We start from the raw sequence: 115,343 nt of genomic DNA, 5'->3' as shown, positions 1-115,343 counted from the left end.
CTGGCATCGTCGGCACCTTGCAGGTTGGCAACGGCACGCGAACCATCGGTCTGCGCGCAGATATGGATGCCCTGGCCATGCCCGAGACGGTGGACCGGCCCTACAAGTCGACAGTACCCGGAAAAATGCACGCCTGCGGTCATGACGGGCATACGACATTGCTTCTGGGGGCTGCGCGCGCATTGGCCAAGAGCCGCAATTTTTCGGGCACGGTTCACTTCATCTTCCAGCCGGCAGAAGAGGGCCGAGGCGGCGCCAAGCGCATGGTGGAAGACGGCCTGTTCGATCGCTTCGCCTGCGATGCGGTCTATGGCCTGCATAACATGCCCGGCCTCGATACGGATGAAATCGCAGTCGTCGAAGGACCACAACTGGCCTCATCGGACAGTTGGCTCGTCACCCTGCGGGGTACAGGAACCCACGGCGCCAAGCCCCATCTCGGTCGAGATCCAATTACCGCCGCCGGCACATTCCTGTCGTCGCTCCAAAGCATCGTTGGCCGTGTTGTCGATCCGCTACAGCCAGCCGTCGTCAGTGCCTGTTCCGTGCAGGCTGGCGACCCGAAAGCCCTGAACGTGATCCCTGACATCGTGGAGATTGGTGGAACGGCGCGCGCCTATTCAAAGGACGTTCGAGACCAGCTCGAAAAGGAAATTGGCCGAGTTGCTGAAGGCACAGCCGCAATGTTCGGCATTCAAGCGGATTATAAATACATCCGCCGAATTCCGCCTGTGATCAACGATCCGGATGCGACGGCGCGCGCCCTTGCGGTCGCCCGCGACGTTTTCGGCGATAAAGTCAGAACCTCCTTCCCGCCCTCCACAGCGGGAGATGATTTCGCTTTCTTTGCCGACAAGGCCCCTGGCTGCTACGTGTGGCTCGGCAACGGCCCTGCCCGTGACGGCGCACTCCACCACAACACTGCCTATGATTTCAACGACGACGCAATCGGTTCCGGCGTCCGCTTCTGGACCCGACTGGTCGAACGCGAACTTGCAGCAGACGTCTGAGGAAAAGGAATTGCCAATGCAGCCCCAGGACGTCTGGCAGGAAGTCTATCCGCCAAACTCTTTTCGGGTGGATCAGGGCCATGAACAGTTTTTCCCGGCAACGCTCGGGGACGGTCGACAGATCAGGCTGCCCATTCGACCGCTTGCCGATGGCCAGCATGCCTTCGCATCTCTGATCATCAATCAGGCCAGTTTTTCAGTGGTCGATGCCCTTGCTGGTGATCTGGCGGAACGTCTGTCTAAGCACTGCCCTGATATCGTTATCGGTCTGCCCACTCTTGGGCTTACTCTGGCATCGGAGGTCGCCCGCAAGCTGGGTCATCTGCGTTATGTGCCGCTCGGGACCTCGCGCAAATTCTGGTATGACGAGAACCTCTCGGTCCCGCTGTCTTCGGTGACAACGCCCGAACAGCTCAAGCGCCTCTATATCGACCCACGTATGCTGCCGCTAATCGAAGGTCGTCGGGTGGCGTTGATCGACGATGTCATTTCGAGTGGCAGGTCGATCATGGCCGCCCTGGCGCTTCTCGATACCCTTGCCATCAGGCCCATCGTCATCGGCGCTGCGATGCTGCAATCCAGTCGCTGGCGCGAGCATAAGACAGATCCTTATGCTGGGTGGGAAGACCGGGTCGAAGGCTGCTTTTCCACTCCGATCCTGGAAAAAGACGCATACGGCCTCTGGCAGAGTCCCAACTAGACACCACATGAAGATCACGCCACTCTGGCATGCGCATGCGGTTGATTGCGACACTGCCTCCGGCCTATTGTCGCAACGGCAATATCGATTGGATCGAAGCCCGAATAACATGTGCAAAGAGGCCATCGCTCCAGCCTGACAATGAAAGCTGACCAGGGAATTCCAATGATCATCAAGCGTGATTTCTACATTAACGGCGCATGGGTTGCGCCAGCAGCCCCTCGCGATTGCGAAGTCATCAACCCATCGACCGAGGAACCATGTGCGATCATTTCGCTGGGTGACCAGGCCGATACAGATGCCGCAGTTGCCGCCGCAAAGGCTGCTTTTCCCGCATGGGCGGCAACGCCGCCCAAGGAGCGTGCGCGCGTCGTCAAGGGCATTCTCGAACAGTACGAAAAGCGTAAGCAGGAATATGCCGAAGCCATTTCCATGGAGATGGGCGCGCCAATCGACTTCTCCCTCGCTGAACAGGCACCTTGCCTTCCTTGGCATACAGAAAACTTCCTGACTGCGTTCGAGCAGATCGAATGGATTCGTCCGCTCGGCGATCATGCTCCCGGTGCGGCAATCGCCATGGAGCCAATCGGTGTTGTTGGATTGATTACGCCGTGGAACTGGCCCGTCAACCAGATCGCACTGAAGGCGATCCCGGCTATGTTGGCCGGCTGCACTTGTGTGCTCAAGCCATCTGAAGAATCCCCTCTCAACGCCATGCTGTTTGCCGAATTCTGCCATGACGCAGGCGTGCCGGCAGGCGTCTTCAACCTGGTGAATGGTGATGGGGTCGGCGTCGGCTCGCAGCTGACAACACATCAGGACGTCGAAATGATCTCCTTCACCGGCTCCACCCGTGCTGGCAAGGCCATCTCCAAGGCCGCAGCCGAAACGCTGAAGCGCGTGATGCTGGAACTCGGTGGCAAGGGTGCCAATGTTCTCTTTGCAGATGCCGACGACAACGCCGTGGAACGCTCGGTCCAGCGCATGATGGAAAACACAGGGCAGTCTTGCAACGCGCCGTCACGCATGCTGGTCGAGCGCAGCATTTATGAACAGACGGTCGAGAAGGCCGTGGCTGTAGCGGAATCGATCAAGGTTGGCCCCGCCCACGAAAAGGGTGATCATATCGGCCCGGTCGTCAACAAGTCGCAGTGGGAGAAGATCCAGGGTCTGATCCAGAAGGGTATCGACGAAGGTGCCCGTGTTGCCTGCGGTGGCACCGGTTTGCCGGAGGGCTTCAACCGTGGCTTCTACGTAAAGCCGACGATCTTCGCTGACGTGACACCGGGAATGACGATTGAACAGGAAGAAATCTTTGGACCTGTCATGGCCATGATCCCGTTCGATACGGAAGAACATGCGGTCGAAATTGCCAACGACACGCCTTACGGCCTGACCAATTACGTCCAGACCGGCGATCCGGCCCGCGCCAATCGTATGGCTCTCAAGCTGAAGTCTGGCATGGTCGAAATGAACGGTAAGTCACGCGGCGCTGGCGCCTTCTTTGGCGGTGTGAAGCAGTCCGGTCGTGCACGCGAGGGTGGCATCTGGGGTATCGAGGAATTTCTCGAATCCAAGGCCATTTCCGGTTACGACTTCAGCGCTGGCTAAACCGGACACACCCACCCGCAACGCAGTTCAGTCGCTGCGTTGCGATGTTGACCGATATCACGACCGTCCTTCGATGGAGGTCGTGAGGAAGTCCTTGCACTCGGAATATGTGTCGTGCTCCTTTGCCGAGCAAACTGACAAAGGGGCGGAACATGGCCAATCACTGGGATTTCTGGGTCGACCGTGGCGGCACATTCACCGATGTGATCGGCCGCGATCCCGAAGGCAGATTGCATGCGAAGAAGATGCTTTCGGAAAACCCGGAAGCCTATCGGGACGCCGCCGTTGCCGGCATTCGCGCCCTTCTTGGACTAGCCAATGCTGATCCCATCCCCTCAGGTCTCATCAACGAAGTCCGCATGGGCACAACCGTTGCCACCAATGCCCTTCTGGAACGCAAGGGCGTCAAGGTTGCGCTGGTAACTACAAAGGGCTTTCGCGATGCTCTGGCCATCGGCTACCAGGCCCGCGCCGATATCTTTGCCCGCAACATTATAAAACCCGAACTGCTCTATGACCGCGTCGTTGAGGTGGAAGAACGCGTGCGTGCCGATGGCACAGTCGAGATCGCGCTCGATTCCGATTCAACACTCGCTGAATTGAAGACATTGAAGGCCGAGGGATACGACGCACTATCCATCGTCTTCATGCATGCCTACCGCTATCCCGAACACGAGCAGAAAACCGCTGCGATTGCGCGCGATCTCCGCTTCGAACAGGTCTCCGTCAGCCACGAAATATCACCCCTCGTGAAATTTGTCGGGCGCGGCGACACGACGGTCGTAGACGCCTATCTCTCTCCCGTCCTCAGACGCTATGTGGGTCAGGTCGCCGAAGAGCTGGATCTGGAGAGAACAGGCACACGGCTACTCTTCATGATGTCGTCCGGCGGTTTGACATCTGCTGACCTGTTTCAGGGCAAGGATGCGATCCTGTCTGGCCCTGCCGGTGGTGTCGTGGCACTGGCCCAGACCGGCATTGCGGCGGGTTTCCCACATGTCATCGGATTTGACATGGGCGGCACATCTACCGATGTCGCCCATTTTGCTGGCGAATACGAACGTGCGTTTGAAACGGAAGTTGCAGGTGTTCGTATCCGTGCTCCCATGATGCAGATCCATACTGTTGCCGCCGGTGGCGGATCGATCCTGCATTTTGACGGTGCCCGCTTCTCGGTCGGCCCCGATTCCGCCGGTGCCAATCCGGGACCCAAATGCTATCGTCGCGGCGGCCCGCTGACCGTCACAGACGCTAATGTGATGACGGGCAAGCTAAATCCGGATCTCTTTCCGGCGATCTTTGGTCCCAACCAGGATCAACCCCTGGATCTGGAAACCGTGCGGTCGGCATTTGCCGATATGGCGAAAGAAATCGGCGACGGTCGAACACCGGAGGCCGTGGCCGAAGGCTTCCTGCAGATCGCTGTCGCCAATATGGCGGAAGCCGTGAAAAAGATCTCAGTTGCCCGCGGCTACGATGTGACACGCTATGCGCTCAATGCTTTTGGTGGCGCAAGCGGTCAGCACGCATGTCTTGTCGCGGATGCACTTGGTATGAAGAAAGTGCTGATCCATCCATTCTCCGGATTGCTTTCCGCCTATGGCATGGGCCTCGCCGACGTTCGTTCGCTACGGCAGGGCGCTATCGAGCAGAACCTCGAAAAGTCAATTGCCGGAATTGCTGGCACCTCTGCACCGCTGTGTGCGGAAGCAGTCGATGAGTTGAAAACGCAAGGCATCGCGGCTCACCAGATCGATGTCAGAGTGACAGCTCTGGTGCGTTATGCTGGCACCGACACAACACTCGAAGTTCCTGTTGCTACGCTGGCCGCCGAAGCAGACTATAAGACCGAGATCGCTAAATCTGATCCCGGTACGATGAAGACGGCATTTGAGACGGCTCATAAATCGCGTTTCGGCTTTATTGACCAGTCCAAGGATCTCGTTGTCGAGGCCATTTCCATTGAAGCTGTTGGTGGCGCGACTCCGGCAGATAAAATTGACCTGGGAGAGATCATTGATGCCGGCGCCACCGAAAGCGGGCGGATGCGTTTCTTCTCCGAAGGAGCCTGGCAGGATGCCGCAGTCTATCGCCGCGCCGATGTACAGACCGGCAGTCGCATCAAAGGCCCGGCACTTCTCATCGAAGCAAACCAGACCATTGTCATCGAGCCCGGCTGGCAGGGACAACTGACCGCGCAGGACAATCTGGTCCTAGAGCGAGTCGTCGCGCTACCAGACAGGCGGGCTGCCGGGACTGAAGCAGATCCCGTCATGCTGGAAATTTTCAACAATCTCTTTATGTCGATCGCCGAGCAAATGGGCCTCACGCTGCAAAACACGGCATATTCGGTCAACATCAAGGAGAGGCTGGATTTCTCCTGCGCCGTGTTTGACGCCGATGGATCGCTCGTGGCCAATGCGCCGCACATGCCGGTGCATCTAGGTTCGATGGATCGCTCCGTACAATCGATCATCCGCAATAATGACCACTTCCATCAAGGCGACGTGTTCGCCATCAACGCGCCTTATAATGGCGGCACGCACCTTCCCGACATTACAGTCTGCACTCCTGTGTTTGACGAGGATGGCGCAAACGTTCTGTTCTGGATCGCATCCCGTGGCCATCATGCCGATATCGGCGGCATTGCGCCGGGATCCATGTCCCCGGATGCCCGCACAATCGAGGAGGAAGGCGTATACATTGACAATTTCAAGCTCGTCGACCGCGGGACGTTCCAGGAAAAATCCTTGAAGGAACTGCTGCTCGGCGCGCGATATCCGGTACGCAATGTCACGCAGAACGTAGCGGACTTGAAGGCGCAGATCGCTGCAAACAATCGCGGCGTATCAGAGATGAACAAGGCAATCGCCGATTTTGGCCTGGATGTTGTCAAAGCCTATATGGGCCATGTGCAGGATAATGCCGAGGAAAGCGTCCGGCGTGCGATTGAAAATCTCGAGGATTGCAGCTTCGAATACCCGATGGATCAGGGCTGCGCCATCAAGGTGAAGATCACCGTCGACCGTAAGGCACGTTCGGCAAAGGTAGATTTCACAGGGACCTCCGGTCAGCGCGATGACAATTTCAATGCTCCGGAACCCGTCACGCGCGCCGCCGTGCTTTACGTGTTTCGCATGATCGTGGACGGCAAGATCCCGATGAATGCCGGCTGCCTCAGACCGATCGAGATTGTTGTGCCGGAAAAGAGCATGTTGTCGCCCCACTACCCCGCAGCTGTTGTTGCCGGCAATGTCGAGGTCAGCCAGGCAGTGACCAATTGCCTGTTCGGTGCGCTGGAGGCTCTGTCGTCCGCGCAAGGTACGATGAACAATCTGACCTTCGGCAATGATGTCTATCAGTATTATGAAACCATCTGCTCCGGCGCTCCAGCCGGTCCCGGTTTCAGCGGAGCCGATGCAGTTCACACCCACATGACAAATTCACGCCTCACGGATCCGGAAATTCTGGAACTTCGCTATCCGGTTGTTCTCGATGATTTCCATATCCGCACAGGATCGGGCGGAAAGGGCGAATGGTCAGCCGGGAGCGGCACACGTCGCACGATCCGCTTCCTTGAAAAGATGGATTGCTCCGTCCTGTCAGGTCACAGAAAGGTCGCTCCGTTCGGACTGAAGGGTGGCGAGCCCGGTCAATGCGGCCAGAATATCGTTGGCCGCATGAGCGGAGAAACCGAAACTCTGCCCGGCTGTGCCCAGACCATACTGGAAGCCGGCGAGACGATCACAATCATCACCCCCACCGGCGGCGGCTACGGCAAAGCCGGCGATGGCAAAGTATGAAAAACGGCCCTGAATATGAGAAGCTATGGATCGGGGCTCAATTGCCCCGAAGTCTGTCTTCTAATCTGAATATCATGCCGCCGTTCTGCTTCCTGGAAACAGCAACTCGATAAAGCTCTCGGCCGTCGGCTGAGGCTCGTGATTGGCAAGCCCCGGCCGTTCATTGGCCTCAATGAAAACATAGTCCGGATCTGACGGATCGTGTACCATCAGATCGATACCGACGACTGGAATGTTGATCGCCTTCGCCGCCTTACAAGCCGCCTCGGCAAGAATAGGATGAACGCTCGCGGTCACGTCATGGATCGAACCGCCGGTATGCAGGTTGGCCGCCTTGCGAACGACGATTTCTCTTCCCTCGTCCAACACACTATCGAGCTTGAGATCCTGTTCGGCGAGGCAGCGTTCGGTCTCGGCATCCATCGGTATCCGGCTTTCGCCACCCGTCGCTGCCTCGCGTCGACGGGACTGCTTTTCGATCAGGGCAGAAATCGTGCTTTTGCCGTCTCCAACAACACGCGGTGGACGCCGGACCGCAGCAGCCACAAGCTTGTAATCGATCACCACCAGTCTTAGATCCTCGCCATCGAAACAGGCTTCCAGAAGCACGCGGTCACACACCTTACGCGCCGCAGCAATAGCATCATTCAGCGCGTCAATGGTGGTGATACCAACCGAGATGCCTCTGCCCTGTTCCCCGCGCGCAGGCTTCACTACGAGTTTCTTGTGCTCGTTCAGGAACGCCTTTAATGCATCCTGATCGTCGCGCGCCTCGATCTGCTCTGGCACGATCAGACCTTCGGCAGTTACAACCCGCCGCGTGATCGCCTTGTCGTCGCAGATCGACATCGCCACAGCAGAGGTCAGTTCAGACAGGCTTTCACGGCAATGCACCGATCGTCCTCCGTGGGAGAGCCGGAAAAAGCCACCCTCGGCATCGGTGATTTCCACATGGATTCCGCGCCGGGTCGCCTCATCAACGATCAGCCGGGCATAGGGGTTCAAAGCCTCATAGGACTGATGCGGCATGGCGAAGAACTTTTCATTGATGGCATTCTTCCGCTTGATCGCGAAAAGCTGCATACGGCGGAAGTTCAGCTTTTCGTAAAGCCGGATAGCCTGTTCGTTGTCATGCATGACGGAAAGGTCGACATAGGCAAGGCCACGCGCCTGGAAGTGCTCGGCCAGCTTGCGAACAAGCTTCTCTCCGATCCCGGGCTGCCGCGCCTGCGGATGGACGGCGAGGCACCACAGGGACGCACCGCGCTCTGGATCATTGAACAGCCGCTGATGGTCTATGCCCGTGACGGTTCCAACGATTTCGCCTGTGGCCTCGTCCTGCGCCAGAAAATAAGTCATCGAACGATTGTCGCGGTCCGACGCGAAGAAATGCGGTCGAACCTGAACCATGCCGCAAGCCGCATACACCTTGTTGATACCCTCGCCATCCGCTTCGGTGGCCAGGCGGCGGATGGTAATCCCGCTCGTCCGGCGGCTGGACGCCCGGTATGTGGACAGATCGAGACGAAAGGTATGGGACGGATCGAGAAAGATCTCCTGAGGCGCCTTGGACAACAAGACATGCGGATCGCGCACATAGAAGGCAATATCCCGGCTTGAGGGTGCTTCCTTGCTCAGGTCTGACAGCAGGGCCTCGTCAGAATAGGTCTGTGCAAAGAGAAGCCGACCCCAGCCGCAATCGAGAGAAACATTGGGCTGCTGCTCGTCATCACGGTCCGGCTTATTCGCATGTCGTTGCGGCTTCGCCCCTGTGCGAAGCCGTTCGAGGCGATGTGTCAGAGCTTGTGTCCCTTTACTGCGCCTTTGAGACACCGCCCCGTCCCGTGCCTTCTTCATATCAGACCCCTTGCGCCTGAAGCCACATCTCCAGCAGTCCGACCTGCCAGAGTTCTGAACCACGAAGCGGTGTGATGTGGTCTGACGGTTTGTCGTAAAGTGTCCTCAGATAGCCATCCTGGAACAGGCCGCGTTCGCGTGCCTTCTGCGCACCCAGCGTATCCTTGATCATCTCAAGATAGGGCCCCTCGATATATTTGAGCTGCGGAACCGGGAAATATCCCTTCTTCCGGTCGATGACCTCGCTTGGAATGACCTTGCGCGCCACATCTTTCAAGATACCCTTGCCACCATCACGCAGCTTTTCTTCGGGCGGAATACGGGCTGCAAGTTCGACGAGTTCGTGATCAAGGAACGGCACCCGCGCCTCGAGACCCCACGCCATTGTCATGTTGTCCACCCGCTTGACCGGGTCGTCGACCAGCATGACATTGCTGTCGAGACGAAGCGCCTGATCGACAGCAGTATCCGCGCCACCTCTCAACAGATGGTCGTTCAGGAGTTCGCCGCTATAATCTTCATCGCCGATCCACTTGCCCGAAAGCTGCGACGCCAGAACCGTATGCGAACGGTCTCTGAATGCCTTGCTGTAATCTCCAACAACATCATTGGAGTTCAGAAGTGGCGGGTACCAATGATAGCCCCCGAAGACCTCATCTGCACCCTGGCCCGACTGCACCACCTTGATGTGCTTTGAGACCTCCTTGGACAGAAGGTAGAAGCCGACATTGTCATAGGACACCATCGGCTCGGACATGGCAGCGATTGTGCCTGGGAGCGCATCCATCAACTCGGAGGAGGGCACAAAAATCTGATGGTGGTCGGTGCCGTAATGATTGGCAATCAGATCGGAATAGACGAACTCGTCTCCCTTCTCGCCATTTGCTTCTTCGAAACCGACGGAAAAGCTCATGAGCCCACTTTGGCCGGCCTCGGCCAGCAGACCCACAATGAGGCTCGAATCCACACCGCCGGAGAGCAACACACCAACAGGAACATCGGCAATCATGCGCCGTTTCACTGCAAGGCGAAGGGCATCGAGAAGCATGTCCTGCCAGTCTTCTCGGCTGATTGCAGCGTCGCCAGCCTGTCGGCTGTAGGCAGGATCCCAGTAACGACGATCCTTAAAGGTCCCATCACGCTCGTAAACCCGGATTGTCGCTGGCGGCAGCTTCTTCACACCGTTCAAAATGGTACGCGGCGGCGGAACGACTGCATGGAAACTCATATAATGGTGCAGCGCCACCCGGTCGATGGATGTATCCACCCCGCCAACCTTGACGAGAGCCGGAAGTGCAGACGCAAATCGCACCGCCCCATCCACTTGCGCAAGATAGAGCGGCTTGATGCCAAAACGGTCGCGCGCCATCACAACACGGCCACCGTCCCGTTCATGAATGACAAAGGCGAACATGCCATGGAAGCGAGACACACAGTCTTCGCCCCAGGCATGCCAGGATTTCAGGATCACTTCGGTGTCACCATCGGAAAAAAAGCGATACCCCATGCCCTCTAGTTCAGCCCGCAATTCGCGGAAATTGTAGATACAGCCATTGAAGACCATCCCCAGACCGAGATCGGAATCGACCATCGGCTGCTGCGACTTGTCGGAAAGGTCGAGGATCCGCAATCGGCGGTGCCCAAGGCCAACATTTCCCCGAACCACCACCCCGGACGCATCCGGACCGCGAGGCGCGATCACATCTGCCATCGTCGATACTGCCGACACCGACGGTGACCCGCCATCAAACCTGACTTCTCCGCAAATACCACACATAAACTGGGTCAAAACCTCCATTGTAGGGACATTACAACGACGTCAGGGTCGCGGTTCTCCCACGGCCCTGACGTCCTTTAATTTCTCAATGCCGAGCATCACACGATTGTTCCGTCGAATGCCTCACGCGGCGCTCTCGCTACGAACCGCCAACAGCCGTCGCTGCATGAAGGCCTCGGCAAATTTCATATGCTCGGAAGAGATTCGGCGTGCATCCTCGGCGCGTCCGTCCTTCAATGCCGCCATCAGGCGATACTGAAAGGATAGACCTTCCTCGCGCGAGGACGGACTTGTATCTGCATAAACTGCACGCGCATCCGGATGCTCTCGCAACAGATTGTGCATTAACCCACAGATGAAACCCAGCAAGGGATTGGGACAAATCTGGGCGAGCATGGAATGGAAATCGAGCTCGGCAACGCGCTGTCGGTATTGTTCGTCCAGATCGGACGGTGGATGGTCGTAGATACGAATGGTGTCTTCCAGACTGGACAGCTGTTCAGCCGTCACCTTTCCGGCAAGCGCTGCGGCGATCTCCGGCTCGAGCGACTTTCGAATCGAATAGATGTCGGCAATGCTCGGTTGATCGAAGAAGAAATGCGTCGATAGCAGCTCCATTGCGTGCTGCGCAGAAGGTTGGTCCACGAAGGCACCGCCGCCCGGGCCGCTGCGTGTGAACACCAGCCCTTGCGTTTCCAAAGCTTTCATTGCCTCGCGTACGGTTCCCTTTGCCGCCTTGAAGCCGTCGATCAGATCTCGTTCCTGAGGAAGGCGATCACCGGGGCCCAAGCGCTCTGCGCGAATGTAATCCTTGATCCGCGCAGCAATCGCCTCCGGCCGGCGCTTCGTCCGCACCGCCGGTACGAACAAGCGTTTGTCGCTTTTTTGCTGTTCCTTCTTCATGGTCTTTTCCGCTGGCATGAACCCTTAGGCTTTCCTGATGCGTGGCGCGCTGGCGACAAGCCGTTGGGTATAGGCATGTTCCGGATTGGCGAAGAGCCTGCTGGCGGGCGCAGTCTCGACGAATTCGCCGAAATACATCACCGCAACCCGATCGGAAATCGCTTCCACGACAGCAAGGTCGTGACTGATGAACAAATAGGAAAGGTCGAACCGTGTCTTGAGATCTCGCAGCAACAGAAGCACCTGTGCCTGCACCGAAACATCGAGCGCACTCACCGGCTCGTCGAGAACGAGTATTTCCGCCTCTGCCGCCAATGCTCTCGCGATCGCAATACGCTGCGCCTGCCCACCTGAGAACTCATGCGGATACCGATCCAGCGTATCTTCCGGCATCTGCACAGCATCCAGAAGTTCTTTCATGCGCAGGCGTCGACGAGGTTCCTCATAGCCGCACAAAAGCGCCATGGGCGTGGCAAGTATATCGCGGATTGTCTTGCGCGGATTGAGCGAAGCGACGGGGTCCTGGAACACATATTGAATCCGCTTGCCGAAAGCCTTGGGTCCCGAGCGGCGAAGGGCGGTGGAGTCCTGCCCCGCTATCAACATACTGCCCGAGGTCGGCTCCTCAAGACCGACCAGCATTCGCGCGAGCGTGCTTTTGCCCGAACCGCTTTCGCCAACAATTGCCAGCGTCTCACCCTTGGCAAGATCAAGTGAGACAGACTTGACCGCTTTCACCTCGTGATGCGGCGCACCGAAAAGACGACGCCCGCCGCCAAAGGTCTTTGTCAGTTCTCTGATCTGAACCGCTGCAGCACTCATGTTGCTGCCCCCCGGTGTTGCGCCCCAAATAGCTTGGCCACGCGTTCCAGAAAGCTCGCGCCAGTGCCGAGTTCCGGCACACAGGCAATCAAACGTTTGGTGTAATCATGCTGCGGATGGGCCAGCACTTCCTTGGTCGCACCGGTTTCAACGATTTCGCCATCCTTCATGACCGCGACACGATCACAGATCTCCGAAACGACACCGAAATCATGGGTAATGAACAAAAGCGCCATGCCGCGTTCGCGCTGAAGCGCACGCAAGAGTTCCAGAATGCGTGCTTGAACCGTCACATCCAGTGCCGTGGTCGGCTCGTCGGCAATAATGATCTCCGGATCATTGGCAAGCGCCATGGCAATGCCAACACGCTGACGCTGCCCGCCGGAAAGCTGATGCGGGTAGTGATCGGCTCTTTCGCGCGCATCCGGAATCCCGACCTTGTCGAGAAGCTCTATCGCCCTCTCACGGCATTCTGATCCACCAACCCGTTGATGCGCAGATATTGCCTCCTCAACCTGCCTTCCGATCGGATACATCGGATGCAATGTCGTCAGCGGGTCCTGGAATACATAAGACACCCGCCGACCCCGTGCCGAGATCAGCTGCGTCTGCGGCATTGCCAGCACATCGTCCGGGCCCAGATAGATGGCGCCATTGCTGACAATGCCGGGTGGGGAAGCGACAAGGCCCATCACGGAAAGGGCAGTCACACTCTTGCCGGAGCCACTTTCCCCGATAAGACCGAGGCATTCGCCCGGTTTCAGATGCAGCGATACGCCGCGCACGGCGGAAACAATATTCTCACCTCTTCGAAATCCGGTCTCCAAACCCTCGATCGAAAGGCTTGCCTCAGGCGCGCTGTTGGCTGGGACGTCGCGATCACGAGCAACCTCTGTTGAAGGCCCGGGCCTTGCCAAAGCGCCGGATCTGAGGCGCGGATCCAGCACATCGCGAATGCCATCGCCCAGCACATTCAAGCTGATGACAATGAGGAATATCATCACGCCCGGCACAATCGAGACATGAGGTGCCGTGAACAATTGCGCACGCCCCTCCCCCAGCATCGAGCCGAGATCCGCCTGCGGCGGCTGCGCGCCAAGGCCGAGGAAGCTCAAGCCGGCTGTTTCAAGGATCATCCAGCCTGCGGTGGTCGACATTGTGATCACGATGACCGGCAGCACATTAGGAAGGATATCTGCCAGAATGACAGACACATGTCCGCGCCCCGACAATCGGGCCGCATCGACAAATTCACGACGCGAATAGCCAAGCGTCACGCCGCGCACATTACGGGCAAAAAACGGGATATTGACGATGGCGATGGCATAGAGCGCATTCATCAGTCCCGGCCCGAGCGCCGCCACGATGGCGAGTGCCAGCAGGATATACGGAAATGCCATCAGCATATCGATGCCGCGCATCATCAGATTGTCGGTCCGTCCCCCCGCATAACCCGCAACGATACCGATTGCCGAACCGAGAACAGCGGCAATCACCGTCGCGGCAAATCCGACCGCTATGGAAACGCGCGTGCCCCACAGTAGCCGGCTCAGGATGTCGCGCCCCAGCTGATCCGTGCCGAGCAGATGTCCGGCACTGAACACGGGTTTCAAGCGGTCCACCGGCGCCGTTGCGTCGGGATCGGGCAAGGGCAGCACCGGCACCACAATGATCAGCAGAGTGATCAGGATCAGGAGCACGAAGCCGACCGTCGCGAGCCGATTGGTGAGAAGCAGACGCCAGGAGGTGAGCCTCGTCGACGCCGGAGCGGTCATTTCGGCAAGCGCGCTCATGAGCGTATCCTCGGATCGAGCATGGATTGCAGGACATCGGCGAGCAGGTTGAAGAGCACATAGCTTGCCGCCACGACAATCACGCCGCCCTGCACGAGAAGAATGTCTCTCTGGGAGATGGCCTTCACCAGCATCGCGCCTATTCCCGGCCACTGGAAGACGGTCTCGATGTAAACAGCGCCACCGAGCACAAAGCCGGCCTGAATACCGATCACGGGAATGACACTGACAAGGGCTGCTCGAAAGGCGTGACCATAAATCACGCGCCGTTCGGACAAACCTTTGGCGCGTGCCGTGCGCACATAATCCTGTCGCAAGACTTCCAACATGGCACCGCGGGTCAGCCGCGCGATCACACCCGCCGCCACAACCGAAAGCGTGAAAGCCGGCAGGACAAGATGGAACAGCAGATCCTTCAGGTCCCCACCGCCATAGACCGCATACATGCCGGAAGCCGGCAAAATACGCCAATGAACAGCAAAGAGATAAATCAGGAGAAGCCCCAGCCAAAAGGATGGCAGAGAAATCCCGGCAAGCACCACGAATGTGATTGCGCGGTCCACCCAGCCGAACTGACGCACGGCTGAAACAATGCCGGCAAGAAGGCCAATGACCGAACACAGAACCAAAGAGACGCCGGCCAGCACCAATGTCGCCTGAAAACGCTCAAGCACCTCATCCAGCACAGGACGGTTAAGCGCATAGGAACGCCCGAAATCACCCTGAAGCAGATTGGCGATCCAGATCAGGTATTGCTGCACGAGCGGCTTGTCGAGACCGAGATCACGGTTGATGCGCTCGACGTTCTCAGGCGTTGCATAGGCACCGAGGATCGCCGTCGCCGTATCGCCCGGAATAAGCGCCATCACCAGGAAGACGATGATGGACAGTCCGAACAACACGGGCACAACAGCAATGAGGCGCTTCAGGATATAGGTGGACATGGAATTCCCCCGGATCATCCGTTGCAAACGTCACCGGCAGCAAAGACCCACCGGTGACGAGAGAGAGGTGACGCGGCTTACTGCTTCGTCACGTTATGAAGCTGAAGCAAGAAGGACGGCTGAAGCTTGAAGCCCTGCACCGCTGCCGTGGTCACAGCGTTCTGCTTCCAGTTGGCAACGAAGAGCCAGGGAGCATCGTCATGCACGATAGACTGCACTTCTCCGTAAAGCTTGCCACGCTCGACCTGATCGGTCGACTGACGTGCTTTCTCCAGAAGGTCATCAACCGTCGGGTTGGAATAGTAACCCGAGTTGAAACCACCCTTGTCGGGCATGGCGTCCGTGCGCAGCGTCAGATAGGGCACCGTATCGGGATCATTGGTCATCCAGGCCATTTCGGCCATATCGGCCTTGCCTTCAAGGCCGGGATTAACCTGACCCAGGAATGTATTCCATTCATAGGTCTCGATCTTCACGTCAAAACCAACGGCCTTCAGATCGGCCTGGATCGCAGCACCCATGGTGATCGGATCAAGCATGCCGGAGCCGCCTTCGGTCACATAAAAGGTCAAGGCTGGCTTTTCGACACCCGCTTCTGCAAGAAGTGCCTTGGCCTTTTCGACATCGTAGGGATAAGGCTTAACCGAGCTTTCAACCCAGTTGAAGGCTGGCGGAATGGGTCCAGCAGCAACGGTCGCCGTGCCCTGCAGGACATTGTTGACCAGAGTTTCCTTGTTGACCGCATAATTGGCCGCCTGGCGTACGCGCTTATCGGCGAACGGGCCTTCCTTGGTATTCAGAATACCGAACCAGACATGGGGTCCGGCCTGTTCGGTCACAGAAAAATTGGCGTCCTGCTTGAACGTCGCAAGATTGTCCGGCGGAACTTCCACCATCACATCAATGCCACCCGCCATCATTTCGGCAACGCGCGTATTGGCATCGGTGATTGGGCGAAATACGACAGCCTCGAGGGCGGGCGCGCCGTCCCAGTAGTCGGGATTGCTTTCGACCACGACGCGCTGATTGGATTCCCATTCGACGAACTTGAACGGACCAGTACCTGACGGATGGCGTCCATATTCCTTGCCATACGTCTTCACTGCCTCGGGCGAGACGATAAGGCCGGTCGGATACGCAAGATTTGACAGGAACGGCGCGAAAGCTTCCGACAATTTGAACTCGACGGTGTGGTCGTCGATCACATTCACCGCGTCGACGGACGAAAAATTGAAGGACAACGGGAACGGTCCGGTATCGTAGAAGGGGTGGTTTTCGTCGAGCATGCGGTCGAAGTTGAACTTGACCGCTTCTGCGTTGAAGTCGGACCCGTCATGAAACTTCACGCCTTCCCGCAGCTTGAACGTATAGGTTTTTCCGTCCTCTGAAATATCCCAGCTTTCGGCAAGTGCCGGTTCGACTTCGAGCGTGCCGTCTTTGTAGCGCACGAGTCCGTCATAGATATTGACCAGAATGCGAAAATCATTGGTCGCCGTCACCGTATGCGGATCAAGGGATTGCGGTTCAGCAATCTGCCCGACGACGAGCACATTTGGAGGGGTCTGGGCCGCGGCCGGCAGGGCGGCAGCGGATGCAAGTGCAAGGGCAGCGGCCGCAAGGGCGCTCCGAAATAGCCTCTTCATGGGGAAGATCCTTTCGATTTGGCTCAGTTCGTGAAGGCCCATTTATACGGATTGATCAGTGAAACTCAATAATTAATCATAATAAAATTACAGGAGAGGGCCACACCCAAAATTAAGTGAAAGCTAATAATTTAGACAATTCAGTAAATTGACACAACGAGTCGGATTACCACAAATAAAGAGTAATCCGCTCTATTGTGCGTCTGGCTCATCCGGATTGAGACCTTGCTCTGCCTTGCGAACCTTCTGGCGGGTAAAGCCGCGCAGGCCGGACACTTCCTCTGCATCGCGCTCGATCTGTACTTCACTGGCGACATATTGCGCCGTGAGCTTGGCGAGAGAAATCAGGGCGTGGAGATGAATGCGCTCATAGCCATGTGACGCATCGACACCAAAGGTCAAAAGTGCCGTCCGGACATCGTGGCCCGCTTCAACAGCAGATGCCGCATCCGAGCGATAGAAACGGAAAACATCCTTCTGGACGCGAATACCATGCTCCGTACAAAGCTCGTAAAGCTTCTTGGAAAGATGATAATCGAACGGCCCGGTCTGGTCCGCCATGGCCAGCGTCACGCCGAATTCCTGAGAGTTCTGCCCCGGCGCCGTTGTGCCGTTGTCGATGGCGACGAGGGAGGCGATCTCCGGCACCAGTGCCGCTGACGCTCCGACGCCGACTTCTTCGCCAATGGTAAACAGCCAATAGCTGTCGACCGGCGTCTCGATTTCCTGTCGCTGCATCGCTTCAAGCGTTGCCAGCATCACAGCTACGCCGGCCTTGTTGTCGAGATGGCGGGAGACGATGAAGCCATTCCCGATGAATTCGGGCTGGGGATCGACCGCGACGATATCGCCGACCTCAATGCCGAGCTGCACCAGGTCTTTCTTGTCGCGCGCCAGCGCATCCACACGCATTTCGACATAGGGCCACCCCGTCGGCTGTGTGTCGATTTCCTCGTTGAACGTATGCCCGGAAGCCTTGAGCGGCAGGATCGATCCGCGATACGTGCCCTTCGATGACAAGATGGACGCACGTGCGCCTTCGGCAAACCGCGCCGACCAGTGACCGATAGAGACAAGCTCCAGTCGCCCATTATCTTTCAGTGCCTTGACCTGAGCGCCGAGCGTATCGAGATGAGAAACGATCCCTCTGGCGGGCCTCTCTGCTGCGCCGGGCCGCAATGCCCGAATTGCGCCACGCCGTGTCAGCTTGACTTCAAGCCCCAGGCGCTCGAGTTCCTTGGCAGTGTGGCGCACAGCCTCGTCCGTGAAGCCTGTAGGGCTTGGTATGGCCAGCAAGGCTTTAAGTTGATCGGTGAGGTAATTTGGGTCGATATCGATCGGTTCATTCATATGGCCTTTGTCGCAATCATGAGCTCCAAGGTCAACCGGCGACGCGTCTGGGCAACGTCGCTACGCGATCATGTCATTTAGCGTCGACAAACGATCAGCCTCGATCGGTGGCTTGTCTGTCCGGAGACGCGAGATACGGGGAAAGCGCATCGCAACGCCTGATTTGTGGCGCGTCGAGCGGGCAATACCCTCAAAGGCCACCTCGAGCACAAACCCGAAATCCGGCTCAGCCCTCACCGCACGAACCGGACCGAAACGCTCGACTGTATTGTTACGAACGAACTTGTCCAGCACTTCCAGCTCTGCATCTGTGAAGCCGAAATAGGCCTTGCCGACAGGGACGAGCGTTTCGGCTCCGGGATCACCTGTCCACACTCCGAAGGTAAAATCGGAATAGTAACTCGAGCGTTTGCCGTGTCCACGTTGCGCATACATCATTACCGCGTCGATGATAAAAGGATCGCGTTTCCATTTGAACCAGGGTCCTTTGACACGTCCGGACTGATAGACGCTGTCGCGACGCTTGATCATCACGCCCTCGATCACCGGATCGGGCGGATCCCGCCGGATACGGTCGAGGTCTTCCCAGCTTTTGAAGGGAACGAGCGGCGATAGATCGAACCGTGTCGCCGACGCGCCATCGATAAAGCCCGTCAGCTTGTCCCGACGAAATTCAAAGGACTGATCGCGGATATCGCGATCCTTCAAAAACAGAAGATCGTAGGCGCGAACAAAAGCCGGATAATCCTGCATCTGCTTTTGCGTGACCGACTTGCGGTTCAGACGTTGCTGGAGATCGGAAAAGGTGAGCGTGGCCGCATTGCCGCGCGAAGTCCCGCCGATCAGAAGCTCACCATCAATGATCCCTTCGAAGTCCACAGCCTCCAGAACATCCGGAAAGCTCTTCGAGATATCGTCACCGCTGCGAGAATAGAGCCGTCGTGTGCCGCCAATGGCAGACAACTGCACACGGATTCCGTCCCATTTCCATTCGGCCAGATAGTCTTCCGGATCGAGCTTTTCCAGATCGCCATCGGCAACGGGATGAGCCAACATGACCGAATGAAAAATTGCGGGCGTAGAAAGCTCAGGCTTCGGCGCATGTCCCTCAAGCCAGGCAAAGAGTGTCCCATACGGTGGCTCAAGGCCGTGCCAGAGCGTCTCGATCTCATCGACGCCCACATCGCCCATCAATGCCAGCGCCTGCTTTGCCAGCCGCGCCGACACACCGATGCGCAGCCCACCCGTTGCAAGCTTGATGAAGGCGTAGCGCCCTGAAGTGTCAAGCCGATCCAGAAGACCCCGCACATGCGCCGGCATTTCGCTGCGACCGATCCCATTCAGCTCTTCAACCACGGCTGAAAGACGCGGCTGGGAATGCAATACCACTCCTGCCTCTTCGGCCGGAGGCTCCCAGACAAGCGAAATGGTTTCTGCAAGGTCGCCCACATAATCGTAGGAATACCGGAACAGGACATCATCCATGCGCTCCATTACCAATTCGCGTAACAGAGCTGGCTTTACCAGTTTTATGTCCAACGTCGATGTCAGGGCCGCAAGGGCATAACCTCTGTCCGGATCAGGGATACGGGCAAAATAATCAGCCAGAAGACGCAGTTTCGCATTGCGCTGAGGTGTCAGCACGAGGCGATCAAGAAGTGCCGCAAACGCCTTCATTCAGTCACCCTCGTCTTCATAGCCAACGAGATGAAGCGGCCGTGCCTTGATACCTTCAAGCTGGCACCAGCGGACCAGCGCCTCCTCGCGTCCGTGGGTCACCCAGACCTCCTGCGGTTTGATTTCCCTGATCGTCGCGGTGAGCTCCGGCCAGTCGCAATGATCCGAAATGACAAGAGGCAGTTCGACACCGCGTTGGCGTGCCCTTTGTCTAACCATCATCCATCCAGAGGCGAAACTGATCAGCGGATCAGCGAAGCGACGTGCCCAACGATCCGAGAAGGATGACGGAGGCCCGACAATGATTGCACCGCGAAAACTCTCCTTTTTGGCTTTGTCATCTGTTGCGGGCAGCAGTTCGCCAAGGTCGATACCCTCGCTTTGATAGTAGTCGCATAGCTTGACCAGCGCCCCGTGGATATAAATCGGATCGGTATATCCCTGTTGTCTCAAAAGAGAGATGACCCGCTGTGCCTTGCCAAGCGCATAGGCCCCAACCAGGTGACTACGGTCAGGGAATGTCAGCAGCGATTGCAGTATTTTCCCGATCTCGACGACCGGATCCGGGTGATGGAAAACCGGCAGTCCGAATGTCGCCTCGGTAATGAACACATCGCAGGCCACCGGTTCAAATGGCGTGCAGGTTGGATCAGCGCTGCGCTTGTAATCGCCCGAGGCAACGATCCGCATACCGTCCTTCTCGACCGCAATCTGGGCTGATCCCAACACATGGCCGGCAGGATGGAAACGAACGGCGACGCCATTGACCTCGATGGTGTCGCCTAGCTCAACAGCCTGCTCGCTGACACAGAAATCCTCACCATAGCGCAACCGCATGATGTCCAGCGTTTGCCGTGTTGCCATCACCGCCTGATGACCGGAGCGGGCATGATCAGCATGACCATGTGTAATCAGCGCCCGTGCGACAGGGCGAACCGGGTCGATGAAAAAATCGCCGGCGGGGCAATAAAGTCCGGCTTCACGGGGGCTGAGAAGCGCTTCGGCTTTCATGGGCAAATCAATTCCTCAACCAACCGGATCGATCCATCTTTAGATGGCCCCCGCGACATATTTGGCAACCCGACCTATTGAATATTTTAACGGCGTCAAAGACCACCGCAGGTGCCAGCGTAGAGCCATAAGTAGCCCCCGGACACATTTGTTCCGGCCGTCACAAGGCTTACGCAAGCAGCAGCGCATTTATTACCGCTCACCCCACCTCGAGACACCGCTGTTAACGATTTGTTAACCATGGCGGGAGTACCTAAAGTCAACGAATTCTTTACCAAGATGACCAAAGTGCTAACTGATTCCCGATCCATCCGAATCAAAGGTCGCTCTTTTCTGGCAGTCGTTCTGACGCCGGACATGCCGCTGGATGAATGGCTGGTTCGCCTCGACGATCTTGCAGCGCGCTCCGCTGGCTTTTTCCTGGGGCGCCCCGTTGTTCTCGATGTGTCCGAACTGGAAATTGATCGCCCGGAACTAAAGCGGCTGATAGCTGAACTTTCATCCCGCAATGTCAGCATTATGGGCATTGAAGGCGGGCGCGCCTCGCTCGTCGAACCCGGCATGCCGCCAGCGCTTAAGGGCGGAAAGCCGGCAGCCGATATCGAGATGGTGGAAAAGGAAGCATCGCAGACAGAGGCGACTGCCCCTCAGGACAACGCGCCTGCAGCAGTCGCCGAACCCCGGCCTCCGGTTCCGTCGCTGGTGATCGGCGAGCCGGTTCGCTCCGGTCAGTCCATCATGCATATCGAAGGCGATATCACGGTCGTCGGATCCGTCTCCTCTGGCGCAGAGGTAATCGCCGGCGGATCGATCCACATTTATGGCGCTCTGAGAGGCCGGGCGATGGCAGGATCCATCGGCAACTCCACCGCCCGGATCTTCTGTCGCAAGTTCGAACCCGAACTCGTCGCCATCGACGGCATCTACAAGATGGCGGAAGACATGGATCCGGAGCTGCGCGGCAAGCCGGTGCAGCTCTGGCTGGAAAATGAAGTGATAATGGCAGAAAGACTGAAATGAACCCGATCCGTCAGGAACAGGAGACACACATGGGCAAGGTAATCGTTGTAACGTCAGGCAAGGGCGGCGTCGGCAAGACGACTTCGACTGCCGCCCTTGGCGCGGCACTCGCGCAAAGGGGTGATAAGGTCGTCGTCGTGGATTTCGATGTTGGACTGCGTAACCTTGATCTCGTCATGGGTGCAGAACGTCGCGTCGTCTACGATTTGATCAACGTCATTCAGGGCGATGCAAAGCTGCCGCAGGCGCTGATCCGCGACAAGAGGCTCGAAACGCTCTTCCTGTTGCCTGCCTCGCAAACACGCGACAAGGACAACCTGACGGCCGAAGGTGTCGAGATCGTCATCAACGACCTCAAGCGTCATTTCGATTGGGTCATCTGCGACAGTCCGGCCGGTATCGAACGCGGTGCAACGCTTGCCATGCGCCATGCGGACATGGCTGTTGTCGTCACCAATCCGGAAGTCTCTTCGGTTCGCGACTCCGACCGCATCATCGGACTACTGGATTCCAAGACTGCAAAGGCCGAACGTGGCGAGCGGATCGAAAAGCACTTGCTGTTGACACGCTATGACGCCGCTCGCGCCCAGCGCGGAGATATGCTCAAGGTCGACGACATCCTGGAAATCCTGTCCATTCCGCTGCTCGGCATTATCCCCGAAAGCATGGACGTTCTGAAGGCATCCAACCTCGGTGCACCGGTCACACTCGCAGATGCGCGCAGCGCACCGGCACTGGCCTATTTCGAAGCCGTACGTCGACTTTGCGGAGAAGATCTGCCCGTCTCCATCCCCGATGAGAAGCGCGGCCTGTTTGGCAAGATCTTCGCACGGAGGGCTGCATGAGCATTTTCAACCTGTTTCGCAAGACGCGTTCTGCGCCCACGGCGCGAGAGCGACTACAAGTTCTGCTCTCGCATGAGCGTGCCTCGGCCGACTCCGACCTCGTAGCGATCCTGCGTGAAGAAATTCTCGCCGTCATCGCCCGCCACGTGCAGGTCGATGGGGAGAAGGTTCACGTGAAGATGGACCGCGACGAAAATGTATCGATGCTCGAAATCGACGTCGAGATCCCGCTGAAGAGCCAGCTCGCCGCCTGATGAAATTACGGCATGCCGGGACGACCCGGCATGCCCTCCACGTCTATATCCGCACGCCGTGACCAGCCTCGTCAATCGTAACACCGAAAAGTTCCCGAGCCTGATCGATCGTGTAGCGACCAAGCCGAACATCCTCAGCTACTGCGGCAGTTGCCCGTTGCATGGGATTGCCATAGCCGCCGCCGCCGGGTGTGCCAACACGCACGCGGTCGCCGGGTTTGAGCGGAATATCCTGCGCCTTCGACAAATGCTCCGGCACCATGGGCTGACCATCGCGCCAGACCGTAACGGAGTTCGCCAATCCATCTCCGCCACCCAGCGCGCCGGGCGGTCCGAAACGACCATGATCCATGACGAAGCTTGCCGTCGCGTGCCCGCGCAGCAATTCAACCTCATAGTCCAGACCGAAGCCGCCGCGATGCTGTCCCGCACCGCCCGATCCCTCTCGCAAAGCATAGCGATGGTAGAGAACAGGGAACTGTTGCTCCATGATCTCGACCGGAGGTGCCTTGGAAATGCCAATGGTTGAGCAACCGTTGGACAAACCATCTGTATCGGCATTCCCGCCATAGCCGCCACCGGATATCTGGTACATGACGAAACCGCGATTGCGTTCCGGGTCAAAGCCGCCAAGCGCAAAATTGCCGGAGGTGCCTGCCGGAGCAGCGGTCACGCGATCCGGCAAAGCCTCCACGAGCGCGCTGAAGACTGCTTCCGCAATGCGCTGAGAGACTTCGGCCGCACAACCTGAAACGGGCCGCGGATATTGCGCATCGAGAAAAGTCCCCTCGGGTCGCTTGACATGCAAAGGCTCAAAGGCGCCGGCAGAGATAGGCACATCGGGGAAGATATGGCGCATGGCGAGGTAAACCGACGAAAGCGTCGTCGCCAGAACCGAATTCATCGGCCCCATGCAGGGTCTCGATGAGCCGGCAAAGTCAAACTCGAGCTCGCCATCGGCTGCCGTGATTGCCAGACGGATCTCAAGCGGTTCATTCACCACCCCGTCGCTATCGACATAGGCAACCGACCGGTAGATGCCGTCAGGGATTTGCCGTCCATAGGCCCGCATCTGATCCGCTGCGCGCGTTCGCAATTCAGCGATAGCCTCCCGCACTGTATCGTCGCCATAGCGATCAAAAATGCGGCACAATCGCTGTTCGCCGACCAGCAGCGCTGCTGCTTGGGCTTTGACATCCCCAATCCGCTGTTCCGACACGCGAATATTCGAGCAGATGATCGAATAGATTTCCTGGTCAAGCTTGCCTTCCTTGAACAACCTAACCGGAGGAAGACGAAGCCCCTCCTGCTCCACCGAGGTCGCCGATGCCGAAAAACCACCTGGCACAGCACCACCTGTATCCGGCCAGTGACCGGTATTGGACAGCCAGCAATATATCTCGCCGCCGCGATAGACCGGCATCGCAAAGCGCACATCCATCAGATGCGTGCCACCGAGATAAGGATCGTTGACGATATAAATGTCGCCGGGCCTCGGCGCAGCCACCGTTCCAGCCTTGATCATCTCGATCAGGGTCCGGGTCGAATATTGCATCGTACCAACGAAGACCGGGAGACCGCCTGCCCCTTGCGCAATGAGAGACCCATCCTCGGCAGAATAGATGCCGTCAGAGCGGTCATTGGCCTCGGCAATCACCGGAGAGAATGCAGCGCGTGAAAAGGTCAGGTCCATTTCGTCACAGACCTGTTGAAGCCCCGACTGGATGACGCTGAGGGTGATTGGATCGATACTCATGCAGCAACTCCAAGCGTGATGATGATATTGCCGTCGGCATCCTGCCCACCGATATCGCCGGGCTCGATGATGATGGTCGTATCCATCTGCTCGATAATGGCCGGGCCGGAAATCGCGGCGTTAGCGGGCAAATGATCGCGCCAATAGACAGGCGTCTCCGTCCATTCACCGAACCAGACCGGACGGCTGCCCGTCTGTGCATCCGCAAGACTTGCCTTGCGTCCATCAGCATCGATCAACAGGGACAAATCGATTTCAGCACGGCGACCGATGACCGAGGTATTGATATTCACCAGGCTCGCCCGGATATCTGCCAGATCGACCCTGAACCGCTGGAAATAGACCTCCTCGAATCGAGCCTGCAATTCCTCGATCGAAGGCGTCGCCGACGAAAGCGGTACGCGCAGCAGATGCGTCTGTCCGACAAACTGCATGTCCACGGACCAGATCTCGCGAATATCTCGGATCGCCACCGCTTCCTTGGCAATCAGGGAACGGCCTTCTGCGGATTGCTTCGAGAAAATCTCGTGCACGGCGGAAATATCCACCGAATGGACGGGGCGGTTAACGGTATTGACGAAATCATGCCTCAGATCTGCCACCACGCATCCAAGCGCATTGGTAATCCCGGGCCGCGATGGCGTCAGCACCTTGGGAATACCAAGCTCTCGCGCAATCGCTGTCGAATGCAGCGGTCCGGCGCCGCCAAACGCAAACAGTGCAAAATCTCTTGGGTCCTCCCCAAGGCTCACCGATACCATGCGCACGGCATCGGCCATACGCGCATTAGCAATCCGGATCACCGCAGCCGCCGCCTCTATCGCATTCACGCCCAAGGGCCTGCCGAGCGTCTCCTCGAAAATCGTCGCTATATTTTCGATTGTCGGGCCACCTGGAACGGAATTGAGCCGAGCCGGATTGAGGCGACCGAGAAGCATGTTGGCATCCGAGATCGTCGGTTGAGTACCACCCCGACCATAGCAGATTGGTCCAGGCGTCGCACCGGCACTTTCTGGCCCAACCTGCAGGAGACCGGCTGGCGTGATGCGGGCTATCGAGCCGCCGCCAGCGCCTACTGTGCGCACATCCACCATAGGGACATGGATCGGCATCGCATATTCGATCTCGATCTCGTTCGAGACCGCAGGCTCCGCGTCGCGGATCAGCGCAACATCTGTTGATGTGCCGCCCATGTCGTAGGTAATGAGATTGGGGATGCCTGCACGCCTCCCCGTATAGGCTGCCGCCATGACCCCGGATGCGGGACCAGACATGACAGTTTTTGCGGCCTCATTAGCTACATGGCGCGCCGAAACCATACCGCCATTGCCGTTCATCACCAGGACATCATGACGATAGCCACGCCCTGCAAGCTGGTCTGCAAGGCGTTCGACATAGCGCCGCAAAAGCGGCTGAACAGAAGCATTCACCGCCGCCGTCACGCCACGCTCGAATTCGCGGCTTTCGGACAGCAGGGTATGACCAATGGTGAAATTGCCATTCGGCCAGATCTCGCGGGCAATTTCACCCGCGCGCAATTCATGCGCTGGATTGGCGTAGGAATGGAGAAAGTGAATGACCAGAGCCTCGCAACCTCTAGCGAGAAGTTCCTCCATGGCCGACCGTAATGCGTCCTCATCAAGCGGAACCAGAACATTGCCGCGCGCATCCATACGTTCCGGAATTTCATAGCGAAGATCGCGTGGAATGATCGGGACGAAATGCCCCTTCATGCCATAGGCCTGCGGACGGGTCCGGCGACCGAGTTCCAGCACGTCTCGAAAGCCCATGGTGGTCACGAGACCGGTTCTGCAGAGATTGCGCTCAAGCACCGCATTCGTCGTGGTTGTCGTGCCATGCACGATCAGGTCGAGCGCTGCGATGTCCGCATTTGCAGCATCCAGCGCATTGAGAACGCCGGTCGCCTGATTATCCAGAGTTGTCGGCGTCTTTGCCAGCCGAACCGTTCCATGTTCTGAATCGAAGAGCACCAGATCGGTGAATGTACCACCCACATCGACGCCAGCCACCTGGGACTGGCGCGGAACACCAGTTGTTGTTTTTTCCTGCACGGTCGTTCCCAATTATTGTTTTCGTTGAACTGAATTTTTGTGTCGGCTGCCGCAATGCAGGCTGGCTGCTCAGCGCAGCCCGTCCTTGCCTATGATCTGGTCCTTGGTAAGACCGCCAACACGCGGCAGCGGCCGACCGCTATCTGTCAAGGCAACCGCCACCAATATCTCGTTGCCGCGCGGTGCATCGCTCACGCGCACCTGCATGCCGTCGAAATGGGAGCGAACAAAAGCTGCATCCTTATGCCCCAGCGGAACGTCCAGCACGGCGCCCATCCCTGCGCGCATCTTTGATGACGGTATAAGGGCAGCACCGCCGTCAACGGCATCTCGAACCGGCTTCCCCATAGCGGGATGCAGAAGGGCTGCTGCATGTTCCAGTTCGCCATCCTCACCGACAAGTGCCGCCTTGCCATAGCTTTCGATCTGCGAGGCATCGACGCCCAGAGCATCAACACAGCGCTGCGCCAAAATGGCTCCAAGTTCACTCCCGAACGCGATCAGCGGAGCAAGATCCTCGATGTATCGGCCCGCAAACGGGTTGCGGATGACCGCAACGGCAGCAGCACGCCGGGTAGCCGGCGAGATCGACTGTCCGGCCTCGCTCAACACCTCTTCCACAAACACCGTGATCTTGCGGATCTCGGCACTCATCGCAACCCATCCTCACCCTTGATCTCACCGGCTTTCAGGCCACCAACACGGGCGTGGATACGCGCGCCAGTGGTCATGACCAGCGCCAGCACGATTTCGTTGGCACGCGGCGCATCCGTCAACCCGACCTCCATCGCATCGAAATGGCTGCGGACATAGGACGCATTGATATGGGTAACCGGAACATCAAGCCGTGTACCGGGGCCGCCAACCTTCTTGGTGGATGGAACGATTGCCTTGGCGTCACCGAGGATTTCGCGCATGGCATAGCCACCGGGCACATGCCAGAGCGCGCCGTGCTCCAGTTCGCCAGCCTGACCGACAATGGCGCCCTTTCCATAGCCTTCAATCGCCGCCTTGCCACCGAGCGCTTCGGAGAGCCGTCTTGCCATATCTACGCCCAATGGTTCCAAGTCCTTCATGAAACCGGAAATTTCTTCGTGATAGCTTCCGGCAAAAGGATTCTCGATTACGGCCAGGATCGTCCCCTTCTTCAAAGGCTCCGTCACCGGCTTTCCGCCCTCGTGATAGATATCCTCGATGGTAATGGCGAACTTGCGCACTTTGGGTTCAGGCATGGTGACGATGCTCCATTGGCTTTGGCGTAATTTTGGGTGAAGGTTGACGCGAGGAGGTCAGACCGGCAAGGCGCCCCTCCCCCTGCAAAAACAGTCCGGCACGCTGAATGAGCCCCTCGGCGACAAAGTGATCGGCTCTACATAATCCGGCTTCAAGCGCCCGATCAACGTCCTGCGCTGGGAGTACACCGCAAGCAGTGACTACCAATCGTTCACCAAGGTCGCTGTCATCGACGACATCGATCGCACGAGCTCTTTCGATCGCAGCATGGCCAGGCACGTCGACCGCATTGGCGATCAGTGTCGCAGCAGCATCGGCAGCCGCAGCACTTCCAGCGGCAACGGTCACAGAATCGGCGATGCCCATTGATAGACTGCGTCCACGACGGCCACTGGTGGCGATCCCGCGACTGACATCCTCGTGACGGATCGCCAGATCGCCGTAAGCGGCTCCATCCTCGCGCGCCATGCGGATACGGAACTCCTGACGAGCCTCAAGATGCAGCGCAATGTCGCCGCCATTGTTGACATAGATCCGGACCGGACGTGCCGGGGTTGGAAATGCAGCGAGAATAGCCGCCAGTATTTCGTCGGCTACCGATCCCGCCACCGCTGCCATCGGCGTAATGAAATGATCATTTGCGAAAGGCGTGACAGCCGCCACCATACGACGCGCGACCGCACCAATGGGCAACGCACTGTTTTGCCGAGCACGCGTCTTTAGATACGGCAGTTCCGAGACCAACTCTTCCAGGATCGTGGAAAAGCGGGCATGCGCAGCCTCAAAGGCAAGCCTACGGCTACCAGGCATGCTCGCAGAGGCGAGGTCGACACCGATGACCAAATCAATGGGACCATGCTGCAAATGCAGCCGCCCCTCTGCATGTCCATCGAGATAAAAGGCCGACGCTCCAGCCACCGTCGTCACTCCTCGCCCCACTACGCACCCCAGCGAAAATTACGACTGTCCGTCGGCCAGGCCCCGGACGACACAGTCGCGATCTTGCGCTCGGCAAGCAATACCGCTTCCTCAAGCGGAACCACGGCGTCCATGTGTCCGCCCAAGGCTTGATAATCTGAAAGGCGCATGGTGAATTCGATCGGGGCAACCAGCGCCGGTGTCGGCACATAGCCAAAGGAATTGCTCGGCATCTGCGTCACATCGGCCATGACCGTAATACCCCCGCCCGGCCAGACATAGGCTGGCGCACCGCCACACGACACATGGGTCAATGCGTCTTTCACGGACCGTGTCAGCCGCACCGGATTGCTGGTAACGCCTGCGCGAAGGCTGCCACCGGCACCGCCCATGAAGAGAACAGAAGCAAGCGCTGGCTCGCAATTTTCCTCGATGATATCGACCGACTGCTGCAACGACTGCGGCAGTGTCGTCTGCAAGACGGGCAGCAGGTTCTCGTCGAGAATATAATATCCGAATTGCTCGCCGGTGGTGGACACCATCAACAGCCGTAGTCCCGGATAGGCAGCCTTGCCATCGAAATCGCCGAGGATGGAAAGCGGATCGGTGATATTGGTACCGCCCCAGCCAGTGCCAGGCTCCGCCACCTGAAAATAGCGACCGGGCGTGGAGCGTCTGCCCTTGATCTTGATGCCGCTCGGGGGGATATCCAGAAGCTTGCCGGCTTGATGTTCCGAAAGAACGCCGGTGATGTGGTCATCGACCACAACCACTTCATCGACATGGCCTAGCCACTGGCGCGCAAACATGCCAATCGTCGCGGACCCACAGCCGACCCGCATGCGGACTTCCTCTTCACCGTTGATGATCGGTGCTTTGCCGGCCGCAACAACAAGCGTCGACCCACCATCGATTTCCATCGCGACAGAGTCGCGATTGCAAAGCTTTAACAGAGCGTCACAGGTGACGCGGCCTTCCTTCTTGGAGCCGCCCGTCAGATGATGCACGCCGCCAAGCGACAGCATCTGTGATCCGTATTCGCTGGTCATCACATGACCGATCTGTTCGCCGTCAACACGCACGGCCGCTGCTTCAGGCCCCAGATAGCGGTCGGTGTCTATTTTCACCTTCGCGCCGCAATAGCTGAAAATGCCTTCCGTCACGACCGTGACCATGTCGACGCCGTTTTCCTTGCGCGACACGATGAACGGAGCAGGCTTGTAGTCTGGATAGGTGGTTCCGGCACCAACCGCCGTGACAAAGGCATTGCGCGACTGAACGATGTCGCCGTCCCAATCCGCCGATCCGCCTGCAGGCAGGAAAGGAACGAGCTTTCCGCCCTCTGCTTCGGTCGCCTCGATGACAGTTAAAGGATCGACGCGGATCAACTCACCCGCCTCGTTGGCGTAGCGGTCGCAAGCGCCGGAGCGACCATCGGCAATGTAGCACATTACCGGACAGGCATCGCAGCGGATCTTGCCATTCAAGGTACTTCCGACCTGTTGTTTGACCACGCATGCCTCCTGAAATTCGCACCAAATTTCATTTGTGTACAAATGAGTATTGTCCGCTCTCTGTGGACTGTCAAGCGCGGCGAGAGTGCAGGAGACGCCGGGAAATCCTGCTAGTCTCGGAAAAGGAGCTACGCGGTAAGTAGCCACCAATCTCCCGCATCCTCGCAGCATCTCCGCACAGCGTTGACAATCGCCGCAGCACAGCTAAACCCAATATAACGCCCTCAACGGCCGATCGGAAAACGCCATGGCCGTAAACCGGCAAAACGATAAAAAGATCGACAACAAACGATCCCAGGCGAATGAATACGAGGTCGATCAGCAGATCGGCTTTTTCCTCCGCCAGGCCAATCAGCGCCACGTCTCCATCTTCACGTCCCTCATTGGAGACAGATTGACGACGACCCAATGGGCGGCCATCACCAAGCTACGACAAATCCAGCCTTGCTCGCAAAATCAGCTCGGCCGCGAAACGGCAATGGACGTCGCTACCATCAAAGGTGTGATCGACCGTATGGTCAAGCGCGGCTTTGTTCGCACCGAGCCAGATCCGAAGGACGGACGCCGGTTGATCCTGTCGCTGACCGAAGATGGCCTCGCCGCCATCGATCAGCACTTGCCTGCTGCAGTCGAGGCAACCGATAAAACGCTCGAACCACTGACCTCCGGCGAACGCATGATGCTGATCGAACTGATCCGCAAGATCACCTGAGATAGGCTAGCCAACTCCCACATAGCGTCCGAGCAAAGACGGATCATCACGTAGCGCCTGAACGGGCACGACGGCCTGCGCCTTACCGTTTTCCATGAAGCACACGCGATCAGCAACCGACAGAACCGCTTCCACGCGTTGCTCTACCAAAAGGATCGCCTTGCCGCGGCTTCTAAGGGCCACGATCACTTCGCGTATCGTCGCAATCATGGATGGCATCAGTCCTTCTGTCGGTTCATCCAGCAGAATGACGGACGGATCGACGCACATCGCACGCGCCGTTGCCAGCATCTGCTGCTCGCCACCGGAAAGCGTTCCCGAAACCTGGGTCATCCTCTCCTGCAGGCGTGGAAAGAGTGCAAGCGCCTCATCCAGTACCGTACGCGGACTATTGCGCGTCATCAGACCTATTTCCAGGTTCTCGCGGACAGTCAGTTCTGAAAACAGGCGACGCCCCTGTGGCACATAACCGATGCCGCGCCTTGGCACCTCATGTGGGGCAAGTGCGGTCAGTTCCTTGTCGTCGAGCATGATGCTGCCGGCCCTCGCCCGAATAAGCCCCATGATGGCCCGAAGTGTCGTCGTCTTACCGGCACCGTTACGACCAAGAAGACACAAGACTTCCCCAGGGTGAACCGAAAGCGACATGCCTTTGAGCGTCTGACTGTTGCCGTGATAAACGTCGAGATCGGAAATCTGCAGCATGTCAGCCAGCTCCAAGATAAGCTGCCTGAACAGCCTTGTCGCCACGGATATCCTCCGGCGAACCGCTGGCCAGGATCTCACCGTGATTGAGAACGGTAATGGTATGGGCAAGCTGCATGACAACAGGCATGTTGTGCTCGATCAGAAGCACCGTCGCAGAGTGTGCAATCTCCCTCACCAGAGCACAGAAGTTCTCGATTTCTCCATCGGAAAGACCCTGCGTCGGTTCATCGAGAATGAGAAGTTTCGGCTCAAGAGCTAGTCCCATTGCCACCTCCAGCAGGCGTTGGTGACCATAGGCCATAGTGCCTGCAAGCTCATCAACACGATCTGAAAGTCCGACGCGCCTTAGCGCTTCTAGCGTCTTGTCATGCAGGTTTAGACGGTCAGTTGGACCAGCCTCTGTCACCCGTCGCATCGCGCTTTGAACAGATAACGCCACGTTTTCAAAAACTGACAGCGTCGGATAGATGCTGGTGATCTGGAATGTGTAGGCAATGCCCTCGCGAACACGCTTGTGGGCCGGATCAGCAGTAATGTCGCGGCCCTGAAACTGGATCTTGCCGGCGGTGGGCTCTATACGCCCCGATAGCAGCGAAACGAACGTCGTCTTTCCAGCGCCATTGGGTCCGATCAACGCACGGATCTCACCTTCACGGATTTCGAAATCGACGTTTTCCACCGCCTTCAGTCCACCAAAGTGGCGGCTGAGACCTTTTGTGCTGAGCAATGTCATGGCAGCCATGGCAACCACCTTTCCCGGATGGTCCCGAGGATGCCTTTGGGGAAGTAGATAACCAGCAGCACCAGCGCAACACCGGTCACCAACAGATAGGCTGTCGTATATTCGCTGGCGATATCGATCATGTAGAACATGGCGACGGTGCCGAGCAGCGGTCCGAGAATAGTGCCAGCCCCGCCCAGAAGCGTGAACAACAAGGGCTCGATCGAATATTGGATGGTGGCGAAGGTCGCGCCGATATAGGCAAACAACAGCGCATAGGCAGCACCAGCCATCGCGGAGATGGTGCCTGAAATCACAAGGGCGATCAGCTTCAGCCGGAATGTATTGTAGCCGAGCATCACCGTTCGTGGTTCATTTTCGCGGATTGCAATCAGCACGCGCCCGATTGGTCCTTTGACGACCGAGAAGATCACGATCATCGTAATCGAGAGAAGAATGAGCGCCAGATTATAGCGCTGCGTGGCATCGGTCAGATCGATATGCAACCCGACCAGATCGAAACTGCGCGCCGCCTGCGGCATGGTGAGCCCCTCTTCACCGCGGGTATAGTCGGTGAAATAGGTGATTGTCAGATAGGCTACCTGGGAAAACATCATGGTCACGATCATGAAGGCAACGCCTGTGGTTCTGAGAGACACCAGACCGATCACCAAAGACAGGCTAAAGCCACAGCCAATCCCCACCAGAAACGCCACGGGCACACCCCAGTCGGTGTAATAGGCGGTCAGGCCGGCACCATAAAGTCCCGCAGAAAACAGCATGGCATGGCCAAGGCTCAAAAGCCCCGTATAGCCGAACAGCATATTGTAGCCCATGGCATAGATGGCGAGCAGCATGACACGGGTCATGGCCAGGTGATGATAATCAGGCAGCACGAATTGCAGCACGAAAAGCAGTGCAATGACGCCGACATGAAGCGCCAGAACGCGACCGAAGAGTGACATCTTCATCGTGCCTTTGCTCCAAACAGACCTTCCGGCTTGAACACCAGCACCAAGGCCACCAGCAGCGTAGAAATCATCTTGGCAAGCGTGGGGGAAAAGAATACCGAAATGATGCCGTCGCTCAAGCCAATCAAGAGAGCAGCGACCACCGTGCCGCGCAGACTGCCAAGCCCTCCAATGATGACGACGATGAAGGAAAGCAGCAGCGGATCGAGGCCCATCAGATAGTGTGCCTGACGGATTGGCACGATCAACACTGCAGCGATTGCCGCAAGCATTGCGCCAGCGGCGAAGACGAAGGCGTAAACGCGCTCGATCGGTATCCCGAAGGCTTGCGCCGTTTCACGGTCAAACTGTGTTGCCCGCATGATCAGACCAAGTCGGGTGCGGCTAAGCACGAACCAGACCACCAACAGCAAGGCGATGGCGGCAGCGATCACAAATAGATTATAGCCAGAATAGCCAAACCACGGAAACTGGATGCGGTAATAGAACGGGGCGGGAACCGGACGAGCATCAGGCCCATACGTCAACAAGACCGTCTGCTGGATGATGTAAAGTAGACCGATAGTAGCAACGATCGTCGATTCCGGATTGTAGTCCAGTCGCTTCAGGATCAGTCGCTCACTGGCAAATGCAACCGCACCGACAATCAGTGGACTGATGATCAGGGCGGCAAAGAAGCCGACCGCAGGATGCAATCCGACCATTGAGGCGACCCACCAGGCGACGACTGCACCCAGCATGTAAAACTCCCCATGGGCGACATTGACGATGCGCATAACGCCGAACACCAGTGAAAGGCCGAGTGCCGTAAGCGTTAGGACAGCTGCCTGAAGCAAGCCCTCCAGTGTCGCGAGCAAAAAAAACGGTCCGAATGCCAAAGCCTTGCTCCTGAAGCGCGGGAAGCAAGACCCGGCGCCCGAAGGTTACCTGTTGAATCTGGAAGCAAAAAAAGCCGCCACAATGGAAAACGGGGGCGAGCACGCCCCCGTAACGCCAAGCAATCAGAGTGACATCTTGGTGTAGTCGGCCGTCACATCATACATGCCGTCTTCAATTGACGTGCGATGGACAACATTCAACCTGCTGTCTTCGACCTTGGAGATGTTCTGATGGCCATAGCACTGGTGGTTCTTGCCATTGAACACCTTGTCGCCCTGCGGATGATCGCGGCCCTCGTCGAATTTTTCGATCGATTCCAGAGCCTCGATAAACTTGGCCTTGTCGTCGGGACCGCCATAGCCGGCCATCTCCATGGCCTGCTTGATCGTGAACAGCGTCTCCCACACCCCAAACATATGGGCGTAAGTGGAAATATCCTTCGGATCGGCGGCGCTGGCACCGTTTTCATCAACACCAACGGCTTCGCGGTAGATCTTGTCCCACTGGGTCTGATCTTTCTGGGCGTAGCGCGGCATACCTTCCCAGAAATACGTGCCTTCAAGGAAGCTCAACTGCGGCGTCGCCAGATCCACGGCTTCGATGCTATCGATGAATCCGAAGATTTCCGGACGCTGCGATCCGTAGAACTGTCCGAGTTCGGTGACGAATGTCAGAACTGCCGGACCGACCATCACATGGTAAAGCACGTCCGTGTCCGAAGGGATGCGCGGCAGATAGCGGGTGAACGACGTCTCCGTCGGCGGCACGGCGATCAGTTCCAGCATCTCACCGCCCTGCGCCTTGATGGCAGAGCTGAGATTGTCACGGTGATCGTAACCGAACGCATAGTCCGGGAAGATCATCGTCACCTTCTTGCCGAGGTTCTGGGTAATCCAAGGCGCCATGGAGATGACCTGGCTGCGCACGTCGCAGATGCCTGGCTGAAAGCAGTAACGATTGAGGCTCCCGGATGAGACGTGCGTGCCTTCGGAAACCACAAGATAAGGCATTTTCAGTTCGCCGGCGCGCGGCGCGGCGCCAACGACCACATGCGAGAACAGCGTACCGAACACAAGGTCGACCTTGTGCTGGGTCGCAAACTTTTCGACAACTTCGGCAGCCCGCTTGGGATCGGTGCCGTCGTCCTCGACGATAAGCTCGACCGGGCGCCCGTTGATGCCACCCTCGTCGTTGATAATCTTGACCGCCGCGTTCGCAACACGTTCGTACCAGCGACCGTAAGATGCGCCGATACCTGTGCGATGCAGTTCGAGACCGAGCTTGATGGGCTCGGATGTCTGTGCCTGGGCATAGCGCACGAAACCGGGCGCAGCCGAGGATACGAGACCGGCACCCGCTGCCGCTCCCATTCCAAGCAGTGTGGAGCGGCGGGTGAGACTGGATTTCGGCTTGATGATATTATTGGCCATTGAATTTCCCCTCTTAGTGGAAATGACGTCCGACATTCTGTTGCGGCGGATCGTTCGTCTACTAACAAATCACGATGTTTGAAGCTTGACAAGAAGCCAGCCTCGACAGCCTGAAATTGCGACTTCCGCCAGAGAAGAAAAACGCATCATGTTTGCATACGAATGAACTCTATTTCAGTGTAGCATTTGCGCCATCGGGCGTCTCGATGTTGAGCGATTGAGCCGCCAGAAATGTGCGTCCAACAGATCTTCAATTCGGCTTTTCGGATATTCACTTGACCAGAAAATCATTGAACCATGTCATGAAAGATCGCCGCTGCCGTCTCCCGTTCGGCTTGCTCGCGACACTTGCCTTTAGCGACTTCGTCTTCACATCCGGTGAGGCCTTCGCCCACGGCACAGAGCGCGGGCTCGTCATGCTCCTTCCAACAAATTACTATCTGATAGGAGGGGCGATCGCTGTTGCAGCATCTTTCGCTATTCTTCTCTTGATACCGGCTCGCGTGTTTGAATGTGCAACGAACGCGGCAATCGTATTCTCCAACCTTCGTTTCCCGCCGCCCACGGCAACCAGCATTGTCAGCACCGTTCTTCTGTTTCTGCTGCTAGCCACGGGCATTGCCTCGACATCGGACCCTCTGGAAAACCCACTTCCGCTCTTTGTGTGGACGTTTTTCTGGGTGGGCTTCACACTGCTTCAGGCCGTCTTCGGCAATCTCTGGCCTTGGTTCAACCCATGGACAGGCCCGCTGGCAGTATTGCGAAAATGGACAGGACGTCCGCTCGGCATCACGCCTATTATGACCATGCCTGCGCGCCTCGGATACGCACCAGCGATCATCCTGTTCCTGCTCTTTGCCTGGTATGAATTGGTCTCGCTCGCACCGGAAGATCCATCGCACCTCGCCCATGTCGTCTCCGTCTACTGGCTGTTCACACTTTGCGCGATGGCCATATTTGGCGAAAAGGAATGGTCGAAGCGGGCAGAACCCTTCTCTGTCTATTTCCACATGATCGGCATGCTCGCGCCGCTTTCGGCAGCGCCCGCGAACGAGGAAAGAAAAGGCAACACGGTTTATCTTTCATGGCCCGGCCAGCGATGCCTCGATGTTGCGGGCCCACCAATCTCCGGGGCATTATTTCTGTTGCTGACCCTCGGCACCGCATCCTTCGACGGCTTCTCGGAGACTTTCACATGGTTGGCTGCCGTCGGTGTAAACCCGCTGGAATTTCCGGGTCGAAGTGCCGTCACATTATCCAACAGCTTTGGTCTGATTGCTGCTCCATTGGTTCTGGCGTCTCTATATCTTGCAGCTGTCATGGCCGGCGGATGGGCCGCAGGCGAGCGATCTCCTTCCGCTGTCCTTCGTCTGTCCTGCCATCTGGTCTATTCAATCGTTCCGATTTCGATCGCATTTCACGCTGCGCATTATCTCACCCTGATACTCATCAATAGCCAGTATCTCTATGCCGTTGTCTCTGATCCCTTCGCCCTCGGCTGGGACCTGTTCGGCACTGCTCGCTGGCATGTAACCGCATCCTTCCTCACCAGTATCGACAGCGTGCAGATCATCTGGATCGTACAAACACTGATCATCGTTTTGGGTCACTGTGTCGGCATTTTGCTGGCACACATGATAGCGCTTCGCCACTTCGGTGATTCGCATCGCGCAACCGTGAGCCAGATTTTCCTGGCCATGGTCATGGTGTTCTATACTGTCTTCGGGCTGTGGCTGCTTTCAACGCCAACTGTGGGGTAAGGTTCGCCATCGCGGTCACAGGCACCGGCGACAGGTTCGTTTGCATACAAATGATATCGCGAACATCGATGATCTGCGCACTGTACGTTAAGGCGCCATTTCCCTTATCCGCTGCACGTTGGCGGCAAGATCGCTCCAGGCCGGCGCATCTGGAGCGAACCGGGCCCTGATATAGATCAGAAGATCTGCGATCTGCCGGTTGCTGAGACTGCCGGAAAAGCCCGGCATAGACATGATCTCCAGATCCTTTGCACTCGCATGTTCTGTCAGCACGGCCGGCGCATTCATTCCGTGAAGAATCGCCTGGATGACATTGTCGGGCCTGGGACTTGAAACATTGGAATTGAAGGCAAAGTTCGCAAGCGGCGACCCGCCCTCGTGACATGACGCACAGGCGCCATCGAAGATACGTGCACCATTGGGTGACAGATCGAGCGCGTTAGCCTTTGCCGCAGTCACCGCACTCTGGAGTCGTTCTTTCTGCTCTGTCACATCGCCAACGGTTAGAACGTCGCCACGGCTTGTCAGATATTCGGCAATCGCTGCTATATCCTCATCCGGCAAAGCCGACATGGACTTGACCACCGCCGCCATCGGACCGCCGGCACTGCCATGGTCGGCAGAGTGACCGGTGCGAAGATAGTCAAACAACGCGGTTTGGGTCCACCCGATCGGTCCGCCGCCGGCACCGTTGATCGATGGTACGGTCCAGCCATCCGCGTAACCGCCAGCAAGGTGCGAGGCACCGCGTTTTTCCGCGCCTAAAGCGTTGCGATCGCTATGGCAGGCGGAACAATGGCCCAGTGTCTCCACCAGATAGGCCCCGCGGTTCCAGGAGGCAGTCTTGTCCGATTGAACGGTAAAGGGCTGAGGATCGAGATAGAGGCTGTTCCAGGCGGCCATAAGGCCACGCAGGTTAAACGGCGCTCGCAGCTGCGTCTTCGCAATCGGCCCAGTTGCCGGTGCCTGCGTCATCAGATAGGCATAGAGCGCCTGCAGATCGGCCTCTTCGGCGCCAGCAAATGCGGTGTAGGGATGGACGGGATAAAGGTGATGCCCGTCGCGGGATACACCTTGACGCATGGCGCGTTCGAATGCCGGATAGGACCAACCGCCGATGCCATGGGTCGAGTCCGGCGTAATATTAGTCGCATACACCGTGCCAAACTCTGTATCGAAAGCCCGTCCGCCGGCAAACGCTTCACCATCAGCACTGACATGGCAAACATTACAGGCACCGGCAGCGGCAACGAGCCGACCTTTTTCGATGGTAGCGGCACTGAAGACACCAGGATCCGGGCGAGATATGGGTGCAAAGGCGCTGCGAACAGGTGAAGCGATGGTAATGCCGCCAGCAATGGCGCCAGCGATGCCGGCCAAGGCCGCCGGCAACTTCCACCATTTGGCCTTTTTGCGACGCGACGGCTCGTGTGGAGCGTCCAGCAACTCGCCCCGCTGTTCGCGAAGGGCCGCAAGAATGCGGTCTGGCGTCAAAGGCAGTTCGCGAAAACGGATGCCGGTCGCATCATAGACCGCATTGGCAATAGCCGCAGCACTCGGCACGGAGGCAGACTCGCCAACGCCCAGAGGGTCATCATTCGGGCGTGGCACCATAAGCACGTCGATGTCCGGCACTTCCGGGAAAGTCATGATGGGATATCCACCCCACTCGACGCTCTCCACCTTGGCGCCGTCGAAACCGACTTTTTCCTTCAATACGCGGCTGAGCGACTGGATGACATTGCCGTGGATCTGATGTTTCACGCCATCGGGATTGATCATCAGGCCGGAATCCTGACCGACCGTAATCTTCGTGACCGCAATCTCGCCGGTCTTCCTGTTGACTGCGACATCGGCCACCCAGGCGGACCATGCAGCGGGCACTCCCGGAAATGGGCCATGAATATAGACAGCATAAGCAAAGCCCCGACCATAGAGCAGGTCGCCTTCTGAGCCCTCGGTTCCTGTGCGTGTGCGCGGTTCCCAACCCGCTTTTTCAGTGACGGCCCGAACCAGTTCAGCCGCGCGCGTATCGGTCAGGTATCGCAGCCTGTATTCCACGGGGTCTACGCCCGCCGCCACCGCCAACTCGTCAATGAAGCTCTCATGGGCAAAGGAATTTGGCATCGCCGACACGCCACGAAACCACGATGCCCGCGCAATCGGCGGCATGTCATGCACAGTCACGCGCATATCGCCAAAGCCGTAAGGCGGGATCGCCGTGCGATCACCCATTTGCATCGTGTCCGGCGTGTTGGGCACGCGCCCGGTCAGAAGAAGAGCAAGCGTGGGCGCCAGATTGGATGGATAGCGCGTGTCGAAATCATAGCCTGCCGGTCCACCTTCCAGATCCAGCCCACCGCGGACATCGACCACCTGTGCAGCTCCCTTGGGCTCCCAGGCATGCTCCTGCTCACGCGTGAGCTGAACACGCACCGGCTTGCCAACAGCACGCGACAGGAGTGCTGCATCGGCAGTCACATCATCGGCACAATTTCGACCGTAACAGCCGGCCGCCTCCATACGCTCGACATGGATCGCCGCCTCCGGCATGCCTAGCAGCAAGGCAAGATCCCGCCTGATCCAGAATGGATTTTGCGTGCCCGACCACACAGTGAGCTGATCCGGCCGCCACTCCGCCACCGCACAGGATGGGCCGATGGAGCCATGCATCTGATAGGGCCAGACATAGGTTCGCTCCATCAAGGGAGAAGCCGCTTGCAATGCGCGATCCACGTCTCCTTGATCGCGCAGCACACGTGGTGTCGACGCATTGGACCGAAGCGGCTCCTCAGGTGCATTCAAATCGGCAAATACGGGCAAGGCGCGCCATGTGACCTTCAATTCCCGCGCTGCCTGCGCTGCGAATTCCTCGCGAGTGGCAACAATCCCTATGAAATCACCGTCGACCACAATCGACACAATGCCGGGCACGTGGTCCACGGATTCGCGATCGACCTCGATCAGGCTGGTGCCGACAAAGTCCCCACTGTCGAAACCGGTATAAGGGGGCCGAACGACCCGACCATGCAGCATGCCCGCCACGCGCACGTCATGCACATAGGTCCATTGGCCCGTGGCCTTTGCCGCAATATCGGTTCGCGGCTGCGCAGCCCCGACCAGCCTGTAGGACTGAACCGCTTTCAGCGGCGCTCCCGGATCGATCTCAATACGCCTGTGGTATCCGGCAACCAGTTCGCCATAGGAGAGAGCCCAGTTCGACGGGGCTATTGGCTTGATCACGCCATTGACTATGGAGAGTTGAGAGACATCAACACCGTGCTGACCCGCCGCCAATTGCAAAAGATAATGTCGCGCAGTCGCCGCCGCCTGACGCAGAGGAATGGCTGCCACCTGGATCGTCTCGCTGGCAATTGTCGGCCCCTGATCAGGGGTCACGGTCGTGGTACCAAGCACCATGGTGACGTGCTGAAAAGGCACGTCCAGTTCTTCAGCGACGATCTGAGCCAGCGCTGTTCGAATTCCCGTTCCAAGATCCACATGGCCATTGAAAGCGATCACGTTACCGTCGCATTGGAAGGCCAGAAACAGTTCGCTGCCATTTGCGCCAGAACGCGTGACCAGAAGGGTATCCGATGCGTTCAGATAGGCCTCAAGCGGCAATTCACGTGGCGCCGTCATGCCGCCCCCGTTTCGCTTTGACAGGACAGTTCGACCGCGCGGCGGGCTGCCGCCAGAATTTCCATATGCGTGCCGCAACGGCAAAGATGATTCTTCAACGCCGACCTGATATCTGCCTCATCGGGTGCCTGAATACGGTTCAATAGACCGGCAATTGCCATGATCATCCCGTTGAGACAGTATCCACATTGTGCAGCCTGCTTCTCAACGAATGCCTGCTGCACCGGGTGAAGCACATCTCCATTTGCAAGTCCCTCAAGGGTGACGATATCGCGGTTTTCACAAGCACCGACGGTGACGGAACAGGAGCGCACAGCCCGGCCGTTGACGAGCACCGAACAGGCCCCGCATTCACCAAGCCCACAGCCGTATTTGGGTCCGTTAAGCGCCAGATCGTTGCGCAGAACGAACAGGAGCGGCGTCTCCGGCGCGACCGAAAGCGGGCATTGTCTGCCATTCACCGTGAGCGCTATCTGATGATTGCTCATGCGAGGTCCGCGAGCGATAACCGCATTCGCATTGGCATCACAGACCATCCCCGCGCAATCGCAGACGGATGGACCGACCGACAGCCAGACCGAGCCCATATATTCATGTCGTCCCCCGGGTCTTTGCGCCCTTTGTTCGTACACAAATGATCGTGGGGTAGGCGAGCGCTGTCAATGTTAAATTATGACAGCGAACTCGCTTCTTATATTTCAGCAGGCGTTACGACGAGCAGCTTATGCGATTCCATCCAGATCAGCGCGCTGTGTGCGGCTGAACGGCTTACCAATCAGCCCGCTAAACTCGATGAACAGGGCGAGCAAAGCTCCAATTCCCAATCCAAGAATGCTTCCGCCAAAAAGCCCGGCAATCATCAACACCACCCTGCCGGGGCCGTCGGCCTTGAGAGGTGGAACGGCTGCGGAGATAATTCTGATATTGCTTTGCAGCAGGTTTTGTTCTTCGTGAATTTCCGTCGCACGCTTCAAGGCGGTACTATAGATTTCACTGGTGACGGACGCTTTTCGCTCCAGTTCCTTGAGTTTGACGGTCTCCGGAGAACTGGTGGACTGCAGCGCTTTTTGAACCGTCAGTTCTTTCTTGATGGCATTTTCGGCGTTCAAAGCCTGTTGGTACTGATCCTTCGCATTGGCGCCAACACGGCCCAATTCATTTCGGATCTGCCCCTTGATGGCATCGAGGGATGCTTGAGCAGCAAGCAGCGAAGGATGGCGCGCCCCCAGATTGCTTGCAAGGCTCTCAACGATCGAGGATTGCTTGGAATACTCACTGCGTAGGTCGCCCAGTGTTCTTGAGCCGACGTCATCCACCATGGCACCCGAAACGATATCGTTGACGTCGACCCTCGTGGCCGCGTCGTATTTTGCCTTGGCAGAGATCGTGGTTTTTTGAGCTTGAACGAGAAGCTCGTTCAATGAAGTCAAACGTTTGTCGGAGATCAGATCGCCGCCCGCCTCGACGAGGTCGTTTTGAGAACGGTAGTCCTCAACCTCGCGCTCGACCTGTTGCGCCGCCTGGCCAAGTTCCGTCAAGCGCGAGCTAAGGGCGGAGTTGGCGGTCGTGTATTTCTCCAGCGCCATCGCATTCATCTCATCCTTGAACGCCGACACCACTGCGTTGGCGATCGTAGACGCCTTAACGGCATCGGATGAGATGACTTTAACGCTCGTCACATAGGTGTTGTCCTCGCGTTTCACCAGTATTGCGGATTGCAATGTCCTGGCCGCAAGATGCCGGTCATCCATGCCTTCAACACTCTTGGAAGGCGCAAATTCCGCGTCTTTATCGAGATGCAGCTGATCGACAACCGTCAACAGGACATTATCGGACATGATGATCATGCTCTGACTGTCGATAATGGCGGATATGACCTGTGGGGAGGGTGAAGAGTTCTTGTCGTTTTCGTCGGTGACCCGGATCTGAGTTGGGTCAAAATAGATGACAGCTGTCGCACCGTATTTCTTGCCAAGAAGCAGAGTTGCAGCACCAAGCGCGATCGCGCAGACAACAACGGCTATCGCCACCATCTTGCGATGATCCCAGACAATTCGCAGTATGGTGGCCAGATCGATAATTGGCACATTTGGGCTCAGGTGGCTCGGGGAATGTACTGTCGTGTGATTATCCGAAGGCGATGCGTCCTGTGCTGAATTCGCCCCCTGTGGCGCGTCGAGGTTGGACCTCGTTTCGGCTGCAGCTGGCGCGCCGTCCTCGGGCAGCGCGTCCACGGCTTCGCGGGGCTCTGCGCGAGACATAGCCCTGGACTGTGGCCGCCGTTGCGGGGCAACACCCCGTTCGGCGAGCCATCTCGCAGCCATTGGCTTCTTCATGTCTTCGGATTGCATAACACGCCACATCTTTGGCTAAGAAATTCAAACATTAGCGATGACGCTATAATCTTATGGTTAATAAACTATGCATTCACGGTCGCAGGCTGGGATCAATGCCCTGGGCAATCCGGCCCATCCGGGCGGTGTTTGCCCATCGAATCAACCAGTGCTGTCAACTGCGGTTTGTCGCCATCGCCTTGTGGTTGAATATTCAGCGGTTCGCTTGGCGGCCACCAATCGCCCGCAGCCCAATAGGTAAAACCGAGCCACGTGTCGGCATTTGCGCGAAGGTGGTCAACGATGCGCGACAATGCCTGTGTGCATTCCGGTGCGGACGAAACGCCAATTTCGCCAATCATGCCTCTGAAGCCGTTCTCTTTGAGCCAGACCGTCGCATTCTTGATGGCCTGTTCAGCACCTTCGCTGTTTGAACACTCTTCATGGGTCCCGGATGAATCGACATCGAGATATTGATGAAATTCAATTGCGAAATTGTTGTCCGGGTCCAAGACACCTTTGATGACGTCGCTATTGGATCCCTGACCAAAATCTTCGGTCCAACTCGAAGCACCGCTCCAATGTGTCCCAGGCACCAGAATAAGGTTATGAGCATTGACCCGCCGGATGCCCTGGATGGCTCCGTTTGCTGCATCCAGCCAATCTTTTGCACCGATATCATAAGGTTCGTTCATGAGACCAAAGATCACGCCGTGGTCGTCAGCAAAATTGACCGCAAGTCTGATCCAGAAATCGGCCAACTGACGCGCGGGCAGTTCTTTTGAGCCAATGCGGAGATCTCCGTAATAGCCGAAATTGTGCGGATCCAGGATGACTCTGAAACCTTGCGCCCGGAGACCCTCGACGGAGGATGTCAGTCTTTGCAGTTCCAGGACATCAAGATCACTTCCGAGCGTCGGTTGCAGACGCTCCCATCTGAACGGAAGCCTGATCGTATCGAAACCCTTTTTAGCAAAATAGGTTGTCGTCGCCGGCGTCGGATAGAAAAAATTGGTACCTTCAATTCCATTCACATCGCCATATTCGGCGCCTGAGAGATTGACGCCGCGAAAGCAAAGCCGATCGTCGTCCCCTGCGGCCAGAGCAGCCCCTTGAATGCTCAGGCAACACGCCAGAATGGCGAATATGGGTGCTTTCATTCGTCGTTCCTCAAGAGCCGGTCGGATGGTCAAGCTTGGCGCTGTTACTGGGAACGGTGAGGCGTGCTGATCTCTTTGGTGTCCGACCGCTCAAGTATCGCTCGACTGGCAGTTCGAAGAACAGATGAACCAGCCCTCCGATGACGCAGGAGAGGAGGATCATTGAGATCACCAGGAAATATTCGTCATGGAAAAGACCGCCGGGTAGGTGGCTATAGGCCATCCGGCAACCGGCCAGCACGAAGATGTGGGTCAGATAAATACTGTAGGACGCATCTCCCAGAAAACGCAGGCCCCGAAGCTCACGATATTTCGCGAAATCGATCGACGTCATGGCAAAGACGATAATGATGGCCGGCACACCAATGGTCAAAAGGCGATCATAAGGCAGTTCCAGAAAATCAAATAGCAACAGCGCGGCTGTTGAGACAATGGTCAGCGCAACTGCCGTACCCGTGCCGATGCGATACCGCGCCAAGTGGAAATGTCCGATGACCGCCCCTGCCGCAAATTCGAAAACAATCAGGTTACCGTAAAAGATTGTCGCTGTGTTTTGCACGGGCGACAGCAAACATAGCGTAACAATCGCTGCAAGCAGGGCTACGAGCAGAACGAGCCGTAACGACTGCTTGAAGAGCAAAAGCGCTCCAAACAGGAAATAGAAATACATTTCATAATTCAGCGTCCAGCCCGGCACAATCAGCGGCATGATCATTTTGCCTTCAGGATCTGCAGGATTGACCCAAGGGAGGAAAGCGAGTGACGCAGCGATGTGCGGAAGATCAAAGACCGTCGACTTCAGGATCTGCGGAAGTGCTAATGCCACCAATGCAGCAGCAATGGTCACGGCCCAATAGAGCGGCACAATTCGCCTGATACGCTTGCCGTAAAACTCAAGCGTGGTGACCGGCTTGCCATGGGTCGTAATCCACATGACGAACCCGCTCAGTACAAAGAAGACGTCAACGCCACTTTGGCCAAACAAGGCTGCGCCCAAAGGCGCCGAAGGATCCATGACACGAAGCTGAAGTATCGCATGGAAGTAAACGACCAACAGTGCGGCAATCGCCCGTAAATATTGAAGCTGAACGAGCACGACTGCGGGTCTCCTGTCCCAATTGCTCCAGCAACGTGCGCTTATCGAGATTGCACCGCTATCCGGGATTTCCGCTGGCCAACAGGGTCGGTGATATAGCCGTTGTCGGGCTGGAACTCACCAAATTTCCCCACCTCGGAAACTTTCATGTAGCCTATCAAGAACCACATCAATGCGGCGACCTTGATGGAAAACACCGCGTTTCCGCCAATCATCATGTTCATAAAAAAGAAAATAGAAAGTGAATATGCAGCGCGTCTTTGCGGGGCAGTTCTGCCAGCGGGATAGAAGGATATGAATAGCCAGAGAACGATAAGTCCGAAGATCGTGCCAGCGTTCACCACATAGGCGTAGCCGCTATCGGCCAGTCCAGCGACGATGGCGACATCGAGCCCCATCAGCGAGTTGAAACTGATTTTTTCGAGTGTCTTGATCGTCAAGACGACGCGGCCGTTGATCGTGTCACCGGATGCATCCGGGAATAGAAAGAACACCAGTATCCCGGCGATAATAATCGCCGGCATGATCAGGGCGGTCAACGAGGTATTCAGTTTCGGGAAAATGAAGTAGCCAAGCAAGCAGAGCGCCGAGAATATCAGCATGGTTCTGGAATCATTGGTAGTGACGATCGCGACAATCGCGAAGATGAAAAGGACACGCTCCCACTTCCTGAGTTCCGTGAACATCGCCATGAGGTATACGATCAGGACGCCGGAAAAATTGGCGAGCGAGACCTGCTCCAGGAATACCGAAGACGTCCGGTGATCGCTGATACCGAATGTGAACCGGCCCGGTATTTTCTGGGCATTCTGGAACAGCTTGGACCCGCCAAACGAAATCTGTTCGAGGCCTCTCGTATTCTCGAAATAGGATGCGGGATTGAAGATATTTTCATAAAGTTTGGTATCGACGATCTCGATCAACAAGACCGCGAGAACGACAATGCAGGCAACCCTGAAAGTCAGGATGATCGTACGTCGGTTGGCCCACGTTCCCATCATCGAGAAGATGGAAATGATCACCATGCTTCTGAGATACTCGACGAAAACGGCTCCATTGGCGACCATGACATAGGCGGCGACAAGGACATTGAAGCCCAGAAAAATCAAGACCGGAAGATCCTGGCTGAAGATGCCACGTGTCATGATATAAATCACACACATCAACAGAATGAGCATTTCCACAATGGCAACATGCGAGAAGCCGAGCGGCATGATCATATTGTTGATGATCGCCAGCACGCCGTTATAGAACACAGACGGCAGCAGCAAAGTCATGATGATCGGATTTCGGTCCGGTCCGACCGCATCGCTGCTTTGCCCCATGCGCGCGCTCACCATCTCATTCATAAGGATACCTTGCTCAAATTCCTGCCAGCAAGAAAGCACGGCAAGCCTGCATCAACATTGTGTAGCATCTCGCGATGTTTCAGCAATGTGAAGGCGAAGACCAAGCCCAAAAATGCGAGATGAGCTATGATCGTTTTTTCGCGTATCGTAAACTCGAAGTTCGGATCTCTTCATGTCAAACGCTCGCATTCTTCCATTCAACTCGATGACATGAAACCGGTGGTCCGTATGTTGCCGTCCATTGATCACTAAAGGGCTACCAGAGGCAGCTTTCATCGCCCTCAGCGCGCGACCGGTGGCCAATCTCATTCCCACCACAACACCATCACCAAACTGTATTTAAACTGTCGTTCTCCTGTCATGTGGAAGCCGCATATGCGCCCCGACAAAGGAGTACGCTATGTCACGTCAATCGCTTGAACTGTCAGGAATTGGAAAGAGCTTCGGCGCCGAAACGGTCCTTACGGAGATAGACCTTCTTATAAAGCCAGGTGAATTCCTGTCCCTGGTCGGCATGTCGGGTTGTGGCAAGTCCACCTTGTTGCGGATCATAGCCGGACTCGAGAAGCCAGACCGCGGTACAGTGTCGATCGGTGACGATAACGTGACCGATACGGATCCGAGCGATCGTAACCTCGCGATGGTGTTCCAGTCCTATGCGCTTTATCCGCATATGAATGTCAGGCAGAATATTGCAACACCGCTCAGGATGCGACGCCTGTCGTTTTGGGCGAGGTTGCCGCTTTTCGGGCGACTGCTGGCCTCCCGCGACACCTTGACCGCCATTGATGCCGCGGTTCAACAGGCTGCGGAAACCCTTCACATCAGTCATCTTCTGGACCGCAAGCCCGCGCAGCTTTCCGGCGGCCAACGTCAACGCGTCGCTCTTGCCCGTGCTCTGGTGCGTGAGCCGGCAGCCTTCCTGATGGACGAACCGCTCTCGAACCTGGACGCCAAGCTGCGAGCCCATATGCGTGAGGAACTGACCGCGCTGCACCGCCGGCTCGGTGCAACCTTCATCTACGTAACCCACGATCAGATCGAAGCGATGACAATGTCCGACCGGGTCGCGCTCATGTCGAACGGGCGCATCGAGCAACTTGGCACGCCGGATGAACTCTACAAACGTCCGGCCACACTCACCGTTGCACGCTTTATCGGCACGCCCTCAATCAATTTGTTGCCAGTCGAAATCAACGCACAGGGACGGATCTCGGCCTTCGGTCAGGATCTCGGACTTGAGACGGATGCGCAGAATGCGGGCCCCGCAACGCTGGGGCTGAGAGCCGAAGATGTGGGGCCGCAGGCGAAGGGCCTCGCCGCGCGGATACTGCACGCAGAAACGCATGGCGCTGACCGCTTCGTCACCTGCCACCTTCTGGAAGACGAAACGGTGCGCATGACAATGCGGCAGCCGGCTGACGAGGCAATCGGCGCCGATGCCGACGGCATTATACGTATCGGCTTCAAGCATGAGCGGGTGCATTTGTTCGCAGCCGATGAACGTCGTCTTGATGTCTCCATCCGTGAGTGGCTGGCGGCATGACTGCGATCGATTTTCAAACAGGTGCAAACCTGAAAGCGAAGTCAAGCTCAGCCGGCAAAGAGCATCGTATGATGCGGCGTGCGCTTCTTTTCGTAGCCCCCGCAACCCTTCTGTTGCTTGCGATCTACATCATACCGATGATTGTGCTCGCCTGCTTCTCGGTGACAGATTACCAGCTAGGCGCATTGTCGACCCACTTCGTCGGACTGGATAATTTCATCAAGGCTTTCAACGACCCGGTATTTCGGCGCGCGCTTGCAAACACCATTCTCTATGCCATCATCGTCATACCGTTCGGGGTATTTCTGGCGCTCGGTGTGGCGCTTCTGGTTTATAACCGCAAACGCAGCCGTGCCTTTTGGGAAGTAGCCTACTTCCTGCCGGTGACAGCCACCTTGGTCGCCATGGCCACGGTCTGGCAGTTCCTGCTTCATCCTTCGCTGGGACCTGTGAATGCGGCGATCAAGGCTTTCGGCTTTGAACCTGTGGCATTCCTGTCTAATCCCACGCTCCTTATTCCAACCATGGCGATGATCGGGATCTGGCAGATTCTGGGCTTCAATATGGTACTCTTCCTGGCAGGTCTCACTGCAATCCCAAAGGACCTGCAGGAGGCAGCCCGGCTTGATGGCGCAAAAAATCCGATAGACCGCTTTTTCACCGTGACATGGCCGATGCTCGGACCAACGACGATGTTCGTGGTTGTGACAACCTCCATCTCGGCCTTCAAGGTGTTCGAAACGGTGGCCGTTCTGACCAAGGGCCGCTCAGGTTCGGAAACTCTGCTGTTCGACCTATACCTGGAGGGCTTCGAATATTCCAACACCGGTTATGCCGCAGCGCTGACACTGGTTTTCCTGGCTTTCGTGCTGGTGCTCTCCATCGGGCAAACGCTGCATATGGACCGAAAGGTGCATTACTGATGAAAGCACTTCGCAGATACCTGCCGCATCTTGTACTGTCGCTCGGCGCTGTCGTGATGCTCTTGCCATTCTACTGGATGGCGCTGACGTCGATCCGCTCTCCTGCCGAGATCTTCGATGTTTCGCTCTGGCCAATTCCGGAGAAATTCGACGCCGCCGAAAACTATGGACATGCGGTCAGCCAGGCTCCGATGGGTCGGTTCATGCTGAACGGCGTCATCGTGTGCCTGGGCATTCTCTTGGTGCAGATATTGACGGCGGTGCCCGCAGCCTATGCCTTGGCGAAGCTGAAGTTTCCGGGCCGCCGGCTACTGCTGACGCTGGTAATCGCAGCACTTTGCATTCCCATGCAGGCTCTCGCACTCCCCCTGTTTGTGGGCCTGGCAAAGGTGGGGTTACTCAACACCTATATCGCCATGATGGCCCCCTTCTTCCTGTCGGTGTTTGCGATCTTCCTCTTCCACCAGTCCTTCCGTAGCTACCCCGACGAAGTGATCGAGGCGGCGCGGATGGACGGGTTTTCCGAGCTTGAGATCTGCTGGGGCCTTGTGCTGCGCGGATCGCTTCCGTCGGCCGCAGCCTTTGCCGTGTTCTCACTGGTCGCTCACTGGAACGATCTCTACTGGCCGATGATCGTCGTATCCGACACCAATCTCGCACCGCCGCCACTCGGCATGCTGTATTTCTCGGATGTCGAATCCGGCGCGAATTACGGCGCACTGATGGCCGGTGCGGCGATTATCACAGCCCCCATGGTGGCCTGTTTCCTCGTTGCCCGACGTCACTTCATCGCGGGCATCACCATGACCGGGGTCAAATGACGCCGGTCGCTCCTCCCCCCTGACTGAAACCTTGCTGGAGACTAACATGAACATCACAAGACGGACTGCCGTGAGCGGTCTGGCCATTGGTCTTGCCTTCGCCGGCCTCGTTCGACCCACCTTTGCGCAGGACGAAGTGACGCTCAACGTCCTTTACAACCTTCCGGGCTTCACGAAATTTCATCAACCTCTCGCCGATGAGTTCATGAAGAACAATCCTGATGTGAAGATCAACTTCCTGGCACCGGCAGCCGGCTATAACGAAGGCCAGCAGCAGGTTCTGCGCGCCGCCGTTACCGGCAATCTACCGGACGTCTATTTCTCTGGCTATAATCTGACCGCCGAACTGGTTCACACTCTGCAACCCCGTCAACAGATTACCGACCTCGCGCCCTTCATCGAAGCGGAAGGTGGACAGGCCTTTATCGACAAGAACTACAGCCCGAAGATGGCCGCCCTTGGCCAGATCGACGGCAAGCAATACGGCCTGCCGGTCAACGCGTCTTCCCCTATCATGTATGTCAATGCTGATCTGGTGACGAAGGCTGGCGGCGATCCGGACAATATGCCCAAGACCTTTGCTGGCCTGATTGAACTCGCGAGCAAGATCCATGCGCTCGATCCGAAGATCGCCGGCATGGGCTATGACATCAATGGCTGGCCTGACGACTGGCTGTGGCAGGCGCTGGTATTCGAACAGGGCGGCAAGCTCGTGGACGATGCCACCAAGACCGTCGCCTTTGATAACGAAATCGGCTTGAATGCTTTGAAGCTTACCCGTCAATTTGTAACCGACGGTGGCCAAACCCTGCTCGACTGGGATCAGTCACGCCAGCAATTCGGCGCTGGTCTGACCGGCTTCATTTTCTCGACGCCTGCTCACGTTCAAACCATAGAAGGTCTGGTCGGTGATCGCTTCACGCTGAAGACAGCAACCTTCCCGCTCGACAATGCGGAAAAGGGTGGCGTACCGACAGGTGGAAACTCGGCTGTCATCCTGACCCAGGACAAGGCCAAGCAGGATGCTGCCTGGAAGTACCTGAAGTGGATCACAGGACCAGAAGCGCAGAATGTTATCGTTCGCATTACCGGCTACCTGCCGACCAACAAGCTTGCGACCGGCCCCGACTATCTTGAGGCCTATTATGTCGACCATCCGAATGTGAAGACGGCCTCCCTCCAGGCCGATCGCTCGCTTCCTTGGGCTGGATATCCAGGTGGCGACAGCGTCCGCATCTGGCGCACCCAGCGCGACATCATCGGGACCGTCATGCGCGGCGAAGTGACGCCTGAAGAAGGGCTCAAGCAGATGGTCGAGCAGACCAACGCTCTGATGAAATAATCGGCGCTTGTGCAAACAACGGCTGCGGTGCTTCGGCTCCGCAGCTGATTAATGCTGAGAGAGACTGTAAATGAAGATTATCCAGCTGACAGACACGCACCTTATGCCGCCCGGTATCGTGGTGAACGGCGTCGACCCAGAGATGCAACTGCGTGCGGCAGTGACTGACATTCTCGAAAAACATGCCGATGCCGATCTGCTCGTTGTAACCGGCGACTTGTGCAATTACGGGGATCCCGAGGCCTATCAGCTTTTGGCGGATATTCTGACTCCGATTGCATTCGAAATCCGTTTGATGTTGGGCAATCACGACAAGAGACCGCAATTTATCGCCGCATTTCCGCAGCAGCCCCGCGACGACAAGGGCTATATCCAGTCCTTCCTCGACACCGAGTTTGGCAGGCTCCTGTTCCTCGACAGTCACGAGGAAAATGTCATTGGTGGCATCTACGGTGCCGACCGCCTGGAATGGTTGGATGCTGCACTTGAAGGCGCTGGCAAAAAGCCTGTGACCATCTTCATCCACCATCCGCCGATCGATCCGGGTATCGCCCATTTCGACCGCATAGGAATGCACGACGAAGGTGCAATCATGGAACGCCTGATCAAGCACCAAGGCGGCGTCAGGCATATCGTCTTCGGTCACATCCATGTCCCGCTCACAGGCACCACTGCAGAAGGCATCGCCTACAGCTCCGGCCAGGCAACAGGACACCGATTTGTAACCGATCTGGAGGATCCTGCCCCCTGGTGGACCGGCGGCCACCCTTGCTACCGAATCATCCAGATCGATGACCAAGGCTTCCGCGCCTATGGCGTCGAAGTGGGACAATCCCGGACAGACCGCGCACCGATTTGTGAGGGACCGTAGGTACCAATTCTAGAGAGGCAGACAACAAGCACTTTGCATCATTCTGCAAACTCCGATCGCTGGCCCGCTAGCGTTGCGGAGCGGATTCATGCCAAGGTTGCGGGCCGACGCTTACCCTTCCAATAGTTCCCGAATTTTCAACTGAGCTTAAGTCAATAAGCGAGGTATATGTAATGAAACGAGTATAAAAAATCTGCTGTCAGCAGGGATGTCAGGTATTTTTGTGAGCAGTGACAGAACTCCAACACTCTCGGAACGGACTGTCAGAGCAGCGATGTGGACGACGGGAGGAAGGTTCTTCACGAAGGGGCTGGACTTAATCTCGCTTCTTATCCTTGCGCGTTTTCTGGGGCCGGAAGAGTTCGGGGTCGTTGCTATGGCGATGACAGCGGTTCTGATCGTTGAAACATTTTCCGAAATGCCCCTGTCGGCTGCACTGCTGAATTACCCCCTGCCCTCCGAGGCTATGTACGATACGGCCTTCTCAATTGGGTTGCTGCGCGCTGTCGCAATTGTCGCTACGCTTTGCGCTTTATCGTGGCCTCTGTCACTGCTGTATGATGAACCACGACTGATTGCGCTTCAATGTGCGCTGTCATTGGCTCCGGCGATGCGTGGCCTGGTTAGTCAAAGGCTGACGGAATATGCGCGCGCTTTGGACTTCCGGCGCGATGTGGCTCTTGAAGTTATGGCCAAGATTGGTTCTTTGGTGATCGCTTCGGCACTGGCTATTGCTACCGGAAGTTACTGGGCTATTGCCGTTGGCAAGATTTCAACCACGGCCATTGCCATGCTTGCGTCTTATGTTGTCGCGCCGCAACGCATTCGCTTCACTCTCTCCCAATGGCACCTGTTCGCTGATATGTTGGGCTGGTATGCAGCACGGCAGATCTTCGCGGCGATCAATTGGCAAGCTGACAAGGTAGTGCTACCGCACTTCGTCGATACCGCCACATTCGGTCAATTCACATGGGCTGACAACTTGATCTCCGTTCCCGCCCAAGCCATCATTCAACCGATTACACCGCCGCTGTTTTCGGCGTTCATCGTTGCACGTCAAGGGGGAAACCTTGGCAAGGTCTATCTGAAGGCCTCAAGTGGCGTATTCTCGGTCGTGGGCACTATCTTTTTATTGATGGCAATGCTGGCACACCCGATTATTCATCTTGTTCTCGGTCCCAATTGGAATGAAAGTGCTCACCTGGTTGGCCTTCGCCGCCTTCATCGGCTATGCGCCGACAGTTCTGCTACCGGCCCTTGCTATGGCCCTGAACCGTACGAGGATAGCCTTCGCAAAGCTCGCGATTGAATTCTGCGTGAAGGTGCCACTGATTATCGCTCTGACCATGACGATGCAATTGCAGGGTATGTTGATCGGCCACGCAATCTCGGCAGTATTGGGGTTTTTCATCACATTAATACTGGTGAAAGAGCTGACGCGACTCACCATACTGGCTCAACTGCAAAACCTGTTGCGTCCAATGGTTGCCATGATACCGATGGCTATCTTCCTCTACGCCGCATCAAATTTATTCGGCATCCACGACAGCGCCCTGTACACATTTGTCCATCTCTGCTGGACCTGCGGTGTCGCCATTCTCATATTCACCGCCTCGGATCTTGCCCTATGGAAACTTGCGGGCTCTCCGGACGGAAGCGAAGCTCTTGCTTTGAAAATGGTCAAAAAGAACATACGCCTTTAGAAACACGGTCAGTTTCCTATGGGAACGCCGTCTTGCCAAATGGACAATCTTCTGAACACTCGCAGCTAGCGCCCCAACCCGTTGTTGCCGTCCCTTCGAGCCTTCGGCTGGATACTCATATCTTTGAAAGTACTTTTTGGACTCATCGCGCAAACGGGTGCCCGCCCGCATTGGCTTTCCGCATCTGCACCCGATACAGATCGAACAGCTGTTGTCGCCACTTCTCCTGAGACAGAAACATTCCGTCGCGCCCTTGAAAGCCGCTCAAGCTCATTTTCGCTATTTTAGCATCGTCGACGGCCAGATTGGTTAGGGCTTGGGTCAATGCAGCGGTATCATAGGGATTGCAGGCAATACCTACCCCCTCGGCCAGAAGATCATCCCGTGTCGCCGCAAAATCGCTGATTACCACTGGAATACCGGAAGTAATGGCCTCATAGGCAACCAGGGAAAAAGTTTCGCGCGAACGGGTTGGAACGACAAGGCATCGCGCCTTGCTGGCCACCTGTTTCAATCCCTGACGATCTTTAAAACCGACCAGCCTGGCACCGGGATAGATTGCAGAAATCTCGCCTGCCAGTGCACCGTCGCCAACGAATGTCACGGGAACATTGGCGTTCCTTGCTGCCTCGGCAAGCAGGAGCACCCCCTTATCATGCTCGAGTCGGCCAACGAACACGAACTCGCTGTTTGTTTCAGCCTCAACCCGTTCATCCGACCAAGGCTCTACGACATTCCTCAAAACCTTGATCGAATCCTTCGAAATGCCACCACGCGTAAGCAGACCAACCATTCCTTCATGTACGGCCAGAACGGTGCCCGGTGATCGGGACAAGTCCATAAACAATCGTCGCTCGAGATCCCTGAAAATCCGCCAGACTTTCTCGGCGCGGGAGCGGCGATCACAGTCAGAGAAGATGCACGAAGCGGAATGAGGAACCAATGTGCAGGGCACACCTTTCCGAAAATTAAAGTAACCGCCATTGGGACAAGCGAGAAAATAATCGTGAGCGCTCAAGATCACCCGTTCCTTCACAAGCCGTAAAACCGAAAAGATCGAAGGGGATAGAATCTTGGACCAGTTGTGGACGTGGTAGAGCGTCTCTGGTGTGTCGTGGTTCTTGATGAGCGATTTGAGTTTTCGGGCCGCCGCCGCATTGTAAAGCCCCCTGACAGCGGCATTGGCGATGGAAGTGCTGCGTAGGTCGCTATCGCCAATAGGGTGGATTTCAATTCCCATATCGATCAAGTCTTGGTTTTGACCGGAGTCACCGCAGAAATAGGCGACTGCGATACCACTTTCAGCCAAGGCCTTTGCATTCTTGAGAGCGATGACAGAAGGGCCGTCCCGCGCCTCTGAGAGGTCGCTGATCACGACGACGCGGCGCGGCATATCGCAAGCACCGCCATCCCTATTCAGTCCCGTCATCGCGATCTCCCCATCATGATGCGCATTGATAAAATTACCGGCTCCACTGCCAGCCACATTTTTTGAATGCAGTCGGGCTGTGGACCCCATTGTTCTTCATTCATCGAATGCGAACTGCTCTTGATCAGTTCGGCACGCATCTCCCCTGATTGCGCCATCGCCCGGACGTGATTGATTGATTGCTGGGGGAGCGGATGGTGCCGCCATCAGTGCGGCATCGCCGCAAATTTCGGGCATGCCCATACAGTCTGAGGATATGACAGGGCAGCCCCGCGCCGTTGCCTTTACAACTGGTCGCCCAAATTCCTCAGTCAATGACGGATTTGTCGGGTTCCAATACAGCGCATGCTCATAACCGTTTCGCAAAACGGCGATCTGGCAGAAGGAAATCGGCAGATATCGCGCAAGCTGGCGAGCGGCTCGGAAACCCGTTGCAACCTTGGTGGCCCGACGAACCAACGACGGATGAAGGCTACTATATACAGTACGAAAACCGCGACTATAGCTCTCGGACGCCGACAAGACATTGGCGTCGTGGATGCAGACAACCCGCTCACTTTTGCGAGTCGGCACCACGTTGCAAAGATTCAAGAGTCTCTGCCCCATCGTCGCAAACGGGAGTTCGATCGGCTCCCCAGCGTAGTCGCTGAGCACTCCGGTTTCATTTATTCTAAGTCGCCGAAAACCAGCGTCGCCGACCGATTTTGGAGGTAGAACCGTTGATCCAATTGCGTCGTCAAACTGGTCAATCGCATTGACGATGTTGCGCGCATACCGTTGAACACGCGTTATGTTTTGCGTGACGTAGCGACCATTGACCACAAAAGGCAAATTCATATCATCGGCCTGCCTTTCGTAAGTGCGAATATGGACCCGGCTCGATTATGCGTCACGCTCTCCGCTACAATCTGTGATCCGAAGTCCGTCTATGACCTAAAAATTTCCTTGGAAGCATCCGGTAATGCCACAGCCCGACAAAACGAATTCACCGCATATTTATACGTAGCTACGCCCCATCGGCTGCAGGCCAGCCAATCTCAATTTCAATTTGAACACTATGGACTTGTCGGCGTTCTTGATAGTTGTCGCATTTGGCGAGAGTTACTCAAAAAGGCGTATCAACTGTTCAACTTTAAGGTCTGTAACGACCCGATCTCATCTTCTCGACCGGAATATTGCGCCGAGTTCGCAACCTATTTGCCATCAGCAGCCGATCATTGTCTGCTTATAGATGTCACGGTGATCTTAACCTGAGATCCCAACTATATCCGGCGCTATGGCCGGACGATCGCTTTGATAAGCCCGCTGCGGTCCGAGGCGAGCGCCGAGAAGCGATCAGGCAGATCAGAGATTGGAAGTTCGGTTGACAAAAGCTTGTCTGTGTCGATCTGGCCGCTGCGGATCGCTGCCATTACGTGTTCGAAGTCACCCTTGAGCGCGTTTCTACTGCCGATGATTCGAGCCTCGCGCTTGTGAAACTCGGCATCGTTGAAGCTGATGTCGTCCTTGACCACCGAGACGAGGACGTAAGTTGCCCCGTGTGCCAGAAGCGGAAAACCTGCCTCTATGGCGCGCGCTGTGCCAGTGGCATCAAAGATGAGATCGAAGCCGTCTGCGAGATCGCCTTCAAGCAGACTGGCTGGATCATCATGCAGCCGATCAAAGCCGAATTTGCTGGCCACCAGTTGCAGGCGTTCCTTGCTCAGGTCGAGAAGATGAATTTGCGCGCCAGCCAGACGAGCGAAAAGTGCGGTGCCAATGCCGATCGGCCCCGTACCCGTGATGAGAACTCTGTCTCCTTCTGTAATGCCTGAACGCGACACAGCATGCGCACCAATCGCCAGGAACTCGACCATCGCCGCCTGAACGTCAGTCAGGCCTTGCGCAGAATAAAGATTGGTCTCAGGCACTGCGATGCGTGCGCACATGCCGCCGTCGCGGTGGACGCCAAGTACTTCGATCTTCATGCAGCAATTCGGCTTGCCGCGCAGGCAGGCACGGCAAGTCCCGCATGAAATATAGGGATTGATCACGACGATATCGCCTGCTGACATGCCCGCTGCATCAGAGACCAGACGGCCTCCCAGTTCGTGGCCGATAACACGGGGATAAGCGAGATAAGGATGTTTGCCCTCGAAGATATGATAATCCGTACCGCAGATCCCGACAGCGCAGATGTCGACCAGCGCCCAGCCGTCAGGTGCCTCCTGTGGAATGGCGGCTTCACGCAGTTCGAAACGCCCAGGTTCCACACAGGTACCGCACAGCATCGTTGCGCCGCGGTTGCTCACTTCCTGGTGACGGTTCATTGCACTTGTCCTGCGTTGCGGGGCGTCCAGTCCACTGGTAATTCGCCCTTGATGATCAAACTGAGAATGTCGTCCTTGGTGACTTCGTCTATGCGATGAGCGCCTACCTGGTGACCGCGGTTCATCACCACAACCCGGTCGCAAAGATCGAATACGTCATGCATGTCGTGGCTGACCAGAAAGATGCCGATTCCTTCGTCGCGGAGCTGACGGATCAGATCTGCGACCATCGCCGATTCCGACGGGCCGAGCGCCGCTGTCGGTTCGTCCATGATCAGTATCTTGGCATTGAAATAAAGCGCGCGCGCAATGGCAATCACCTGGCGCTGCCCACCAGACAGGCGCGACACAGCTTCACCAAGATTGCGAAAGTTAGGATTGAGACGCGCGAGCACCTTTTGTGCCTCGGAGAGCATACGTTTGTCGTCCAGATTGCCCCATCGGGTCTTCAACTCGCGACCGAGGAAGAGGTTTGCTGGCGCATCGAGGTGATCGGCAAGCGCCAGCGTCTGGTAGATTGTTTCAATGCCAAAGGTGCGTGCATCCTGTGGCGAGGCGAATTCGGCCTCTTTACCGCTGACGCTGATCCTGCCTTTGCTGGGTTTCATGGCGCCTGATAACATGCGCATGAGGCAGGATTTTCCGGCACCGTTGTGGCCGAGGACACCCACAACTTCGCCAGGGTAAAGAGTGAGGGAAACGCCGTTGACGGCATGAATGCCGCCAAAATGCTTTTCAATATCTATCATCTCAACCAGCGGCTTCATCGTCTTGTCCCGGTCTGTTTTTGAAAAGTCAAAAGTTGGGGCGATCACCTTTGACCGCCCCATCGCTCATTTTAGTAGAGGACGTTCTTGGCCTCATCAGTGTCGATATTGTCCTTGGTCACGAGGACGACACCCGTGTCGATCTGTGCGTCGACGCTCTTTCCTGCTGCCAGTGCCATGATCGCCTTCACGCCCTTTTCACCCATCTGGAAGGATCCCTGAACCAGAATGGCGTTCAGCGTACCGTCCTTGACGAAGTCTTGGAGGTCGGCATTGCCGTCAAAGCCGATGGCCGCAACCTGACCCGCCTTGCCTGCCTGCTTCAGAGCACGCCCCATTCCCACAGCTGTCGGTTCGTTGGCACCGAAAATGCCCTTGAGATCGGGATTGGCGGCGAGCACGTCGGTGGTCTGGTCAAGCGCCATCGCCATCTGCGACTTCGAGTAATATGGCCCGACGATTTCGAGCTTTGAACCGGCCTTGATCTGGTCGGTGAAGCAGCCGACGCGACCGATTTCCGACCCAACGCCTGCCACATAGGACATGATCGCGACTTTGCCTTCACCGCCGGTCAATTTGATCATTTCGTCGGCGGCCAGTTTGCCGGCGGCGCAATTGTCCGTCGAAAGCATGGCCTGATACGTGCCGTTGCCTGCATCAGACAGCGCTGAGTCGATGATGGTGACGGGAATGCCCGCCTCGTTGGCGCGCTTGACGGCGGGGACAAGTGCGTCCGGATCCGAGGGCGCGAGAACGATGCCGGCAACGCCACGATTGACGGCGTTGTCGACCATGTTCACTTCATCAGCGATGTCTGACTCGGCGGCTGGACCGTCAAAGGTCATGGTGAAATCGGACTGGCCCTCCAAAGCCGCCGTTGCCCCCTTGTTGACGTTCTGCCAGAAATTCGAGTTGGTTGTCTTGACGATAACGGCAATCTCGCCGGCAAAGGCCGATGTGACTGGAATCGCCGAAATGGCACTTGCTGCAAGCAATGCTGTAATAATGGTCTTCATGGTTTCCTCCCTTTAAGACACGACGACAGATGGCCTAAGCCTCACCTCCGGTTGCGCATTTGGTCGATAAAGACAGCCAAGATGACGACAAAGCCGATGATGATCTGTTGGATGAAGGCCGATACGCCGGACATGTTGAGCCCGTTGCGTAAGACCCCGATGATAAAGGCACCGATCATGGTGCCCGAGATGGCTCCGACACCACCCATGAGGGACGTGCCGCCAATGACCGCCGAAGCGATGGCGTTAAGTTCATACATCACGCCCTCATTCGGCTGGGCCGTGACGAGACGTGACATCAGGACATTGCCGGCAAGGCCGGCAAGAGCACCGGAAATGACATAGGCCGCAATCTTGGTGCGATCGACATTCACGCCGGACAGGAGTGCTGCCTCCTCGTTCGATCCAGTCGCGTAAATATGCCGGCCGAGTGCCCGTCGGCGCAGAAGAATGCCAGCGCCGATGGCAATGATCAGAAGAAGAATTGCCGGATAGGGTATGCCCGGGAAAATGACCTTTGACAGCCCGTTCGGCAGTTTTTCAACGTCGCGGAACAGGGCGCCGTTGCCCAGTACACCAAAGGCTTCGCCGAGCTGGGAAATCGGTGCAGCGCCAGTCAATTGCAATGCCGCTCCACGCGCGATCATCATCATGCCGAGTGTGGCCACGAAAGGCGTGATCCTCATTTTCGTAATTACCACGCCATTGATCAACCCGCACAGCGCGCCAACTCCGACGGCCGCGAGCATGGAAAGGGGCACCGGTACGCCGAGTTTGACCAGTAAGCCGGCAGCCGTTCCCGACAAGGCCAGCACTGAGCCTACGCTCAGATCGATCCCTCCGGTGATAATCACGATGGTCATACCGATACTGATCAGCCCGATGACCGAGGTTTGCAGAAGAATCGTCAGGCCATTATTGACCGACAGAAAGGCTGCATTTCCAAACGCAAAGATTCCGATCAGCAATGCCAGTGTGGCCAGTGCCGAAATCTGATGAAACGTGTCAGCGTTGAACTTGCCCAGCGCGCCGTGCGTGTGGGTCTCATCCGTTGCGACCGACATATGGCTCCTCCCACACGGTGCAAAATAATTAAGTGCAACGTGAAATGACGGGCTTGTCTTGTCAATTGTTTTTAATCATTCTCGACAATATGATAAATATACCAATATTGAATCTCATGGAGATAAGGCGGGATGGCGAGGACGGATGAGCGCTTTCGCGCAGCCTATAATCAGCTCCTCGATTTCTGCGATGACCTGAGTGTGGGCGATCAGCTGCCTGCGGAACTCACGCTTGCTGCTCATCTCGACGTGAGCCGTACCGTCGTTCGAGCGGCACTCGAGAGACTACAAAGCGAAGGCATTCTCAATTGGGACGGGCGGTCGAAATCGTTGCTGCGCGAAGCGAAAGCGACGGACAGGCTGGAGGTCAAATTCCAGCAAATTTCGCCCGAGGAATTGGAGCATCAATTTCTCAACTGGATCCTGCGCTTCGACGTGCCACCGCAAACGTCGCTGAACGTCACGGAACTCGCCCGCAAATTTGGCGTTCCGGCCCATGGTCTGCAGGAATTTCTAGCCTCCCTCAGTCGAATGGGGCTCGTGCGCAGGCGAGCCAAAGGCGGCTGGGAACTGGTCGGCTTTACCCGTGACTACGCGGTGGAACTGTCCGATTTTCGCATGATGATGGAGCTGAATGCGATCTCCCATTTGCTCGCTTTGCCGGATGAGCACGAGATATGGTCGCGACTGGCTGAACTGGAGGTCGCGCACCGAAAGCTCGCTGAAGAAATAGATGACCGGTATCACGACTTTTCGGTGCTCGACGAGCAGTTCCACACCGCCATCGGAAGCGTGGTCAAGAACCGCTTCGTGACCGAATTTCAGAAGGTCATCACTCTGATATTCCATTACCACTACCAGTGGGACAAGAAGGACGAGCGAGAGCGCAATCTGGCGGCCATCGGCGAGCATCTGGATTTGATAGAGGCTTTGAAGACACGAAGTGAAGACGCGGCGATGAAGGCCGCGCGCCATCACCTGACAACGTCAAAACAGACGCTCCTGTCGTCACTGCGCATCCATGCTCTGTCCTAGCATCGTCAACATCGATGCCCCTAGGTGACACTCAATCCTTGAGACTGTCGCGTAGCTCGCGTTCTGCACGTTCAAGGGCACTTGCATTCAACACTTTGCTCAGAAGAGCAATTGTCACCGCACGCATGCGCAGATTGTACCACCCGCTGGTCTGTTCGGTTGATGGCTGATAGACGTCGAGCTTTTCATAAAGGGTTTGCAGGCGGTTCTGCACACTGCGCAGCGACAGCTTCTTGCGCTGAGCTATCGCCTTGTCTGTGAGACCCAGCGCCAGATCGACGAGAATCTCGTATTCGGCATCACTTAAACCATGGGCATTGCCCAGGCTCTTTTGTTGTATGCCGCGAACTTCCCTGTCGATAACGCATTGGGATTCAATGAAGACGCTTCTCAGCGCAAGCCGCAACCGCTCATCCGAGGTCGATTTCAGCACATAGCCATAGGTCGCGCCTTCCGGAACGATACGCGACACACCGCGCACATAGGCTTCGTCGGCATAGTTGGACCAGAACAGGATCTTGGTGTCAGGCCTCTCCCGCCAGATGGTGCGCGCCGCCTCGATGCCGTTTCTCTCGCTCATCTGCAGATCCATCACGACATTGACGGAGCGCGACTGGCGGGCCTGAACTTCACCCCCTCGACCATTCTCAGCTTCGAGAACTGTTGAGCATTCGGGAAGGGCTGCACGCACTGCCTCGTTGAGATAGGAGCGGTGCAATGGGTCGTCTTCGACGATCAATACATCCATCATCAGATCTCCTGAACTTTCATTTTGATTTGCGGCAGCGTGATACTCACGACTGTGCCACCGCCCTTTGGATGGCATCCGATCTCGAAACTTGCAGAGATCAGACGCGCTCTGGTTTTCATATTGTCGATGCCATGGCTTGTGAGTTCATTCGGATTGGCGATCCCGACACCGTCGTCGATTACTTGAAAGATCAGGCGTTCGTTTTCACTGCGGCACTTTACGGTAATGGTCTGCGGCTGTCCGTGACGGATGGCATTATTGACCGCTTCCTGAACGACGCGGAAGATCGCGATTGTCACAGGCTGATCCAGGCCTTCTAATTGAGCGCGGCTCTCGTTGATGAGCCGCCAGGTGATCGCCTGACCGCTCTCCCCGATCGAGCGTTCGAGATGATTTTCGATGGCTTCAGCGAGGCCGAAGAGCTGCAAGACCGATGGCTTTGCCTCTTCGATGATTTGTCTCAGATCGTGCATGCAATGCTGCAACGTACGGAAAAGCGGCTCCAATGTCTCCCCGGGCACTTCTGGCTGGGAGGCCAGTCGCTCCATTCGGCGCGCAAGCCTTGTAAGATCGGCAAGCGTCTGATCGTGAAGGTCCATACCGATCCGCTGGCGTTCGGCCTCCAGTGCCTCGGTCAGCTTGAGCGCGCCGAGTCTTAGTCCCTCTTCACGCGCCCTGGCCTGCGCTTCGACGATGGCAGATTGCTTGGCTTGCTCGGCTGCCCGCAACGCGAAAAAATAGGGCGCAAGCAGATCGGCAATCGAGCGCGCTCGCGAAATATCTTCCATGGTATAAAGAGCGGACTGGAAGCTGGAACAGCTCAAGGCCCCGATGATATCGCCTTGCACCTTCAGCGGCACATGAAGGCGACTTTTCAGGCCCAGTTCAATGATCGGGCTCGAAAAGGCGCCGTCGAAGTGAAATCTTGGATCGGTGCAGGCATTGTCGGTAAGTAGATAATCGACCTCACCCGTCAGTACCGTACGGATAGGACTTCCCGACAGAAGCGCAGGCGGCTGCAGGCTCCAGGCGCTTTCCGGACCGCTTTCATAGGCATTGTGGTACTTGCCATCCACCCTCTTGATGCAAACATCGAGGTGGTCATGCGGAATGATATGGCTGATCTCGGCTGCAACGGCCTGAATGATCGAGTGGAACTCGAGTTGGCCGGCCAGCAGTCGCGAAATACCGAGATAGTGATCGAAAAGTGTATTCTGTTCCGGATTGAGCACGAGCGGACCTCCTCCCAGTCCTTCATTGCGCAATTAAGCGCTTCATTTTCGATACTGTCTTGCGGGAACCCGCATATCTTGCGCGCAAGACCGCAAACCGGTTGCTTGAATGCGCCTATACAATCCCGGTTTTCTTCTCCATCCTTTCGCAATCGAGCACAAGACGCTCGTTGAATGAGCATCTCCGGATGAGCCGTTGAGGAGCGGAATCGGGGAAGCATCTCTTGGGAGCTTTAGGGAGGAAATCATGACTATTTCTAAGATGCTGATCGCATCTGTTGCTGTCGCGTGCATCGCCGGGCCTGTCACGGCCCTTGCGGACACCTCCGGCAAGAAGATTGCTCTGTCCAATAATTATGCTGGTAATTCCTGGCGCCAGGCCATGCTGACGAGCTGGGATACAATTACCAAGAAAGCAGTTGCCGACGGCGTTGTCGCCGCAGCCGACCCATACACCACCGCAGAAAATCAGGCGACCGAGCAGGCTGCCCAGATCCAGAACATGATCCTGCAGGGCTATGATGCGATCGTTATCGACGCGGCTTCGCCGACAGCATTGAACGGTGCCGTCAAGGAAGCCTGCGATGCGGGCATTATCGTTGTGTCTTTCGACGGCATCGTCACCGAACCTTGCGCCTGGCGCATTGCGGTGGACTTCAAGGCCATGGGTGAAAGCCAGCTTGACTATCTCGCAAAGAAGATCCCCGACGGCGGTAATCTCCTGGAAATTCGCGGGCTTGCCGGTGTCTCGGTTGATGATGAGATCCATGCGGGTATCGAAGCGGGTGTGAAGAAGTACCCGCAGTTCAAGATTGCCGGCTCGGTCAATGGTGACTGGGCGCAGGATGTTGCCCAGCGTGCCGTTGCTGGCATTCTGCCGAGCCTTCCAGAGATCGCAGGCGTTGTGACCCAGGGCGGTGATGGTTATGGCGCAGCACAGGCCTTTGCCGCCGCTGATCGACCAACCCCAACGATCGTTCTCGGCAACCGCGACGACGAACTGCGTTGGTGGAAAGAGCAGAAGGACGCCAATGGTTATGAGACCATGTCGGTTTCGATTGCCCCCGGCGTTTCGACGCTCGCCTTCTGGGTTGCCCAGCAAATCCTCGATGGCAAGGATGTGAAGAAGGACCTCACCGTTCCATTCCTGCGTATCGATCAGGACAATCTTGAGGAAAATCTCGCCAACACCCAGAAGGGTGGCGTGGCGAATGTGGATTACACGCTCGAAGACACCCAAAAGGTCATCGACGCGGCGAAATAAGCCCACACCTCCCGACCGGGACGCCATGCCTCTTTGAGGATGGCGCCCCGGATTCCAATCTCGCCCCCACCAGAAATGTCGATGATGATCCTTCATGAGTGAACTGACAGGAAAACAAGAGGTCGTGGCTGCACGCGGCGTCAAGATGGCCTTCGGCGCAGTCAAGGCACTGGACGGCGCCGATCTCGTCATCGTGGCCGGCGAATGCGTTGGTCTGGTCGGTCACAACGGTGCCGGCAAATCAACGATCGTCAATGTCATCAATGGCGGTCTGGCTCCGCATGAAGGGTCCGTGACCTTCGGTGGCAAAAGCGGCACGCATAACATTGCCACAGCACGTGCGAACGGCATTCGGTGTGTCTTTCAGGAACTGTCGCTCTGCCCCAATCTTTCCGTCGCCGAAAACGCACGGGTCATGCATAGCGACCTGACCGGCTGGAACTGGCGCTCAAAGGCGCTTTCCCTCATTGAAACAAAGCTGGGCGAGATCTTTCCGGGCCACGGCATCGATTGTGGAAACACGGTTGAAGATCTGTCCATTGCCGAGCGGCAGATGGTGGAAATCGCCATCAGCTTTGCCGGCGCGAGCGCGCGACCGAAGCTGGTGATCCTCGACGAACCAACCTCTTCACTCGATGCGGGGCTCGCAGCACAGTTGATGGCTTATATCAGGCGCTTTGTCAGCCAGGGCGGCTCAGTCTTGCTGATCTCTCATATCCTTGGCGAGATACTCACCACCTCTGACCGAATTGTCGTGATGAAGGACGGTAAGGTGATCACCGACCGTCCCGCCTCCGCATTTACCAGCCGCACCCTCGTTGAAACCATGGGCAGCGTTGTGCACGAGCAGGACTGGCAAAGGGCGGATATCGACAGAAGTGGAGCGCCAGCTCTTTCCATGCCACCGCGCCAGGGCGACGGTCTCGCCTTTGAGGCACATCGCGGTGAAATCATTGGATTTGCAGGTCTGGGAGGGCACGGACAGACCGAAGCTCTGCTGGATCTCTATCTCGCCTATAACGGCAATTGGCTGCCATCCAAAGGCCATGGCATTGCTTTCGTGGCAGGAGATCGCAGCCTCAACGGCACATTTCCGCTCTGGAGCATCCTCAAGAACTTGAGCATCGGCTCGCTCGGAAGCCTCTCGAGCCGGGGACTGATCGATCATGGCCAGGAAGGTGAACTCGGAGAACGTTGGAAAAAACGCATAGAGATCCGTACCCCGGATATGGGAAACCGTATTCTCTCTCTATCGGGCGGGAACCAGCAGAAAGTTCTGTTTGCACGCGCTCTGGCAACAACCGCGAGCATTGTCCTGATGGACGATCCGATGCGAGGTGTCGATGTGGGCACCAAGCAAGAGGTCTATGCCATCCTGCGGGCCGAAGCCGCTGCCGGCCGTACATTCATATGGTATTCGACGGAAATGGATGAGATCTGCCTGTGCGACCGCGTCTATGTGTTTCGCGATGGCGCTATTGCCGCCGAACTGGTTGGCGAGGAGATCTCGGAAACCAATGTTCTTGCCTCATCCTTCAGCGGGAGTGATGCCGCATGAAACTGTCTTCCAGCACCGTCAGGCTTCTGATCCCGGCACTGTCGCTTGCCGTTCTTCTGGCAGCCGTCTTTTATATGCAGCCGCGTGCCATGAGTTATATCGGGCTCAATCTGCTCTTCAATCTCGCCGTGCCGATTGCACTCGCGACCATCGCGCAGATGCTGATCATGTCGGTCAATGATCTCGATCTTTCCATGGGTGCTTTTGTCAGCTTTGCTGCCTGTGTGGCCGCAACATATCTCCAGTCTTCGCCGACGCTCGGTATTCTGATCCTTGTCGGCGCCATTGCTATCTACGCAATCATGGGTGTGGTGATCTTCGTCCGCGACTTGCCGTCCATTGTCGTCACGCTCGGTATGAGCTTTGTGTGGGGCGGCCTTGCTGTGTTGCTGCTGCCATCACCGGGCGGTGCAGCCCCTGAGTGGGCGCGCTGGCTCATGACCTCGAAACCGCCTTTCGTTCCGATGGCGATTATTGCCAGTGTCGTGATCGCGCTGGTGACCCATTTCGTTGTGATGCGGTCATCCTTCGGCGTGCTGATCCGCGGTGTCGGCGGCAACTTCCGCTCGGTCGAACGGGCCGGCTGGTCCGTGATCGGGCTTCGTGCCGGTGCCTATGCGCTGGCCGGCTTCTTTGCCATCCTGTCGGGTATCGCTTTGGTCGGACTGACCACGGCTGCAGATGCCAATATCGCACTTCGCTACACATTGCTGTCGATTGCGGGCGTCATTCTGGGCGGCGGCGAGTTTGTCGGCGGACGTGTCTCGCCCATCGGTGCCGTGATCGGCGCATTGACGCTGACATTGGCCGGCTCCTTCCTGTCCTTCATGCGCATTTCGCCGGACTGGCAGATCGGCGCGCAGGGCGCAATCCTGATCCTGGTATTGGCCTTGCGTCTCTTCCTCAATCGACTTGAAAAGCGGGAGAAGGGCCGATGAGCGCGCTTCGCATCCTCTCGTCCAAAACGTGGATCTGGTCCTTTGCCGCCACGTTGATCATCTGGATCATCACGGTGCTCTTCACCGGCGGCGCGAGTTCCTTGAGCCTTTCTCACGCGGCGCTCACCTTTGCTGCATTTTCAGTGATCGTCGGGGTCGGACAGATGTTCGTCATCACGCTCGGGCCTGGCAATATCGATCTATCCGTTCCAGCCACCATGACGCTTTCGGGCACGCTCGCGCTGAAGCTGATGAATGGTGCAGACGGCATGATTATCGCCGGTCTGCTGGCGTCCCTCGGCGTTGGCTTTGTGGTCGGTCTTTGCAATTACGCACTGATCAAGCTTTTGCGCATACCACCCATCATTGCCACGCTGTCGATGAGCTTTATTATTCAATCGACGGCGATTTGGTCCAATCGTGGTCTACGCATCAAGCCGCCGCAGATGCTGGCAGACTTCACGACATCCAGCCTGTTCGGTATCCCCAATGTTGCCCTGGTGGCGCTTGTGGTGTCAATCGCGGCCTGGGTCATGCTGGAAAAAAGCATTTATGGCCGCTGGATCTCCGCAATCGGGCAAAGCATGTTTGCCGCCCGCATGACCGGCATTCCCGTCGATGGCGCACGGCTCGTCACCTATATCGCCTGCGCGGTGCTGGCGTCTATCAGCGGGTATCTGCTGGCAAGCTTTTCCGGTGGTGCGGCGCTCAACATGGGTGCAGAATATCTGCTGATGTCGATTGCCGTTGTCGTCATCGGGGGAACGGCAGTGGCTGGCGGTAACTCCAACATACCCGGTATCTGGGGCGCATCGCTCTTCATGTTCCTGGTGGTCTCGATGCTCAACACCTACGGGTTTGGAGCCGGCGTTCGCCTGATCCTGACCGGACTGATCATCATCGCCGTGATCCTGCTGGCCGGCGGGCGCAAGGCGATACGGTGAAACTTACAACGACAATGGACAAGATCATGCCACAGCAAACCTCCATCTATGAAATCCACGACGACCGCTTTCGGCAGTTGACGGTGGCGAGTGCTGGGCTGGAGGAACTGTATTGCGGATGCCGATGGGCTGAGGGGCCGGTCTGGTTCGCAGATCTCAATTGCCTGATCTTCAGCGATATCCCGAATCAGCGCATGTTGCGGTGGGTGCCGGACGGAGAGGTTTCCGTCTTTCGTTCGCAGTCCAACTTCGCCAATGGCAATACGCGCGACCGCGAGGGCCGTCTGGTCTCGTGCGAACATGGGAGCCGTCGCGTAACGCGCACGGAAATAGACGGCTCGCTGACGGTTCTGGCAGACAGCTTCGAAGGAAAGAAGCTCAACTCCCCCAATGACGTTGTGGTGCGTTCAGACGGAAGCGTGTGGTTTACCGATCCAACCTATGGCATTCTGTCGGACTATGAAGGCTTTAGGGCTGAACCCGAACAGGCGACCCGTAACGTCTACAGGCTTGATCCCAAAACCGGAGAGCTGAGCGCGGTCGTCACCGATTTCGGCCAGCCCAACGGACTGGCCTTCTCGCCAGATGAAAGCAAGCTCTATATCGCCGATTCGTCATCGAGCCACGATATCAACGCGCCCAGCCACATCCGCGTCTTCGATGTCGTGGACGGGACAACGCTGACCAATGATCGCGTTTTCTGCAACCTGGACAAGGGGCTTCCGGACGGCTTCAGAATGGATGTCCATGGAAACCTCTGGACCAGCGCCGGAGATGGCGTGCATTGCTTTTCACCGGAGGGTGAATTGCTGGGCAAGATCCTCGTCCCGCAAACGGTCGCCAACCTCACCTTCGGTGGCCCCCGCAAGAACCGGCTTTTCATTACAGCCACCAGATCGCTTTACTCGGTCTATCTCGCCACGAATGGGGCATCGCTGAGCTGATATTGCCGAACGTGGTGACACGGTCGCATTGATTGAGATCACGGCCATTACCCCTGAGGGTACTCTCCCCCTGTCCTGACACACGATCATCAGATACCAAATCCGTTTTCATATCTTGACTTACGATACATACCGGGAATGATGATGAAAAAGAATGGAGGAGGGCAACGATGGCGGAAATCCGTCTGGACAACGTATCCAAGAGTTTCGGGGCGGTCTCCGTCATCCGCGATATTTCACTGACCGTAAATTCCGGCGAGCTGATGGTTTTCCTGGGGCCTTCCGGTTCAGGAAAATCCACGCTGCTTCGCATGATAGCCGGTTTGGAGAGCATCGACAGTGGAACTTTGAAAATTGGCGGCGTACCAAGCGAAGGCTTGGCACCGGGTCAACGCGACGTCGCCATGGTGTTCCAGAACTACGCTCTCTACCCCCACATGAGCGTACGGGAGAACATGGCATTCGGGTTGCGCAATATCGGTCTGGCCGAAGCCGAGATCGAGAGCCGGGTCAGGGATGCGGCACGCATGCTGGAGATGGATGAACTGCTGGCCCGTAGACCTTCCCAGCTATCCGGTGGACAAAGGCAACGGGTGGCGATCGGCCGTGCGATCGTCAAAGAACCTAAGGCGTTTCTTTTCGACGAACCCCTCTCGAACCTCGACGCCTCGCTAAGGGTCCGTACACGCGTCGAGCTGGCGCAACTTCACCAACGAATGAATGCCACGATGATCTACGTCACGCATGACCAGACCGAAGCGATGACACTGGCCGACAGAATTGTTGTGCTGAACCAGTGCAGGATCGAACAGATCGGCACGCCCATGGATGTCTACCTGAAACCCGCCTCGCGGTTTGTTGCCGGGTTCATCGGAAGCCCGGGTATGAATTTTCTGCCCGTAGAGGTTTTGGGAAGAGGGCGCACGCCGGTGCGTTTTGGCAACGGCTTCGAACTCGAAATCGACGCTCCCGTACCGAATCCGGGCCGCTTTGAATTGGGCATACGACCGGAAGCCGTACGCGTTGTCACCCAGAGCGACGGCCAGCAGCAAAACACCACCGAGGCCAAGATCGGCGTGGTCGAGCGCTTGGGCGAACGCACGCTTGCCTATTGTACGCTTGATAACGGATCGGAATTGATCGCCCAAGATAGCGGCGGCTCGGAGATACGGCCCGGCGACCGTGTCCACATCGCCCTTGATCCGAATGCCATTCACTTCTTTGACACCGACGGAAGGTCATACCAGCACCATTGACGTGATGCGGCGGATGATAGGACAAGGCCCTACCCCTTGATACCCGCCGAGAGCGTTATCGCCTCGGTGACGCGCCTTTGAAAGATCAGATAGGCAATTGCCACCGGCAATCCAGCCAGAACAGCGGCACTCAGTTCGCGCGCGTAATAAACGCCGAAAGCATCGTTCACCTGCGTGATGCCGACAGTGATTGTCATCATATCTGTCCGGGTGACAGCCAGAAATGGCCAAAGGAAAGAGTTCCACGACCAGATAAAGCAGACAATGGCGAGCGCCGTCGTGACACCCCAATTCATCGGAATATAAACACGCGTCAGAATCCGCCATTCCGAAGCGTTGTCCATGACAGCTGCTTCGCGGAAATCCTTCGGCACACCATCAAAAAACTGCTTGTAGACAATGATTATGACCGGATGGATGAGTTGGGGCAGCACGATGCCGGCCCAGCTATTGATAAGACCAAGATTGGCAACCAGCTCGAAATGGTTGACGATCAGCGTCTGCATTGGAACCATGAAGCTCGCGAGGATCAGCCACCACAGGACCTTGCGAAACGGAAAATCCAGTTGCGAGATGGCATAACCACACAGAAGCGAGGAAGAGACCGTCAACACGGTGACAGCGACGGCGGTCACGATGGAATTGAGGTACCACCGCCCGATCTCGGTTTCTGTCAACGCAAAGATGTAGTGTGAGAACGTCAATGTATCCGGCCATAATTCGATATACGGTCTGACGACCTCATCCTCCGGCTTCAATGAGGACACAACGCCCCAGTAGAGCGGAAAGGCCCAGATCACGGCTGCTAGAACAGTCAGCAAGGTGATGACGAGACCGGCGCGGTTGAGGCGACGTAGGGTTTGGACTTTCATCTGTTGCGCACCCCTGAAAGTCTCGTGAGCTGGAAATTCATCACCGCGACAATGATGACAATCAGGAAAAGCACCACCGCAGCCGCAGCCGCCCGCCCACCTTGGTCGGACTGAAATGCCCTGAGGAAGATGTAATAGACGAGAACGAGGTTGTCGTTTGGGCGCCCACCCTGCGAAAAAAGATAGACCTGGTCAAAAATCTTGAGCTGCGAGATTAGCTGGATGGTCAGGACGAGCGCAGTGATCGGCCACATCAATGGCCAGGTTATGCGCCTGAACATCGTCCAGCGTCTGGCATTGTCTAGTTCCGCTGCCTCGTAAATCTCGGCAGGGATGGCCCTTAGTCCCGCCAGAAAAAGCAGAATCGAAAAGCCGGCGGTCCACCATATCGTGACGAGGCCGACCGCCGGCATGAACCAGACGGTGGACTTGAAGACAGGAATGCGTTGCATACCCAACAGATCGAAAACATACATTGCAATCCCGAACTGAAAATTCAGGGTCCAGTCCCAGATGAGATAGACGACAGAGACCGGCAGAATATAGGGCAGGAAGAAGACGGCCAATATTGCTGACTTCAGAGACCCCGTGAGGCGGTCGACGCCGAGGGCGATCGCATAGGCAATCATCGTGCCTGGAACGACCGTGAGCAACACGAAGTAGGCCGTATTCCACAAGGCGGTAGAAAATCGACGCTCTCCGACGAGACGCGTGTAGTTATCGAGCCCCACATAACTGCCGCCCCCGATCAGCGGCGCATCGGTGAGACTGACGCTGAACAGCTTGATCGCCGGATAGATGAAAACGAGTCCGTATATCGCGACAAACGGCGCGACAAGGACGAATGCAAACAGGGCCTCGCTACCTCTGTTCCTGAGCATGCTTTCCGAGACCTCCCGAAACGTGACAATAAGGCGGTCAATTGAACAGAAGGACGCCCGGGCAGGATTGCTCGCACCCGGGCATACTACCTAAAATCAGAGCTCGTCCAAGCCGATCTTGATCTCCTCGACGGCTTCAGAGGCGTCCATTTCACCATTGAGTGTCGGTACAAAATAGGTCGACATGACATCGAAGACCGGTCCCGCGATACCAGCGAGCGGGGTCTTGGGATCGAAGATCATGTTCGCTGTCAGCGATGAGTAGGTGGCATTGGGCTCCATGGCCTTGTACTCGGCGGAATTGGTAATCGGGCCGTAGGCGGGGATGTGGCCGGCGGTGGCCCATAGCAGTGAATTTTTCGAAATCCAGCTTATGATTTCCAGCACGGCAGCGCGCTTTTCGGGCGTCATATCCCTGCCCTTGTTGTCAGGAATCGCAAAGGCGTGACTGTCGGCATAGGTGGAAGGATGGTCGAAGATGACTGGCAATTCTACCGCACCCCATTCAAACAGCTTTCCCTCCTTGTTCAGGTCCGTCATCGTTGGCACTTCCCAAACGCCGTTGATCATCATGGCCGCCTCTCCCGAGGTAAAAAGAGCGACCGTGGCCGGGTAGTCTGTGTAGGTGGATTGCAGACCTTCTTTGGTCCACTCCTGCAGGACCGACAAGGCGTTCTCAAGCTTTTGGGCATTGTCACCAGCGAGGAACTCGCCGTCCGTCATCAGTTCACCATCCTGCTGCCCCATCAAGGAATAGACGGTCCGGAACATGAAATTGCCGTCGGCCGTCACAGAACCCAGAGGGAACTTCACGCCTGCATCCTTCAGCGCTTTCAGCGTGGCTGTGAAATTGTCCCGCGAATCCAAGCCCTTTGGCTTTCCGTTCTCGTCAAGCAGGCCGGCTTTGGCGAGCAAATCCTTGTTGTAGTAAAGAACAATCGGATGCGTATCGAGCGGGACGGCATACTGCTTGCCATCGACTGTGACGGCATCCCAAGTGGCTGGCGCATAATCTTCCTCCTTCAACCCCATGGTACTCCAGTCGTCTGCAGTCACTTCCTGCAGGATGCCCTGTTTGACACCCAGGGGAATGCGGCTGGCATGATACGTCATGATATCAGGACCTTCGCCAACGGCGGCTGAGGTCTGGACTTTCGAATAGAATGGAATTCCCCATTCAAGAGTGGTCGCGTCTATCTTGATCTCACCTTGATGTGCCGCGTTAAAATCGACAATCATCTGCTTCATCCGCACACCATCACCGCCGGCGAGGAAATCCCACCAGACAACCGTTTCCTGAGCATGAGCTGCGGAGGTCATCAACCCCGTGGCCACGACGAGTGCTTTCGTAAATCTGTACCAATTCGGCATGTCATTCTCCTCCCTGAAGACGGGTGGTCTCCCAGCCACCCGATGATTGCACCGACGGCGCCCCGGCCCCCTCATCTGGGCAAGAGACGCTGCAACAACTTGACTTTTCCACCGTTGGCCAGCTCACAAATTCACATGAGCATGACATTTCACTAAAGTGTAATTCTAATCATCGAATAGGAATAGGGCGGCACCGATAGCCGCACGGTATTCCCTTCAAGCGTAGCATCGTTCGTCTGATGCGGCTTGACGTTGTCAGGATTTTCCTTCGTGTTGCGGGCCTCAAGATCGTCATGCTTGATCAGCGTGTGCTCGACACTTTTGACGGTGCCGAAGCGCTCGACTGCTAGAGCAATGTCCATATGCTCCTGTCCATGACGGTTGATCGCGAAAAAGGTCAGCGTTCCGGCGTCAGCGTCGTGAGTGCCCGCGATGTCAAGATAGGAGACGTCATCGGCGACACCGGATGTGTAGCTCTTGCAGTCAACATCCAGCTGAAGTGCCGTGCCGCGACCATGACGCGAAGCAAGGTGGAACGGATGATAGATCGTCTGTCGCCAGGCTGCGCCACCCGGCTCAGTCATGATCGGCGCAATGACATTCACCAACTGTGCTATGCAGGCGATCCGGACGCGGTCTGAACGACGGATGAAAGTATTCAGGATGCAGCCAACCTGCAGTACGTCCTCGAAATTGTAGATGTCCTCCAGCAGCACCGGCGCGTGCGGCCAGTCCCACTCCTTCATCCGTTTCGCATCACTCTTGCGCTCGTGATACCAGACGTTCCACTCGTCGAAGGAAATCTTGACGTCCCGCTTCGAGCGCTTCTTACTCTTGACGAAGTCGATGACGCCGCCGACCGTGCCAATATAGCGGTCCAATTTCTCCGGAAGCGCCAGATATTCGGCCGTATTTTTCTCGTAATTCTCGAAATACATGTGCAGCGAGATATAGTCGACCTGGTCATAGGTCTCCTCCAGAACCGTGGCTTCCCATTGTGGATAGGTAGCCATTTCGGAATGGGAAGAGCCGCATACAACGAGTTCAAGCTTGTCATCGAATGCGCGCAACGCCTTGGCAGTCTCGTTGGCGAGATGGCCGTATTCGTGTGCACTCTTGTGTCCCACCTGCCAAGGACCGTCCATCTCGTTACCCAGGCACCAGAGCTTCACATCCCAGGGATCCGCACGGCCATTCTTGCGGCGTAGGTCCGACCAATGGCTACCACCGGGATGATTGACATACTCGACAAAATTGCGGGCCTCATCGAGGCCTCGGGAACCCAGATTGACCGCGAGCATCATATCGGTGCCGGCGGCATCGGCCCATTCGGCGAATTCGTGAACGCCGACCTGATTGGATTCCGAGGTGCGCCAGGCAAGGTCCAGCCGCGTGGGTCGATTTTCCTTGGGGCCGATCCCGTCTTCCCAATTATAGGCGGAGACGAAGTTCCCGCCGGGATAGCGGCACACAGGCGTGTCGAGTTCCCGCACAAGATCGATCACATCGCGGCGCATACCATTCGGCAAAGCCGTCGGATGCTCAGGCTCATAAATACCCGTGTAAACGGCACGCCCCAGATGTTCCAGGAATGAGCCGTAAAGCCGCTTGTCGATCTCTCCAATTGAATAGCGCGCATGCGCAGTGACCCGAGCGTCCATGTTCCTCCCACAGATCTTAATATCCGTTTATCCGGTTTATATCCGTCTTTTTGGTATTTAGAACTGACATGGGCGGCGGCGTCAAGTGCTCTTAAGATTTTTCAGATCTGGATACGCAGCACGATATCCTGGTCATAATTGCCGAAACCGCTTCCGAAGATATTGATGCCACCGGGATGCTCGGCATCCTCCTTGACGCCAACGCGCATACGGATCGACCGATGACGATCGAGTCCAAGATCATCGAGGGTGACCGCCGAAATTTTCACTCCGTCGACGAAGGAACCCTGCTCATTGATCCGCCAGTTTTTCAGCTTGCCGTATTGCGAACCGGCAAGCTTCCACCAGTCGGGGGTAAAGACCCCACGCTTGTCACCGAAGTCACCCGGGGAGGTCCATGTACCGACATCGACTTGATTGATTTCGAGAAAAATGTCGGAAGGCCAGTTTGCGGCGGTGCCGGGCACCTCCGAACTCAGTTCCATCGAAAACTCCAGCGCTCTGGGCTTCGCTTTCTTGAGCAAGGTATTGTTCGGAAACTGATATTCGACAAACCCCCTGGTAAACCAGAGCAGACCGGCTTTCATTCGGTCCGGATCGAGGAAGGTGTCCGGCACATCGAGAAGGCCGATAACGCCGTCACGGGAACAGAGGCCGCAAGGGCCCTTTACGTCAAACTGCGTATAGAGACCCAGCGGCATCGAGACCTCAATCATATTCTCCAGATGATCGGCCATCGGCTCGGCAAAAGAAATCAGGATCTCTTGGAAAGCGGAATGGCATAGCTTCTGGCTACCCTTTTTCGCTCTCTGACTTTCGGTATAGATCAACCCGCAATCCTCAAGGATCTTCAAATTGATCGACACGGTGGATTGCGGAAGCGCCAGTGCCTCAGCGATCTGGTTGACGTTTCTCGCCCCCTCAGTCCGCAGAAGCTTCAGGATGCCGATGCGAACCTCGCTTGCGAGGCCCTTCAGGAGATCCTGTCGCTCCACAGGATCGATTACCAGTACCTTACCCGTCATATACCTGCCCTTTGCCCGTTGCATTCATATCAGATTTTTCGATATGAATGCAACGGGGGCAGAACAGAAGCTTGAGGCTTTGCCAAGCCAGCAGACCTTTAGGATGGTCCAGCTCCCGATAGTGTCGCCAAATCCCGTGTTGATCCAATCCTATCGGAAATGTTCATTTCGGATTAAAGTTCGAAAAATTCTGGATTTCATCGTCGTCTGATCATTGGGCGCAGAGGGAATGGACCCGCCGCCTTCGTATATGTTTGGCAACCACCGTGACCGATCAACATTCAAATATCCAAGATCAGAAGTTGCACATTCATGGTGCAGACCTTTACACCCTTCAAGAGGAAAGCGCATTCAAGAGCCGACTTGCGTCCGCGCTTCTATTTACCATCCCCTTTTTGTCTTTGGTGAAGCATGGACACTGATCTCGCATCGGATGACGGCTCCATGATCGACATTTGGAACTGGTCACTCGACCATCCTGTGGGCGACGAAAATACCGCAGGGGCTATTCTCTCCGATGAAGAGCGCGCGCGCGCGGCCCGTTTCATCCGGCCGCGGGATGCGAAACGCTTCCTCGCCGGCCGCGTGCAACTGCGCAATATTCTCGGACAGTATATCGGTCTGGCGCCATCGGAAATTATATTTTCCTATGGCATAAACGGCAAACCTGAACTTGTCTGGGGAGGCTCGACCGCGCTTCATTTTAACCTGAGCCACAGCGCTGGACAGGCAATCCTTGCGGTCTCACGCCGGTTTCATCTCGGTATCGATATCGAGGAAATTCGGCCAATATCCGAAGATGTCGCTGGCCACTTCTTTTCACCGGCTGAATATGCAGACCTGCAGGCGCTGCCTTTGGCCGACCAGATCTCCTCCTTTTATCGGTGCTGGACCCGCAAGGAGGCCTTTATCAAAGCGCATGGTGCTGGCCTGTCTCTTCCGCTTGACTGTTTCGATGTTTCGCTTGCGGACAACGCTGGCCCAACCTTGCTGCGGCGTCTTGATCCGCTGGTCGGCCGCGCGGAAGATTGGGCATTGCTCAATCTTGATGTCGACAAAAGTTTTTGCGGCGCCTTGGCAGCATTGACGTTTGGTGAAGACGTGGTGCTACGTTATCGTGATTTCTCCCTTTAGCCCTCAAACATCACATCAATGACGAAACGCCCTGCCGCCGCATCAAGATGATGGCACGCGACCTGTCCAGGGCCGAAATCCGGTGTGATGGTGCGTACGCAACGCTCACGATACGTCTCAAGGTCAAGGTGCTCGACCTTCATGATGTTCAAGGCATAACCATAGATTCCGTACTCGTTGCGCTGGGATGGTCGGTAGAGCTTGCCCTCATGTACGAACGGTCGCCCGCCATTGCGCGCCACAGTGCTGTCTATGACGACCGGATTATTCTTATGTGGCACGATGCGCTTGAGTTCCGGTCCGTCCACCTCAAAGACATGTAGCTCGCTACAGTGGTCTTCGTAGGCATGGAAATCGGACAGATTGGTGAACAACCACCACTTTCCATCGAAATGCGTGAGCGCGCTGTCTGCGGGTGCGAACCCTTCAAGTCCGGTCGAGTAGAGCTCCCAGCCCAGCGGAAAATCCACACAGCGCCAGACCTCCAGACGACGCGCCTGATGTGCTTCCGGGATCATGAACAACTGATCATCGTGACGGAATATGAAGGGGTAAGACAGGTGATGATCACACTCCAAGGCAATACCTAACCTCTCCAGCCTGTTGCCGACGAGTCGGCTTACCGCGATATGGGCTTTGGTATCACTGGGTGCGTAGGCCTCGTAAAATAGAAAGAGTTGCCCCTCATGCTCGATGAGAAAAGGATCCGCCCGGATCTCGTGCTCGTCCGGCTCGATCAACACGGCTTTGTGCGGGTCGAAGTCTTCGGGGTACCCCTTGCCGACATATAGCCCCCAGACGTCAGCGCCCCCACCAATTTTCATCTGTGCAGCCTGTGCTCCTCTTGCGAAGAGTTTCCTCACGAGACTTGCCCCATAGGAGTACAGCTGCCGAACGGTCGGCGGTTCACTTGTCGTTGCCGTTGTCTGTGAGGCGTGAATTGCCCCCAACTGCCGGGTGTCGGCAACGCGACGCAGTTCCCGCATCACGAGGGTTACTGCACGCTCCTTGATAAAATCAGCATTCCGGATCGCACTGAACTTTGTATTGAATGCTGCGGTGGCGAGGTCGCATGCGTGTGCGATGCCTGCTTGGCGGATCTCTATGCGCATCTGCGTCGCAGGTACCTCCTCAATCACGCCGGCATAGCCAAACCAATCTGCTCCGCCCGACACATTCTGAAGAAAGGAAAACCGCCACTCTCCGAAACGCAGTCGGGCAAGTGCGGTCTCCGGCAACGTTCCTGGAGACAAGCACAGCATGAGATCAAGTTTCAAACTGTCGCGATGACCTGTCTCAGTTATCAAAGAGGCCTGCTCGAAAGGCAGGTCTGGAAGACTGAAATGCTTCGGCTGATAGATCGGTTGACGGGCAATTGTCTTTCGCTCAAGCCAAGCGGCCACTCGCAAAACTGTCGGGGTATGGGCGCACTCGGCCGAAGATGGGTACACCAGCACTGCAGAAAGCGAGAACCGGCTGTCTTCGAGGATACGGTCGATAATCCTCAGTTGCCAGTTTTCCAAGCCCCGTTCCCGGTCCAGCAACACACCGACGCGGAGCGGGACTTGGGCTGGTCGCTTGCCTTCAACGAATGGCTTGGCGACGCTGTCCATCTTATCCTCGACCTGCGAGTAGCTTTTCTTCGATGGACACGGCAAGTGTATGCAAACCAGCGGCAGTCAGCGAGTCCTCGTGCCAACCCTCCACATCAATGACCTGCGCATCTCCTGCCACGGACGGGGCCCACCCGAAGAGCAGCTTTCTGGCCCGCACGGAACTTGCCCGGCTTCTGAAAAACACTAGCTGACCACTGGGACGTGGGCGATAGGCCCGTGCTGCACGGACCAGAAAATCAGTCACAAGAACATTGGCCGTCTCTTCCTCCGTTCGCTTGGCCGCCTTCATGCCAAGCTTGCGCAAGACCCAGAGCGTGGCGTTGAATTCTTTGAGCAATGTCACCGGTTTCATTCTGCCGCCCAAGAGCTTAGCAATGAAGTAGCTGACGCGTTTAAGGCGTTGCTCAGCACTCCACAGACGCTGACGCCACTTGGGTTGGGAGCGGAAATATCCAGGTGCCCAAGCATCGATAAGGGCCGTGAAGGCAACTTCAACACCCGCGGCGCGTAACTGTCGTGCAATCTCAACCGCGAGAATGCCGTTAACGCAAAGGCCGACGATTGCCACCGGCCCCTGGCTTGCGCGAATATCCATTGCCTCGATTGCTCCAGCGGCGATTTGCTCAAGGGAGGCATTCGATGTCAGCTGCTCTGGAGGGGCCGCGAACATATTGATGTTGTAGACCGAGACTGCCTCGTCGAGGCTATTTGCAAGGTGGTAGTAGAGGAACGGATGGTTGAGAGTATAGACCGTATAGGGACCTTTACCGGTCTTGTAGGCTTGGCTTTCCCAAGACACCGCATGCGCAGCGGACGCTGCATCGGCCACTTGGCCGAACAGTGCTTGCGCAAAGCCCTTCAAGGTCGGCTCTTTGAACAGTAGGGTCAAATCCGGCTTGATCCCGAAGCTTTCCCTTACCGACGACAGCATACGCAGGGCGAGCAACGAGTGCCCCCCGAGTTCAAAGAAGTTGCCGTCCGGCTCAACCTTTGCGACATCGAGCACATCAGCCCAGATTTCGCCCATACGTGCCATTGGTTCGGCAGAGGTCGCCGCCTTCGTATTTTCCACTGCATCCGACGCAGGTCGTCCACTCTGCTCATGTCGTGCATTGCGATCAGGGCCGATCTCGGTCAATTTGTCGGAGCTTTTGCCCAGCTCATCCCGTTCTACAGCCGAGTGCGCGGGTGACAGCACCGCAGCGGGATCATTCAAAGCCTGTTCGTAAACCTCCTGCCATAGCTGCAAGAGGCGTTCTATCGTGCTCCTGTCGAACAAGTCCGTGTTGTATTCGATCGACATGCGCCAGCCGGATGGACGCCCGACCATACCGAAGCTGATATCATAGACGACACCAGGCGATTGCGAGGGCGCGCTGATCAGCTCAAACTCGCCGTATCGACGATCTTCAAGGAAGGCCTTTGACAGATTAAAGTTAACGGAGATCAGCGGGTTTCGCGATGGATCGCGCACAGGATTGACGAATTCAACGAGTTTGTTGAACGGCATTCGCTGGTGGTTCACCGCGCCGGTCACCGTTTCGTTCGCAATGCGGAGATGATCCTCAAAGGTGGACTGCGGCTTCACTGGCAGGCGCAGGACAATGTTGTTGATGAACACGCCTATCATCGGCTCCAGATCGGACTGCTCCCGCCCGGCAATCTGAGTGCCAAACAGAATATCCTCCGTACCGGTAAAGCGATGGAGAACGGCACTGACAACGGCAACACCATAGGCATAGAGCGAGACCTTATGGTCGCGGGCCGCCGTCTCGATCCGTTCAGCGAATTCCAGCGGTTTTACCGCAGAGATGATGTTGCCGTTGGTGCTTTTTATCTGAGATCGGGGATGATCGCTCGGCACTTCAAAATAGGGTGCATCGGCTAGTTTCTCTTTCCAGAAAGCCTTTTCCGTTTCAAAACCATAACTCGCCAGATATTCCTGCTGCCATAGGGCATAATCGCCATACTGCAGCGGTAATTCCGGCAAATTCGGTGCTCGCCCGGCATCCATGGCAGAGGCAATTTCACCCAGTTCACGTCCCAGCACCCGGATGGACCACCCGTCGAAGCATGTCTGATGGGCCGTGATCAGAATAAAGGCCCTGTTGTTTTCGACCATCATCAGCGTCACACGGAACAGACCGCCACGGGTGAGATCAAAGGGAGCCGAAGCAGTCTCCTCGCCGATCGAAAGGATGCGCTGTTCGCGCTGATCCGCTGACATATTGCGTAGGTCGATAACCGCCATCTTGAAGTCAACAGTTTCAAGGACCTGCTGGCAGGGCCTGCCGCGTCTATCGACAAAGCGTGTGCGCAGGATCTCGTGTCGCTCGATGATCTTGCGGAAGGCGGCTTCGATCGTAGAAGCCTTGAAAGAGCCCTGGATTTCCCAACGCACGGCCACATTCAACGCTGGATTGCCCGGTTGCAACTGATCCAGAACCCAACATCTGAGCTGAGTCTGGGTGCAGGGAAATTCGCCAATGACCTTGGCTTCGTCGTCGGCAAACGCAGCGGTGTGTTCAGACTGGCTCATTACACGCCCTCGATCCGGCGACGAGCGCCATTACGGAAACTTGCTAAAGACGGGATCTGGTAGACAACATTATGAGTCTCGGGGGCGTCCTCCTGTTCTTCCGCATAGGCGGCCAGTTCGGCAATCGATGGGTGACGCAGCAGGTGCTTGGCTTCAAGCGGCAGACCCGCATCCAGCATCCGCGCGGCGATACGGAAGATGACCAACGAATCCGCACCGAGCGAATAAAGATTGTCCTCAACCCCGAGCGTGTCGACATCGAGCACGCTCTTCCAGATGGTCCAAAGCGTCTCTTCCATAGTGGTCCGCGGCTTGATCTTGGACGCGGCTTCCCCCACATCGACGGTGCGGCGAATGTCGCGTGCCTCCAATGTCTTGCGGTCCAGTTTTCCATTTCCTGTCTGTGGCAGCTCGTTTTCAAGGGTCCAGATGCTCGGCACCATATAGGCTGGCAACTGCGCGCGAACCTGCTTGGCAAGTTCAATACTGTCAGCAGCCGGCGTTCCAGGCTCAGCAACGAAGTAGCAGACCAGGACCAGATCGCCCTTGCCGTTGCGCGCGCCGACCACTGCACATTGGCTCATTCCAGGAACCTGGGAAATGACGGCTTCTATATCGCCCAGTTCGATGCGGAAACCGCGCAGCTTGACCTGATTATCGCGCCGGCCGAGCAATTTGAGCGACCCATCGTCCAGACGCTTGCCAAGATCACCCGTTTTGTAGAGCCGTTGGATCGCTCCGGTTCCGATATCGTGCGATACGAAGGCTGCCTCGGTGAGGTCCGGTTGATCAAAGTAACCCTGGGCGAGGCCGTCACCACCAATATAAAGTTCCCCTGTGACGCCCGGAGGAACGAGCCTGCCTTCGCGATCGAGGATGTGCAGCTGCGTATTGGCAATAGGGTGGCCGATTGTGATCGGTGCGTCAGGGTCTGCGATGCGCGCGACGGAAGACCAGATGGTCGTCTCGGTCGGGCCATACATGTTCCATAGCTCGCCCTGCATACCGGCAAGCGTAACGGCGAGTGCCTTTGGCAAAGCTTCCCCGCCGCACAGTTTCTTCAGGTTGGTCGTGCCGTCGAGACCAGCCTCGACCAGCATTTGCCAGAGTGTCGGCGTTGCCTGCACAATTGTGGCACCGCTCTCCTTAATCAGGCGAACCAACCCAAAGCCGTCTTCCACCTGGGCGCGATCCGCAATCACGACACTGCCACCGGAGATCAGGGGCAGATAGAGTTCCAGCCCGGCAATATCGAAAGAGATCGTCGTAACCGCGACCAGAATGTCATCGGTAGTAAAACCGGGCTCCCTCGCCATCGACTGGAGGAAATTCGTCAGGGCCCGGTGAGAGATTGCGACACCCTTCGGCGCGCCGGTCGAGCCGGAAGTGAATATCACATAGGCGGTCGTCTCTGTATCGGAGGGCAATGTCTCCAGTTCGGCTTCCGGCAAAGCGGCAATGCTTGCTGCCTCCTTATCCAGACGAACCGTCACCATTCCATCGTCGGCCAGCGCTGCGCCGCTATCGCTGTCGCAGACCAAGGCCGCCGGCCGCGCTGTGACCAGAGTCTGGCGAAGCCGTGACACCGGATGCCCCGGATCGAGCGGCACATAGGCATGCCCGGCCTTCATGATGCCGAGTAATGCGACAAGCATGTCGAGCGAGCGATCGACCAGGAGCGCGATACGCTCTCCCTGTCCAGGCAGAATTGAGGCCAGATGTCGCGCGAACTGATTTGAACGCTGGTCAAGTTCACCATAGGTGATCGATTGACCGGAATGTTGCGCGGCAATCGATTGCGGGAACTCTCTCGCCTTTGCGGAGAAAAGTGAAAAGGTAAATTGGTCGCTGTCATATGCGGCTGCGCTCTGGTTGAGCTCCTCTGTCAGCCACATCTTTTCGCTCGGCGACAGCAGTTCAAAATCTGCCACGGGGTGCTTCATGTCTTCCGCCAGTGCCGTGACAAGGGTGACCAGATGGCCGATCCAACGGTCGACAGTCGACCGGTCAAGCACATCGGCGTTATAATCGACATCGATGCGAACACCGTTTGCGCTCTCGATCATGTTGAAGAACATATCGAAGTTCGAGAACGACTTGGCATTTGGTACGATAACGGCGTCAAGCCCCGAAAAATCGGCATTCGCGGCGATACGCTCCAGGTTGAACTGGATGCCCGTCAATGGCAGCCGCCGTGGGTCCCGTTTGACGCCCAGCGTCTTAACGAGGGTACCGTAAGTGTAGTCCTGATGCTCGAAGGCCTTCAGAACCAGCTGCTGGGTCGCCTTTAGATGGTTCTCGAAAGGTGCGGACATATCGACTGTCTGGCGGAGCGGCAGCAAATTGACGCAGTGTCCGACCAGGATCCTGTCGTCGAGAAGGCTCTGGCCGGCCGAAGGGATGGCAATCACCACATCGTCTTGGCCGGATAGACGGGCGATCATGACCTGGAGTGCGGCCAGCATTGTCGAGAACAGTGTGGCACCAGAGCGGGCACCGCGCTTCTTGATCTGCTTGTAGACCTCTGCCGGAATATTGGCAGTGCAGGTCCCCCCCGCAAAGGTCCGCTGGTCCGGATAGGCCCGATCAAATGGCATGTCGGGCAGTTCCGGCAGTTCCTTGTATTGTTCCTGCCAGAAGCGGGCAGTTTCGCGACTGACATCAGCGCTTGGCGCATACTTGCTCGCATACTCCGCAAATGACAGAGCTGGCTCTAATGTCGCCGTCTCACCGTTCAGTGCACCGGAATACGCCGCTGACAGTTCGTTGATGATGACGTTCAGCGACCAGCCGTCGCAGATGATGTGATGTGCCGTGAACACGAACACGTGCCTTTTGTCGCCCATACGGACCAATTGCGCCCTGGCCAGTGGACCCTCGACCAGATCGAAGGGTGTCATTGCGTCGCGTTCGATCAGATCAGCCAGGGCTGCCTGCGCATCTCGTTCGGCCGCAAGATCCACGAATTCTACCGGCAAGTCGAAATCTGGAATGAAGCGGAACCGCTCACCATTGCGATCAAAGCGGATTTGTAAGGCATCATGGCGGTCCACGACGGTCTTCAGTGAGGCCAGGAAGGTCCTCTCGTCGAGAGGACCATCCAAAGCAAGCGACAGCGACTCGTTGAAAGAGCAGGATGCTTCATCTCCGGCCTGCGCCGCCAGCCAGATTTCAAATTGCGCTTCCGTCAGTAAAGCACTCTCGGGCCGCTCGCTTACCTCAGCAACCGACTTCGTTAGGGCGCCATCTGCGGAGACGTCGGCAAGCTGGACCTCACCCGTCGGAGAAAGGATACCAACGCACTGCAAAGCATCAACGGCATCACGGAATGCCCTGGCGATAGTTTTGAAGTCGTCTTCACTGTGGGCGGTCGTTAGAAAGCAGGGATAGCCGTCTTGAATATGGATCCCGTTCATCCTGAGATAGGGGTAGATCAGGCCTCCCAGTGGATCCTGATTGCTGAAATCAGTCACGAACCAGCTCTTGTATCCCCTGAGGCACGGTGCGATACCCCGCTTGGCAAGCTCACCATTGATCTCGTCGACGAGGGCTTCAGTCCGCGGTGCTACGCGGCTGTAAAGTGCTGCACCCTCGCCGTTGATGTGATTGAGAACGGCCCGTGCTGCGGCCAGTACAACGGGATGGCGAACGAATGTGCCGGCAAAGAAAGTCGGAACCACGCTCGGCACGGAGTCGTCGCCATAGGCCCAACGGCCTCCGTCGAGAGCGTCCATGAACCGGCTGGCACCTGCCAGGACCCCGATTGGCATGCCACCGCCAACGACCTTGCCATAGGTGGCCATATCGCCCTGAATGCCCCAAATGGCTTGCATGCCGCCGGGATCGACGCGGAAACCGGTGACGACTTCATCGAAGACCAGCGCGAATTCCGCGTCGGTCGCTATCTTACGCAGAGCGCCCACGAATTCCCGGGGGCGAAGCTCCGGATGTCTGCTCTGGATCGGTTCGATGATAACTGCCGCCAGATCCTGTGCATTGGCACGCACCCAGTCGAGGCTCTCCTCGCTGCCGTAAGGCAGGACGATCATGTTGCCGACGGAGCCGGACGGAATGCCGGCAGCGATCGGCAGTGCAACGGGCTCTTTTGTTCTCGCCCGACCCTTGACCAATACCTCGTCAAACTGACCGTGATAGTCATTGGCAAAGACGACGATGCGGTCGCGACCAGTGACGGCACGGGCCAGACGCATGGCTGCCATAACAGCCTCGGAACCCGTGTTGCAGAAGGTAATACGCTCGTGTCCGGTCATGGCACCGATTAGGTCCGCAACTTCGCCCGCCAGCAACGTTTGCGGACCGATAGCAAAGCCTGCGTCCATCTGTTCCTTCATCGCCTCGACAACAAAGTCGGGTGCATGCCCGAATGCCGTTTGGCCGAAACCATTGACGAGATCGATATACTCGTGGCCATCGACATCCCAAATGCGCGAACCCTTTGAGCGATCGGAGACCACGGGGAAGATCATCTCTTTCCACTCGGTCCGGAAGCCCGATGCGGTTCGAGGATCGGCCAATCGTGCGCGATGTTTTTGCGTATAGTCCTTTGAATTCTTGTTTCTGTTTGAATAAGCGAGGATCAGATCGTTGATGAAGGCTTCCTTTTGCGGCGTTAGTTCCGTCTTTACCTTCATTGCTCCTTGCTGATACCGGGTATAACGCTCCCCACCAATCTCGGCGACACTGTCGCCGGCCGCAGATATTAAAGCAGACATCTCGACATTTCCCGGAGGGTTGCCGACCGCAACCGTGGTCTTCGCAGCGACCGGAATAGGATCTGACGTTGACGGCAATGTATGGGCTGCCCCCTGCAACAATTGGATTTGTTGGGAAAACAGGTTCTGAGCCAAAGCCAGCTGGGACTGCAGCAATGCTTCAAGGCTACCATCGACCGAAGCCCCTGATGCAACAGTTTTGGGAAGGCCCATCGCCGGCAAAACTGGCGTCTGTACAGCGGCTATTGATGTCTGAGGCACAGGCTGGACTACCGGAGCGACAGGAGCCTGAGCCGCCGGGTCCGGCGGCAAAACAGTGTCGAGATACCGGGCAAGCGCAGCAATCGAAGGAATATTGCTTAACAATTCCCTGAACGAAATCTTGACGCCATATTGCTTGTCAATCTTCTGCGCAAACTGACCAATGAACAACGAATCGAAACCGAGTTCGAGGAAGCTGTCACTTCTGTTGCTGGCATCGATCGGCTCACCGGACATGTCACCAAGCAGCGTCAGGAGCGAAGTCTCCAATGCCACGGTACGATCTGCGATTGTAATGGAGCTAATAGCGTTCATCGTTTCCAACCCATTTTCAAATAGAGGTTCGCTCTTGATAGTGTCCGTCGCCGCAGTTGCTTCCGCCATCGAGGCCGCCAGTGCGCGACGCACAGATGCTGGAGCGTCGATCCAATGCCGCTGACGCTGGAATGGATAGGTCGGCAGCGGCAGGATCCGTTGCTGCTCCACCGGCAGGCCAGGCCATGGCAGAACGCAGCCGGCAGCCCAGACCCGGCCATGAGCTTCCGCCAAGAAGCGCTCGGCGGCATGAGCGTTATCGTGTTCTGGAAGCGACTGGACGATGGCGCCGAGTTCACCGCGACCGATCGTCTGCGCAGCGAAGACCGAGAGCGTCCTGCCGGGACCGACCTCAATCAGGATCGGGCTTTGTCCTTGGCATAGTGTCGTTAAGCCGTCGGAAAAGCGCACAGGCTCGCGGCAGTGCCTCGACCAATAATCGGGCGAAGAACCCAATTCATCATTCTGCCAGCCGCCCGTTACGCATGAAATGTAGGGGATGGTGGCGCGTCCGTAGGTGACCTTGGCGGCCACATCGCGCAGTGCATCAATGCAGGGCTCCATCATGGCCGAATGAAACGCATGCGAGGTGTGCAAACGGCTGAAGGCGATCCCACCTTCTTCCAGAGCCAAGGAAAGTGCCTCAATATCGTCAATCGGCCCGGAGGCAACACAGAGTTTCGGTGCATTGATTGCCGCGATCTCTGCGCTACCTTTCAGGTATTCGCGCAATGTGTCGGGGGCCGCCCGAACGGAAAGCATGGCACCGGGTGCCTGATTCTGCATCAATTGCCCACGTGTGGCCACCAGCGTGAGTGCATCCTCGAACGAAATAACATTTGCCAACGTTGCTGCAACGAACTCGCCGACGCTATGGCCAATCATCGCATCGGGTTGCAGCCCTCTGCTGATCCACAGTTGGGCCAGGGCATATTCGACCAGATAGAGGCATGGCTGTGCAATCCGGGTCTCTCGCTGCTCTGCAGCCATGTGACTGCTCACGGAACCGCTATGACAAATGTAATCCCGCAGATCTATCCTGAAGCGCATTTGCAGAAGTTCGGTGCCGCGATCGATCCACCGGGCGAATTCCGGTTCGCTTTTGTACAGAGCCGCACCCATTCCAACATATTGCGATCCTTGCCCGGGGAACATGAAAACGACCGGTGGTGGCCGGTCTTCTGCAACGTGAGTTGCAACCGTTTCCGAACGCAGCTGCTCAACGGCACCGGCTGTTGACGTCGCCGAAATTGCCATTCGGGTGTTGAAATTGTGGCGCCCCTGCAATGTTCTAGCCACCTTCAGCAGGGAAGCATCGTCGTTCTCTTCCAGATAAGTTGCGAGATTGTTGCGCATCTCTGACAGCGCGGCGTCCGAGCGGGCAGAAAGGGGTAGGATGAGGGGCCCAAAAAAATCGTATCCGGTGTTCTCTTTAACTTCCGGCGACTCCTCCAAGACCACATGGATATTGGTGCCGCCAACGCCGAAGGCACTGACACCAGCCCGTCGCGGCGAGGGGCCTTCAGGCCAATCTCTGGTTTCACTGGGAATGTAGAATCGAGTGTCTTCCAGCTCGATCCTGCGATTTGGCGTCTTGTAATTGGGCATGGCCGGGATTTTGCGGTGATGGAGTGCCATCGTCGCCTTGATAAGGCCTGCTACCCCGGCGGCGGCATCGAGGTGCCCAACCGTACCCTTCAGTGATCCCAGGGCACAGGCGTCCCGTTGCTCGCTCGCTTCAGAGAAGGCATTTGTTAGCCCTGAAAACTCTATGGGATCTCCAAGAGGAGTCGCCGTTCCGTGGCATTCGATATAGCCAATGGTCGATGGATCTATGCCGGCATGGGCCAAGGCTGCGCTGATCGCTTCGGCCTGCCCCTCCGCGCTTGGGGCAGTAAATCCGATCTTGTCGGAACCGTCATTGTTTACGGCGTAACCCCGGATCACCGAATAGATAACGTCGCCGTCCTTGATTGCGTCTTCGAGGCGCTTGAGCAGCACGACGCCGGCGCCGCTGCCAAACACCGTTCCTGATGCTTCCGCGTCGAAGGGACGGCAGATGCCGTCGCGGGAGACCATTCCTCCTTCTTGATACATGTACCCGCGCTTCTGGGGCATTGTAATCGACACGCCGCCAGCCAAGGCCATGTCGCAGCTATACGTGAGGAGGTTTTGACATGCCTGCGAAACGGCCAGTAGCGAAGTGGAGCAGGCTGATAGGAGTGTGAAAGCCGGTCCGCGCAGGCCCAATTTATAAGCGACCCTGGTCGCCAGAACATCGCTGATCGAGCCAATCAACTGATTGTAGCATCCGATCTGGTAGTTTGAGGTCAATTCCTCAACTGCGGCACGATCCGGCGTAACGTTATTGAGCAGATAGGTCGGAACGGAACAACCGGCGAAGACACCAACGGCACCTGGGCTGTGGTATGGGTCGTAGCCCGCTATTTCCAAGGCTTCCCAGCATAATTCCAGGAAGATCCTGTGCTGGGGATCCGTCAGTGCGGCCTCACGGGCGAACATGCCGAAGAACTCCGCGTCGAACTTGTCGGCATCATCAAGATGCGGCCGGCACGCTACGTAGTCGGGCGACGCCCGCTCTTCATCCGTGAAACTGTCCTCGAGTTCGTCTGCCGAGAATATCCGGAAGGCGTTGCCGCCGCGTTCCACCATTTGCCATAAAGCATCAACACTTGGTGCGCCCGGAAAACGCCCCGACATACCTATTATGGCTATACCATCGGGCAGATAATCGCTGTCTATCCCCGCGTTGACCGAGTCAAGTTTCGACAGGTTTTCCTCCTCTCTCATGGAGTGCTCCGGCGAAACTGAGACATGGTCTTGCGTTGGACGGCTGGCCTCTGATCTGATGTCTTTGAGCGCGGCATGCTCGGTGTGGTTCCATCCAGGAAGCTCGCCATATCTCGAACCGTCGGATGCTTGAAAAATGCCAGAACCTCGCAGCGCTGCCCCAACTCGGCTTCCAGCGCAGCATGCACCCGCATCAATTGAAGCGAAGTGCCACCCAGGTCGAAGAAATTGCGATCAATCGGGATAGCATCCAGTCCCAAGGCCTCGCGCCACAGGCGGATCAAAATCTCTTCACTCCGGCTCTCGGGAATTGCTGGTTTTATCTCCTCGGCCGGTGGCATAGGCAGTTTCGAACGATCGATCTTTCCCACCTGTGTCAACGGAAACACGTCAAGAACCATCGCCGCGCTCGGGATCATATAAGCGGGCAGCGTATTGCGCAGACGTTCCATCACGGCCGGCACAAGATTGGTGTTGAACAGATCCTGGGGATCGCTTGGCCGCAGATAGGCCACGATCCGCTTAATTCCATTATGCTCGTGGCATTCTACCAACGCTTCGAGGAGGCGCGGGTGACGGCGCAACGCCGCTTCAATCTCTTCAAGTTCGATCCGTTTGCCATTGATTTTGACTTGACGATCCCGGCGCCCCCGGAAGTGAAAGAGGCCGTCGCTGTCAACAATGCCAAGGTCGCCGGTCAGATAGCAACGCAGGGGGCCGTCATCTGTCTCGATTGTGACAAATCGTTCGTCCGTAAGATCGGGCCGATTGAAATAGCCGAGTGCCAGTCCGTCACCTGCAATCACAATCTGGCCTTCAACGCCGGGCGGCAAGATTTGCATGTCGTCATCGAGCAGGAAAACATCGGTATGAGCGATAGGCTTTCCGATAGGTAAGTCCGTACTCGAGAACTTCGGCGGCACCGCATAGGTCGTCGCGATGCAGGCGGCTTCTGTTGGACCATAGACGTTAATGAGGGTGCAATTCGGATAAGCCGCCAGAAAGCGACTCACATGGGCCGCAGACGCAACCTCTCCGCCAAAATTGGCTTGGCGCAGGCTCGGCAGATCGCCAGCAGCGTGATCTGCAAACAGATTAAACAGCGCAGTTGTGAACGTGATGATGGCAATATCGTGGACGCGGATTAGATCAAGGATATCCGTGAGCGAATAGTTCGCCTTCGGCATGACCACCAGCGTGCTTCCGTTCAAAAGCGCTCCCCATATGTCCAGGGTGGAGGCGTCGAATGAAATTGTGGTGGAATGCAAAACCTTTTCGCCCGGGCGATAATCTATGTAATTTTGTTCAAGCACTAACCTGGTGATGCCACGATGCGGTACGGCTACTCCTTTCGGGCGGCCAGTGGAGCCGGAGGTGTACATGACATAGGCAAGGTCTGCCCCGGTCGACGCGGGTTGCGTGCTGACGTCACCCGGCTCAAGCGTCGGGAGCAGTCTTGGAAGGTCGACCACCCGACTGCCAGGGGGAGTGAGCGCCGCCAGGTCCAGGTCCTGGCCGGCGTCCGTGAAGATTATCTTGGGACGACATTCGTCCAGGACATACTGAAGGTGGTCCAACGGATAAGCTGGGTCCATCGGCAGGTAACCCGCTCCAGCCTTGAGTATGGCAAGTTTGGCGACGACAGTGGTTAAGGCGCGCGGTACCAGCAGACAGACGACATCGCCCTTTTTAACTCCACTTTGGATCAGATAACTGGCAAGCGCGTCGGAAAGGAGATCGAGCTCTCTGTAAGTCAGCTGTGTGTCGCCGGAAATGATGGCGATAGTGTCGGGAGCGGAAAATGCATGCTGCCTGACGATATCCGGAACACTGCGCGTCCTGTCGTAGCGGACTCCACCCGTTCGACCGTCCCGAGGGGTAAAATCCACGCCCTTAATATCCTGGAGTGCTCTCATCGGCTTCCCCGCTTCATCGCGTTTGCCCGACCACAGATCGCGATGCTCCATGCCCGCTTCTGCAAGTACGGTCTTTCCACGACAGCGATAGTTTCACACCGCCATAAAATGGAAAGTTGGTCATTGGGGTGAAATTGGCCGACCGGTCGCCCTAACGTCTAAGCCATTTGGCTAGGCTGCCCGCGCCTCAAGTGCGGGTTGCGTATGACTGGAGCCGCCAGGCTGACTGCATATATCGACGATCAAGCACGGACTGTGTGCGACACGGAACCAAAAGAGCTTTGTCTGATCTGATGCCCAGCGGTGACGACACCCTGTCGCTTTTACCGGCCAGCGAACGCGCATGAAGCTCGACGATTGGGATCAGGCGCTGGGGGACCATGCTCCTATGTCTAGAGGCACCGACAAGCTGGCTTGAAGGTGTGGGTCGCCGCAAATTGGCTCTAAAATCTGCATTTTCAGCGAAGTCTGTGCCGGTCATCTGGGCGAGCAAAATGAATAGAATATTACGCTCAGCAGGCAAAATGACAGGCCTCTACATCTTATATTTCACTGATTTTTCAAATCTTCTGAAAAGCATCCAAAATTGATGTTGAAAAATTCTATGCAGAGCGACGTTTTACTGAAGAAATTTCAATACATTGGCAGGAAATCAATCTGCGTGATCGAAACGCAAGGATCACTCCCGTTCGTACGATGCAGCTGCGTCATGTTATTCCCCATAAACAATGAGAAATTCTGAGCAACAAAACTTAGAAAATTCGTATTTCGTGACAGTAAATGGAATCCATATAGAATGCGAAGAGAAATGACATTGCATGGCAATGCTTTTGAAAAAGACAACATCTATCTCATAGAAAAATTCATCACGAGATAGAGTCAATGCGCTGTCGAGCCGCAAGCGCCACCTGATTTTGCCAAAAAACAACAAAAGTCGTCAAATTAACGCATTAACCCGAAACTACGTGAATCTTTGCATCCACTAATGTATTTTGTGTTAAAAGTGTTCCGATTATGGTGTTTGGCGCATAGGTTGCTAGATGATAATACGCGATAGCTGGAATCTCAGGCAAGCGGTCCATTCCGACTACTTCAATAGTGGATCGAAGCTCACCGGTGCGCACCTGCGCCAATATTCTCCAGGCACCACAATTTTCGACAGCGAAAGTGACGTTTCACGAATCTTCTTTATTGATAGCGGCTGGGTAGTATCTAGCAAGACGATGTTCAATGGCACTCGGACAGTCACAGATTTCTCGCTGCATGGCGATGTACTGTCATCCGCATCTGCAGCTCTATCACAGGAGACGGTGCAAGCCATCTCCTCTGTCACGTGCTTTGAGTTTACTGGACAGCTGTCGGGGCAGAACGGCGGAAGCGCTTCTCAATTGCCGCTTATTATGAGTATCGAGATGATGAAACGTCACGCCAGGATGGTGGAACGGCTGGCAAGTATCGGAAGGAGAGACGCGTTCGGACGCACGGGGCACCTCCTGCTTGAACTTGCGGTACGCGCTGGCAACTTGTCCCGCCCTGATCTCGACGGCTTCGAGTGTCCGCTGAAACAGTCGGAGATCGGCGATGCGCTCGGCTTGTCGACTGTGCACGTGAACCGTGTTCTCAAGGAAATGAGGATCAGTGGGCTGCTGTCATTTCGAAACGGGATTGTTGAGTTCCTTGACCGCCGCAGACTAATTGAACTTGTCGACTTCGACCCGTACTACTTGACTGGCCCTGAGACCGAAGACCTTCAACTTGCGGGTCATTGAAATACGCGTCCGAAGGCTCATCGTGCATTCCGTCGTGTGACCTTTCGCGATTGAACGGATCCGTGAATTGGAGGCCAGTTTAACCAGGACTGTTTTGCTCTGATTTGTGGTTTTTTCATCAGCCAATTTCACTGCCTACACGCTATCCATTGATGACGTCCACTTCATCGACGATATTCTCTGGCGACCTGCGACGGCTTCACCTTGGCGTGTTCTACCTTTATCAAATAGAAGCATGTGCTCTGGGAGCCTTCCAATGGCTTCGATGATGGATCATCCATCGACGATCCTTGGCGGCGGGTTAGACGACCTGTGTCATCACAGAAAAAGTGATCGCACTCGCGGTGGAAAAGGATCTACTGCGACTGACGGATTCAGATCGTGTCCCACCGAGTGGTGTAGCTGGGTGATAGCGAAGCCGCTCGCGAGCGCACCCTCCAATGTGCGGTAGGGATCGGGCGGCGTAGCGGTGGTCACCAGTGTTTTCCGGTAGGGTCGGGTTGTTCAAGACCAACCTGAAGGACACCACCGATGACCGACGACATGATGAACCTGCGCTCACTCGTTGAGAAGAGCGCCGACGCCGATTTGCTCCGGGATATGATCAGCTTTGCTGCTGAGCAAGTTGATGGCACTGGAGGTCGGGACGAAGACCGGCGCTGGCTATGGCGAGAAGAATGGTTTCCGGCTTGCCCAGCGCAACGGCTATCGCGACCGGGACTGGGAAACACGGGCTGGCACCGTCGAACTGCGCATTCCCAAGCTTCGCACCGGCAGCTATTTCCCGAGCTTCCTTGAGCCGCGCCGCATGGCCGAGAAGGCTCTGACTGCGGTCATTCAGGAGGCCTACATCCAGGGCGTTTCGACCCGCTCAGTCGATGACCACAGCACAAACGAAGTTTGTCGCGACGTCAAGGCCATGGGCATGTCGGGCATCTCCAAGAGCCAGGTGTCCCGGCTCTGCGAGGAGATCGATGACAAGGTGAAGGCCTTCCTCGACAGACCCATTGAAGGTGAATGGCCCTATCTGTGGATCGATGCCACCTATCTCAAGGTTCGGCGCGGTGGCCGGATCGTCTCTGTCGCGGTCATCATCGCGGTGGGCGTCAACACCGATGGCCGACGGGAGGTGCTGGGCATGGAGGTCGGCACATCCGAGGCCGAAGCAATCTGGACTGAGTTTCTTCGGAAACTAACCAGGCGGGGACTGCGCGGCGTCAAGCTTGCTGTCTCCGATGCGCATGAGGGCATCAAGGCGGCTGTATCGAAGGTACTCTCTGCCACCTGGCAGCGCTGCAGGGTTCACTTCATGCGCAATGCGCTGGCCCATGCCGGAAAGAGCGGACGGCGTGTCGTGTCTGCCTTCATCGCCACCGCCTTCGCCCAGGACACGCCAGAGGCCGCCAGCCAGCAATGGCGCAATGTCGCCGATCAGATCAGGCCGAAGGTGCCGAAGCTTGCAACCCTCATGGACAGCGCCGAGCAGGACGTGCTCGCCTACATGACCTTTCCCAAGGCACACTGGACAAAGCTTCACAGCACAAACCCCATCGAACGGCTCAACGGCGAGATCAAGCGACGGACAGAGGTCGTCGGCATCTATCCCAACGACGATGCCATCGTCAGACTGGTCGGTGCCTTGCTGCTTGAGCAGAATGACGAGTGGGCAGTCCAGCGGTCCCGCTACATGACACTTGAGACCATCGCCACGATGAGCGATGATCCGCTCATCAGCCTGCCAGCCGCAAGCTGATCCATTCCCGGCTCTGTCCGGAAGGCACGGCGACCGCCGAAGCTACACCACCCCCTGGGACATGATCAAGATTCATGCTGCGGGACATCACAACAGACAGTATCTTTCTGGTTGAGGAAGCTCGTGACGCCTATCTCCGGCAGATTGCTGCGAAGCAGGAGACGATCTAGACGAATGTTCTCCCGAAGACCCATCGCAAGGCCTGTCCCTTAAACTCATACCGTATCGCCATCGCTATCTTGCATGCGATATCAATACGCTCGTGCAGTTGCAGTATCTCCCCATATGTGGCCCCCGACGCCATCGGCGCACCGAGGGAATAGTAACAATAATAAATTTCAACAAAAAATCACAAGCTTACTATCTATTATAGTCTTCCGAACGATAAGCCACGAACTTAACGCGTTTGTATTAAGTCGAGCACTTTCCAATTGTGTCATTTTGGCGACTAAATTTCGGCAATCACGACTTGTTTAATGGAAAATTAACTTGGGTTAATGCGCCATAAATAAATCTGTGAAAAGTATTCATACAAACCATAAGTAGAGGGGAATATGCAGTTCGGCTTAGCCAAACTGTGAGGGGTTTATTGTGTTTTGTGTATCCGTTTATCGGATATGTGAATATAGAGGGGGTAAAAATGAGTGCAGATATGTCCATCTCAGGCAATATAAATAATGTAACAAAAGCAGATATAGATTACATCAGTTCGCTTGCGTCCAGCAAGGCATTGGAAGACAAAGCGGATGAATACATCCTCATACTCGACAGTCGAGTGCTGGATCGCGAGTGCCTTTCACGCAGCCTCTCCAGTTATGATCCGACAATGAAGTTCGTCACCTCGGGATCAATTGATGAATGGCGCAAGCGCCAATTCCAGAGCGAACCATCGGCAATACTGCTAGTGCTTACCAGTGATAAGCCTGACGAGACAGGCAGTTGCGACAAAATTAAAGCCGTCGCAGCGGCTTTCAAGTTTATCCCTTTGATCGTTATCGCAGATTCTAACGAACTGAGTGACCTTCTCAAGGCAATCGACTGCGGCGCATCTGGCTATATTCCAACCAATGTGAACATCAGCGTCGCTGCCGAAGCCATTTCGCTAGCTCGTGCGGGCGGTCTCTTCTTCCCGGTTAGCAGCCTTCTCGCCAGCAGAGAGGCTTTGAATTCTGTGGTTACAGTTTCCAATCACTTAAACGAGAGCTTCACCCCGCGGGAGATCGAAGTCGCGGAGGGATTGCGTCGCGGAAAAGCGAACAAAATTATCGCGTACGAAATGAACCTCTGCGAGAGCACCATTAAAGTCCATATTCGCAACATCATGAGAAAACTGAATGTTACAAACCGCACCCAAGCCGCATTCAAACTGAAATAAGTCATCATTGGATCAATTGCATGCCGTCACTGTCAGGCCTCATTGCCAGAGGCTTTTGCCACTCGCATCAACTCTAAGGAGCCGGTGCTTTGGCAGAAGCCCTGGCTTTTTAAGCTGCAACGCAGGCGGGGCTAGTGATCAAGACGTCTGGCGTTGAAGACCGAAAACGGTGAAATGAAAATTGTCGAGATGCCATAAAGTTTCGCCATTGCATCTATTCAATTTGTTTACATTTCGAAGAAAATTTCAACTTTTACTGAAGTGTAACAATGATTGGATGATTGCCAATTGTCAGAACAATCTCACTGGTGTCCGTGTGTTTGGCTATGGGCAAAGTACCGATTGTAGGGTCGAAGATACTGGCTGTTGCAGTGCTCTTTTTCAGTTTGATCGTGACGGTACTTTCACCTTCCAACGCCTCACCCCATATCACAAGTTGAAACGCGCCATCGCTGTGCTGAAGCAAGAGATCGTGAACGGTATCGTGTTGGGGCTCAATCGAATAATCCAATCGCGCCGGAGAAGACTTCATCGATTCATCAGCCAGGATTCGCGTCAGGTTGTGGAGATAGTGTGCAGCCGTTCTCGGAGAGTAGTCGGGGCGAAAGAACCCGAATGATTGCACGCCTTCTTCATCCGTGCGATCTCGCAGAATGTAGACAGATGTATAGCTATAACCCCGCGCGAACTGGGCCAAATAGAGGTTGACCAAGTGAACTGCCTGCAAGGCTTCGTCCACTTCACCATTGACTGCAGCGCCCGTTTCCGTGGTGACCCGTGGCAAATGGGTCAATTCGTCCTCCGAATAGCCCCTAAATTTCTGCGCCCACGTTCTCCCGAAGTTTCCGTAAAGTCCATCTACTGGAGAGGAGCTACTGGGATCGGACGCGTCCCAACTCTTGTTATCGGCTGGATGCGGTGAATTCGCATGATAGAGATAGTTGTGCACATTGGCATAGTCGGCGTAACGCGTATCCGCGGGCATCAGCGTAATCGCATCAGCGGGGATTTGCAGAAATTGGAGGCCGACATCATCAGTTTGAGCTCCCGGTTCTGAGATAGACCAAACCGGATACGCTGCCAGCAAAGGGTCCTCTTTCACCGAGCGATAGAGATCAGCTTGCAATTCGGCAACTGCGCGCCAGGAACTTCGCCCGCCCCCTTTGCGACCGTTATAAGAAACAGGCCAATTATTGGGTTCGTTGTTTCCTTCAAATGCGAGCAGGGCGCCTGCTTTTGCCAGAATACGACCCGTTGCCAAAAGCGTGTCTAGATCGCTGATGCCGCTTCCGAGACCCCAACTTATTTTGACACCTGCCTCCCGGTGCAGAGTCAGAAATGTGTCGATTGTAAGCGGACCGTTTTTTGTCAGCCCTTCGATACCGCCGCGCAACCAGCGAAACCCACCATACTTCAACATTTCCAGCGTTCTGGAGTAAGGTTGCCCTCGGTCATCGAACGTTGAAACAACGCCGATACTATCCAGAAACGCAGCTGTCGGCTGTGCGGCAACCTCCTCGGCCTTGGCTTGTTGTCGGATTGGTATAGCCAGAGCGAAAACCAGCCCCGCGAACAAAGTGAGGCGTCTGCCGCCGGAACTGCCTGTTGCCGTTACACGCATGACTAACAGCTCCCCCTCGCTCAAGTTCAACCGGAATGGGCCATGATGCCACTACCACGGAAGGGCATCAGTGCAGAAGGAGCTGCATTCGAAGGACCGAAAAGTGTTTCGTCAAGATTCCGATCCTTCAGGACACGCTGCAATTCGATTCGATTTGCGTTACCTCTGAGGCTCGAAAAGGCGCTCGCTATACGATCCCTAAAGGAGCGCAGCTGGTAGGCACAACGTCTGGCGATAGAGATGTAAACGGGTGCCGCCAACATTTTGCCCTGTGGAATATTGAGGCGATCCAATGGAATGATGTCGCTGACAATTTGGGTATCGCCATCGATATAAATCATCTTCCAGTAATGGTCAGGCAAGAGATCAGACCAGAGAAGGCGCCGCATCGCCGAAACGCTTATCCGCGCACGACATACTCGACGATCAAGTTGGGCGCGTCTTGCGCTAAAAAATCGCATTCCATCAATCAAAGGGATGTCTGCATCTCGGCAAAACCCAACCGCACTGGAATTATCTCGAAACTCTTGCATAGTCATTGCGACAACATCCGAAGAACCGGACGCTGCTTTTCTTGCGTGAAAGGCCGATACTACGTTTGGAAAGAAATAGCTGCCGCCTTCGACGTAAAATATGCACGAGGAATTCACAGTCTAAATCCCTTCACATAAAAATCTAAAATTACAGAATTTCAGTTCTTATTCAATAACTAAGTTATGTCTTCTACTGAATTTGAAGGCATGCTATTATTTGGTTTGACGGCACGAATCTCTCCTAAATCTAAGTTTTACGGACACGATTTTGGAGGCAGAAATGCTTTGAGTTCGCAGTCTTGAGGCGTATGCTATTTTTGCGGTTTATGATCTGAATGTCATTTTTTACTGCCAAAAAAACCCTGTTTGAAGCGCTATTGCGTGTCTTTGTACACCTGACGGAAAACAAGGACGCGGAACGTTGGAGAGCAAGCTGGGCTGCCAGCACACTCGTCGGCGTGAATGACCACACGCCTCACGGGTATGGGCGCGCGATTGATCTTGGTTGCGTCGTGTCTTTCTCCAAGCCGTGGATCGAGCGTGTGCCCTCGAAGCTCACCAGATATGCCTTTCGCGCTATTCTCCGTTTTGATTTCCCGCATGCCTGGCGCCAAAGAAGGGAATTCGCACAAGCCGGCGTCATCTGGACGCACACCGGGTCACAGTATCTCGCCGGTACCGCAGTGGCAAAACTGACCGGTATCCAGTCTAAAATAATCGGCCAGACTGTCTGGCTGCTGGATCAGCGGTCCGGCTTGTCCAAGACGCTGAAAAGCCCGCGGGTGACGTATAGCGCGCAGGCCAGAAGTCCCCTTGATAGCAAATATGACTGTTGAAGTGGTTTAGGAAACGGGCAAGTCCGGTGACCAAATGCCTAGGTGTCGCGACGCTGGCCAATAGAGTGAGTTGATGATGGGTGTCGAGCCAATCGGTGTCGTGACGTTCGCAGTAGGCGTAATTTGCCTATTGCGAGGTAGCGGGGCAACTGTGATTGCCTTCTCAGTTTTTCCTGTCTTGGGTGGCGCAGCGGCTTTGATGTTCGGTTCCACGGGCATACAGCCAGGACACGTATTTGTCGCCTTCTTGTTACTCTCGACTATATGGCTTCATGGTAACCTGCAGACGACAGTCGGCATAATATTCCGCTCATCGCCGGCGATGTGGCTCGCATTGCTTGTTACCTACGGTATTATCTGCGGTTACTTTGCGCCGCGCTTGCTACAAAATACGATGGAGATCGTGCCAATCGGCGGACAAGCGAGTTTGGGCAGTGAAGGCACAATCCCTCTTCGACCGGTGAGCGGCAATTTTACCCAGGCCGTCTATCTAGTGGCTGACCTGATTACGTTCTGCCTGATCTTGTCTGTTGCATCAACCTCGAACGGACTGCGAAACGTAACAATCGGACTCATGGCATTTGGCGCTGCGAATATCTTTTTTGGGATCGCCGACATGATTAGTCCCGGTACACCGCTTGTCTCTATATTTCCCTATATTCGGAATGCGCCCTACACCTTTCATGCCGATGAAATGGTTGCGGGGATGCGACGGATCATAGGATCGTGGCCTGAAGCATCTGCTTTTGCAGGCGCCAGCTTGGGTGTAATCGGCTTTAGTGGAACTTTATGGGTATGCGGTCGCCATAGCAAGATGAGCGGCCTTTTGTTTGTGCTGTCGAGTCTGCTGGTTGTTCGCTCAACATCATCAGGGGGGATTGCCGGTCTTCCGGTCTGCCTCGCTATATTGTATCTAACAAGCATCTTTCGCGCCGGCGGGCTGTCGGGGACGCGCGCCAGTGCAGCAGTCATTCTCGTCTTTCCCATCGCCGCGATATCCGTGTTATTTTTCCTGGCCCTCAATCAGACTTTCTACAGGCTGGTCTACGATTTCATCGACATAACCATTCTCAGCAAGCCCACCTCCCTGTCAGCGATAGAGCGAGGTGCTTGGAATGCTTACGGTATTTCTAACTTCTTCGATTCCTATGGCTTCGGGGTCGGGCTGGGTACGTCAAGGACGTCATCTTTCGCTGTCGCACTGTTGTCTAATGTCGGGGTTCCCGGCACCTTCTTCTTCCTGATGTTTCTTTTGACGTCGATCCTCCTGCCGAGGGGAGTCCCTCGGACTTACGACGCCGATATCGGTGTCGCGGCGCGAAACGGTTGCCTGGGCGTTATGGTAGGCGCGCTCATCTCAGGGACGATTGTTGACCTTGGACTTTTGTTCTTCGTCATGGCGGGTTTGAAAAGTGCGATACCCAGAAGCGGACTGACCTCCGCTTCCGTTCGGGCTTGAAGGACATTGCGCAGAGTGAAGAGCAGGGCTTGTAATTACTGCCTCCGATTTGACCTTCTCGCTTAGGTAAGGATCTCTTTACATGAATGACCTGCGTTTCGGCTAAAAAGAGATCACCCTCTACCTCTATCAGTTGAGCCATTGGCTATGAGGATAAATTGCCTCTTGTCGTTTTGACAGGCAGCCTCAGACTGGCGAAACGGTAGGTGATTTCATTGTATTCGGACAATTTTGCGCAAGGTTCTGTAAAGGACTCGTCGACCAAACGCTCAGGTTGGCGAGGTTTCAAGCGCGCGTTCGACATCGTCTTCTCGCTTCTGGCACTTGTCTTCCTGTCTCCGGCGCTGGTGTTGATCGCTGTCGTGCTTCTACTGGTTGACGGAGGCCCCATCATCTTTCGCCACAAAAGAATCGGGCGCGATGGCCGGCCGTTCTACTGCTTGAAATTTCGCAGTATGCGAAAGGATGCTGACAAGGTGTTGCAGGAACTTCTCGCCACTGATTCGGCCAAGCTAAATGAATGGAAGGACACCCAGAAACTAAAGAGGGATCCTCGGATACATTGGCTGGGAAAATACCTCCGTATGACTAGCCTGGACGAACTTCCCCAGCTGATTAATATCCTGGCAGGGCAGATGAGCATTGTTGGTCCAAGGCCGATAACCGCGGGGGAGTTGGAGCATTACGGGCCACATATCCACTGCTATCTTGCGTTAACGCCCGGATTGACCGGTCTCTGGCAGGTGTCGCGGCGCGCCTCCACGTCCTACGAGCAACGCGTTCAGTTCGACATTGAATATTACAACAAATGCTCGATGCGCACCGACATCGCAATCATTGCAAAGACGATCATGGTTGTTCTGTTTGCGCAAAACGATCGGTGATGCCGCTTATACTACCCAGTAAATGACGGCAGCCCAAAAACTTAGGCAGATAAGGAGAACAAACCATCTGAGTTGGAACTTCAATGTAAACTCGCTCATGGATAAGCCTCTTACCAACTCCGGAGCTTCAAGGAGCTCATAACGTGATGCCGAAAGTGCTCGGGCTCGAAATGAGTTAAACTTGGGATTCACAAATATATCGACGAAACGTCAATAAAATTTGAAATCATGTCCACTCCAGACCGGCACAAAGGGTGGTTGATACTCTCCGCGGCCAAATATGATGATAGATACGAAATAAGGCAGGAATACTGATGCCAGTCTTACTTTCAAAAACTTGTGCGTGGCTTTCCAGCAAAGCTACTTCGCTGCGAGGAGGCACCGGCTCGAGCGTCCGCTCCCTCATCAGTAACGCAATGTGGACCTTGGCTGCCAAGATCGTCGTGCAGTTCACTCAAGTGGCTACATTCGTCGTGGCGGCACGGACACTGGCCTCCGCGGAGTTTGGTCTCTTTTCTTACGTGGCTGCCTTGGTTGCCTTGCTGCTTGTATTAGCGGAAGGGGGGTGGCGCGAATTCGTCATGAAAACCAATCATGAGGAAGGACGGCTAGATCAGATCGCAACGGTGGCCATCATCTCGGGTGCCTCGGCGATGATGGTTGGGCTCAGTATTGCGACATTCCTGGGCTTATATCTCAAGATGCCGCACGAGGCTCTGCTGGTAACACTGTTTGGCCTATGGTTGCTGCCAACTCCGTTTTCTTCTGTTTGTGAGGGCATCTTCATCGCCGACGCTCGCCTTCGGGAGCTGAGCATCATCAAGGTCGCGGCGGAACTTTGCGGGACGGCGCTCGCAATTTTGGGCCTTTTGCACGGCTGGAACATCTTCGCGCTCGTGGCGGGACGCCTCGTCACTCAGCTGCTGACCGTGATCGCCTTTATCGGAATACTGCGATGGTTGCCGCAGCTTGGCATCCGTTCGGTTTTCTTTTGGGAGATCTTCGAGTTTTCCAAACACGTTGTGTACAACCGCATGATTGTGCTCATGCGATCCTATTCCGGCACACTCGTGGTCGGCAGCGTTCTCGGCCTTGCAGAAGCCGGCTACTACCGTGCAGCCGAGCGCATTGTCTCTGCTTTCACCGACCTTGTCTGCGAACCTGGACGGCAAATTGCGTGGGGCGTCTTCCGCAAAGTTGCGGCTTCAAATGGGGCCGGAGGAGAGGCGTCACCGGAAATCGGCGCCAAGGCCACCAATTATCTGGTTTTCCTGATGGTGGCTTCGGCTCCTGTGCATATAGGGCTTGCGCTGATGTCAGGCACTCTGATCCATCTTGTGCTCGGTGACGACTGGGCACCCGCTGCCATTCTCGTCAGTCTTCTGTCCGTCAAACAGATCTTGCTCGTCCCGGGCTGTATCACCGAGCCACTTCTTTCGCTGACGGGTTCTATCCGGAAGGTGCCAGGCGCCATCTTGATCAACAGCTTGGTATCCGTCGGCCTCATGCTCGCTTTGTCACCGTTCGGCATGGTGGCGGCGGCATCGGGCCAGTTTATTGCTGCTGTCTTTTCATTCGCTGTTTCGGCGTGGCTCCAAAGTCGTTACGGCGCAGTCAATTGGCTAAGGGTCTTGCGCGGCTGTGTCCATCCGGTGGCTGCTCTAATCGCAATGGCGCTGACGGTCATCGCGCTCGGCAATGTCGCCACGCAGTCGTTGGCCAGCGGATTGACCACCAATGTGCTGCAAATTCTGGCCGGCAGTCTTGTCTATGCCGCCACTCTGGCAGTGCTGCACAAGATTGCCGGCGGTCTTTTGCCCGTCACAGCGGCTAACCTGGAGATCAAGCTTTGAACGTCACCCGAACGCAATTAAATGGCCGCGATACTTGGTCTGTGAAGATGAAGCATACCGTAAAGGCCGTGCTTTTAAAAATTAGGTCAGGCGCTGGTAAATCGCGAGTGCCGTTGCAGATAATTGCTGGCCGACTCCGCTATCTGTCGCCACTTCCGCGCCGGTTTACAGGTGCCTACCTCTCTTTCGACGACGCCATAGCTGCCGCGGCGAAATTAGGCCCGCTCACGGGCTATAATCATGATGAGATCGCCCATGTGTCGTTTGAGAAAATGTGCGAGGTCGTGCCGTGGGACTATCCGGTCATGTTCTGGTTGAGCAGGCTTGGCCCCAATATTGACGGCGTTCTTGATGCTGGCGGCCATCTGGGCACAAAGTACCGCGCCTTTCGAGACATGCTGGATCTCCCGGAAAACTTCCAATGGATTATCTACGAATTATCCGCGATAGCGGAGGCTGGGCGCAAACGCGCGAAACTGGATCGGCTGGATCAACTGCGCTTTATCGACAGTCTCGAAGATGCGCCCAGGCTGCCACTGTTTCTGGGTTCTGGATTGATGCAGTATCTCGACGTTCCGCTGTCTTCACTGCTCAGCGGCTTGCCGGCGCTCCCACGCCACTTGCTGCTGAACAAGGTGGCTTTCAAGAAAGCTGGTCCGCCCGTCGTTACCCTGGAGCGCATCGGCAAGGCCTATGTTCCCTATCAGATGCGAGACGAGAAGGCATTCGTAAGTGATCTGGAGAAGCTGGGCTACCGTCAGATCGACCGCTGGTCTATCCCCGCCATTTCGCATGTTATCGAGACTCACCCGGAGCTAGGAGCCAGCGAGAGCGCGGGTTTCTATTTCAGGCTTCAGCAGACATAGCTCCCGTCTATGGCCAGCAGAAATAAATGGAGGCGGCATAGATTACCGCAGAAGTAAGCGGAGATCGGGCGAATGCCGTCACGCCTATGAGGATCTCGCCAAAGGGCGCGCAGCCAGACTGTTATAGCCGCTCTATATTTTGCGGTGCCAGCCGTCCGGATAGCAGGTCGCGAAACGCCAGCATGTTGCCTTTCAGGCGGCCCTTGCGGTCTATCCATGGTTCGGCCCGCCAAACTTTCACAAAATTGGCCAATACGTTGCGACCTATTCGGACGAAGGCTTGGCGAAAGCTCATGGTCTTCTTGCGCATCAGGTAAATAGGATTGGCGACTTGCGAATAACCTAGCCGAAAGTTGGAGGTTCGGCCGACCTTGGTACCGAGGTGCACCCCGATGAGCCGGGGCGAAATAACGACCCGACCATAGCGCGCGGCAGTCCGGCTGAAATCGAGATCCTCCAGCCAGCCATAAAGTGGCAGATTTTCGTCGAAACGCAGCCTGCCGATGTGCACGGCAGACATGCGTACGGCAAGGTTGCAGCCATAGCCGCTAAAAACGTCACGAAGAGGGCTTTCATCGCTCGGCGTCGGTATATTGCGCAGAAGATCTAGCCCTTCTGCGAGAGAAATACCCGGACCGGAAATCCCGTCAGCAATGACTGTTCCAGTTGAAATATCTGCATCCGGGTTGTTCTGGAATAATAGCTCCAATTCGGCGAGGTAGGTTGGAGCGAGCAGGAAATCATCGTCCAGGAAAAGAACAACGTCTGCATCGGGGACTGCGTCCAGAATGGCATTGCGCTGTTTGCAGAGGCCGCGCTGTGACAACAGTATGCGGACAGGGCATGGTAGAAGAGATAACGCCTTGGCATCGACATCAATGAGGCGTGGGACACAGATCAGGATTTCGGCGGGTTGCCGCGTCTGGCGGGCGAGATGCGGGACCACCTCAGTGAGTATATCACGCCGTCCTGCGCTGGGTATGCCGATCACGAGCGCCAAGCCGGGCAATGTCGTTACAGTTTTTTTTGCCGCAACTGCTTGTGCCGCTTCGATAGCCATCATCGCAGACCCTTCGACAAGGCAGGACGGCGGCGGTGGGCCGTGTTGCTCCGGTTCGAGATGACGCCGAGCAGTGACACACGTGAGCGACCAAACGCCTTCAATGCCTCTGTAAGACGCTCGATTGTCAGTTTTTTGGTATTCCCGATCACCACGATGATCCCGTCGACATGAGAGCATATGGTGCGCGTGTCGGCGGATTCTTCAAAGCCAGACATATCGACGATGATGACCTTGTAAAGCGGGCGAAGTTTGACCAGCGCTTCTTTAAGGGCGGACAAGTGTGCGTAACGATAAGGAGGTGTTGCAGAACGCCGGGTCTGTTCGATGGTCAGCAGCGGGAGCGGCACGTCAGAAACCTCCGGCTCTACGCCTGCATCGTGATCGATATACGTACGCTCGGAGCACCTTGTAACACGCGCAAGGCTCGAGACACCGATTCCATCTGACGGATCGCCGAGCACCGACGGATGAATTGGCGTGAGGGCGAAATCGGGTGCAGCATTGAATGCAAGCCGAGTCAGCCGCGCCGCCACGAAATCCGCGTCCACGAGAAGCACCGACTGCTGCTCGTTCTGATAGAGCTGTGCCAAGTTAGTTGCTATTGTCGTCTTGCCTTCGCCGCACCCCACCGAAGTTACACCGATCACCATCGATCCATGGCTTGGGGCAAGTGAATCCAGGGAGTTCTTTACACTCCGGAGCGCTTCGGAGAACGCCGAATAGGGCATATCCAAAACAGCTCGAAGAGGCATAACCGATGAGGGAAGTCTTTCTCTGTGGCCGTTTTCAGCAAGCGCCGGTTTGTAGACAGGCACATTGCCCAAAGATGCGATGCCCAACTCTCGCTGAAGTCGCTCGCTGGACCCCGCTCTTCGGTCGAGAGCACTGCGCAGGACGGCGGCAAACAAGCCGAATGCCATACCGAGTACCATCGAAAAGGGCAGAAGCACGGACGGCTTCGGCCAATTCCGGCTTAACGGTTCAGTTGCCGCCGTCACGATACGTGCGTTTCCAAGTGGAAACGACTGTGTCTGAAATGCGCTGACAAACTGCTGGAGAATGCTCTCGTACAACCGCCTGTAGGTATTGGCCCTGCTTTCTATCTCAGCCAGTTCAACCCGCGCTATGTTTTTGTCCGCTCCTTGACGGTCAGCATTTTCAAACTGCTGATCAGCGAGAGCTTCCCGTTCCTTCGCAACCGCGAGGTTGGAACGATAAAGCGCCTGGACCTGAAGAAGCTCACCGACAATGTTTGATTTTATGCGCGCTATTTCGGTTTCGGTAGCGATGATCGCGGGGTTGCCGGCACTATAGCGTTCCTTCAATCCCTGGAGGCGTGTATCGGCGAGGCGCATTTCCTCGCGCAACTTCTGGATCTGCAGGTTTTCGCCAATCTCCGGCAGATTAGCATCTGTTGAACTGGTCGCGATTAACTTGTTCAAAGTCGATAACTTGGCCTCTGCATCGGCAGTCGCTGCCCGGGCCGATAGCATCTGGCTGCTGATCTCAGCCAGTTGTTGCTGATCCAGCGAAATCGCATCGGTCATGGCTGTTATGTTGTGCTTGTTGCGATACTCTTCGGCTGCCAAGGCAGCTTCCTGTGCCTTGCGACCAACGTCTATCAGTCGCCCTTCGAGCCAGAGCGCTCCCTGCTTGGCCGCTGACTTACGGTCATTCAGACCGTTTTGAATATAGGCCTCTGCCAAAGCATTCGCTGTTCGCGCGGCTTTTTTTGGATCGCCGGAACGGTAGCCGATTTCCAGAACATAAGATTGCCCGACGCGACGAACAGAAACGCGCGACAGAAAGCCGTTCATCGTTCTGCGCATGCGCTCTTCTTCTTCAGGAGGCCCCTGTATTTCATCGCCTCCCCCGGTAATGAGATTCATTACCGACGTCGCATACTCGCGCAAGGTGGACTGCCAGGACGTGGAGTTGACGATTTCAGGATCGTTGAACAAGCCGAGCTTGCTGATGACGTCCTGGGCAATGGCTTCCGATTTGACAATTTCCACCTGGCTCGCAATTTCAGCCGCCTCGATGATGACCGTGCCGGTTGCCGCATCCTGGGAAAGGATGCGGCTCTGTTCGGGATCAATGACGAGACGCACCGTTGCCTCGAAGCTTGATGGCGTTCTAGCGATATAGACCACACCAAATAGGATGCCCAGCACGGTCGAAAGCGCAATAATCGGGATGTTGCTTTTCAGGAAATTGAATAGATCGCGGATGGAGACGGCTTCCATACCTGATGCCTCACGTCTCGCTATGGGAGGAAGGGTCTCAATCGTTCCAAATTCATGGAGTCCCACGTGTTTTTCTCTCCGTTGTATCCTTAGATCCCGGCATGGCTATTGCGACGGCTGGCTTATGATGGAGGTCCATGCCGCCTCGGCCATGCTTGATGAGATGTCATAGCGTACGTCGAGAACGTCGCCGGGTGCGAGTTCCGCAGTTTGCGGAAGCTTTGTCGGCGTGCCGCTACTACCGGCTCTCGTCACCCAAAACTCCAGAGGCTGGACGGCCGCAGCAGCACGTGAGGCGTCCCGAGATACCGTCGCACCTGCTGCCTGCAGCAATTCGATCACTGTCCCGCGTTTCAGCTTCGTGTCTTCGATCTCGGCGGTGACTTCCTGAAGGTCGCGTCCCGCTTCTGTGCGCCGCTGGCCTTTCAAGGTTATGGCATCGCGTTCCGTCTCACTGAGCTTCTGCTTCGCACGCATGGCCGCAATCACCAGATCGAGCTTGTTGCTGCTCAGGTCGGCCACGACCCGTTCCAGTGCCGTCTCTCGCGATTTTGCCAGAGTGCCGGAAGTGACCAATGATGCGATGCTGGCCAGTTCGTCCTGTGCGATTACAATTTGACGGTCCTGCACTGCCGTCTTTTCATCCAGCACGCTGATTTCTTTCTGAAGCAGAACCTGCAAGTCCGAGAGAGCCGTCAACTGTCGCTTTAAAGCTTCGGCGCGCGCCACGAACAGATCTCCCTCACTCCGCATAAAGAGATTCTCGGTGCTGCCTGTGCGGGCATTCATCAACTCGGCAGGAAACGCGACCTTGGGACTGTCGTTCAGTTCTGCTTCAAGACGCGCGCGTTTTGCCATCAATTGTGTCAGAGACAGATCGTAGCGTTTCAGCTCGCCGGCATAGCGCAATTGCTCCAGCTCACTTGAACCGTTCGCATCTTTTCCACGCTCTCGCCCCCCTGCCATTGCCATGGCCTGGGTGATGGTCAGTCCCGGTCGATATTCGAGCTCGCCTGGCTTGGCCACAACACCGGAAATGTACAACACTGGATAGCGTATGATTTCCACGGTTGCGACCGGCGCGGAGGCGAGGCCCGTCTTGGTTTTGAGAAGTCTGGCAATCTTTTCCGCTGTCGAACTTGGGGTTTCGTCTTTCACGGAAAACTCGCCTAGCAGCGGAATTGCCATGGTTCCTTCAGGCGAGACTGAATATTGACCATTGAGCGCCGTCCATTCTTTGTATTCCCCGGTGGAGGCAAGCCATTCAACGATGGTCACCTTCACCTGCGTCAGCGGTAGAAGACTCACTTCTGCTGAAGCTGGACCGGCGAACTGCAGAACCAGCCAGCCAGCCAAGGCACAGTACAAATACCTCGACCGATATCCACGCACCGGATGCGGTGTATTCGAATATGGTGTCAGCATACCGCGCTACCTCGTCGTTGGGGTGCGTTGACCTGCCGGAGTTATTGGCGCGGACCGTCACCATATGCCTCATCATCGCATGGCAACAGACTGAGTAAATTCTCTCTCCTTCGGTTCGCTCTAATCACTTTTGGTAGCAATAACTACGCCTGCACTCCAATTGGGGGAGTAGGAGGCATGTTCCGAGCTAATCCAGTGCGTCTTTTGATAAGGCGAGGCACTCCGTTCAGGGCCGTTTTGTCACTTTGGTGGTCGCCGCGAGACTTATGGCGCTCTGTTCAGACGAGGAGACGCACGAATAGATTGGTCCAGTGGTTGGGGAAGGAAGACCTATGCAAGTAGCGATCATTCACTATTGGCTCATATCTATGCGTGGTGGTGAGAAGGTTATTGAGGCCCTGTGCGACATGTATCCCGATGCAGACATTTTCACCCTGGTCTGCGATCGCGAAAAGCTCTCGGAAAAGATACTACGACACCGGATCTTCACCTCGTTCCTGCAGCATATTCCCGGTTCCAGGAAACATTACCAATCGCTCCTTCCATTGATGCCGTTTGCCTTGGAGAGTTTCGACCTCAGCGACTATGATCTGATCATCTCAAGCGAGTCCGGCCCGGCAAAGGGCATCATCCCGCCGCCGCATGCAGTACATATATGTTATTGTCACTCACCGATGCGCTACTTGTGGGACCAGTACCATTTCTATCGCGGCAACGCTGGGAGGATGGCGAGGTTAATGATGCCGATGCTGACACCCGTGCTGCGGGCGTGGGATGCGAGTTCGAGCCTTCGCGTAGATCGGTTTGTCGCCAATTCGCATCACGTCGCCAATCGCATCGGCAAATACTACAGACGCTCCTCGGTCGTGGTCCATCCACCGGTCGCCACCAACGATTTTGCACCCGGCGCCCAGGTGGACGACTTCTATCTTTGCGCCGGACAAATCGTGGCCTACAAGCGTATAGACTTGGCCGTCCGCGCCTTCACGAAGCTTAGGCGCAATCTTGTCGTGCTTGGCGATGGCGACAGCCGGGAGATCAAGGCGCTCAAGCAGATCGCGGGCCCGACAATAAGGTTCATCGGCCCGGCTTCCTTCGCGGAACTCAAGTCTTATCTTTCGCGCTGCCGCGCACTCGTATTTCCCGGTGAGGAAGATTTTGGCATCGTCCCGGTCGAAGCCATGGCAAGCGGTCGTCCGGTCATCGCCTATGGCCGAGGTGGAGTCCTTGATACGATCGTTCCGGGCCGCACAGGTATTTTGTTCAAGAAACAAACTGTCGAATCCTTGGCAGAAGCCATCGAAATCTTCGAAGCGATGGAAGAACGATTCAATCCCGATACGATCCAGATGCACGCAGCGCAATTCAGCGCTATGAATTTCATGATGGAAATGAAAGTGGTTATCGAACAGGAGCTTGCACGGCGCAACAAAGCGATAGAGCCCATAAAAATGGCAAAGTCGCATTCCCCGCTTTTCGAGGGCGTGGACCAAGTGCCACTGCATTAGGCAGGTCACGTGCGCCAGGCTAGCCGCTATTGAGCGGTGCGCACGATAGAGTGCGGGCCGGGATTTATTTTCATATCTTATATTTGATATGCTGATTGAATTTGTGTTTTTGATTTTGGTTGGATTTTGGTTGCGGGGGCAGGATTTGAACCTGCGGCCTTCAGGTTATGAGCCTGACGAGCTACCGGGCTGCTCCACCCCGCGGAATAATGTTTGGACAGCAAGATGGCCGCTATTTGAGCGACCTCATTTTGGGACGAGGCCCGATTGTTTTGCGATGAGAAGATTATGATTTCATTGCCTTTTGCAGACCTGGCAGCGACCTACTCTCCCGCGTCTTAAGACGAAGTACCATTGGCGCTGGGGCGTTTCACGGCCGTGTTCGGAATGGGAACGGGTGCGGCCGCCCCGCCATAACCACCAGGTCGGCAAAGGGCAATGTTGATGCTTGGCATCAACATTGTTCCCTTTTCTTTGGCAAACCTTAGGTCTTCGCTTTCGCTCAGAAGGGTGCCAAAGCGTTAATACGGAACCGTATTGATGCTTTGCATATTGAGAAGCTGGTTGAGGTTACCCTCATTTGTCTTAGTCGAACACGTTTTGGTTTGTTTCCCTTGCAGTGATTGGACGAAGTCCGCAAGCGCAAGGCGCGTCGCCGAAGGTTCGGCGCGTGGTTCTAAGCGACGGCAAAAAGGGCCGACAGCGTGAGAACAAAACAGATGGCATCATCGAAGCCTTTGGCTTTGATGAGCATGGTCAATGAGAACGATTAAGCCGATCGAGCTATTAGTAACGGTAAGCTTCACACATTGCTGCGCTTCCACACCCGTCCTATCAACGTGGTAGTCTTCCACGGCTCTGATAGGGAATACTCGTTTTTAGGTTGGTTTCCCGCTTAGATGCCTTCAGCGGTTATCCATTCCGTATATAGCTACCCTGCTATGCCGTTGGCACGACAACAGGTCCACCAGAGATACGTCCATCCCGGTCCTCTCGTACTAGGGACAGATCCTATCAATATTCCTACACCCACGGCAGATAGGGACCGAACTGTCTCACGACGTTCTGAACCCAGCTCACGTACCGCTTTAATTGGCGAACAGCCAAACCCTTGGGACCTGCTCCAGCCCCAGGATGCGATGAGCCGACATCGAGGTGCCAAACAACCCCGTCGATATGGACTCTTGGGGGTCATCAGCCTGTTATCCCCGGCGTACCTTTTATCCGTTGAGCGATGGCCCTTCCACGCGGGACCACCGGATCACTATGACCGACTTTCGTCTCTGCTCGACTTGTCAGTCTCGCAGTCAGGCGGGCTTATGCCATTGCACTCGACGACCGATTTCCGACCGGTCTGAGCCCACCATCGCGCGCCTCCGTTACTCTTTCGGAGGCGACCGCCCCAGTCAAACTACCCACCATACACTGTCCCGGATCCGGATAACGGACCGCGGTTAGACATCCATGACGATAAGGGTGGTATTTCAAGGATGGCTCCACAAGAACTGGCGTCCCTGCTTCAAAGCCTACCACCTATCCTACACATGCCGACACGAATGCCAGTGTAAAGCTATAGTAAAGGTGCACGGGGTCTTTCCGTCTGACCGCAGGAACCCCGCATCTTCACGGGGAATTCAATTTCACTGAGTCTGCGTTGGAGACAGCGGGGAAGTCGTTACGCCATTCGTGCAGGTCGGAACTTACCCGACAAGGAATTTCGCTACCTTAGGACCGTTATAGTTACGGCCGCCGTTTACTGGGGCTTCAGTTCAAAGCTTGCACCTCTCCCTTTAACCTTCCAGCACCGGGCAGGCGTCAGACCCTATACGTCGTCTTGCGACTTCGCAGAGCCCTGTGTTTTTGATAAACAGTCGCTACCCCCTGGTCTGTGCCACCCCAAAACACTTGCGTATCCTGGGGTCACGCTTCTTCCGAAGTTACGCGTGCAATTTGCCGAGTTCCTTCAACGCAGTTCTCTCAAGCGCCTTGGTATACTCTACCTGACCACCTGTGTCGGTTTCGGGTACGGTCTATACGGTGGAGCTATTTCCTGGAACCGCTCCACTGCAACACCAATCCAATAAGGTGTTACAATTTGTGCGATCCGTCACTACCACCAGGCCCACGAATATTAACGTGGTTCCCATCGACTACGCGTGTCCGCCTCGTCTTAGGGGCCGGCTAACCCTGCTCAGATTAACTTTAAGCAGGAACCCTTGGTCTTTCGGCGAGGGGGTCTCTCACCCCCTTTATCGTTACTCATGTCAACATTCGCACTTCCGATACCTCCAGGAGCCCTCACGGGTCTCCCTTCACAGGCTTACGGAACGCTCCGCTACCACTGCAGTGACAAGTCACTACAATCCTCAGCTTCGGTGCATGGCTTTAGCCCCGGTACATTTTCGGCGCAAAGACCCTTATTTAGACCAGTGAGCTGTTACGCTTTCTTTAAATGATGGCTGCTTCTAAGCCAACATCCTGGTTGTTTTGGGATCCTCACATCCTTTCCCACTTAGCCATGACTTGGGGACCTTAGCTGGAGGTCAGGGTTGTTGCCCTCTTCACGACGGACGTTAGCACCCGCCGTGTGTCTGCCGATTAGTACTCCTCGGTATTCGGAGTTTGGTTAGGATCAGTAAGACGGTGAGTCCCCATAGCCCATCCAGTGCTCTACCCCCGAGGGTATTCGATCGACGCACTACCTAAATAGTTTTCGCGGAGAACCAGCTATCTCCGAGTTTGATTGGCCTTTCACCCCTAGCCACAAGTCATCCCGATCTATTGCAACAGATATGGGTTCGGTCCTCCAGTTGGTGTTACCCAACCTTCAACCTGCTCATGGCTAGATCACTCGGTTTCGGGTCTAATGCATCTAACTCAATCGCCCTATTAAGACTCGCTTTCGCTGCGCCTACACCTACCGGCTTAAGCTTGCTAGATACACTAAGTCGTTGACCCATTATACAAAAGGTACGCCGTCAGGCTTGCGCCCTCCGACTGCTTGTAGGCATCCGGTTTCAGGTTCTATTTCACTCCCCTTGTCGGGGTGCTTTTCACCTTTCCCTCACGGTACTGGTTCACTATCGGTCATGCACGAGTACTTAGGCTTGGAGAGTGGTCTCCCCATGTTCAGACAGGATTTCACGTGTCCCGCCCTACTCAAGGACAATCAGTGTTCTACGCCTACGGGGCTGTCACCCACTTTAGCCAAGCTTTCCAACTTGTTCGGCTTTATTCCTGATTGCCACTGGCCTGGTCCGCGTTCGCTCGCCGCTACTAACGGAGTCTCGGTTGATGTCCTTTCCTGCAGGTACTTAGATGTTTCAGTTCCCTGCGTTCGCTTCTTACCCCTATGTATTCGAAAGTAAGATACCTTATATCAATGCTTGGAAACCCAAACCGAGCCTAAACTCAATTTGGATTCTCCAAGCATCTAAGGTGGGTTCCCCCATTCGGAAATCCATGGATCAAAGCTTATTCGCAGCTCCCCACAGCTTATCGCAGCGTATCACGTCCTTCATCGCCTGTGCATGCCAAGGCATCCACCAAATGCCCTTAAAACACTTAATCGTTCTCATTGCCAATGCTCATCCTTATTCGAACCTAAAGCCAGATCTCAAAGCCTAAACTTCAAAATCAAACCAAAGGTCTGGCCACCGGGGAAGTGTTAAAAACCCCGTACCAATCACCCCAACACACAAGGTAAAACCCAATGCATAACGAATGACCAAAAGACCGGTTACCTTTTACAACCAGCCCTGTCAGATGCCATCGACGTGTTCGATCCGGTCCCTTTCTTGGAGTTACGCCGAGCAACTCACACGGAACCAGATCTTTAAGACCAGCTTCTCGAGATCAAATCCGGTACCGCGCGGTCAGGCAACGGTAATCCGATGTGCCGTCAGACAAGGGCCTAAACCCTCAAACAACGACAGCATCCAGAGTGACAAGCTTCCCACCTACATCCAATCCCTCACCAAAATCCGGTCGGCTAGACCGTCATAAGGTTCACCGGGAAAGGGTTCGGACA

The 115,343-nt window shown here is 56.1% G+C and carries 81 protein-coding genes, 1 tRNA gene, 2 rRNA genes and 2 pseudogenes (1 of these 86 cut by a window edge); 33 read left to right on the top strand and 53 right to left on the bottom strand.

From position 1 onward, the window contains the following. From ACWPM9_RS01715 to ACWPM9_RS01700, 4 genes are all read left to right on the top strand, one after another. Nucleotides 1-1,010, top strand: the 3' portion of a protein-coding gene (locus ACWPM9_RS01715) for a M20 aminoacylase family protein (protein WP_484756539.1). It extends 160 nt beyond the left edge of the window; the window shows 1,010 of its 1,170 coding nt (coding positions 161-1,170); its start codon lies off the left edge, out of view; it ends in the stop codon at nt 1,008-1,010. 16 nt (nt 1,011-1,026) lie between these two features. Beyond that, nucleotides 1,027-1,710 carry a phosphoribosyltransferase gene (locus ACWPM9_RS01710; protein ID WP_428188072.1) on the top strand — a complete coding sequence of 228 codons (684 nt, stop codon included), beginning with the start codon at nt 1,027-1,029 and terminating at the stop codon, nt 1,708-1,710. Nucleotides 1,711-1,875: 165 nt separating this feature from the next. Beyond that, nucleotides 1,876-3,321 (top strand): aldehyde dehydrogenase family protein, encoded by a 1,446-nt coding sequence (locus tag ACWPM9_RS01705; protein WP_484756538.1) that lies wholly within the window; start codon nt 1,876-1,878, stop codon nt 3,319-3,321. A 152-nt stretch (nt 3,322-3,473) separates the two neighbouring features. Continuing rightward, a complete protein-coding gene (locus ACWPM9_RS01700) occupies nt 3,474-7,124 on the top strand; it encodes a hydantoinase B/oxoprolinase family protein (protein WP_484756537.1) in 3,651 nt (1,216 codons plus the stop codon). A 72-nt stretch (nt 7,125-7,196) separates the two neighbouring features. Here the strand turns inward: ACWPM9_RS01700 and ngg are convergent, their stop codons facing one another. From ngg to ACWPM9_RS01650, 10 genes are all read right to left on the bottom strand, one after another. Next, nucleotides 7,197-8,981, bottom strand: coding sequence for an N-acetylglutaminylglutamine synthetase (gene ngg / locus ACWPM9_RS01695; RefSeq protein ID WP_484756536.1), 1,785 nt, complete (start codon nt 8,979-8,981; stop codon nt 7,197-7,199). 1 nt (nt 8,982) lies between these two features. After that, on the bottom strand, nt 8,983-10,758 hold the full coding sequence (locus ACWPM9_RS01690; protein ID WP_484757568.1) for an N-acetylglutaminylglutamine amidotransferase: 1,776 nt from the start codon (nt 10,756-10,758) through the stop codon (nt 8,983-8,985). Nucleotides 10,759-10,881: 123 nt separating this feature from the next. After that, nucleotides 10,882-11,661, bottom strand: coding sequence for a FadR/GntR family transcriptional regulator (locus tag ACWPM9_RS01685; RefSeq protein WP_428188068.1), 780 nt, complete (start codon nt 11,659-11,661; stop codon nt 10,882-10,884). Between the two features lie 24 nt (nt 11,662-11,685). Continuing rightward, complete coding sequence (locus ACWPM9_RS01680; protein ID WP_428188067.1) at nt 11,686-12,483, bottom strand: ATP-binding cassette domain-containing protein; 798 nt, start codon at nt 12,481-12,483, stop codon at nt 11,686-11,688. Next, nucleotides 12,480-14,276 carry a dipeptide/oligopeptide/nickel ABC transporter permease/ATP-binding protein gene (locus tag ACWPM9_RS01675; protein WP_484756535.1) on the bottom strand — a complete coding sequence of 599 codons (1,797 nt, stop codon included), beginning with the start codon at nt 14,274-14,276 and terminating at the stop codon, nt 12,480-12,482. Before ACWPM9_RS01675 ends, ACWPM9_RS01680 begins: the two co-directional genes overlap by 4 nt. Next, a complete protein-coding gene (locus ACWPM9_RS01670; protein WP_484756534.1) occupies nt 14,273-15,220 on the bottom strand; it encodes an ABC transporter permease in 948 nt (315 codons plus the stop codon). Before ACWPM9_RS01670 ends, ACWPM9_RS01675 begins: the two co-directional genes overlap by 4 nt. A 77-nt stretch (nt 15,221-15,297) precedes the next feature. Next, nucleotides 15,298-16,863 carry an ABC transporter substrate-binding protein gene (locus ACWPM9_RS01665; protein ID WP_484756533.1) on the bottom strand — a complete coding sequence of 522 codons (1,566 nt, stop codon included), beginning with the start codon at nt 16,861-16,863 and terminating at the stop codon, nt 15,298-15,300. Nucleotides 16,864-17,055: 192 nt separating this feature from the next. Beyond that, entirely contained in the window at nt 17,056-18,213 is a 1,158-nt protein-coding gene (locus tag ACWPM9_RS01660; protein ID WP_484756532.1) for an osmoprotectant NAGGN system M42 family peptidase, read from the bottom strand. Nucleotides 18,214-18,273: 60 nt separating this feature from the next. Continuing rightward, a complete protein-coding gene (locus tag ACWPM9_RS01655) occupies nt 18,274-19,890 on the bottom strand; it encodes a cisplatin damage response ATP-dependent DNA ligase (RefSeq protein ID WP_484756531.1) in 1,617 nt (538 codons plus the stop codon). Beyond that, the gene (locus ACWPM9_RS01650; RefSeq protein WP_484756530.1) at nt 19,891-20,901 is read right to left on the bottom strand and encodes a ligase-associated DNA damage response exonuclease; all 1,011 of its coding nucleotides are present in this window, start codon (nt 20,899-20,901) and stop codon (nt 19,891-19,893) included. It abuts the gene before it with no gap. Nucleotides 20,902-21,180: 279 nt separating this feature from the next. Between ACWPM9_RS01650 and minC the strand changes: the two genes are divergently transcribed. From minC to minE, 3 genes are read left to right on the top strand one after another with little or no spacing between them, the layout of a single operon-like run. After that, entirely contained in the window at nt 21,181-21,921 is a 741-nt protein-coding gene (gene minC / locus ACWPM9_RS01645) for a septum site-determining protein MinC (RefSeq protein WP_484756529.1), read from the top strand. Nucleotides 21,922-21,950: 29 nt separating this feature from the next. Next, nucleotides 21,951-22,766: a septum site-determining protein MinD gene (minD, locus tag ACWPM9_RS01640; protein ID WP_428188061.1), complete on the top strand. Its 816-nt coding sequence runs from the start codon at nt 21,951-21,953 to the stop codon at nt 22,764-22,766. Then, nucleotides 22,763-23,020: a cell division topological specificity factor MinE gene (gene minE / locus ACWPM9_RS01635; protein WP_428188060.1), complete on the top strand. Its 258-nt coding sequence runs from the start codon at nt 22,763-22,765 to the stop codon at nt 23,018-23,020. Before minD ends, minE begins: the two co-directional genes overlap by 4 nt. Nucleotides 23,021-23,063: 43 nt before the next feature. Here the strand turns inward: minE and ACWPM9_RS01630 are convergent, their stop codons facing one another. The 6 genes from ACWPM9_RS01630 to ACWPM9_RS01605 form a co-directional block, all read right to left on the bottom strand. Next, a complete protein-coding gene (locus ACWPM9_RS01630) occupies nt 23,064-24,776 on the bottom strand; it encodes a hydantoinase B/oxoprolinase family protein (RefSeq protein WP_484756528.1) in 1,713 nt (570 codons plus the stop codon). After that, nucleotides 24,773-26,848, bottom strand: a complete 2,076-nt coding sequence (locus ACWPM9_RS01625; protein WP_484756527.1) for a hydantoinase/oxoprolinase family protein — start codon at nt 26,846-26,848, stop codon at nt 24,773-24,775. Before ACWPM9_RS01625 ends, ACWPM9_RS01630 begins: the two co-directional genes overlap by 4 nt. A gap of 69 nt (nt 26,849-26,917) precedes the next feature. Next, nucleotides 26,918-27,502, bottom strand: a complete 585-nt coding sequence (locus tag ACWPM9_RS01620; protein WP_484756526.1) for an amino acid synthesis family protein — start codon at nt 27,500-27,502, stop codon at nt 26,918-26,920. Further along, nucleotides 27,499-28,080 (bottom strand): amino acid synthesis family protein, encoded by a 582-nt coding sequence (locus ACWPM9_RS01615; protein ID WP_484756525.1) that lies wholly within the window; start codon nt 28,078-28,080, stop codon nt 27,499-27,501. Before ACWPM9_RS01615 ends, ACWPM9_RS01620 begins: the two co-directional genes overlap by 4 nt. Next, nucleotides 28,073-28,999, bottom strand: a complete 927-nt coding sequence (locus ACWPM9_RS01610; protein ID WP_484756524.1) for a UPF0280 family protein — start codon at nt 28,997-28,999, stop codon at nt 28,073-28,075. The genes ACWPM9_RS01615 and ACWPM9_RS01610 overlap by 8 nt, the downstream gene beginning before the upstream one ends. Nucleotides 29,000-29,019: 20 nt before the next feature. Continuing rightward, nucleotides 29,020-30,450 (bottom strand): 6-hydroxynicotinate reductase, encoded by a 1,431-nt coding sequence (locus ACWPM9_RS01605; protein ID WP_484757567.1) that lies wholly within the window; start codon nt 30,448-30,450, stop codon nt 29,020-29,022. A gap of 310 nt (nt 30,451-30,760) precedes the next feature. Between ACWPM9_RS01605 and ACWPM9_RS01600 the strand changes: the two genes are divergently transcribed. Next, complete coding sequence (locus ACWPM9_RS01600; RefSeq protein ID WP_484756523.1) at nt 30,761-31,225, top strand: MarR family winged helix-turn-helix transcriptional regulator; 465 nt, start codon at nt 30,761-30,763, stop codon at nt 31,223-31,225. Nucleotides 31,226-31,231: 6 nt separating this feature from the next. On the opposite strand, the gene ACWPM9_RS01595 is transcribed toward ACWPM9_RS01600, so the two are convergent. From ACWPM9_RS01595 to ACWPM9_RS01575, 5 genes are all read right to left on the bottom strand, one after another. Continuing rightward, nucleotides 31,232-31,930 (bottom strand): ABC transporter ATP-binding protein, encoded by a 699-nt coding sequence (locus tag ACWPM9_RS01595; protein WP_484756522.1) that lies wholly within the window; start codon nt 31,928-31,930, stop codon nt 31,232-31,234. Nucleotide 31,931: 1 nt separating this feature from the next. Then, complete coding sequence (locus tag ACWPM9_RS01590) at nt 31,932-32,675, bottom strand: ABC transporter ATP-binding protein (RefSeq protein ID WP_428188052.1); 744 nt, start codon at nt 32,673-32,675, stop codon at nt 31,932-31,934. Continuing rightward, nucleotides 32,663-33,625 carry a branched-chain amino acid ABC transporter permease gene (locus ACWPM9_RS01585; RefSeq protein ID WP_428188051.1) on the bottom strand — a complete coding sequence of 321 codons (963 nt, stop codon included), beginning with the start codon at nt 33,623-33,625 and terminating at the stop codon, nt 32,663-32,665. Before ACWPM9_RS01585 ends, ACWPM9_RS01590 begins: the two co-directional genes overlap by 13 nt. Further along, nucleotides 33,622-34,503, bottom strand: coding sequence for a branched-chain amino acid ABC transporter permease (locus ACWPM9_RS01580; protein ID WP_428188050.1), 882 nt, complete (start codon nt 34,501-34,503; stop codon nt 33,622-33,624). The genes ACWPM9_RS01585 and ACWPM9_RS01580 overlap by 4 nt, the downstream gene beginning before the upstream one ends. A gap of 123 nt (nt 34,504-34,626) precedes the next feature. Continuing rightward, the gene (locus ACWPM9_RS01575; protein WP_484756521.1) at nt 34,627-35,934 is read right to left on the bottom strand and encodes an ABC transporter substrate-binding protein; all 1,308 of its coding nucleotides are present in this window, start codon (nt 35,932-35,934) and stop codon (nt 34,627-34,629) included. A gap of 302 nt (nt 35,935-36,236) precedes the next feature. Between ACWPM9_RS01575 and ACWPM9_RS01570 the strand changes: the two genes are divergently transcribed. Then, a complete protein-coding gene (locus tag ACWPM9_RS01570; protein WP_484756520.1) occupies nt 36,237-37,694 on the top strand; it encodes a hypothetical protein in 1,458 nt (485 codons plus the stop codon). Between the two features lie 87 nt (nt 37,695-37,781). Here the strand turns inward: ACWPM9_RS01570 and ACWPM9_RS01565 are convergent, their stop codons facing one another. From ACWPM9_RS01565 to ACWPM9_RS01535, 7 genes and pseudogenes are all read right to left on the bottom strand, one after another. Next, on the bottom strand, nt 37,782-41,336 hold the full coding sequence (locus ACWPM9_RS01565) for a molybdopterin cofactor-binding domain-containing protein (RefSeq protein WP_484756519.1): 3,555 nt from the start codon (nt 41,334-41,336) through the stop codon (nt 37,782-37,784). Next, nucleotides 41,333-41,824 (bottom strand): (2Fe-2S)-binding protein, encoded by a 492-nt coding sequence (locus tag ACWPM9_RS01560; protein ID WP_428188046.1) that lies wholly within the window; start codon nt 41,822-41,824, stop codon nt 41,333-41,335. The genes ACWPM9_RS01565 and ACWPM9_RS01560 overlap by 4 nt, the downstream gene beginning before the upstream one ends. A gap of 234 nt (nt 41,825-42,058) precedes the next feature. Next, nucleotides 42,059-43,183: a GumC family protein gene (locus ACWPM9_RS01555; protein WP_484757697.1), complete on the bottom strand. Its 1,125-nt coding sequence runs from the start codon at nt 43,181-43,183 to the stop codon at nt 42,059-42,061. Between the two features lie 12 nt (nt 43,184-43,195). Continuing rightward, a pseudogene (locus tag ACWPM9_RS01550) lies at nt 43,196-43,369 on the bottom strand (hypothetical protein); the annotation flags it as partial. A gap of 413 nt (nt 43,370-43,782) precedes the next feature. Further along, entirely contained in the window at nt 43,783-44,829 is a 1,047-nt protein-coding gene (locus tag ACWPM9_RS01545; protein ID WP_484756518.1) for a glycoside hydrolase family 5 protein, read from the bottom strand. Nucleotides 44,830-44,839: 10 nt separating this feature from the next. After that, nucleotides 44,840-45,925, bottom strand: a complete 1,086-nt coding sequence (locus ACWPM9_RS01540) for an acyltransferase family protein (protein ID WP_484756517.1) — start codon at nt 45,923-45,925, stop codon at nt 44,840-44,842. Nucleotides 45,926-45,966: 41 nt separating this feature from the next. Beyond that, nucleotides 45,967-47,202, bottom strand: coding sequence for a hypothetical protein (locus tag ACWPM9_RS01535; RefSeq protein ID WP_484756516.1), 1,236 nt, complete (start codon nt 47,200-47,202; stop codon nt 45,967-45,969). A 472-nt stretch (nt 47,203-47,674) separates the two neighbouring features. On the opposite strand from ACWPM9_RS01535, the gene ACWPM9_RS01530 reads away from it, so the two are divergent. The 7 genes from ACWPM9_RS01530 to ACWPM9_RS01500 all read left to right on the top strand — a co-directional run bounded on the left by ACWPM9_RS01530 (nt 47,675) and on the right by ACWPM9_RS01500 (nt 54,480). Continuing rightward, a complete protein-coding gene (locus tag ACWPM9_RS01530; RefSeq protein ID WP_484756515.1) occupies nt 47,675-48,820 on the top strand; it encodes an ABC transporter ATP-binding protein in 1,146 nt (381 codons plus the stop codon). Beyond that, nucleotides 48,817-49,743 (top strand): carbohydrate ABC transporter permease, encoded by a 927-nt coding sequence (locus tag ACWPM9_RS01525; protein ID WP_484756514.1) that lies wholly within the window; start codon nt 48,817-48,819, stop codon nt 49,741-49,743. The genes ACWPM9_RS01530 and ACWPM9_RS01525 overlap by 4 nt, the downstream gene beginning before the upstream one ends. Beyond that, on the top strand, nt 49,743-50,564 hold the full coding sequence (locus ACWPM9_RS01520; protein ID WP_484756513.1) for a carbohydrate ABC transporter permease: 822 nt from the start codon (nt 49,743-49,745) through the stop codon (nt 50,562-50,564). The genes ACWPM9_RS01525 and ACWPM9_RS01520 overlap by 1 nt, the downstream gene beginning before the upstream one ends. 46 nt (nt 50,565-50,610) lie before the next feature. Beyond that, on the top strand, nt 50,611-51,906 hold the full coding sequence (locus tag ACWPM9_RS01515; protein ID WP_484756512.1) for an ABC transporter substrate-binding protein: 1,296 nt from the start codon (nt 50,611-50,613) through the stop codon (nt 51,904-51,906). A gap of 70 nt (nt 51,907-51,976) precedes the next feature. Continuing rightward, complete coding sequence (locus tag ACWPM9_RS01510; protein WP_484756511.1) at nt 51,977-52,777, top strand: phosphodiesterase; 801 nt, start codon at nt 51,977-51,979, stop codon at nt 52,775-52,777. Between the two features lie 274 nt (nt 52,778-53,051). Beyond that, the gene (locus ACWPM9_RS01505; RefSeq protein ID WP_484756510.1) at nt 53,052-54,086 is read left to right on the top strand and encodes an oligosaccharide flippase family protein; all 1,035 of its coding nucleotides are present in this window, start codon (nt 53,052-53,054) and stop codon (nt 54,084-54,086) included. Between the two features lie 13 nt (nt 54,087-54,099). After that, entirely contained in the window at nt 54,100-54,480 is a 381-nt protein-coding gene (locus tag ACWPM9_RS01500; RefSeq protein ID WP_484756509.1) for a hypothetical protein, read from the top strand. Between the two features lie 142 nt (nt 54,481-54,622). Here ACWPM9_RS01500 and ACWPM9_RS01495 read toward each other — a convergent pair whose 3' ends face one another. The 6 genes from ACWPM9_RS01495 to ACWPM9_RS01470 form a co-directional block, all read right to left on the bottom strand. Then, nucleotides 54,623-55,909: a glycosyltransferase family 4 protein gene (locus ACWPM9_RS01495; RefSeq protein WP_484756508.1), complete on the bottom strand. Its 1,287-nt coding sequence runs from the start codon at nt 55,907-55,909 to the stop codon at nt 54,623-54,625. Between the two features lie 96 nt (nt 55,910-56,005). Next, a complete protein-coding gene (locus ACWPM9_RS01490) occupies nt 56,006-56,746 on the bottom strand; it encodes a glycosyltransferase (RefSeq protein WP_484756507.1) in 741 nt (246 codons plus the stop codon). 437 nt (nt 56,747-57,183) lie between these two features. Continuing rightward, the gene (locus tag ACWPM9_RS01485) at nt 57,184-58,218 is read right to left on the bottom strand and encodes a zinc-binding alcohol dehydrogenase family protein (RefSeq protein ID WP_428188033.1); all 1,035 of its coding nucleotides are present in this window, start codon (nt 58,216-58,218) and stop codon (nt 57,184-57,186) included. Continuing rightward, entirely contained in the window at nt 58,215-58,985 is a 771-nt protein-coding gene (locus ACWPM9_RS01480) for an ATP-binding cassette domain-containing protein (protein ID WP_428188032.1), read from the bottom strand. The genes ACWPM9_RS01485 and ACWPM9_RS01480 overlap by 4 nt, the downstream gene beginning before the upstream one ends. A 71-nt stretch (nt 58,986-59,056) precedes the next feature. Beyond that, nucleotides 59,057-60,001 (bottom strand): substrate-binding domain-containing protein, encoded by a 945-nt coding sequence (locus tag ACWPM9_RS01475; protein WP_484756506.1) that lies wholly within the window; start codon nt 59,999-60,001, stop codon nt 59,057-59,059. A 41-nt stretch (nt 60,002-60,042) separates the two neighbouring features. After that, entirely contained in the window at nt 60,043-61,065 is a 1,023-nt protein-coding gene (locus ACWPM9_RS01470) for an ABC transporter permease (protein WP_484756505.1), read from the bottom strand. Between the two features lie 132 nt (nt 61,066-61,197). Between ACWPM9_RS01470 and ACWPM9_RS01465 the strand changes: the two genes are divergently transcribed. Next, nucleotides 61,198-62,100 (top strand): GntR family transcriptional regulator, encoded by a 903-nt coding sequence (locus tag ACWPM9_RS01465; protein ID WP_484756504.1) that lies wholly within the window; start codon nt 61,198-61,200, stop codon nt 62,098-62,100. Between the two features lie 31 nt (nt 62,101-62,131). Here ACWPM9_RS01465 and ACWPM9_RS01460 read toward each other — a convergent pair whose 3' ends face one another. Both ACWPM9_RS01460 and ACWPM9_RS01455 read right to left on the bottom strand, forming a co-directional pair. Next, a complete protein-coding gene (locus ACWPM9_RS01460; RefSeq protein ID WP_428188301.1) occupies nt 62,132-62,848 on the bottom strand; it encodes a response regulator in 717 nt (238 codons plus the stop codon). Between the two features lie 2 nt (nt 62,849-62,850). Continuing rightward, nucleotides 62,851-64,083: a GAF domain-containing sensor histidine kinase gene (locus ACWPM9_RS01455; protein ID WP_484757566.1), complete on the bottom strand. Its 1,233-nt coding sequence runs from the start codon at nt 64,081-64,083 to the stop codon at nt 62,851-62,853. A 247-nt stretch (nt 64,084-64,330) separates the two neighbouring features. Here ACWPM9_RS01455 and ACWPM9_RS01450 point away from each other — a divergent pair, with 247 nt between their 5' ends. From ACWPM9_RS01450 to ACWPM9_RS01425, 6 genes are all read left to right on the top strand, one after another. Beyond that, entirely contained in the window at nt 64,331-65,347 is a 1,017-nt protein-coding gene (locus ACWPM9_RS01450; protein WP_428188027.1) for an ABC transporter substrate-binding protein, read from the top strand. A gap of 94 nt (nt 65,348-65,441) precedes the next feature. Beyond that, nucleotides 65,442-66,905, top strand: a complete 1,464-nt coding sequence (locus tag ACWPM9_RS01445) for an ATP-binding cassette domain-containing protein (protein ID WP_484756503.1) — start codon at nt 65,442-65,444, stop codon at nt 66,903-66,905. Continuing rightward, the gene (locus ACWPM9_RS01440) at nt 66,902-67,843 is read left to right on the top strand and encodes an ABC transporter permease (RefSeq protein WP_428188025.1); all 942 of its coding nucleotides are present in this window, start codon (nt 66,902-66,904) and stop codon (nt 67,841-67,843) included. Before ACWPM9_RS01445 ends, ACWPM9_RS01440 begins: the two co-directional genes overlap by 4 nt. After that, complete coding sequence (locus ACWPM9_RS01435) at nt 67,840-68,787, top strand: ABC transporter permease (protein ID WP_428188024.1); 948 nt, start codon at nt 67,840-67,842, stop codon at nt 68,785-68,787. Before ACWPM9_RS01440 ends, ACWPM9_RS01435 begins: the two co-directional genes overlap by 4 nt. A 26-nt stretch (nt 68,788-68,813) precedes the next feature. Continuing rightward, nucleotides 68,814-69,731: an SMP-30/gluconolactonase/LRE family protein gene (locus tag ACWPM9_RS01430; protein ID WP_484756502.1), complete on the top strand. Its 918-nt coding sequence runs from the start codon at nt 68,814-68,816 to the stop codon at nt 69,729-69,731. A gap of 170 nt (nt 69,732-69,901) precedes the next feature. Further along, nucleotides 69,902-70,987, top strand: coding sequence for an ABC transporter ATP-binding protein (locus ACWPM9_RS01425; RefSeq protein ID WP_484756501.1), 1,086 nt, complete (start codon nt 69,902-69,904; stop codon nt 70,985-70,987). Nucleotides 70,988-71,016: 29 nt separating this feature from the next. Here the strand turns inward: ACWPM9_RS01425 and ACWPM9_RS01420 are convergent, their stop codons facing one another. The 5 genes from ACWPM9_RS01420 to ACWPM9_RS01400 all read right to left on the bottom strand — a co-directional run bounded on the left by ACWPM9_RS01420 (nt 71,017) and on the right by ACWPM9_RS01400 (nt 76,797). Next, the gene (locus ACWPM9_RS01420; protein ID WP_428188021.1) at nt 71,017-71,859 is read right to left on the bottom strand and encodes a carbohydrate ABC transporter permease; all 843 of its coding nucleotides are present in this window, start codon (nt 71,857-71,859) and stop codon (nt 71,017-71,019) included. After that, nucleotides 71,856-72,740 (bottom strand): carbohydrate ABC transporter permease, encoded by an 885-nt coding sequence (locus ACWPM9_RS01415; protein ID WP_484756500.1) that lies wholly within the window; start codon nt 72,738-72,740, stop codon nt 71,856-71,858. Before ACWPM9_RS01415 ends, ACWPM9_RS01420 begins: the two co-directional genes overlap by 4 nt. 96 nt (nt 72,741-72,836) lie before the next feature. After that, entirely contained in the window at nt 72,837-74,111 is a 1,275-nt protein-coding gene (locus tag ACWPM9_RS01410) for an extracellular solute-binding protein (RefSeq protein ID WP_484756499.1), read from the bottom strand. Between the two features lie 152 nt (nt 74,112-74,263). Further along, nucleotides 74,264-75,772 carry an arabinosylfuranosidase ArfA gene (gene arfA, locus ACWPM9_RS01405; RefSeq protein WP_484756498.1) on the bottom strand — a complete coding sequence of 503 codons (1,509 nt, stop codon included), beginning with the start codon at nt 75,770-75,772 and terminating at the stop codon, nt 74,264-74,266. Nucleotides 75,773-75,873: 101 nt separating this feature from the next. Beyond that, on the bottom strand, nt 75,874-76,797 hold the full coding sequence (locus ACWPM9_RS01400; RefSeq protein ID WP_484756497.1) for an ArsR/SmtB family transcription factor: 924 nt from the start codon (nt 76,795-76,797) through the stop codon (nt 75,874-75,876). A gap of 411 nt (nt 76,798-77,208) precedes the next feature. Here ACWPM9_RS01400 and ACWPM9_RS01395 point away from each other — a divergent pair, with 411 nt between their 5' ends. Then, nucleotides 77,209-77,931: a 4'-phosphopantetheinyl transferase family protein gene (locus ACWPM9_RS01395; protein WP_484756496.1), complete on the top strand. Its 723-nt coding sequence runs from the start codon at nt 77,209-77,211 to the stop codon at nt 77,929-77,931. On the opposite strand, the gene ACWPM9_RS01390 is transcribed toward ACWPM9_RS01395, so the two are convergent. The 4 genes from ACWPM9_RS01390 to ACWPM9_RS01375 are packed head-to-tail and all read right to left on the bottom strand — an operon-like array spanning nt 77,928 to nt 92,173. Next, nucleotides 77,928-79,544 carry a glucosamine inositolphosphorylceramide transferase family protein gene (locus tag ACWPM9_RS01390; protein WP_484756495.1) on the bottom strand — a complete coding sequence of 539 codons (1,617 nt, stop codon included), beginning with the start codon at nt 79,542-79,544 and terminating at the stop codon, nt 77,928-77,930. The two genes, ACWPM9_RS01395 and ACWPM9_RS01390, sit on opposite strands and share 4 nt — an antisense overlap. 1 nt (nt 79,545) lies before the next feature. After that, the gene (locus tag ACWPM9_RS01385) at nt 79,546-82,086 is read right to left on the bottom strand and encodes a condensation domain-containing protein (protein WP_484756494.1); all 2,541 of its coding nucleotides are present in this window, start codon (nt 82,084-82,086) and stop codon (nt 79,546-79,548) included. Then, nucleotides 82,086-90,206 carry a hybrid non-ribosomal peptide synthetase/type I polyketide synthase gene (locus ACWPM9_RS01380; protein WP_484756493.1) on the bottom strand — a complete coding sequence of 2,707 codons (8,121 nt, stop codon included), beginning with the start codon at nt 90,204-90,206 and terminating at the stop codon, nt 82,086-82,088. Before ACWPM9_RS01380 ends, ACWPM9_RS01385 begins: the two co-directional genes overlap by 1 nt. Next, nucleotides 90,203-92,173 carry a non-ribosomal peptide synthetase gene (locus ACWPM9_RS01375; RefSeq protein ID WP_484756492.1) on the bottom strand — a complete coding sequence of 657 codons (1,971 nt, stop codon included), beginning with the start codon at nt 92,171-92,173 and terminating at the stop codon, nt 90,203-90,205. The genes ACWPM9_RS01380 and ACWPM9_RS01375 overlap by 4 nt, the downstream gene beginning before the upstream one ends. A gap of 989 nt (nt 92,174-93,162) precedes the next feature. On the opposite strand from ACWPM9_RS01375, the gene ACWPM9_RS01370 reads away from it, so the two are divergent. The 3 genes and pseudogenes from ACWPM9_RS01370 to ACWPM9_RS01360 all read left to right on the top strand — a co-directional run bounded on the left by ACWPM9_RS01370 (nt 93,163) and on the right by ACWPM9_RS01360 (nt 97,019). Next, nucleotides 93,163-93,891 carry a Crp/Fnr family transcriptional regulator gene (locus tag ACWPM9_RS01370; protein ID WP_484756491.1) on the top strand — a complete coding sequence of 243 codons (729 nt, stop codon included), beginning with the start codon at nt 93,163-93,165 and terminating at the stop codon, nt 93,889-93,891. Nucleotides 93,892-94,422: 531 nt separating this feature from the next. Further along, nucleotides 94,423-95,644 (top strand): annotated as a pseudogene (locus tag ACWPM9_RS01365) (IS256 family transposase). A 640-nt stretch (nt 95,645-96,284) separates the two neighbouring features. Beyond that, the gene (locus ACWPM9_RS01360) at nt 96,285-97,019 is read left to right on the top strand and encodes a LuxR C-terminal-related transcriptional regulator (protein WP_484756490.1); all 735 of its coding nucleotides are present in this window, start codon (nt 96,285-96,287) and stop codon (nt 97,017-97,019) included. Between the two features lie 253 nt (nt 97,020-97,272). On the opposite strand, the gene ACWPM9_RS01355 is transcribed toward ACWPM9_RS01360, so the two are convergent. Together ACWPM9_RS01355 and ACWPM9_RS01350 are read right to left on the bottom strand one after the other, a co-directional pair. Beyond that, the gene (locus ACWPM9_RS01355; RefSeq protein ID WP_484756489.1) at nt 97,273-98,640 is read right to left on the bottom strand and encodes a glycosyl hydrolase; all 1,368 of its coding nucleotides are present in this window, start codon (nt 98,638-98,640) and stop codon (nt 97,273-97,275) included. 26 nt (nt 98,641-98,666) lie between these two features. Further along, nucleotides 98,667-99,179, bottom strand: coding sequence for a glycosyltransferase (locus ACWPM9_RS01350; protein ID WP_484756488.1), 513 nt, complete (start codon nt 99,177-99,179; stop codon nt 98,667-98,669). Between the two features lie 329 nt (nt 99,180-99,508). On the opposite strand from ACWPM9_RS01350, the gene ACWPM9_RS01345 reads away from it, so the two are divergent. The 5 genes from ACWPM9_RS01345 (at nt 99,509) to ACWPM9_RS01325 (ending at nt 105,071) form a co-directional block, all read left to right on the top strand. Next, complete coding sequence (locus tag ACWPM9_RS01345) at nt 99,509-100,009, top strand: hypothetical protein (protein WP_484756487.1); 501 nt, start codon at nt 99,509-99,511, stop codon at nt 100,007-100,009. Between the two features lie 73 nt (nt 100,010-100,082). Then, entirely contained in the window at nt 100,083-101,468 is a 1,386-nt protein-coding gene (locus ACWPM9_RS01340; RefSeq protein WP_484756486.1) for a hypothetical protein, read from the top strand. Between the two features lie 209 nt (nt 101,469-101,677). After that, a complete protein-coding gene (locus ACWPM9_RS01335; protein WP_484757565.1) occupies nt 101,678-102,352 on the top strand; it encodes a sugar transferase in 675 nt (224 codons plus the stop codon). Nucleotides 102,353-102,768: 416 nt separating this feature from the next. Continuing rightward, nucleotides 102,769-104,205, top strand: a complete 1,437-nt coding sequence (locus tag ACWPM9_RS01330; protein ID WP_484756485.1) for an oligosaccharide flippase family protein — start codon at nt 102,769-102,771, stop codon at nt 104,203-104,205. Then, complete coding sequence (locus ACWPM9_RS01325; protein WP_484756484.1) at nt 104,202-105,071, top strand: methyltransferase, TIGR04325 family; 870 nt, start codon at nt 104,202-104,204, stop codon at nt 105,069-105,071. Before ACWPM9_RS01330 ends, ACWPM9_RS01325 begins: the two co-directional genes overlap by 4 nt. 121 nt (nt 105,072-105,192) lie before the next feature. On the opposite strand, the gene ACWPM9_RS01320 is transcribed toward ACWPM9_RS01325, so the two are convergent. From ACWPM9_RS01320 to ACWPM9_RS01310, 3 genes are all read right to left on the bottom strand, one after another. Further along, a complete protein-coding gene (locus ACWPM9_RS01320) occupies nt 105,193-106,134 on the bottom strand; it encodes a glycosyltransferase family 2 protein (RefSeq protein ID WP_484756483.1) in 942 nt (313 codons plus the stop codon). Further along, nucleotides 106,131-108,380, bottom strand: coding sequence for a GumC family protein (locus tag ACWPM9_RS01315; RefSeq protein ID WP_484756482.1), 2,250 nt, complete (start codon nt 108,378-108,380; stop codon nt 106,131-106,133). The genes ACWPM9_RS01320 and ACWPM9_RS01315 overlap by 4 nt, the downstream gene beginning before the upstream one ends. A gap of 105 nt (nt 108,381-108,485) precedes the next feature. After that, nucleotides 108,486-109,688, bottom strand: a complete 1,203-nt coding sequence (locus ACWPM9_RS01310) for a polysaccharide biosynthesis/export family protein (protein ID WP_484756481.1) — start codon at nt 109,686-109,688, stop codon at nt 108,486-108,488. Between the two features lie 449 nt (nt 109,689-110,137). Between ACWPM9_RS01310 and ACWPM9_RS01305 the strand changes: the two genes are divergently transcribed. Beyond that, the gene (locus tag ACWPM9_RS01305; RefSeq protein WP_484756480.1) at nt 110,138-111,313 is read left to right on the top strand and encodes a glycosyltransferase; all 1,176 of its coding nucleotides are present in this window, start codon (nt 110,138-110,140) and stop codon (nt 111,311-111,313) included. Nucleotides 111,314-111,440: 127 nt separating this feature from the next. On the opposite strand, the gene ACWPM9_RS01300 is transcribed toward ACWPM9_RS01305, so the two are convergent. From ACWPM9_RS01300 to ACWPM9_RS01290, 3 genes are all read right to left on the bottom strand, one after another. Next, nucleotides 111,441-111,517 (bottom strand) — tRNA-Met (locus ACWPM9_RS01300). A 106-nt stretch (nt 111,518-111,623) separates the two neighbouring features. After that, nucleotides 111,624-111,738 (bottom strand): 5S ribosomal RNA (rrf, locus tag ACWPM9_RS01295). Between the two features lie 340 nt (nt 111,739-112,078). After that, nucleotides 112,079-114,883, bottom strand: a 23S ribosomal RNA gene (locus ACWPM9_RS01290). Between the last annotated feature and the right edge of the window lie 460 nt (nt 114,884-115,343).

This window comes from Agrobacterium sp. H141 (genome assembly GCF_057158725.1).
The sequence above is the reverse complement of the archived record's forward strand: the minus strand, read 5'-3'. Positions and strand labels throughout refer to the sequence as shown.

Coding starts and splice junctions, on each gene's coding strand:
- ACWPM9_RS01710 (WP_428188072.1), top strand. CDS start 1,027: ATGCAGCCCCAGGACGTCTGGCAGGAAGTCTATCCGCCAAACTCTTTT.
- ACWPM9_RS01705 (WP_484756538.1), top strand. CDS start 1,876: ATGATCATCAAGCGTGATTTCTACATTAACGGCGCATGGGTTGCGCCA.
- ACWPM9_RS01700 (WP_484756537.1), top strand. CDS start 3,474: ATGGCCAATCACTGGGATTTCTGGGTCGACCGTGGCGGCACATTCACC.
- ngg (WP_484756536.1), bottom strand. CDS start 8,981: ATGAAGAAGGCACGGGACGGGGCGGTGTCTCAAAGGCGCAGTAAAGGG.
- ACWPM9_RS01690 (WP_484757568.1), bottom strand. CDS start 10,758: ATGTGTGGTATTTGCGGAGAAGTCAGGTTTGATGGCGGGTCACCGTCG.
- ACWPM9_RS01685 (WP_428188068.1), bottom strand. CDS start 11,661: ATGAAGAAGGAACAGCAAAAAAGCGACAAACGCTTGTTCGTACCGGCG.
- ACWPM9_RS01680 (WP_428188067.1), bottom strand. CDS start 12,483: ATGAGTGCTGCAGCGGTTCAGATCAGAGAACTGACAAAGACCTTTGGC.
- ACWPM9_RS01675 (WP_484756535.1), bottom strand. CDS start 14,276: ATGAGCGCGCTTGCCGAAATGACCGCTCCGGCGTCGACGAGGCTCACC.
- ACWPM9_RS01670 (WP_484756534.1), bottom strand. CDS start 15,220: ATGTCCACCTATATCCTGAAGCGCCTCATTGCTGTTGTGCCCGTGTTG.
- ACWPM9_RS01665 (WP_484756533.1), bottom strand. CDS start 16,863: ATGAAGAGGCTATTTCGGAGCGCCCTTGCGGCCGCTGCCCTTGCACTT.
- ACWPM9_RS01660 (WP_484756532.1), bottom strand. CDS start 18,213: ATGAATGAACCGATCGATATCGACCCAAATTACCTCACCGATCAACTT.
- ACWPM9_RS01655 (WP_484756531.1), bottom strand. CDS start 19,890: ATGAAGGCGTTTGCGGCACTTCTTGATCGCCTCGTGCTGACACCTCAG.
- ACWPM9_RS01650 (WP_484756530.1), bottom strand. CDS start 20,901: ATGAAAGCCGAAGCGCTTCTCAGCCCCCGTGAAGCCGGACTTTATTGC.
- minC (WP_484756529.1), top strand. CDS start 21,181: ATGACCAAAGTGCTAACTGATTCCCGATCCATCCGAATCAAAGGTCGC.
- minD (WP_428188061.1), top strand. CDS start 21,951: ATGGGCAAGGTAATCGTTGTAACGTCAGGCAAGGGCGGCGTCGGCAAG.
- minE (WP_428188060.1), top strand. CDS start 22,763: ATGAGCATTTTCAACCTGTTTCGCAAGACGCGTTCTGCGCCCACGGCG.
- ACWPM9_RS01630 (WP_484756528.1), bottom strand. CDS start 24,776: ATGAGTATCGATCCAATCACCCTCAGCGTCATCCAGTCGGGGCTTCAA.
- ACWPM9_RS01620 (WP_484756526.1), bottom strand. CDS start 27,502: ATGAGTGCCGAGATCCGCAAGATCACGGTGTTTGTGGAAGAGGTGTTG.
- ACWPM9_RS01615 (WP_484756525.1), bottom strand. CDS start 28,080: ATGCCTGAACCCAAAGTGCGCAAGTTCGCCATTACCATCGAGGATATC.
- ACWPM9_RS01605 (WP_484757567.1), bottom strand. CDS start 30,450: ATGTGCTACATTGCCGATGGTCGCTCCGGCGCTTGCGACCGCTACGCC.
- ACWPM9_RS01600 (WP_484756523.1), top strand. CDS start 30,761: ATGGCCGTAAACCGGCAAAACGATAAAAAGATCGACAACAAACGATCC.
- ACWPM9_RS01595 (WP_484756522.1), bottom strand. CDS start 31,930: ATGCTGCAGATTTCCGATCTCGACGTTTATCACGGCAACAGTCAGACG.
- ACWPM9_RS01590 (WP_428188052.1), bottom strand. CDS start 32,675: ATGGCTGCCATGACATTGCTCAGCACAAAAGGTCTCAGCCGCCACTTT.
- ACWPM9_RS01585 (WP_428188051.1), bottom strand. CDS start 33,625: ATGAAGATGTCACTCTTCGGTCGCGTTCTGGCGCTTCATGTCGGCGTC.
- ACWPM9_RS01575 (WP_484756521.1), bottom strand. CDS start 35,934: ATGGCCAATAATATCATCAAGCCGAAATCCAGTCTCACCCGCCGCTCC.
- ACWPM9_RS01570 (WP_484756520.1), top strand. CDS start 36,237: ATGAAAGATCGCCGCTGCCGTCTCCCGTTCGGCTTGCTCGCGACACTT.
- ACWPM9_RS01565 (WP_484756519.1), bottom strand. CDS start 41,336: ATGACGGCGCCACGTGAATTGCCGCTTGAGGCCTATCTGAACGCATCG.
- ACWPM9_RS01560 (WP_428188046.1), bottom strand. CDS start 41,824: ATGAGCAATCATCAGATAGCGCTCACGGTGAATGGCAGACAATGCCCG.
- ACWPM9_RS01555 (WP_484757697.1), bottom strand. CDS start 43,183: ATGATCATCATGTCCGATAATGTCCTGTTGACGGTTGTCGATCAGCTG.
- ACWPM9_RS01545 (WP_484756518.1), bottom strand. CDS start 44,829: ATGAAAGCACCCATATTCGCCATTCTGGCGTGTTGCCTGAGCATTCAA.
- ACWPM9_RS01535 (WP_484756516.1), bottom strand. CDS start 47,202: ATGACTTTGCTGCTGCCGTCTGTGTTCTATAACGGCGTGCTGGCGATC.
- ACWPM9_RS01530 (WP_484756515.1), top strand. CDS start 47,675: ATGTCACGTCAATCGCTTGAACTGTCAGGAATTGGAAAGAGCTTCGGC.
- ACWPM9_RS01525 (WP_484756514.1), top strand. CDS start 48,817: ATGACTGCGATCGATTTTCAAACAGGTGCAAACCTGAAAGCGAAGTCA.
- ACWPM9_RS01520 (WP_484756513.1), top strand. CDS start 49,743: ATGAAAGCACTTCGCAGATACCTGCCGCATCTTGTACTGTCGCTCGGC.
- ACWPM9_RS01515 (WP_484756512.1), top strand. CDS start 50,611: ATGAACATCACAAGACGGACTGCCGTGAGCGGTCTGGCCATTGGTCTT.
- ACWPM9_RS01510 (WP_484756511.1), top strand. CDS start 51,977: ATGAAGATTATCCAGCTGACAGACACGCACCTTATGCCGCCCGGTATC.
- ACWPM9_RS01505 (WP_484756510.1), top strand. CDS start 53,052: ATGTGGACGACGGGAGGAAGGTTCTTCACGAAGGGGCTGGACTTAATC.
- ACWPM9_RS01495 (WP_484756508.1), bottom strand. CDS start 55,909: ATGACGGGACTGAATAGGGATGGCGGTGCTTGCGATATGCCGCGCCGC.
- ACWPM9_RS01490 (WP_484756507.1), bottom strand. CDS start 56,746: ATGAATTTGCCTTTTGTGGTCAATGGTCGCTACGTCACGCAAAACATA.
- ACWPM9_RS01485 (WP_428188033.1), bottom strand. CDS start 58,218: ATGAACCGTCACCAGGAAGTGAGCAACCGCGGCGCAACGATGCTGTGC.
- ACWPM9_RS01480 (WP_428188032.1), bottom strand. CDS start 58,985: ATGAAGCCGCTGGTTGAGATGATAGATATTGAAAAGCATTTTGGCGGC.
- ACWPM9_RS01475 (WP_484756506.1), bottom strand. CDS start 60,001: ATGAAGACCATTATTACAGCATTGCTTGCAGCAAGTGCCATTTCGGCG.
- ACWPM9_RS01470 (WP_484756505.1), bottom strand. CDS start 61,065: ATGTCGGTCGCAACGGATGAGACCCACACGCACGGCGCGCTGGGCAAG.
- ACWPM9_RS01465 (WP_484756504.1), top strand. CDS start 61,198: ATGGCGAGGACGGATGAGCGCTTTCGCGCAGCCTATAATCAGCTCCTC.
- ACWPM9_RS01460 (WP_428188301.1), bottom strand. CDS start 62,848: ATGGATGTATTGATCGTCGAAGACGACCCATTGCACCGCTCCTATCTC.
- ACWPM9_RS01450 (WP_428188027.1), top strand. CDS start 64,331: ATGACTATTTCTAAGATGCTGATCGCATCTGTTGCTGTCGCGTGCATC.
- ACWPM9_RS01445 (WP_484756503.1), top strand. CDS start 65,442: ATGAGTGAACTGACAGGAAAACAAGAGGTCGTGGCTGCACGCGGCGTC.
- ACWPM9_RS01440 (WP_428188025.1), top strand. CDS start 66,902: ATGAAACTGTCTTCCAGCACCGTCAGGCTTCTGATCCCGGCACTGTCG.
- ACWPM9_RS01435 (WP_428188024.1), top strand. CDS start 67,840: ATGAGCGCGCTTCGCATCCTCTCGTCCAAAACGTGGATCTGGTCCTTT.
- ACWPM9_RS01430 (WP_484756502.1), top strand. CDS start 68,814: ATGCCACAGCAAACCTCCATCTATGAAATCCACGACGACCGCTTTCGG.
- ACWPM9_RS01425 (WP_484756501.1), top strand. CDS start 69,902: ATGGCGGAAATCCGTCTGGACAACGTATCCAAGAGTTTCGGGGCGGTC.
- ACWPM9_RS01420 (WP_428188021.1), bottom strand. CDS start 71,859: ATGAAAGTCCAAACCCTACGTCGCCTCAACCGCGCCGGTCTCGTCATC.
- ACWPM9_RS01415 (WP_484756500.1), bottom strand. CDS start 72,740: ATGCTCAGGAACAGAGGTAGCGAGGCCCTGTTTGCATTCGTCCTTGTC.
- ACWPM9_RS01410 (WP_484756499.1), bottom strand. CDS start 74,111: ATGCCGAATTGGTACAGATTTACGAAAGCACTCGTCGTGGCCACGGGG.
- arfA (WP_484756498.1), bottom strand. CDS start 75,772: ATGGACGCTCGGGTCACTGCGCATGCGCGCTATTCAATTGGAGAGATC.
- ACWPM9_RS01400 (WP_484756497.1), bottom strand. CDS start 76,797: ATGACGGGTAAGGTACTGGTAATCGATCCTGTGGAGCGACAGGATCTC.
- ACWPM9_RS01395 (WP_484756496.1), top strand. CDS start 77,209: ATGGACACTGATCTCGCATCGGATGACGGCTCCATGATCGACATTTGG.
- ACWPM9_RS01390 (WP_484756495.1), bottom strand. CDS start 79,544: ATGGACAGCGTCGCCAAGCCATTCGTTGAAGGCAAGCGACCAGCCCAA.
- ACWPM9_RS01385 (WP_484756494.1), bottom strand. CDS start 82,086: ATGAGCCAGTCTGAACACACCGCTGCGTTTGCCGACGACGAAGCCAAG.
- ACWPM9_RS01380 (WP_484756493.1), bottom strand. CDS start 90,206: ATGAGAGAGGAGGAAAACCTGTCGAAACTTGACTCGGTCAACGCGGGG.
- ACWPM9_RS01375 (WP_484756492.1), bottom strand. CDS start 92,173: ATGGAGCATCGCGATCTGTGGTCGGGCAAACGCGATGAAGCGGGGAAG.
- ACWPM9_RS01370 (WP_484756491.1), top strand. CDS start 93,163: ATGATAATACGCGATAGCTGGAATCTCAGGCAAGCGGTCCATTCCGAC.
- ACWPM9_RS01360 (WP_484756490.1), top strand. CDS start 96,285: ATGAGTGCAGATATGTCCATCTCAGGCAATATAAATAATGTAACAAAA.
- ACWPM9_RS01355 (WP_484756489.1), bottom strand. CDS start 98,640: ATGCGTGTAACGGCAACAGGCAGTTCCGGCGGCAGACGCCTCACTTTG.
- ACWPM9_RS01350 (WP_484756488.1), bottom strand. CDS start 99,179: ATGACTATGCAAGAGTTTCGAGATAATTCCAGTGCGGTTGGGTTTTGC.
- ACWPM9_RS01345 (WP_484756487.1), top strand. CDS start 99,509: ATGTCATTTTTTACTGCCAAAAAAACCCTGTTTGAAGCGCTATTGCGT.
- ACWPM9_RS01340 (WP_484756486.1), top strand. CDS start 100,083: ATGATGGGTGTCGAGCCAATCGGTGTCGTGACGTTCGCAGTAGGCGTA.
- ACWPM9_RS01330 (WP_484756485.1), top strand. CDS start 102,769: ATGTGGACCTTGGCTGCCAAGATCGTCGTGCAGTTCACTCAAGTGGCT.
- ACWPM9_RS01320 (WP_484756483.1), bottom strand. CDS start 106,134: ATGATGGCTATCGAAGCGGCACAAGCAGTTGCGGCAAAAAAAACTGTA.
- ACWPM9_RS01315 (WP_484756482.1), bottom strand. CDS start 108,380: ATGGAAGCCGTCTCCATCCGCGATCTATTCAATTTCCTGAAAAGCAAC.
- ACWPM9_RS01305 (WP_484756480.1), top strand. CDS start 110,138: ATGCAAGTAGCGATCATTCACTATTGGCTCATATCTATGCGTGGTGGT.